108 protein-coding genes, 2 tRNA genes, 1 other RNA gene, 3 pseudogenes and 1 other annotated feature (2 of these 115 cut by a window edge) are annotated in these 115,343 nt (G+C 53.6%); of the genes and pseudogenes, 52 read left to right on the plus strand and 62 right to left on the minus strand.

Translation table 11 applies throughout. The annotated features are described in order from the left end of the window. Nucleotides 1–199, plus strand: partial view of a GGDEF domain-containing protein gene (locus F384_RS07710; RefSeq protein WP_046480969.1) — the 3' end only. It extends 1,034 nt beyond the left edge of the window; 199 of the gene's 1,233 nt are visible here — the last part of the coding sequence; its start codon lies off the left edge, out of view; its stop codon occupies nt 197–199. A gap of 47 nt (nt 200–246) precedes the next feature. Here F384_RS07710 and pcaC read toward each other — a convergent pair whose 3' ends face one another. Genes pcaC through F384_RS07740 form a run of 6 tightly spaced genes read right to left on the minus strand, consistent with a single transcriptional unit; the run spans nt 247 to nt 5,310 of the window. Beyond that, the gene (gene pcaC / locus F384_RS07715; RefSeq protein WP_046480970.1) at nt 247–636 is read right to left on the minus strand and encodes a 4-carboxymuconolactone decarboxylase; all 390 of its coding nucleotides are present in this window, start codon (nt 634–636) and stop codon (nt 247–249) included. Next, complete coding sequence (gene pcaD, locus F384_RS07720) at nt 626–1,390, minus strand: 3-oxoadipate enol-lactonase (RefSeq protein ID WP_046480971.1); 765 nt, start codon at nt 1,388–1,390, stop codon at nt 626–628. The genes pcaC and pcaD overlap by 11 nt, the downstream gene beginning before the upstream one ends. Beyond that, entirely contained in the window at nt 1,368–2,732 is a 1,365-nt protein-coding gene (locus F384_RS07725) for a 3-carboxy-cis,cis-muconate cycloisomerase (protein ID WP_046480972.1), read from the minus strand. Before F384_RS07725 ends, pcaD begins: the two co-directional genes overlap by 23 nt. A 9-nt stretch (nt 2,733–2,741) precedes the next feature. Beyond that, the gene (pcaF, locus tag F384_RS07730) at nt 2,742–3,944 is read right to left on the minus strand and encodes a 3-oxoadipyl-CoA thiolase (protein WP_046480973.1); all 1,203 of its coding nucleotides are present in this window, start codon (nt 3,942–3,944) and stop codon (nt 2,742–2,744) included. A gap of 9 nt (nt 3,945–3,953) precedes the next feature. Beyond that, entirely contained in the window at nt 3,954–4,610 is a 657-nt protein-coding gene (locus tag F384_RS07735; protein WP_046480974.1) for a 3-oxoacid CoA-transferase subunit B, read from the minus strand. 10 nt (nt 4,611–4,620) lie between these two features. Then, the gene (locus F384_RS07740; protein ID WP_046480975.1) at nt 4,621–5,310 is read right to left on the minus strand and encodes a 3-oxoacid CoA-transferase subunit A; all 690 of its coding nucleotides are present in this window, start codon (nt 5,308–5,310) and stop codon (nt 4,621–4,623) included. Nucleotides 5,311–5,480: 170 nt separating this feature from the next. Between F384_RS07740 and F384_RS07745 the strand changes: the two genes are divergently transcribed. Continuing rightward, nucleotides 5,481–6,287, plus strand: a complete 807-nt coding sequence (locus tag F384_RS07745) for an IclR family transcriptional regulator C-terminal domain-containing protein (RefSeq protein ID WP_046480976.1) — start codon at nt 5,481–5,483, stop codon at nt 6,285–6,287. Here the strand turns inward: F384_RS07745 and smrA are convergent. Further along, entirely contained in the window at nt 6,284–6,847 is a 564-nt protein-coding gene (smrA, locus tag F384_RS07750; RefSeq protein ID WP_046480977.1) for a DNA endonuclease SmrA, read from the minus strand. The genes F384_RS07745 and smrA overlap by 4 nt on opposite strands. Before the next feature lie 422 nt (nt 6,848–7,269). Between smrA and ogt the strand changes: the two genes are divergently transcribed. The 3 genes from ogt to uspE all read left to right on the plus strand — a co-directional run bounded on the left by ogt (nt 7,270) and on the right by uspE (nt 9,833). After that, nucleotides 7,270–7,785 carry a methylated-DNA--[protein]-cysteine S-methyltransferase gene (gene ogt / locus F384_RS07755; protein WP_046480978.1) on the plus strand — a complete coding sequence of 172 codons (516 nt, stop codon included), beginning with the start codon at nt 7,270–7,272 and terminating at the stop codon, nt 7,783–7,785. A 194-nt stretch (nt 7,786–7,979) separates the two neighbouring features. After that, nucleotides 7,980–8,732, plus strand: coding sequence for a fumarate/nitrate reduction transcriptional regulator Fnr (gene fnr / locus F384_RS07760; RefSeq protein WP_003020397.1), 753 nt, complete (start codon nt 7,980–7,982; stop codon nt 8,730–8,732). Between the two features lie 150 nt (nt 8,733–8,882). Continuing rightward, nucleotides 8,883–9,833: a universal stress protein UspE gene (uspE, locus tag F384_RS07765; protein ID WP_046480979.1), complete on the plus strand. Its 951-nt coding sequence runs from the start codon at nt 8,883–8,885 to the stop codon at nt 9,831–9,833. 46 nt (nt 9,834–9,879) lie between these two features. Here the strand turns inward: uspE and F384_RS07770 are convergent, their stop codons facing one another. Next, the gene (locus F384_RS07770) at nt 9,880–10,140 is read right to left on the minus strand and encodes a DUF2534 family protein (RefSeq protein ID WP_046480980.1); all 261 of its coding nucleotides are present in this window, start codon (nt 10,138–10,140) and stop codon (nt 9,880–9,882) included. A 243-nt stretch (nt 10,141–10,383) separates the two neighbouring features. On the opposite strand from F384_RS07770, the gene F384_RS07775 reads away from it, so the two are divergent. After that, nucleotides 10,384–11,406: a mechanosensitive ion channel family protein gene (locus F384_RS07775; protein ID WP_046480981.1), complete on the plus strand. Its 1,023-nt coding sequence runs from the start codon at nt 10,384–10,386 to the stop codon at nt 11,404–11,406. A gap of 53 nt (nt 11,407–11,459) precedes the next feature. On the opposite strand, the gene F384_RS07780 is transcribed toward F384_RS07775, so the two are convergent. Then, nucleotides 11,460–11,843, minus strand: a complete 384-nt coding sequence (locus tag F384_RS07780) for a VOC family protein (protein ID WP_046480982.1) — start codon at nt 11,841–11,843, stop codon at nt 11,460–11,462. A 98-nt stretch (nt 11,844–11,941) separates the two neighbouring features. Between F384_RS07780 and F384_RS07785 the strand changes: the two genes are divergently transcribed. Then, entirely contained in the window at nt 11,942–12,712 is a 771-nt protein-coding gene (locus tag F384_RS07785; RefSeq protein WP_046480983.1) for a DeoR/GlpR family DNA-binding transcription regulator, read from the plus strand. A gap of 35 nt (nt 12,713–12,747) precedes the next feature. On the opposite strand, the gene F384_RS07790 is transcribed toward F384_RS07785, so the two are convergent. Then, a complete protein-coding gene (locus tag F384_RS07790) occupies nt 12,748–14,361 on the minus strand; it encodes a peptide ABC transporter substrate-binding protein (protein WP_046480984.1) in 1,614 nt (537 codons plus the stop codon). 183 nt (nt 14,362–14,544) lie between these two features. Between F384_RS07790 and mpaA the strand changes: the two genes are divergently transcribed. Beyond that, nucleotides 14,545–15,273 (plus strand): murein tripeptide amidase MpaA, encoded by a 729-nt coding sequence (mpaA, locus tag F384_RS07795; protein WP_046480985.1) that lies wholly within the window; start codon nt 14,545–14,547, stop codon nt 15,271–15,273. Here mpaA and ycjG read toward each other — a convergent pair. Beyond that, nucleotides 15,248–16,213 carry an L-Ala-D/L-Glu epimerase gene (gene ycjG, locus F384_RS07800; RefSeq protein ID WP_046480986.1) on the minus strand — a complete coding sequence of 322 codons (966 nt, stop codon included), beginning with the start codon at nt 16,211–16,213 and terminating at the stop codon, nt 15,248–15,250. The genes mpaA and ycjG overlap by 26 nt on opposite strands. Before the next feature lie 121 nt (nt 16,214–16,334). On the opposite strand from ycjG, the gene tpx reads away from it, so the two are divergent. Further along, nucleotides 16,335–16,841, plus strand: a complete 507-nt coding sequence (tpx, locus tag F384_RS07805) for a thiol peroxidase (RefSeq protein WP_043000571.1) — start codon at nt 16,335–16,337, stop codon at nt 16,839–16,841. A gap of 45 nt (nt 16,842–16,886) precedes the next feature. On the opposite strand, the gene tyrR is transcribed toward tpx, so the two are convergent. The 3 genes from tyrR to F384_RS07820 all read right to left on the minus strand — a co-directional run bounded on the left by tyrR (nt 16,887) and on the right by F384_RS07820 (nt 21,034). After that, nucleotides 16,887–18,428: a transcriptional regulator TyrR gene (tyrR, locus tag F384_RS07810; protein WP_046480987.1), complete on the minus strand. Its 1,542-nt coding sequence runs from the start codon at nt 18,426–18,428 to the stop codon at nt 16,887–16,889. 150 nt (nt 18,429–18,578) lie between these two features. Continuing rightward, nucleotides 18,579–19,640, minus strand: coding sequence for a YcjF family protein (locus tag F384_RS07815; protein ID WP_046480988.1), 1,062 nt, complete (start codon nt 19,638–19,640; stop codon nt 18,579–18,581). Continuing rightward, nucleotides 19,637–21,034, minus strand: coding sequence for a YcjX family protein (locus F384_RS07820; RefSeq protein ID WP_046497897.1), 1,398 nt, complete (start codon nt 21,032–21,034; stop codon nt 19,637–19,639). The genes F384_RS07815 and F384_RS07820 overlap by 4 nt, the downstream gene beginning before the upstream one ends. A gap of 192 nt (nt 21,035–21,226) precedes the next feature. Between F384_RS07820 and F384_RS07825 the strand changes: the two genes are divergently transcribed. After that, nucleotides 21,227–21,502 carry a hypothetical protein gene (locus F384_RS07825; RefSeq protein WP_046480989.1) on the plus strand — a complete coding sequence of 92 codons (276 nt, stop codon included), beginning with the start codon at nt 21,227–21,229 and terminating at the stop codon, nt 21,500–21,502. Between the two features lie 69 nt (nt 21,503–21,571). Here the strand turns inward: F384_RS07825 and pspD are convergent, their stop codons facing one another. Genes pspD through pspA form a run of 4 tightly spaced genes read right to left on the minus strand, consistent with a single transcriptional unit; the run spans nt 21,572 to nt 23,123 of the window. Beyond that, the gene (gene pspD, locus F384_RS07830; protein WP_046480990.1) at nt 21,572–21,796 is read right to left on the minus strand and encodes a phage shock protein PspD; all 225 of its coding nucleotides are present in this window, start codon (nt 21,794–21,796) and stop codon (nt 21,572–21,574) included. A 20-nt stretch (nt 21,797–21,816) separates the two neighbouring features. Beyond that, a complete protein-coding gene (pspC, locus tag F384_RS07835) occupies nt 21,817–22,176 on the minus strand; it encodes an envelope stress response membrane protein PspC (protein WP_046480991.1) in 360 nt (119 codons plus the stop codon). Next, complete coding sequence (pspB, locus tag F384_RS07840; protein ID WP_042318763.1) at nt 22,176–22,400, minus strand: envelope stress response membrane protein PspB; 225 nt, start codon at nt 22,398–22,400, stop codon at nt 22,176–22,178. Before pspB ends, pspC begins: the two co-directional genes overlap by 1 nt. Before the next feature lie 54 nt (nt 22,401–22,454). Continuing rightward, nucleotides 22,455–23,123, minus strand: coding sequence for a phage shock protein PspA (pspA, locus tag F384_RS07845; RefSeq protein ID WP_046480992.1), 669 nt, complete (start codon nt 23,121–23,123; stop codon nt 22,455–22,457). A gap of 168 nt (nt 23,124–23,291) precedes the next feature. On the opposite strand from pspA, the gene pspF reads away from it, so the two are divergent. The 7 genes and pseudogenes from pspF to F384_RS07880 all read left to right on the plus strand — a co-directional run. After that, nucleotides 23,292–24,266, plus strand: a complete 975-nt coding sequence (pspF, locus tag F384_RS07850; RefSeq protein ID WP_046480993.1) for a phage shock protein operon transcriptional activator — start codon at nt 23,292–23,294, stop codon at nt 24,264–24,266. Nucleotides 24,267–24,378: 112 nt separating this feature from the next. Then, complete coding sequence (gene sapA, locus F384_RS07855) at nt 24,379–26,022, plus strand: ABC transporter substrate-binding protein SapA (protein WP_046480994.1); 1,644 nt, start codon at nt 24,379–24,381, stop codon at nt 26,020–26,022. Further along, the gene (sapB, locus tag F384_RS07860; RefSeq protein ID WP_046480995.1) at nt 26,019–26,984 is read left to right on the plus strand and encodes a peptide ABC transporter permease SapB; all 966 of its coding nucleotides are present in this window, start codon (nt 26,019–26,021) and stop codon (nt 26,982–26,984) included. Before sapA ends, sapB begins: the two co-directional genes overlap by 4 nt. After that, on the plus strand, nt 26,971–27,861 hold the full coding sequence (gene sapC, locus F384_RS07865) for a peptide ABC transporter permease SapC (protein WP_046480996.1): 891 nt from the start codon (nt 26,971–26,973) through the stop codon (nt 27,859–27,861). Before sapB ends, sapC begins: the two co-directional genes overlap by 14 nt. Then, nucleotides 27,861–28,853 (plus strand): peptide ABC transporter ATP-binding protein SapD, encoded by a 993-nt coding sequence (gene sapD / locus F384_RS07870; RefSeq protein ID WP_046480997.1) that lies wholly within the window; start codon nt 27,861–27,863, stop codon nt 28,851–28,853. Before sapC ends, sapD begins: the two co-directional genes overlap by 1 nt. A gap of 1 nt (nt 28,854) precedes the next feature. Further along, complete coding sequence (sapF, locus tag F384_RS07875) at nt 28,855–29,661, plus strand: peptide ABC transporter ATP-binding protein SapF (RefSeq protein WP_046480998.1); 807 nt, start codon at nt 28,855–28,857, stop codon at nt 29,659–29,661. 629 nt (nt 29,662–30,290) lie between these two features. Beyond that, a pseudogene (locus tag F384_RS07880) lies at nt 30,291–30,539 on the plus strand (peptide ABC transporter ATP-binding protein); the annotation flags it as partial. 125 nt (nt 30,540–30,664) lie between these two features. Here the strand turns inward: F384_RS07880 and F384_RS07885 are convergent. The 10 genes and pseudogenes from F384_RS07885 to F384_RS07930 form a co-directional block, all read right to left on the minus strand. Further along, nucleotides 30,665–31,435, minus strand: a complete 771-nt coding sequence (locus F384_RS07885) for a hypothetical protein (protein ID WP_046481000.1) — start codon at nt 31,433–31,435, stop codon at nt 30,665–30,667. A 495-nt stretch (nt 31,436–31,930) separates the two neighbouring features. Next, a complete protein-coding gene (locus tag F384_RS07890; protein WP_226991631.1) occupies nt 31,931–33,430 on the minus strand; it encodes a PglL family O-oligosaccharyltransferase in 1,500 nt (499 codons plus the stop codon). Nucleotides 33,431–34,019: 589 nt separating this feature from the next. After that, a complete protein-coding gene (locus tag F384_RS07895) occupies nt 34,020–34,550 on the minus strand; it encodes a fimbrial protein (protein ID WP_046497904.1) in 531 nt (176 codons plus the stop codon). 9 nt (nt 34,551–34,559) lie between these two features. Beyond that, a complete protein-coding gene (locus tag F384_RS07900) occupies nt 34,560–35,036 on the minus strand; it encodes a fimbrial protein (protein WP_046481001.1) in 477 nt (158 codons plus the stop codon). Further along, nucleotides 35,033–35,536: a fimbrial protein gene (locus tag F384_RS07905; protein WP_046481002.1), complete on the minus strand. Its 504-nt coding sequence runs from the start codon at nt 35,534–35,536 to the stop codon at nt 35,033–35,035. The genes F384_RS07900 and F384_RS07905 overlap by 4 nt, the downstream gene beginning before the upstream one ends. 8 nt (nt 35,537–35,544) lie before the next feature. Beyond that, nucleotides 35,545–36,126, minus strand: a complete 582-nt coding sequence (locus F384_RS07910) for a fimbrial protein (protein WP_413541463.1) — start codon at nt 36,124–36,126, stop codon at nt 35,545–35,547. Nucleotides 36,127–36,152: 26 nt separating this feature from the next. Then, on the minus strand, nt 36,153–36,908 hold the full coding sequence (locus tag F384_RS07915; protein WP_046497909.1) for a fimbria/pilus periplasmic chaperone: 756 nt from the start codon (nt 36,906–36,908) through the stop codon (nt 36,153–36,155). A 41-nt stretch (nt 36,909–36,949) separates the two neighbouring features. Continuing rightward, nucleotides 36,950–39,465: pseudogene (locus F384_RS30735) on the minus strand (outer membrane usher protein). An 81-nt stretch (nt 39,466–39,546) separates the two neighbouring features. Next, nucleotides 39,547–40,032, minus strand: coding sequence for a fimbrial protein (locus tag F384_RS07925; RefSeq protein ID WP_052746897.1), 486 nt, complete (start codon nt 40,030–40,032; stop codon nt 39,547–39,549). Nucleotides 40,033–40,178: 146 nt separating this feature from the next. Continuing rightward, nucleotides 40,179–40,718, minus strand: coding sequence for a fimbrial protein (locus F384_RS07930; RefSeq protein WP_046481003.1), 540 nt, complete (start codon nt 40,716–40,718; stop codon nt 40,179–40,181). Between the two features lie 273 nt (nt 40,719–40,991). On the opposite strand from F384_RS07930, the gene F384_RS07935 reads away from it, so the two are divergent. The 9 genes from F384_RS07935 to osmB all read left to right on the plus strand — a co-directional run bounded on the left by F384_RS07935 (nt 40,992) and on the right by osmB (nt 50,694). Then, a complete protein-coding gene (locus F384_RS07935; protein WP_052746898.1) occupies nt 40,992–41,660 on the plus strand; it encodes a winged helix-turn-helix transcriptional regulator in 669 nt (222 codons plus the stop codon). Between the two features lie 99 nt (nt 41,661–41,759). After that, nucleotides 41,760–42,386: a winged helix-turn-helix transcriptional regulator gene (locus tag F384_RS07940; RefSeq protein ID WP_046481004.1), complete on the plus strand. Its 627-nt coding sequence runs from the start codon at nt 41,760–41,762 to the stop codon at nt 42,384–42,386. A gap of 232 nt (nt 42,387–42,618) precedes the next feature. After that, entirely contained in the window at nt 42,619–43,407 is a 789-nt protein-coding gene (fabI, locus tag F384_RS07945) for an enoyl-ACP reductase FabI (RefSeq protein ID WP_046481005.1), read from the plus strand. Nucleotides 43,408–43,607: 200 nt separating this feature from the next. After that, on the plus strand, nt 43,608–44,747 hold the full coding sequence (locus F384_RS07950) for a carboxymuconolactone decarboxylase family protein (protein WP_046481006.1): 1,140 nt from the start codon (nt 43,608–43,610) through the stop codon (nt 44,745–44,747). Nucleotides 44,748–44,836: 89 nt separating this feature from the next. Then, the gene (locus F384_RS07955) at nt 44,837–46,771 is read left to right on the plus strand and encodes an exoribonuclease II (protein WP_046481007.1); all 1,935 of its coding nucleotides are present in this window, start codon (nt 44,837–44,839) and stop codon (nt 46,769–46,771) included. Between the two features lie 248 nt (nt 46,772–47,019). Continuing rightward, nucleotides 47,020–49,014 carry a cyclic di-GMP phosphodiesterase gene (pdeR, locus tag F384_RS07960; RefSeq protein ID WP_046481008.1) on the plus strand — a complete coding sequence of 665 codons (1,995 nt, stop codon included), beginning with the start codon at nt 47,020–47,022 and terminating at the stop codon, nt 49,012–49,014. A gap of 182 nt (nt 49,015–49,196) precedes the next feature. After that, nucleotides 49,197–49,379, plus strand: a complete 183-nt coding sequence (locus F384_RS07965; RefSeq protein ID WP_046481009.1) for a hypothetical protein — start codon at nt 49,197–49,199, stop codon at nt 49,377–49,379. Nucleotides 49,380–49,467: 88 nt separating this feature from the next. Further along, a complete protein-coding gene (locus F384_RS07970) occupies nt 49,468–50,217 on the plus strand; it encodes a DNA-binding transcriptional regulator YciT (protein ID WP_046481010.1) in 750 nt (249 codons plus the stop codon). A 258-nt stretch (nt 50,218–50,475) separates the two neighbouring features. Beyond that, nucleotides 50,476–50,694 (plus strand): osmotically-inducible lipoprotein OsmB, encoded by a 219-nt coding sequence (gene osmB / locus F384_RS07975; protein ID WP_042318738.1) that lies wholly within the window; start codon nt 50,476–50,478, stop codon nt 50,692–50,694. 123 nt (nt 50,695–50,817) lie between these two features. Here the strand turns inward: osmB and yciH are convergent, their stop codons facing one another. From yciH to pgpB, 5 genes are all read right to left on the minus strand, one after another. After that, the gene (gene yciH, locus F384_RS07980; RefSeq protein WP_046481011.1) at nt 50,818–51,144 is read right to left on the minus strand and encodes a stress response translation initiation inhibitor YciH; all 327 of its coding nucleotides are present in this window, start codon (nt 51,142–51,144) and stop codon (nt 50,818–50,820) included. Continuing rightward, nucleotides 51,144–51,881, minus strand: coding sequence for an orotidine-5'-phosphate decarboxylase (pyrF, locus tag F384_RS07985; RefSeq protein ID WP_046481012.1), 738 nt, complete (start codon nt 51,879–51,881; stop codon nt 51,144–51,146). Before pyrF ends, yciH begins: the two co-directional genes overlap by 1 nt. Nucleotides 51,882–52,056: 175 nt before the next feature. Beyond that, complete coding sequence (lapB, locus tag F384_RS07990) at nt 52,057–53,226, minus strand: lipopolysaccharide assembly protein LapB (protein WP_046481013.1); 1,170 nt, start codon at nt 53,224–53,226, stop codon at nt 52,057–52,059. A gap of 6 nt (nt 53,227–53,232) precedes the next feature. After that, on the minus strand, nt 53,233–53,541 hold the full coding sequence (lapA, locus tag F384_RS07995) for a lipopolysaccharide assembly protein LapA (protein ID WP_046481014.1): 309 nt from the start codon (nt 53,539–53,541) through the stop codon (nt 53,233–53,235). Between the two features lie 150 nt (nt 53,542–53,691). Beyond that, nucleotides 53,692–54,456, minus strand: coding sequence for a phosphatidylglycerophosphatase B (gene pgpB / locus F384_RS08000; protein ID WP_046481015.1), 765 nt, complete (start codon nt 54,454–54,456; stop codon nt 53,692–53,694). 195 nt (nt 54,457–54,651) lie between these two features. Between pgpB and ribA the strand changes: the two genes are divergently transcribed. Beyond that, entirely contained in the window at nt 54,652–55,242 is a 591-nt protein-coding gene (gene ribA / locus F384_RS08005) for a GTP cyclohydrolase II (protein WP_046481016.1), read from the plus strand. Between the two features lie 49 nt (nt 55,243–55,291). Here the strand turns inward: ribA and acnA are convergent, their stop codons facing one another. The 5 genes from acnA to topA form a co-directional block, all read right to left on the minus strand. After that, nucleotides 55,292–57,967, minus strand: a complete 2,676-nt coding sequence (gene acnA, locus F384_RS08010) for an aconitate hydratase AcnA (protein ID WP_046481017.1) — start codon at nt 57,965–57,967, stop codon at nt 55,292–55,294. A 199-nt stretch (nt 57,968–58,166) separates the two neighbouring features. Next, complete coding sequence (ymiC, locus tag F384_RS30315; RefSeq protein WP_226991632.1) at nt 58,167–58,262, minus strand: small membrane protein YmiC; 96 nt, start codon at nt 58,260–58,262, stop codon at nt 58,167–58,169. A 312-nt stretch (nt 58,263–58,574) separates the two neighbouring features. Next, nucleotides 58,575–58,715, minus strand: coding sequence for a YmiA family putative membrane protein (locus F384_RS28620; protein ID WP_226991633.1), 141 nt, complete (start codon nt 58,713–58,715; stop codon nt 58,575–58,577). 322 nt (nt 58,716–59,037) lie between these two features. Beyond that, on the minus strand, nt 59,038–60,012 hold the full coding sequence (cysB, locus tag F384_RS08020; protein ID WP_046481019.1) for an HTH-type transcriptional regulator CysB: 975 nt from the start codon (nt 60,010–60,012) through the stop codon (nt 59,038–59,040). A gap of 216 nt (nt 60,013–60,228) precedes the next feature. Continuing rightward, nucleotides 60,229–62,826: a type I DNA topoisomerase gene (gene topA, locus F384_RS08025; protein WP_046481020.1), complete on the minus strand. Its 2,598-nt coding sequence runs from the start codon at nt 62,824–62,826 to the stop codon at nt 60,229–60,231. Between the two features lie 395 nt (nt 62,827–63,221). Between topA and F384_RS08030 the strand changes: the two genes are divergently transcribed. Next, entirely contained in the window at nt 63,222–63,473 is a 252-nt protein-coding gene (locus tag F384_RS08030) for a YciN family protein (protein WP_046481021.1), read from the plus strand. A gap of 56 nt (nt 63,474–63,529) precedes the next feature. Here the strand turns inward: F384_RS08030 and sohB are convergent, their stop codons facing one another. Beyond that, a complete protein-coding gene (gene sohB / locus F384_RS08035; protein ID WP_046481022.1) occupies nt 63,530–64,576 on the minus strand; it encodes a protease SohB in 1,047 nt (348 codons plus the stop codon). Between the two features lie 214 nt (nt 64,577–64,790). Between sohB and F384_RS08040 the strand changes: the two genes are divergently transcribed. Both F384_RS08040 and cobO read left to right on the plus strand, forming a co-directional pair. Beyond that, nucleotides 64,791–65,552 (plus strand): YciK family oxidoreductase, encoded by a 762-nt coding sequence (locus F384_RS08040; RefSeq protein ID WP_046481023.1) that lies wholly within the window; start codon nt 64,791–64,793, stop codon nt 65,550–65,552. Further along, the gene (cobO, locus tag F384_RS08045; protein ID WP_046481024.1) at nt 65,549–66,139 is read left to right on the plus strand and encodes a cob(I)yrinic acid a,c-diamide adenosyltransferase; all 591 of its coding nucleotides are present in this window, start codon (nt 65,549–65,551) and stop codon (nt 66,137–66,139) included. The genes F384_RS08040 and cobO overlap by 4 nt, the downstream gene beginning before the upstream one ends. 42 nt (nt 66,140–66,181) lie before the next feature. Here cobO and rluB read toward each other — a convergent pair whose 3' ends face one another. From rluB to rnm, 3 genes are all read right to left on the minus strand, one after another. Then, entirely contained in the window at nt 66,182–67,057 is an 876-nt protein-coding gene (gene rluB / locus F384_RS08050) for a 23S rRNA pseudouridine(2605) synthase RluB (protein ID WP_046481025.1), read from the minus strand. Between the two features lie 100 nt (nt 67,058–67,157). After that, nucleotides 67,158–67,778 carry an L-threonylcarbamoyladenylate synthase gene (locus F384_RS08055; RefSeq protein WP_046481026.1) on the minus strand — a complete coding sequence of 207 codons (621 nt, stop codon included), beginning with the start codon at nt 67,776–67,778 and terminating at the stop codon, nt 67,158–67,160. After that, nucleotides 67,775–68,656 (minus strand): RNase RNM, encoded by an 882-nt coding sequence (gene rnm, locus F384_RS08060; protein ID WP_046481027.1) that lies wholly within the window; start codon nt 68,654–68,656, stop codon nt 67,775–67,777. Before rnm ends, F384_RS08055 begins: the two co-directional genes overlap by 4 nt. 158 nt (nt 68,657–68,814) lie before the next feature. Beyond that, nucleotides 68,815–68,909: a sequence feature (Trp leader region), on the plus strand. A 23-nt stretch (nt 68,910–68,932) separates the two neighbouring features. On the opposite strand from rnm, the gene trpE reads away from it, so the two are divergent. From trpE to trpA, 5 genes are read left to right on the plus strand one after another with little or no spacing between them, the layout of a single operon-like run. Continuing rightward, a complete protein-coding gene (gene trpE / locus F384_RS08065; protein WP_046481028.1) occupies nt 68,933–70,495 on the plus strand; it encodes an anthranilate synthase component I in 1,563 nt (520 codons plus the stop codon). Next, nucleotides 70,495–72,090 (plus strand): bifunctional anthranilate synthase glutamate amidotransferase component TrpG/anthranilate phosphoribosyltransferase TrpD, encoded by a 1,596-nt coding sequence (trpD, locus tag F384_RS08070; RefSeq protein WP_046481029.1) that lies wholly within the window; start codon nt 70,495–70,497, stop codon nt 72,088–72,090. The genes trpE and trpD overlap by 1 nt, the downstream gene beginning before the upstream one ends. A gap of 3 nt (nt 72,091–72,093) precedes the next feature. Beyond that, nucleotides 72,094–73,452 (plus strand): bifunctional indole-3-glycerol-phosphate synthase TrpC/phosphoribosylanthranilate isomerase TrpF, encoded by a 1,359-nt coding sequence (gene trpCF / locus F384_RS08075; RefSeq protein WP_046497916.1) that lies wholly within the window; start codon nt 72,094–72,096, stop codon nt 73,450–73,452. 10 nt (nt 73,453–73,462) lie between these two features. Next, entirely contained in the window at nt 73,463–74,656 is a 1,194-nt protein-coding gene (trpB, locus tag F384_RS08080) for a tryptophan synthase subunit beta (RefSeq protein WP_046481030.1), read from the plus strand. Then, nucleotides 74,656–75,462, plus strand: a complete 807-nt coding sequence (gene trpA / locus F384_RS08085; RefSeq protein WP_046481031.1) for a tryptophan synthase subunit alpha — start codon at nt 74,656–74,658, stop codon at nt 75,460–75,462. Before trpB ends, trpA begins: the two co-directional genes overlap by 1 nt. Before the next feature lie 33 nt (nt 75,463–75,495). On the opposite strand, the gene F384_RS08090 is transcribed toward trpA, so the two are convergent. Together F384_RS08090 and ompW are read right to left on the minus strand one after the other, a co-directional pair. Beyond that, nucleotides 75,496–76,962, minus strand: coding sequence for a GGDEF domain-containing protein (locus F384_RS08090; protein ID WP_046481032.1), 1,467 nt, complete (start codon nt 76,960–76,962; stop codon nt 75,496–75,498). 269 nt (nt 76,963–77,231) lie between these two features. Next, entirely contained in the window at nt 77,232–77,870 is a 639-nt protein-coding gene (gene ompW, locus F384_RS08095) for an outer membrane protein OmpW (protein WP_046481033.1), read from the minus strand. Between the two features lie 252 nt (nt 77,871–78,122). Between ompW and F384_RS29810 the strand changes: the two are divergent. The 5 genes and pseudogenes from F384_RS29810 to yciA form a co-directional block, all read left to right on the plus strand. Beyond that, nucleotides 78,123–78,200, plus strand: a pseudogene (locus tag F384_RS29810) (YkgJ family cysteine cluster protein); the annotation flags it as partial. 28 nt (nt 78,201–78,228) lie between these two features. After that, complete coding sequence (locus F384_RS08100) at nt 78,229–78,972, plus strand: YciC family protein (protein ID WP_046481034.1); 744 nt, start codon at nt 78,229–78,231, stop codon at nt 78,970–78,972. A 55-nt stretch (nt 78,973–79,027) separates the two neighbouring features. Further along, on the plus strand, nt 79,028–79,567 hold the full coding sequence (locus F384_RS08105; protein ID WP_046481035.1) for a septation protein A: 540 nt from the start codon (nt 79,028–79,030) through the stop codon (nt 79,565–79,567). A gap of 176 nt (nt 79,568–79,743) precedes the next feature. Further along, nucleotides 79,744–81,930, plus strand: a complete 2,187-nt coding sequence (locus F384_RS08110) for a TonB-dependent siderophore receptor (protein WP_046481036.1) — start codon at nt 79,744–79,746, stop codon at nt 81,928–81,930. A 99-nt stretch (nt 81,931–82,029) separates the two neighbouring features. Continuing rightward, nucleotides 82,030–82,428: an acyl-CoA thioester hydrolase YciA gene (yciA, locus tag F384_RS08115; protein ID WP_042318644.1), complete on the plus strand. Its 399-nt coding sequence runs from the start codon at nt 82,030–82,032 to the stop codon at nt 82,426–82,428. Between the two features lie 50 nt (nt 82,429–82,478). On the opposite strand, the gene tonB is transcribed toward yciA, so the two are convergent. Next, complete coding sequence (gene tonB, locus F384_RS08120; protein WP_046497919.1) at nt 82,479–83,189, minus strand: TonB system transport protein TonB; 711 nt, start codon at nt 83,187–83,189, stop codon at nt 82,479–82,481. A 212-nt stretch (nt 83,190–83,401) separates the two neighbouring features. Between tonB and F384_RS08125 the strand changes: the two genes are divergently transcribed. Continuing rightward, nucleotides 83,402–83,698, plus strand: coding sequence for a YciI family protein (locus F384_RS08125; protein ID WP_046481037.1), 297 nt, complete (start codon nt 83,402–83,404; stop codon nt 83,696–83,698). A 41-nt stretch (nt 83,699–83,739) separates the two neighbouring features. On the opposite strand, the gene F384_RS29815 is transcribed toward F384_RS08125, so the two are convergent. Continuing rightward, nucleotides 83,740–83,913, minus strand: coding sequence for a YciY family protein (locus F384_RS29815; protein ID WP_086512586.1), 174 nt, complete (start codon nt 83,911–83,913; stop codon nt 83,740–83,742). Between the two features lie 141 nt (nt 83,914–84,054). On the opposite strand from F384_RS29815, the gene cls reads away from it, so the two are divergent. Further along, on the plus strand, nt 84,055–85,515 hold the full coding sequence (gene cls / locus F384_RS08130) for a cardiolipin synthase (protein ID WP_046481038.1): 1,461 nt from the start codon (nt 84,055–84,057) through the stop codon (nt 85,513–85,515). Between the two features lie 34 nt (nt 85,516–85,549). Next, on the plus strand, nt 85,550–85,879 hold the full coding sequence (locus F384_RS08135) for an HI1450 family dsDNA-mimic protein (protein ID WP_046481039.1): 330 nt from the start codon (nt 85,550–85,552) through the stop codon (nt 85,877–85,879). Nucleotides 85,880–85,916: 37 nt separating this feature from the next. On the opposite strand, the gene F384_RS08140 is transcribed toward F384_RS08135, so the two are convergent. From F384_RS08140 to ychE, 7 genes are all read right to left on the minus strand, one after another. After that, nucleotides 85,917–86,753, minus strand: a complete 837-nt coding sequence (locus F384_RS08140) for an ion transporter (RefSeq protein ID WP_046481040.1) — start codon at nt 86,751–86,753, stop codon at nt 85,917–85,919. A gap of 46 nt (nt 86,754–86,799) precedes the next feature. Beyond that, a complete protein-coding gene (oppF, locus tag F384_RS08145) occupies nt 86,800–87,804 on the minus strand; it encodes a murein tripeptide/oligopeptide ABC transporter ATP-binding protein OppF (RefSeq protein ID WP_046481041.1) in 1,005 nt (334 codons plus the stop codon). Beyond that, on the minus strand, nt 87,801–88,814 hold the full coding sequence (gene oppD, locus F384_RS08150; protein WP_046481042.1) for a murein tripeptide/oligopeptide ABC transporter ATP-binding protein OppD: 1,014 nt from the start codon (nt 88,812–88,814) through the stop codon (nt 87,801–87,803). The genes oppF and oppD overlap by 4 nt, the downstream gene beginning before the upstream one ends. An 11-nt stretch (nt 88,815–88,825) precedes the next feature. After that, nucleotides 88,826–89,734, minus strand: coding sequence for an oligopeptide ABC transporter permease OppC (gene oppC / locus F384_RS08155; RefSeq protein WP_046481043.1), 909 nt, complete (start codon nt 89,732–89,734; stop codon nt 88,826–88,828). A gap of 14 nt (nt 89,735–89,748) precedes the next feature. After that, on the minus strand, nt 89,749–90,669 hold the full coding sequence (gene oppB, locus F384_RS08160) for an oligopeptide ABC transporter permease OppB (protein ID WP_046481044.1): 921 nt from the start codon (nt 90,667–90,669) through the stop codon (nt 89,749–89,751). Nucleotides 90,670–90,788: 119 nt separating this feature from the next. Next, nucleotides 90,789–92,417, minus strand: a complete 1,629-nt coding sequence (oppA, locus tag F384_RS08165; RefSeq protein ID WP_046481045.1) for an oligopeptide ABC transporter substrate-binding protein OppA — start codon at nt 92,415–92,417, stop codon at nt 90,789–90,791. A 754-nt stretch (nt 92,418–93,171) separates the two neighbouring features. Then, nucleotides 93,172–93,819 (minus strand): NAAT family transporter YchE, encoded by a 648-nt coding sequence (gene ychE, locus F384_RS08170; protein WP_042318631.1) that lies wholly within the window; start codon nt 93,817–93,819, stop codon nt 93,172–93,174. 476 nt (nt 93,820–94,295) lie between these two features. Here ychE and adhE point away from each other — a divergent pair, with 476 nt between their 5' ends. Next, nucleotides 94,296–96,971 carry a bifunctional acetaldehyde-CoA/alcohol dehydrogenase gene (gene adhE, locus F384_RS08175; protein WP_046481046.1) on the plus strand — a complete coding sequence of 892 codons (2,676 nt, stop codon included), beginning with the start codon at nt 94,296–94,298 and terminating at the stop codon, nt 96,969–96,971. Between the two features lie 128 nt (nt 96,972–97,099). On the opposite strand, the gene tdk is transcribed toward adhE, so the two are convergent. Beyond that, nucleotides 97,100–97,717 (minus strand): thymidine kinase, encoded by a 618-nt coding sequence (gene tdk / locus F384_RS08180; protein ID WP_046497922.1) that lies wholly within the window; start codon nt 97,715–97,717, stop codon nt 97,100–97,102. A 605-nt stretch (nt 97,718–98,322) separates the two neighbouring features. Between tdk and hns the strand changes: the two genes are divergently transcribed. Further along, nucleotides 98,323–98,736, plus strand: a complete 414-nt coding sequence (hns, locus tag F384_RS08185) for a histone-like nucleoid-structuring protein H-NS (protein ID WP_042318627.1) — start codon at nt 98,323–98,325, stop codon at nt 98,734–98,736. Nucleotides 98,737–98,875: 139 nt separating this feature from the next. On the opposite strand, the gene galU is transcribed toward hns, so the two are convergent. From galU to rssA, 3 genes are all read right to left on the minus strand, one after another. Continuing rightward, nucleotides 98,876–99,784, minus strand: a complete 909-nt coding sequence (galU, locus tag F384_RS08190) for a UTP--glucose-1-phosphate uridylyltransferase GalU (RefSeq protein WP_046481047.1) — start codon at nt 99,782–99,784, stop codon at nt 98,876–98,878. A gap of 200 nt (nt 99,785–99,984) precedes the next feature. Beyond that, entirely contained in the window at nt 99,985–100,998 is a 1,014-nt protein-coding gene (gene rssB / locus F384_RS08195; RefSeq protein WP_046481048.1) for a two-component system response regulator RssB, read from the minus strand. Nucleotides 100,999–101,090: 92 nt separating this feature from the next. Beyond that, on the minus strand, nt 101,091–101,999 hold the full coding sequence (gene rssA / locus F384_RS08200) for a patatin-like phospholipase RssA (protein ID WP_046481049.1): 909 nt from the start codon (nt 101,997–101,999) through the stop codon (nt 101,091–101,093). Nucleotides 102,000–102,111: 112 nt separating this feature from the next. On the opposite strand from rssA, the gene F384_RS08205 reads away from it, so the two are divergent. The 5 genes from F384_RS08205 to F384_RS28225 all read left to right on the plus strand — a co-directional run bounded on the left by F384_RS08205 (nt 102,112) and on the right by F384_RS28225 (nt 104,126). After that, complete coding sequence (locus tag F384_RS08205; protein ID WP_046481050.1) at nt 102,112–102,567, plus strand: YchJ family protein; 456 nt, start codon at nt 102,112–102,114, stop codon at nt 102,565–102,567. 55 nt (nt 102,568–102,622) lie between these two features. After that, a complete protein-coding gene (gene purU / locus F384_RS08210) occupies nt 102,623–103,465 on the plus strand; it encodes a formyltetrahydrofolate deformylase (protein WP_046481051.1) in 843 nt (280 codons plus the stop codon). 293 nt (nt 103,466–103,758) lie between these two features. Then, a tRNA-Tyr gene (locus F384_RS08215) sits at nt 103,759–103,843 on the plus strand. 26 nt (nt 103,844–103,869) lie between these two features. After that, nucleotides 103,870–103,954, plus strand: a tRNA-Tyr gene (locus tag F384_RS08220). 41 nt (nt 103,955–103,995) lie between these two features. After that, nucleotides 103,996–104,126: non-coding RNA, RtT sRNA (locus tag F384_RS28225), on the plus strand. Nucleotides 104,127–104,345: 219 nt separating this feature from the next. On the opposite strand, the gene narI is transcribed toward F384_RS28225, so the two are convergent. The 5 genes from narI to F384_RS08245 all read right to left on the minus strand — a co-directional run bounded on the left by narI (nt 104,346) and on the right by F384_RS08245 (nt 112,808). Continuing rightward, nucleotides 104,346–105,023 (minus strand): respiratory nitrate reductase subunit gamma, encoded by a 678-nt coding sequence (gene narI, locus F384_RS08225; RefSeq protein WP_046481052.1) that lies wholly within the window; start codon nt 105,021–105,023, stop codon nt 104,346–104,348. Next, entirely contained in the window at nt 105,023–105,733 is a 711-nt protein-coding gene (gene narJ, locus F384_RS08230; RefSeq protein WP_046481053.1) for a nitrate reductase molybdenum cofactor assembly chaperone, read from the minus strand. The genes narI and narJ overlap by 1 nt, the downstream gene beginning before the upstream one ends. Next, nucleotides 105,730–107,268 carry a nitrate reductase subunit beta gene (narH, locus tag F384_RS08235; RefSeq protein ID WP_046481054.1) on the minus strand — a complete coding sequence of 513 codons (1,539 nt, stop codon included), beginning with the start codon at nt 107,266–107,268 and terminating at the stop codon, nt 105,730–105,732. The genes narJ and narH overlap by 4 nt, the downstream gene beginning before the upstream one ends. After that, the gene (locus F384_RS08240) at nt 107,265–111,008 is read right to left on the minus strand and encodes a nitrate reductase subunit alpha (protein ID WP_046481055.1); all 3,744 of its coding nucleotides are present in this window, start codon (nt 111,006–111,008) and stop codon (nt 107,265–107,267) included. The genes narH and F384_RS08240 overlap by 4 nt, the downstream gene beginning before the upstream one ends. A 408-nt stretch (nt 111,009–111,416) precedes the next feature. Beyond that, entirely contained in the window at nt 111,417–112,808 is a 1,392-nt protein-coding gene (locus tag F384_RS08245) for a NarK family nitrate/nitrite MFS transporter (RefSeq protein WP_046481056.1), read from the minus strand. Between the two features lie 353 nt (nt 112,809–113,161). Here F384_RS08245 and narX point away from each other — a divergent pair, with 353 nt between their 5' ends. Both narX and narL read left to right on the plus strand, forming a co-directional pair. Further along, entirely contained in the window at nt 113,162–114,958 is a 1,797-nt protein-coding gene (narX, locus tag F384_RS08255; RefSeq protein WP_046481057.1) for a nitrate/nitrite two-component system sensor histidine kinase NarX, read from the plus strand. Further along, on the plus strand, nt 114,951–115,343 hold the 5' portion of the coding sequence (gene narL / locus F384_RS08260; RefSeq protein ID WP_042318615.1) for a two-component system response regulator NarL. The gene runs 258 nt beyond the window's last position; only the first 393 of its 651 coding nucleotides appear in the window; it begins with the start codon at nt 114,951–114,953; its stop codon lies off the right edge, out of view. Before narX ends, narL begins: the two co-directional genes overlap by 8 nt.

Here is a 115,343-nt window from a genome sequence, read left to right on the forward strand (position 1 = left end):
GGAGACCGCGCTGCAGTTAGCCGAATCCATTCGCGCTTCGGTGGCGAAAATTGGCCTTCCCGGCCTGCCGCGCTTTACCGTGAGCATTGGCGTGGCCCACCACGAACCGAACGAAAGTATCGATGAGCTGTTTAAGCGGGTGGATGCTGCGCTCTACAGGGCCAAGAACGACGGCAGAAACCGGGTACTGGCAGCCTGAGAAACAGTGTACCCCGACGACACACGCCGTCGCCGGGGTCTCCGGATTTACTCCCCGGCGGCGTCGCGCTGGTCAAAAACCTGCTGCGCCAGATGCATCGTCGCATTAGCGGCGGGCAGACCGCAGTAAAGCGCCGAATGCATGATCAGCTCTTTTAACTCCTCACGCGTCACGCCATTGTTGAACGCGGCATTAAGATGCATTTTCAGCTCCGCCTCGCGATTGAGCGCAATCAGCATCGCAATGGTTATCATACTGCGCGTATGCCGATCCAGTCCGGGACGGCTCCAGATATCCCCCCAGGCATAACGGGTAATGAAGTGCTGAAATTCTTCGTTCAGCGGCGTCAGATTTTGCACGGTGCGGTCAACATGCGCATCGCCAAGGACGCCCCTGCGTACGGCCATTCCCTGCTGATAGCGTTCGTCATCCTGCATGTTGCCCTCCCAGAAACGATAATAACGCCGCGTTTACCTCGCCCGGCGCTTCAATAGTGGATAAATGGGATGCCTTCACCACGGCCAGCGCAGATCCGGCAATACGCTGGTGCATAAACTGAGCGTCAACCACGGTGGTGACCGGGTCATGTTCTCCGGCAATCAGCAGCGCCGGTCGCGTAATACGGCTAATCTGTTCACGCAAATCAGCCGTTGCCAGCGCGTCACAGCAGGCGGCATATCCTTCTGCTGACGAGGTCGCGAGTTGCTGACACAGCGCCGCGACCATTTGCGGGGCCGACTGACAAAAGGACGGGCTGAACCAGCGTTCGGGCGCGCTGACGGCAATGTCGCGCAGCCCGTTCTGACGAACGCTTTGCGCGCGAGCGTGCCAGCCTGCCTCATCGCCGATGCGCGCAGCGCTGTTTATCACCGTCACGCTCAGCAGTCGCTGGGGTCGATAACAGGCCAGCCAGAGCCCGGTGAGCCCCCCCATCGAGATCCCGCAAAAGTGCGCGGACGGAATATCCAGGTGGTCGAGCAACGCAATCACATCCAGCCCTAACCGGGCGAGATCGGTTGGCCCCGTTTTGTTCGTGGCGCCATGCCCGTGTGTGTCATAACGCAGCACCCGATACTGTGCGCTCAGCGCCGCAAGCTGTGGCGCCCACATTGCAAGCGTGGTACCCAGAGAGTTGGATAGCACCACAACTGGCGCATCGTCCGGGCCATCAATCTGGTAATTCAGTTCCATGCTGTCGTTCCTCATAACGTGCAAGCACACGTTGAACAAATTGTGTCGCGCTGCCGGTTGCCGTGCCTGGGTCCAGTAACGCCGCCAGTTCCGATTCATTCAGATGAGCCATCACCTGTGGCTCATCAACCAGCACCGAATACAGGGATCGATTGTTTTCTGTCGCGCGATGGCACAGCCCTTCGATCAGATGATGCGCGTCCTGTTTGCCGATAAACGCCGCCAGCGCCAGAGTGACCGCTTCCGCCATCATCAGACCGTGGGTGATATCCAGGTTGTCACGCATCTTTTGCGGGAAAACCTGCATATTCAGGACGAGCAGTCGGGTTTCCTCTATTGCCTGCCCGACCAGCATGACAATCTCCGGCAGGACTTCCCATTCGGCCTGCCAGCCGCCGAGCGCGCGTTCATGCTGCTGTAGCTGGCTGCTATAGAGTGTGGCCATCAGTCCCGGTGTTTTCTGCATAGCGGTCAGGATCGCCGCGCAGCTTACCGGATTTCGCTTATGCGGCATCGCCGACGATCCGCCACGACCTGCGGCGACAGGTTCACTGACTTCCGCCACTTCGGTCTGCATCAGCAACGCGAAGTCCTGGGCAAACTTGCCGAGCGTTCCGCCAACGCCGGCATACCATGCGCCCACTTCCAGCAGCCGATCGCGCTGGGTATGCCAGGGGGTATCCGGTAGCGTCAGCGCCAGTTCCTGTGCAAGACGCTCTGCCACCGGCAAAGCATCCTGCCCGAGTGATGCCAGCGTTCCCGCTGCGCCGCCAAACTGCAGCACCAGGACGCGAGGCAGTAACTGTTGCAGGCGTTCCTGCCAGCGCAGCAGCGCATCAAGCGTGTTCGCCAGTTTTAACCCCCAGGTCACCGGCAGCGCTTGCTGCATCCAGGTGCGCCCGGGCATGACGGTGTGCTGGTAGCGATGCGCCTGCTGAGCAAAGGCCTCAGTCAGTTGAGTCAGCGCGCGTTGCGTATGATTCAGCGCGGCGCGCAGTTGCAGTACCAGACCGGTATCGATCACATCCTGACTGGTAGCCCCCCAGTGAACATAACGCGCCGCGTCAGGATCCGCATTCTTCACCCGCGCGGTTAAGTGTTTTACCAGCGGAATCGCCAGATTGCCTGCCGCCCGCGCCGATTCCGCCAGCACGCGTTGATCAAACCACTCCGCGCGACAGGCCTGGACGACAGGCTCGACTGCCGTTGCCGGGATCACCCCACAGGCGGCCTGCGCACGGGCAAGCGCGGCCTCAAAATCGAGCATTCCCTGGAGAAGCTGTAAGTCTGAAAATTCTGCCGTGAGCGCCGTTCCGCGCATCAACGGGGTTAGCAAGGTCATTCCTGCTCCTTACACACGTTCAATAATCAATGCGATCCCCTGACCCACACCAATGCACATCGTGCAGAGCGCATAGCGACCGCCGGTACGCTGTAACTGGTAAGCGGCGGTCATCGCCAGACGCCCGCCCGATGCCCCTAATGGATGGCCGAGGGCAATCGCGCCGCCGTTAGGATTCACCTGAGCGGCATCATCAGGCAGCCCCAAATCACGCATCACTGCCAGCGCCTGCGCGGCAAACGCTTCGTTAAGCTCGATGACATCCATCTGACTGAGCGTTAATCCTGTTTGCGTCAGCACTTTGCGGACCGCTGGTGCCGGACCAAAGCCCATAATTCGTGGGGCGACGCCAGCGGTTGCCACACCGACAACGCGCGCCAGCGGTTGCAGCCCCTGCTGCGCGATCGCCTGTTCACTGGCGATGAGCAGCGCACAGGCACCGTCGTTGACGCCAGACGCATTGCCCGCCGTTACTGTACCGTCGGCGCGAACCACGCCTTTCAGCCTGGCGAGCGCCTCCAGCGACGTCGCACGTGGATGTTCATCCTCCGCAAAAGTCAGCGGCTCGCCTCTTTTCTGTGACACTGTCACTGGAATCAATTCTTGCGCAAACAGCCCCTGCTCCTGAGCGGCAGCGGTGCGTAACTGGCTGCGCAGCGCAAACGCATCCTGATCGGCGCGCGCGATGCCAAACTCCTGCGCCACGTTTTCCGCCGTTTCCGGCATAGAATCGACACCATAACGCGCTTTCATTTGCGCATTGATAAAGCGCCAGCCAATCGTAGTGTCTTCGATTTTCATGTTACGACTGAAGGCGTTTTCTGCTTTACCCATCACAAAAGGCGCACGCGACATACTCTCCACGCCACCTGCAATCATTAACTGCGTTTCGCCACTTTTAATCGCTCTCGCGGCAATGCCGATGGCATCAAGACTGGAACCGCACAGGCGGTTTACCGTACTGCCCGGAACGCTTTCCGGCAGCCCGGCCAGCAGCAGCGCCATCCGCGCCACGTTGCGGTTATCTTCCCCCGCCTGATTCGCACAGCCGTAGATCACGTCATCGATGAGCGTCGGATCGAGGCCTGGATTGCGTTCAAGCAGCGCTTTCAGCACAATGGCGGCCAGATCGTCCGCCCTGACGCTCGCCAGCGTTCCGCCGAAGCGACCAAACGGTGTTCGCACTGCATCGCAGATAAATGCCTGATTCATCATAGTTCCTTATGCGCTTTGCGCCAGCGGTTCGCCGCTCAGCGTTACCGGTGTCAGACGTTGCAACTCCTCAAAAGAGAGACCGTTGAAAATTTCCCGGACCATCGGGCCTGTATCAGTAATGTCGATCACCGCAAGGTCGGTATAGATGCGGCTGACACAACCCATGCCCGTCAGTGGATAAGTGCAGTGTTCAACCAGTTTGCACTCACCATCGCGGGTCAGATGGTCCATCATCACAAACACCTGACGCGCGCCGATCGCCAGATCCATCGCGCCGCCCACGGCAGGAATGGCGTCCGGCGTACCGGTACTCCAGTTGGCGAGATCCCCGAAGGCAGAGACCTGATACGCCCCCAGCACGCAGATATCCAGGTGTCCGCCGCGCATCATGGCGAAAGAGTCGCCGTGGTGGAAATAGCAGCCGCCCTGCAACAATGTGACGTACTCTTTCCCGGCGTTAATCAGTTCCGGATCTTCTTCCCCTTCTGCGGGTTTTGGCCCCATCCCGAGCAGGCCATTTTCACTGTGCAGGAAAATCTCTTTTTCCGCCGGCAGGTAGTTGGCGATGCGGGTCGGCAAGCCGATCCCCAGATTGACATATGCCCCTTCCGGGATATCCTGCGCCACGCGTCTGGCCATTTCGTCACGGGATAATTTCTTCATCGTTTACTCCTTACGCGCGCAGCGCTGCATGGGTGAGGTTTGCCAGCGAAAACACGCGCTGGACAAAAATACCCGGCGTGATGACGTGCTCGGGATCGAGTTCGCCCAGAGGGAGAATCTGATTCACCTCCACCACGGTGGTTCGCGCGGCCGTCGCCATGATCGGGCCAAAGTTACGCGCTGCTTTGCGGTACACCAGATTCCCCCAGCGATCGGCCTGGTGCGCCTTAATCAGGGCAAAATCGGCTTTGATGGGGTATTCGAGCACGTAGTCTTTCCCCTCGATATGACGGGTTTCTTTACCTTCAGCCAGCGGCGTACCGTAGCCTGTGGGCGTATAAATGGCCCCCAGCCCGGCCCCGGCGGCCTGAATCCGCGCCGCCAGATTGCCCTGCGGCACCAGCTCCAGTTCAACCTCGCCACGGCGATACAGCGCATCAAAAATCTGTGAGTCCACCTGACGTGGAAAAGAGCAGATCATTTTGCGCACGCGTCTGGCCTTCAACAGCGCCGCCAGACCGACTTCACCGTTGCCCGCATTGTTATTGATGATGGTAAGGTCGCGAGCGCCCTGCGCGATAAGCGCATCGATCAACGTGGTGGGTTGTCCGGCGGTACCAAAGCCCCCAATCATGATGGTGGCGCCATCCGGGATCCCGGCAATGGCCTCCTCCAGCGAAGGCACACTTTTATCAATCATCAGCTCGCTCCTTGTGGTGCGGATTTCGCACGTTTTTGCGTTGTTCGCACAAAATGTGACCCACTTAACGAAGTCAGGCAAGGGCGATAATCGAAATATGGTGCGATTATCGAACATCATTTATATTTGTACGAAGAATGTGATCCGTGGCGAACAACGAGAGGAAAACAGTGGAAAAACATCCTGATGACCGTCTGAACAATGAGGCCGATCCGTTCAAGGGCGACCCGAACTATATGGCGTCACTGGCGCGTGGGCTGGAGGTGATTCAGGCGTTTACGCCGCAGCGGCGGGTGATGTCGATATCGCAAATTAGCCAGAAAACCGGGATACCGCGCGCGGCGGTCAGACGCTGTCTGTATACGCTGGGAAAACTGGGGTTTGTTTATGCCGAAGATGGGAAAAATTTTGAATTACGACCGCGGATCCTGGCGCTGGGACATGCTTACCTGGCCTCTACGCCGCTGGCTCGCGCCACTCAACCCGTTCTGAAGCATCTGAGCGAAATGCTCAATGAATCCTGTTCCATCGCCACCCTCGACGGCGACGATATCTTGTATATCGCCCGCGCCTCCAGTTCACGCATTATGACCATCGATCTGGACATCGGCAGTCGACTGCCCGCATGGTCCACCTCAATGGGACGCGTGCTGCTCAGTCATCTTTCTGAAGACAAACTGAACGACATGCTCGGGCGCGTCACCATGATCCGCTACACCTCGCAGACCGTGGATTCCGTCCCCGCCCTGCGCGCCGAGCTGAAGAAAGTGCGCCAACAGGGTTATGCGTTAAACGATCAGGAACTCGAAATGGGACTGCGGTCCATTGCCGTACCGCTGATGAACAGTCAGGGCCAGGTACAGGCCGCGCTAAACGTGGGCGTACATGCCGGTCAGGTGACGGCGGACGAGTTACGCAGCCGGGTGCTGCCCGAGTTGCAGAAAGCCGCGCAGGAATTGTCGCTTTTGCTGCATTAACGGCTGCGCTTGGCGTGGCGCTCCCAGTTTTCCTGTTTCGCCTGTGCGGTCTTGCGCAACGCCACGTAACACGCCCCGCTGCCGCCATGATGCGGCAGCGCCGTGCAGTAGGCCTGAACGTCGTCGAATTCGGTCAACCAGCGCGCCACATAGCTACGCACAATGTTGGCATGTGAATTATCGTCTCGGCCTTTACCGTGAATGATCAGCACGTTACGCAGACCATCCTGTAATGACTGGAGAAGAAAACTGAACAGTTGTTGGCGGCACGCTTCCACCGGTTGACGCAACAGATTAAGGCTCGCCTGCTGGCTGTATTTCCCCGTTCGCAGTTTATCGAGTACGCCCTGCTGCAACCCCTCGCGACGAAATTCCAGCGGCTGCGTTAGCGGGACGACCTCCAGAAAACCGGTAGTGAAAAAATTATCCAGCTGGAGCGGATCAATGCGCTGCGGGGTCCGTGTATTGCGCACGGGCTGCCAGTGTACGTCGGCGCAACGTTTCAGCGGCTGAACATCCTCCATGGCGTCAAGAAATAACGATTTATCGTCAAGGTTCATGTGGTGTCCTCCCGCTTTTAAAGACAGCCACTATCATAACCGTCCCCCTGGAGGGCGACAACGGTTTACAGATGTTTCCAGTTAACATCAGCGTGTCATAAACCTTTGATGAACTTAACGCATCTGGTTTTATCCACATGTTTACCAGGTGAGAGCAGCATTTAATCCATTTGATTTAACTTAGATTTTCGTGAAATCAATCACCCATGATGACTGGCTTCATTAAACGGTTCTTGTTATAAGACATTACCCGCCACACGGAATAATAACGGGAACACATGAAGGATAAACTGCTGTGTGTACTGTAGAGTCTGGCGGATGTCGACAGGCTCTATTTTTTTATCCCAAATCAGGGGTATAGCACTGCTGACGATGACCATGATACGTTGATGCCCATCTACTGTATGCCAACGAGGCGGCCGATGCTGACACTACTGGAAGAGAAAATGATGACCCCACTGGGTCCGCTTTGGGTAATTTGCGACGAGCAGTTCAGACTGCGCGCCATCGAGTGGGAACAGTACAGCGAACGTATGATTCAACTGCTGGATATCCATTACCGCGCCGAAGGTTATACCCGCATCAGCGCGACCAATCCGGGCGGCCTGTGCGATAAACTTGCCGACTACTTTGCCGGCAACCTCAGCGCGATCGATTCGCTGCCAACCGCTACCGGCGGCACCCCTTTTCAGCGGGAGGTCTGGCAGACGTTGCGGACCATTCCCTGTGGTCAGGTGATGCACTACGGCCAGTTGGCTGAACAACTGGGACGCCCCGGTGCGGCGCGTGCGGTTGGCGCGGCAAACGGTTCGAATCCGATCAGCATTGTGGTCCCCTGCCACCGCGTCATTGGACGCAACGGCACCATGACCGGTTATGCCGGCGGCGTGCAGCGGAAAGAGTGGTTGTTGCGCCATGAGGGTTACCTGTTGCTGTAATATCCAGGCAATTCGTGCCTTCTTGCTCACACTTTTACATAAAGACGCCACACGGAAGGTATGGATTTTCAAAGAGATAGAAATAATTTACTCACACATACCAGAATTATCCGCTATTGGGGTTAGCTCAGACTTACGTGCCCACCAAAAAGATGTTAAAATTGACAAATATCAATTACGGCTTGAGCAGACCTATGATCCCGGAAAAGCGAATTATACGGCGCATTCAGTCTGGCGGTTGTGCTATCCATTGCCAGGATTGCAGCATCAGCCAGCTTTGCATCCCGTTCACACTTAACGAGCATGAGCTTGATCAGCTTGATAATATTATCGAGCGTAAAAAGCCGATTCAGAAAGGCCAGACGCTGTTTAAGGCGGGTGATGAGCTGAAATCGCTCTATGCCATTCGTTCCGGTACGATCAAGAGCTATACCATTACTGAGCAAGGCGATGAGCAGATCACCGGCTTCCACCTCGCGGGCGACCTGGTAGGCTTTGACGCGATCGGTAGCGGTCATCATCCGAGTTTTGCGCAGGCACTGGAAACCTCAATGGTCTGCGAAATCCCGTTTGAGACACTTGATGACCTGTCCGGCAAAATGCCGAATCTGCGTCAGCAGATGATGCGTCTGATGAGTGGTGAGATCAAAGGCGACCAGGATATGATCCTGTTGCTGTCGAAGAAAAACGCGGAAGAGCGTCTGGCGGCATTTATTTATAATTTGTCCCGCCGCTTTGCACAGCGCGGTTTCTCTCCACGTGAATTTCGTCTGACCATGACCCGTGGCGACATCGGTAACTACTTGGGCCTGACCGTTGAAACAATCAGCCGTCTGCTGGGTCGTTTCCAGAAGAGCGGGATGCTGGCAGTGAAGGGAAAATACATCACCATCGAAAACAGTGATGCGCTGGCGGTACTCGCCGGACACACCCGCAACGTTGCTTAATCTTTCCGCAACCCTTCTGAAACCCTTCTGTCGAATCGCTAAATTTTCCTGATTTATTGATCTGACAGAAGGTTCTTCCCTGTTTCAATTCACATTCTTGGGTTACTCTTTTAGTTACAAACTGCGATGACAGTTGTAAGGAGACCCTGTATGGCTATGTATCAAAACATGCTGGTGGTTATCGATCCGAATCAGGACGATCAACCTGCGTTACGGCGTGCGGTTTATTTGCATCAACGGATTGGTGGCAAAATCAAAGCCTTTTTGCCGATCTATGACTTTTCCTACGAGATGACCACTCTGCTGTCGCCTGATGAGCGTACAGCCATGCGTCAGGGCGTCATTAGTCAACGGGCGGCCTGGATACGCGAACAAGCTAAATACTACATCGACGCAGGCGTTCCTGTTGAAATTAAAGTGGTCTGGCACAACCGTCCTTTTGAAGCCATTATTCAGGAAGTGATCAGCGCCGGACACGATTTGGTGCTCAAGATGGCGCACCAGCATGACAGACTGGAAGCGGTGATCTTTACCCCGACCGACTGGCATCTGCTGCGTAAATGCCCAAGCCCAGTATGGATGGTGAAAGACCAGCCCTGGCCGGAAGGCGGTAAAGCACTGGTGGCGGTAAACCTCGCCAGCGAAGAACCCTACCACAATGCGCTGAATGAAAAGCTGGTGAAAGAGACGCTACAACTCGCCGAGCAGGTCAATCATACTGAAGTGCATCTGGTCGGGGCCTACCCCGTTACCCCTATCAATATCGCCATTGAACTGCCGGAATTTGATCCCAGCGTCTATAACGATGCGATTCGCGGCCAGCACCTGCTGGCAATGAAAGCGTTGCGGCAAAAATTCAGCATCGACGAGAGAGTCACGCACGTTGAGAAAGGATTACCGGAAGAGGTGATCCCCGATTTAGCAGAACATCTGCAGGCGGGGGTTGTGGTTCTGGGGACGGTGGGTCGTACCGGGATTTCCGCCGCATTCCTGGGCAACACGGCAGAACAGGTCATCGATCACCTGCGTTGTGACCTGCTGGTCATCAAACCCGATCAGTACCAGACGCCCGTTGAACTGGACGACGATGAAGACGACTGAGGCGTTGTGAAAGAGACCAAAGGCCCGATTATTCGGGCCTTTTCTTTTAGTGCTTGTCCTCGCCGCCGAGGAAATAAATCCCCAACGGGATGGCCAGCAGCACGGTGAAAACCAGGCTATAGACGAAAATCATTGATGACTGAATGACATACATCGACGTCGTCCAGTCAGAAAGCGGAATATCATACTGTTCAATCACCCCACCTATCGTGGCGCGCGCGACAACCGATGCGGCAATGATAAACACGCCCAGCAGACACAGCAGAAACTTCTTGCCCTTCGCCGTCTTTAGCTTTTCCATTATCATCGTAGTGTCCTTCTGTTACCAAACCCTTGTTACTTTAGTGCAACAATACCATGACAATATGAAAAAGTCTGCATCAGTGCCCCTGACAAATCCGTCACATTGAAAGCTTCTTTGTGTAAAAGCGCTGAAAGCGCTATTTATTGCCTGTTTTCATTGATGACTTGACTGTTTATCCTGAGTACCATTAATGAGTTAAAGGTTATTTCTTGTCATTTCAGAGGCAGCGGAAAGCCGGGGATAAATATGTTTGCAGAGCTGTTCGTAAAAAACATCTTCAATCTGGCGGTTATTTTAAGTAGCGTTGTTAGCTTAATCCTGATGAATTTCTTCTTTCGCCATGCACATAAACGCAAGAAAGGGTTTGTCTTCCATACGGCTCAGTTTCTTATTTATGCGCTGATCATCGGTACATTAGGAAGCATCGCTAATACTATTATCACGCATTACAATATCAGTGCGGTTTCATCCAGTATTATCGACTTTGTCTGTACGTCGTTGATTGCCCTGATTCTGACCCTGAAACTGTTTCTGGTGATTAATCAGTTTGAAAAATCGCAAATTAAAAAGGGGCGAGATGTCACCAGCGCCCGCATCTTATCGCGGATTATCAAAATCACCCTCATTGTCGTCATTATTTTGCTTTATGGCGAACACTTCGGCATGAGCCTGTCGGGATTACTCACCTTCGGGGGAATTGGCGGCATCGCCGTGGGCATGGCAGGGAAAGATATCCTGAGTAACTTCTTTTCCGGCATTATGCTTTATTTCGATCGCCCCTTCAGTATCGGCGACTGGGTGCGTTCCCCCGATCGTAATATTGAGGGCACGGTGACGGAAATTGGCTGGCGGATGACCAAAATCACCACCTTTGATCATCGCCCGTTATACATTCCTAACTCCGTATTTTCCTCGATTAGCGTCGAAAACCCAGGCCGCATGAGCAACCGACGAATCAATACCGTTGTCGGGTTACGTTACGAAGATGCCAGTAAAATAGGCGCGATCGTCGCTGAAATACGGCAGATGCTACAAACCCATGCTGATATCGATCAACAACAAACGCTGCTGGTCTATTTCAATGGCTTTGGCGATTCCTCGCTAAATATCATGGTGTATTGTTTTACCCACACCACGATCTGGGAAGAGTGGCTGGCCGTGCAACAACAGGTTTATCTTAATATTATTGATATCGTACAGAACCATGGTGCTGATTTCGCCTTCCCGAGCCAGACGCTATATATTAATGATGCCAGTAGCGGTTCGTGACGTTTACTATCCCAGCCCCGGACATCGAGATCCGAGGCTTGGGATTCCCCTTCTCACTCGACAATTTCGATGAAATTCCCGTCCGGGTCTTTGATGACCGCTTCATAAAAGCCGTCCCCGGTGGTGCGTGGCGGCGAAACCAGAATCCCCTGCGCCCGCGCTTTTTTCGCCAGCGCATCCACTTTTTTCGCACTGCCCACGGCGATCGCCAGATGCACCCATCCGGTTGTCTGGTTATCCGGTCGCAGAGCACGCAACCCCGGTTTAGTCATCAGTTCAATGGCAATATCATCACCGATGCGCACAAAGTAAGACTCGAATCCGGGATTGTTCTTGCTGATGTATTTTTCATTGAGCGTACCACCAAAAAACTCTTCCCAGAAACGCGCCTGTGCCTCCAGTTCCGTGGTCCATAGCGCCATGTGTGCGATTTTCATGTTTCACCTCGTTTCAGCCGGTCATAATGTTGACAGCAGCGATCGTTTTGCCCGATCATGCTTTTTATTGCTCGATGATAGGATTATCAGGATTCATTATGCTCGATTATGCAACTTTCCCGGAACAACGACAAGCCCTGATTCAGCAGATCCTGCAGGAGAATGGGCGCGTGGTATGCAGTGACCTCGCCTCCCGACTGAACGTGTCGGAGCACACTATTCGCCGCGATCTTCATGAACTCAGTAAGGAAGGCATTTGCAAAAAGGTGTATGGCGGCGCGGTGATGAGGCTGCCCGAGGCGGGTGACTATTCCGTTCGAAAAACGAAAAAGTCCGATCAAAAGAGCAGCATCGCGCAAAAATGTGCACGACTGGTCAAATCCGGTAGCTGCATTTTTATCGACACCGGCACAACCAACCTGGCGATGGCGGAAGCGCTTCCGGCAGAACTCTCCCTGACCGTGGTCACTAACTCACCGGAAATCGCCGCCGTACTGCTGAAAAAGCCGTTGTACGACGTCATCATGCTCGGCGGTCAGTTGCAGCGTACTTCCGGTGGTTGCGTTGGCGCATCGGCGATCGCTCAGGTTCAGGGAATGTTATTCGACCAGGGGTTTATCGGCGGCTGTGCGATGGCACCGGAATCCGGTCTGACCGGGTTCGATTATGCCGACTGTGAATTTAAGCGTGCGGTGATCCGGCAGTGTAATGAAACCATTGTGGCGCTGACGGCAGACAAGATCCCGGCCGTGGCGCGCTATGTTGTCGCCCAAAGCAGTGAAATTGACGTCATTGTGGCTGAGGCGAACATCAGCAAGGAGTACTGCGAGGCGTTTCGCGAACATGATATCCGCATTTACACGGTGTGATCAGCAGGCGCGATCACGCGCCCGCTGACGGATGTTTAGTGCTTGATGATGTACATGGTCCGGCTGTAAGCCACATCTTCCGGGTTCATGATCGGATACCCTTTCAGCCACGGTTTGATTAAGCGCCCGTTGGTGTACTGATAAATTGGCGCGATCGGAGCCTGCTCCATGAGGATTTTTTCCGCCGCATTGTAATCCGCGTTACGTGCTTTATCGGTATTTTCCATCGTCGCCTGGGTGATGACTTTGTCATACGCCGGGTTGTTAAAACGGGAAATATTGCCGGAATGTGTTGAGGTCAGCAGCGACAGGAAGGTGGAAGGCTCGTTGTAATCCCCCACCCAGGAAGCGCGAATCACATCGAAGTTTCCGGTGTTACGGCTGTCGATGTAGGTTTTCCACTCCTGGTTCTGCAACTTCACATCCACCCCTAAATTCTTCTTCCACATCGAGGCTACCGCGATGGCGATTTTCTGGTGGTTCTCAGAAGTGTTATACAGCAGTGTCAGGTTAAGCGGCTTCTGCGGACCATATCCGGCCGCACGCAACAACGTTTTCGCCTGCGCGTTCAGCTCTTCCTGACTCATCTGCTCAAAAGGCGACGGTTCAGGCGTAAAGCCGGCAGTGACGTCTGGCGTAAAATGCCAGGCCGGTTTTTCGCCAGTTCCCAACACATTCTCCGCCATAATACGACGATCGATGGTCATGCTCAGCGCCAGACGCACGCGGGAATCCGCGGTAGGCCCTTTTTGTGTGTTAAACGCGTAGTAATAGGTTCCCAGCTGCGGTGGCGTATAAACCTGCCCCGGAATGTCCTTCAGCAGCTTCTGGTACATATTTTTCGGGAACGACTCGGTAATGTCGATATCTCCTGCCAGATAACGTTTAGTGGCGGAGGACTCCTGATTGATCGGCAGGAAGGTCACTTTTTGCAGCACCGTTTTCCCGTTATCCCAGTAATGAGTATTCGGCACCACCACCAGCTTTTCATTGACCACGCGCTCCTGTAACACATAGGCGCCGTTACCCACCAGATTGCCCGGTCTGGTCCAGTCTTTACCGCTTGCCACGTTGGCTTTTTGCACCGGATAAAACGCAAAGCTGGCGGTGAGATTGACGAACCACGGCAGCGGTTTATCCAGTTGCACTCTCAGGGTACGAGCGTCAATGGCGGTCACGCCGAGCTTATCGGGCGTCGCTTTGCCATCAATAATCGCCTGGGCGTTATTCACTCCAGCCAGTGCGGCAAACCAGGCAAAAGGCGACAGCGTTTTCGGATCCACCAGACGCTGCCAGCTATAGACAAAATCCTGCGCGGTCACCGGCGTACCATCTGACCAGCGCGCGTTATCCCGCAGCGTAAACGTCCAGATCCGATTGTCGTTGCTTTTCCACTGCGTGGCGACGCCAGGCACGATTTCGCCCTTCTCGTTCTGGTTCACCAGCCCTTCAAACAGGTCGCGAATAACCTGAATTTCCGGCAGGCCAACCGCTTTTGCCGGGTCAAGCGTCGCAGGTTCATCTTTTATATGGCGAACCAGCTCCTGCTTCTCTGCCAGTACCGTTGTGCTGGGAACATCCGCAGCATATGACAGAGAAATGCTGCTAACCAACAGCGCACAACAGGTTACTGAAACAGAGTGCTTCATAGAGTCCCCTCAATCCGGCTTATTCACAATGGCGTAATTATTTGTTTCGCCTGAAGGAAATGCAAACAACTTCCTGCAGAAAATTGATATTACGACTAAAAATCTGTGCGTGCGAAAACGATTTGATTATCGGCCAGATTTGCACAACACTGCGAGTCATAATCCCTGAATTCAGAGACGCTTATGACCGTTACCCGCCCTCGAGCACAACGCGGCGCCTTTCCGCCAGGAACCGAACATTATGGACGTTCACTGCTGGGGGCGCCGCTGATCTGGTTTCCGGCAGCCGTCGCCAGTCGCGACAGTGGTTTGATTATCGCGGGAACGCACGGTGACGAGAACGCGTCGGTGGTCACGCTCTCCTGCGCACTGCGCACGCTGACGCCCTCGCTGCGCCGCCACCATGTGATCCTTGCGGTAAACCCCGACGGCTGTCAGTTAGGTTTGCGTGCGAACGCCAACGGTGTCGATCTTAATCGCAATTTTCCGTCCGCCAACTGGAAAGCCGGAGAGACGGTTTATCGCTGGAACAGCGCGGCGCAAGAGCGTGACGTGGTGTTGTTGACGGGAGAGCATCCGGGTTCAGAACCGGAAACCCAGGCGTTATGTCAGTTGATCCATCGCATTCACCCCGCGTGGGTCGTCACCTTCCATGATCCGCTGGCCTGTATTGAAGATCCCAGAAGCAGTGAACTCGGCGAATGGCTGGCGCAGGCGTTTGAACTGCCGCTGGTGACCAGCGTGGGTTACGAAACGCCCGGCTCCTTTGGCAGTTGGTGTGCGGATCTGGAATTACACTGCATTACTGCGGAATTTCCGCCGATCTCATCCGATGAGGCCAGCGAGAAATATCTACAGGCGATGTCCACGCTCCTGCGCTGGCATCCTAAAGATGAAGTTGTCCGGTCGTAAAGTGCAGCGCGGGCTCCACATCGACAGCCAGCCAGGTCGGGCCATCAAGATCGGCAAAGCTGACCTGCGGCGTCAGCGGCAATGCGGCAGTAATCGCCCGTGACGTGCAAAGCATGCAACCCAGCATCAGCGCAAATCCCTGATTGCGGGCGTCAGCCGCCAGCGCCAGCGCCTCGGTCAGTCCGCCGGTTTTGTCCAGCTTGATATTGACCATTTCATAGCGCCCGTGCAGCGCTTTCAGGCTGCTACGGGTATGACAACTCTCATCCGCGCAGACCGGCAGCGGATGGATGAAATTTTCCAGCGCCGCGTCATCCTGCGCGGGAAGCGGTTGTTCCAGCATCGCCACGCCAAGATCGGCTAACAGCTGGCAGCGCGCCGCCAGTCCTTCCGCCCGCCATGACTCATTGGCATCGACAATCAGGGTCGCCTTTGGTACCGCCGAGCGAATCGCCACCATGCGCTCACTGATCAGCCGATCGTCCAGTTTCACCTTCAACAGTCGGGCTCCGGCTTCCCACAACGCCGCCGCGCTGGCCGCCATTTGTTCCGGTGTGCCAATCACCACGGTCTGCGCCGTGGCGATCGTCTCGGGCAACGGCACGCCGAGCGTTTCCGTCAGCGTTTGCTGCTGCTGGCGAGCCTGTAGATCCCACAGCGCACAGTCAACCGCGTTACGTGCCGCGCCCGCGGGGAGCAGTTGCTGTAACGCTTCCCGGGTCAGCCCTTTTTCCAGTTGCGGCACAATGCTCATGATCTGCGCCATCACGGACGCATCGCTTTCCCCGTAGCGCGGATAGGGCGTGCACTCGCCCGTCCCTTTCACGCCCTCTTCTTCCAGCTCAACCACCACGACACGCGCCTCACTGCGGCTGCCACGGGCAATCACAAAAGGGGTATGTAACGGCCAGGCTTCCTCGTATACCTTCACAGATCGCATTTTTTCTCCTTAAACCATGACGTGGTGGTTTGTGCGCTACACCGAAATAGCGTTTGCCGTGTTATCGGCTGTTGGCATAAACTAGCTGTGACGTTAACTATATGTAAACAGGAAGATAACCATGTCACAAACCGTTCATTTCCAGGGCAACCCGGTTGCAGTCGCCAACTCCATTCCTCAAGCGGGTAGCAAAGCGCAGCCTTTTACCCTCGTGGCAAAAGATCTGTCTGACGTCGCACTGAGCCAGTTTGCAGGCAAACGCAAAGTGCTGAACATTTTCCCGAGCATCGATACCGGCGTTTGCGCCGCATCGGTACGTAAGTTTAACCAACTGGCCACTGAGATCGACAACACCGTCGTACTGTGTGTGTCTGCTGACCTGCCGTTTGCCCAGTCCCGTTTCTGCGGCGCAGAAGGCCTGAGCAACGTTATCACGCTGTCCACGCTGCGTAACGCTGAGTTCCTGAAAAACTACGGCGTTGAAATCACTGAAGGCCCGCTGAAAGGCCTGGCCGCTCGCGCGGTGGTGGTTCTGGATGAAAATGACAACGTCATCTTCAGCCAACTGGTGAATGAAATCACCAACGAGCCAGACTATGCCGCCGCACTGGAAGTGCTGAAAGCGTAAGTCATCCCGGCAGACAAAAATGCCTCCATTTCGGAGGCATCTTTTTTACTCTTCACTCTTCTTCTGGTTCAGGCCATATTCGCGCAGTTTATTTGCAATCGCGGTATGAGAAACCCCCAGACGTTTCGCCAGCTTACGCGTACTGGGATAACTGCGGTACAACTGGGTCAATACCGAGCGCTCAAAGCGGCTGGTGATATCATCCAGCGAACCTTCCATCGCATCCTCGCCCACCGCCACCGTCGTCGCGTCGTAATCCGGCAGCAAAATATCCTGTGGCCGCAGTTCGTAACCTTCAAGCTGCGTCAGCGCCCGGTAGACGGCGTTTTTCAACTGGCGCACATTGCCAGGCCAGCCGTAGCGGGTCAACACCGTACTGAGATCGGCCGCCAGTTTGGGGCGCGGCACACCCTGCTCATCGGCAAAACGCGCCACGAACAGCTCGGTCAGCGGCATGATATCCTGCGGACAATCGCGCAGCGGCGGCAGATTCAGCGTCAGCACGTTAAGGCGATAATAGAGATCTTCGCGGAACAGTCCTTTCTGCACCAGTTCGACAAGATTCTTTTGCGTCGCGCAGATCACACGCACATCGACATGGACCTCATGGTCTTCCCCCACCCGGCGGAATGTGCCGTCATTAAGGAACCGCAGCAGTTTAGTCTGCATGCGCGGGGACATTTCGCCAATCTCATCAAGCAGCACCGAACCGCCGTTCGCCTGCTCGAAGAAACCTTTTTTGCCTTCCGGCGCATGGCCGAACAGTTCACTTTCCACCGCATCTTCCGGAATCGAGGCGCAGTTGAGCGCCAGATACGGTTTACCCGCACGTGGGCTGGCCTGATGACAGGCATGGGCAAACAGATCTTTACCGGTGCCGGTATCGCCGATAATCAGCAGCGGCGCACTCAGCATCGCCAGTTTGCGCGCCTGTTCAACCACGTGTTTCATTTTGCCGCTGACGGCGATGATCTGGCTGAAGGCGCTCACATCCTGGGTCGCCAGATTCTGCAACTGACGCCCCATTCGAATGGTTGAACGCAGCATCACCACCGCCCCGGTGAGCATGGTTTCGTCGGTTTCCCCTTGCAGAAAGACCGGCGTGATTTCCATCAGGAAATTCTGCCCGTTGATCACCACATGTTCGTTGTGGGAGGCCTGTGGATTGCCCTCCAGCCAGCGCTGAAAGTTAAAACCGTTGATCAGTTGAGCGGCGGTGTGGTTACGCATCCGCTCCGGGTTGAGCGCAAAGAGCTGGCAACTCGCCGGGTTCGCCATCTCAATTTTGCTTTTCAGATCCAGCGACAGGACAGGCTCAGGCAGCGCCTCAAGCAGCGCGCTAAGCGCAAGGTGTTCACGCTCTGACGGCATCCACGGCACGGTGCGTACGTCGGTGACGCCCGCAATGCGACGAATTTCCGCCATCAGGCTACTGAAGTGAGTGAACTCCAGTTCGGCAAAGTTAAGGTAGATTCGCCCGATGGGGTCAATCTCGATACCGCGCAAATCGATGCTGCGTAGCACCAGTAAATCGAGTAATTCGCGAGTCAGACCAAGCCGGTCTTCACAAAAGACTTCCAGACGCATGGGGGGGACCTTCACCTGAATAATGAGCTATAGATAAGATGATAAGCCAGGAATGGGGAAGCAGGAAGGTTTCTGTCAACAAATATTGACAGCATGACGGAAAAACAGGCGTTTCGGCGTAAAGTTACGCGGTCAACGCCTGCGGCAGCGTTACTTTTCTCGCGGAGAGCCGCTTTTCTGCACTGTCTCTTTGAGCTGGCCTATCAGCTGACGACGGAAATCCCCCAGACGCGGTTTGTCATCCTCCATCCACGGCAGCGGACGGCAAAGTTCCATCGCTTTGATCCCCAGTCGCGCGGTTAACAGTCCGGCCCCGATCCCCTGCGCGGCGCGGGTCGACAGGCGCGCGGCGAGATCCTGCGACATCCAGTCCATCCCCACTTCCCGCACCAGCTCGCTGGCCCCGGCAAAGGCGATATTGAGCAACACCAGACGGAACAGACGCAAACGGCTGTAATAACCCAGCTCAATACCGTACAACGTCGCGATACGGTTAATCAGTCGCAGATTGCGCCAGGCAATAAACGCCATATCCACCAGCGCCAGCGGGCTGACGGCGATCATCAGCGTCGACTCCGCCGCCGAACGGCTGATTTCGCGCCGCGCCTGGGCATCCAGTACCGGCTGAACCAGATGGGCGTAGAGGCTGACCACTTCGCGATCGTTTTGCGTTTCGTGAATCGAGGCATACCAGCGCTGTAGCGCAGGATGCGACTGGTCGATGCCAGCCTGCTGCGCCAGTTTCTCGCAGAAGGCGCGCCCTTTTCCGGCGCCGTGACTGTGCAGCAGGTCGCGCGCTTCATCGCGCTCGTGAGCACGCTGGCGCAAACGCCACAGACGTCGCCATTCGGTTGCCACCGATCCGACGCCCGCGCCGATAATCAGCGCCCCGGCCGCACAGCCACCGAGCGCCACCCAGTCCTGGGTTTGCCAGGCGTTCATCGTCCATTGTACGCCCTGTCCCACGACGCTTACGCCGAACAGTGCCAGGCCGCCCATCACCATCTTGCGCCACAGACTGCGCTTCGGACGCAGCGCCGCATCAATTACCGCTTCGGCCTGCCCCTCTTCTTCCAGCGGTTCATCGACAGTCGCCGGGGCAAAAGACTGGGCTTGCGTCTCGCTAAACGTTTGTTGCGCTTTAAAAGCCGGATTCTGCTCGACTTCAAGCGGACCGGCGAAATCAATCCGCGGTTTTATCGGTTCGCTCATCGCAATTTATCTCCTATTAAAAACTCCAGCGCGGCATCCAGACGAATGTGCGGCAGTGGCTTATCGACGTCCATCTTTTGTGGTCGAAATGCTTCAAACTGAAATCCCTGACTGTCCCAGAACGCCTGTCCCGGCAGTCGCGCCGGCACTTCGCCGGGGTAGACCGTCAGCGGTGAGCCATCGCTTAAGCGATTTCCACGCAGCGCCGGGATCTTCTCGCCGTTAACGTCAATCAACCCGCTGGTGGTTGCCTGGACGGAAGCCAGCCCCAGACAATCCATGCTGATCCCTTCAAACGCCGCATTCTGCCAGGCATCCTGAATCAACTGTTGCAGCAGCGACACCATATTGGCGTGCTGGTCGATAGTCACATGGTCCGCTTTGGTGGCGGCAAACAGCAGTTTGTCGATCACCGGCGAGAACAGCCGACGGAACAGCGTGCGCTGACCATAATGGAAACTTTGCATCAACTGGGTCAAGGCAAGGCGCATGTCGTTGAACGCCTGCGGCCCACTGTTGAGCGGTTGCAGGCAATCCACCAGGACAATCTGGCGGTCGAAACGCAGAAAGTGGTTTTTATAAAACCCCTTCACCACCTTTTCGCAATAGTAGTTAAAGCGCTCGCGCAGCATCCCGGCGTTGGTGTGTTTATCCGCCTGGGTCAGTCTGGATTCTCCCCACGCGTCCACATCCGGCCAGGGGAAAAATTGTAACGCTGGCGCACCGGCCATATCACCGGGCAGGACGAATCGCCCCGGCTGGATGAAATGCAGCCCCTGCTGTTTGCACTGATGCAGGTATTCCGTCCACGCCGCGGCGATGTCGGCCAGGCGATTTTCATCGGCGGTCGCCAGCGGATCCAGTCCTTGCGTCAGTTGTCGCCATTTCGCCGACCATTCCCCCCGCTGTCCGGTTAGCAACCCGGTCATCTGCCGTGACCAGCTCAGATAATCCTGCGCCAGCATCGGCAGGTCGAGCAACCATTCGCCGGGATAATCGACAATCTCCAGATACAGCGTCGACGTCTCTTTGAAGTGACGCAGCAGTGAATCATTGGATTTATAGCGCAGCGCCAGGCGAATTTCGCTGACCCCACGGGTTGGCGTCGGCCACGTTGGCGGATCGCCATACAACTGGGCAAGCCCTTCATCGTAGGTAAAGCGGGGAATGCCAAAATCACGCTGGGGAACCCGTTTCACCCCGAGCAGGCGCTCTTCACGCACCGCGCTGAGCAGCGGCAGTCGCGCCCCGGCGTGAATATTCAGTAACTGGTTAACCATTGCGGTGATAAATGCGGTTTTTCCGCTCCGGCTCAGCCCGGTGACCGCGAGGCGCAAGTGCCTGTCTACGCCGCGATTAACCAGCGCATTGAGTTCATTGGTGAGTCTCTTCATCGCCATCCCGTTATACCTGAAGACCAGAAAAAAGTGTAACGCATCCCTTTATTGTGGGGGCAGGCTGTTGATTTTCAACCGTGTTGCAGTACTAAAAACAGGTGTGACACTGTCACAAAAAACGATTTAATAGCATGAATACGTAAACGACGGTAGAGTTGTTACACCCTCTCTCTTCGTCAGGAGCACCTTATGCCAGAGTTCTGTTTTTATCAAAAAGGACAGCACATCAGAACACTGAAAAGAACCGACGTGGATGCCGCATTGCGACTGACTGAACAGGGCTACGAGAAGCAATTTGAAGAGATCAACGCCACAGACGAAGAACAGGCGCTTGCCCGTTTTGCGGATATCCGCAAGGAAAGGCTGATCGATCAGCAAAACTTTTTAGCCGGTGCGGGCGTCATGCCGCTCATCGGGGTTTTAGCGACTGCATTAACCACCCTTTTTGCAAAAAAGAAAGGCTAGCAGCCCAACAATCGACATTGCGGGCTGTTACAGATGAAAACAAGAGATAATGATTAAATACGGCAGAGATTAATTTCCGGAATAGCGTTTTGAGATCTTTGCCGCCATGCGGCTTAAAAATGGCTCCAGTGCCAGAGCCAGCAACATTTTCAGTGGGCGGCGGGCGACGGATTTCACCGCCCACCCTGCGACACCCGCCGGGCCGTAGCGCAGGGCGGTCAGAAGCACCAGCTTACCTGCTATTTTCAACCCGGGTTTTACCTTTTGCCCGGTGCGTTGCCAGCGATTGTTCATCTCAGCCCTCTTTAAATGACTTACAACTGACGGAAACGGCTACGCAAGGTAAACGTGTCCGAGGTGACATACCGTTCCATTTCACGTAAGCGTTTCTCCCCCGCCGCCAGCTCTTTATCGACGATATCCAGCAGCTCGCCGCTGGACGGTTGCTGCTCACCTGCCGCAAGGTTGTCCGGCATCGGATCGAGCACAAACGCCAGAATGATGTAGGCGACCAGGGTGAAAAAGGCCAGCCCGAAGAAGATCGACAACACCACTAAAATGCGCACCAGTTTTACCGGTACATCCAGATACTGCGCGATCCCCGCGCAGACGCCCCGCACCATGCCTTGCTGTGGAATGCGCCATAATTTTTTGTTCAGATCAATGCCGCCCATTAGCGATCCCTCCAGTTCGGATGTTCCGCATCAAGAATATCTTCCAGCGCCTGGATACGTTCACGCATACGCTGCGCGTCGTCAGTCAACTGAACTAAACGTTGCTGTTCGCTTTGCGATAACTCCCCACGGCTGGAACGGTTGCTGTAATGCAGCCATAACCAAATCGGTAACACAAACAGCACGAAAATGGTTAACGGAATGGCCAGAAATAGCGCGCTCATGAGTACTCCTTACTGGTGATGAGCGGCGGCGCGTTCAGACGCCGCCAGATATTATTATTGCTTGTCTTGCTGCATTTTGGCTTTCAGCTGCGCCAGCTGTTCGCTGATTTCATCATCCGCTTTCAGGTCGGCAAACTGCTGATCCAACGTTTTCTGTTTGCCAAAGTTGTGGCTTTCCGCTTCAGCTTCCATGTGGTCGATGCGACGCTCGAAAGATTCAAACCGCGCCATCGCTTCATCCAGCTTACCGCTGTCCAGTTGACGACGCACGTCACGGGATGAGCTTGCCGCCTGGTGACGCAGCGTCAGCGCCTGCTGGCGAGCACGGGTTTCGCTGAGTTTGTTTTCCAGCTCACCAATCTCTTTCTTCATGCGCGTCAGCGTATCGTCCACCAGCGTCACTTCGTGCTCCAGATTACCAATCAGATCGGTCAGTTTCTGTTTCTCGATCAGTGCGGCACGGGCCAGATCGTCTTTCTCTTTACGCAGCGCCAGTTCCGCTTTTTCCTGCCACTCTGTCTGCTGAGCCGTCGCCTGTTCGATGCGACGTGATAACTGTTTCTTTTCCGCTAGCGCACGTGCCGAGTTGGAACGCACTTCAACCAGCGTATCTTCCATTTCCTGAATCATCAGACGAACCAGCTTCTGCGGATCTTCCGCTTTCTCAAGCAGTGCGTTGATGTTGGCATTCACGATGTCGGCGAAACGAGAAAAAATACCCATAATTCTATCCTCACATTTTTCTGATGTCGGGCGATGCCCTGCTGATTCTCTAATACAATCTGCGTGCCAACTTTTTAATACTTTGATTTTACTTGAGATGTACTGTTTTACCTCGATAAGAAAACAGGGTAAAGTGGTGAAATACACTAACATGTGGCGAAATTAATCATGGCTGAATACAAAGATAATCTGTTAGGAGAAGCCAACAGTTTTCTGGAGGTGCTGGAGCAGGTTTCGCGTCTTGCGCCGCTCGATAAGCCGGTACTGATCATCGGTGAACGCGGAACCGGGAAGGAACTGATTGCCAACCGCCTGCATTATCTCTCCTCTCGCTGGCAGGGGCCGTTTATTTCGCTCAACTGCGCGGCGCTGAATGAAAACCTGCTCGACAGCGAACTGTTCGGCCATGAAGCTGGTGCATTTACCGGTGCGCAAAAGCGCCATCCGGGACGCTTTGAACGCGCCGACGGCGGCACGCTGTTTCTGGATGAACTGGCTACCGCGCCAATGCTGGTGCAGGAAAAGCTGCTCAGAGTGATTGAATACGGCGAACTGGAGCGCGTCGGCGGCAGCCAACCGTTGCAGGTGAACGTGCGTCTGGTTTGCGCCACCAATGCGGATCTTCCGGCGATGGTCAACGAAGGCACCTTCCGCGCGGATCTCCTTGACCGTCTGGCGTTCGACGTGGTGCAACTGCCGCCACTGCGCGAGCGTCAGGCCGATATCATGCTGATGGCGGAACACTTTGCCATTCAGATGTGCCGTGAAATTCGCCTGCCGCTGTTTCCCGGATTTACGCCGCATGCCAGAGAGGCGCTGCTGAACTACGCCTGGCCGGGAAATATCCGTGAATTAAAAAACGTGGTCGAGCGTTCGGTATACCGACATGGCACCAGCGAGTCACCGCTGGATGAGATTGTGATCGATCCATTCAAACGCCACGTGCCGACGCCCCCCGTCGCAGAAACGGTGGCAACGGGCCCTTCGCTGCCCCTCGATTTACGCGAGTTTCAGCAACAGCAGGAGAAAACGTTACTGCAAACGAGTCTGCAACAGGCAAAATTTAACCAGAAGCGGGCGGCACAATTACTGGGACTGACCTATCACCAGTTGCGCGCACTGCTCAAAAAACATCAGATTTAGCGCCTCTCGCCCGCCAATTGCGCATATTTGCGTCAGTTGCCCGCAGACATTTGTACCTGGCGGGCGATAGTGCGATACACTTTGCAAATCGTACCTAAAAACCTTAAAAATTATGCGCCTGGTTTTATCGTCTCTGGTAGTGATGGCTGGACTTCTGAGTGGTCAGGCTACTGCCGCGCCTGAAGCTGCCCCACGTGAAGATATCCGCGACAGTGGCTTTGTCTACTGCGTCAGTGGACAGGTCAACACCTTCAATCCGCAAAAAGTGAGCAGCGGGCTGATTGTCGACACCCTCGCCGCCCAGCTCTATGACCGGCTGCTGGATGTCGATCCTTATACCTATCGTCTGGTCCCTGAACTGGCTGAAAGCTGGGAGGTGCTGGACAACGGCGCAACGTACCGCTTCCACCTGCGTCGCGACGTGGCGTTTCAAAAAACGGCCTGGTTTACCCCTACCCGCAAACTGAATGCCGACGACGTGGTTTTTACCTTTCAGCGCATCTTTGATCGCAACCATCCGTGGCATAACGTCAACGGCGGCAATTTCCCCTATTTCGACAGTCTCCAGTTCGCCGATAACGTGCAGAGCGTACGTAAACTTGACAGCAACACCGTGGAATTTCGGCTGACGAAACCGGACGCCTCTTTCTTATGGCACCTGGCAACCCACTATGCGTCCGTGATGTCGGCTGAATATGCCGGGCAACTGGCAAAGCAGGATCGCCAGGAGCAGCTTGACCGCCAGCCGGTCGGTACCGGTCCGTTCCAGCTTTCCGAGTATCGCACCGGGCAATACATTCGCCTGCAACGGCATGAAAAATTCTGGCGCGGTAAGCCGCTGATGCCGCAGGTGGTGGTCGATCTGGGTTCTGGCGGAACCGGGCGCTTATCGAAACTGCTCACCGGCGAATGTGATGTGCTGGCCTGGCCTGCCGCCAGCCAGTTGACGATCCTGCGTGATGACCCGCGTCTGCGTCTGACGCTGCGTCCGGGGATGAACATCGCCTACCTGGCGTTTAACACCAGCAAAGCCCCGCTGAATAATCCGGCGGTGCGCCACGCGCTGGCGCTGGCAATCAATAACCAGCGTCTGATGCAGTCCATCTATTACGGCACGGCAGAAACGGCAGCGTCTATTTTGCCTCGCGCCTCGTGGGCGTATGACAACGAGGCTAAAATAACAGAATACAATCCGACCAAAGCCCGCGAGCAGCTCAAAGCGCTGGGGCTGGAGAATCTGACGCTGCGCCTGTGGGTGCCGACCAGCTCCCAGGCGTGGAACCCCAGTCCGCTGAAAACGGCTGAACTTATCCAGGCGGATATGGCGCAGATTGGGGTGAAAGTGGTGATTGTACCGGTTGAAGGTCGTTTCCAGGAGGCGCGGTTGATGGACATGAACCATGATCTGACGTTGTCCGGCTGGGCAACCGACAGTAACGATCCGGACAGTTTCTTCCGCCCGCTACTCAGCTGCGCGGCCATCAATTCACAGACCAACTTCGCCCACTGGTGCGATCCGGAGTTCGACAACGTGCTGCGCAAAGCGCTCTCTTCTCAGCAGCTTTCCGCGCGTATTGATGCGTATGATGAAGCGCAAAATATTCTTGCCAGGGAGTTGCCGATCCTGCCGCTTGCCTCGTCGCTGCGTCTGCAGGCCTATCGGTATGACATTAAAGGTCTGGTGTTGAGTCCGTTTGGTAACGCCTCTTTCGCGGGCGTATCGCGCGAGAAAAACGATGAGGTGAAAAAACCATGATTATCTTCACCCTGCGTCGTTTGCTGTTGCTGATGGTCACTCTGTTTTTTCTGACTTTTATTGGCTTCAGCCTCAGCTATTTTACGCCGCATGCGCCGCTTCAGGGCGCATCGCTGTGGAATGCGTGGGTGTTCTGGTTCAATGGCCTTATTCACTGGGATTTTGGCGTCTCCAGCATTAACGGACAGCTTATCTCCGAACAGCTCAAAGAGGTGTTCCCGGCCACCATGGAACTGTGCACGCTGGCGTTCGGTTTCGCGCTGATGGTGGGGATTCCGGTGGGTATGCTGGCGGGCATCACCCGTAACAAGTGGCAGGATCGCCTGATCAGCGCCCTCGCCCTGCTCGGTTTTTCAATCCCCGTATTCTGGCTGGCGCTGCTGCTGACCCTTTTCTTTTCGCTGAATCTCGGCTGGCTGCCAGTGTCGGGCCGTTTCGATCTGCTGTATGAAGTTAAGCCGGTCACTGGCCTTGCCATTATCGATGCCTGGATCTCTGACTCCCCCTGGCGCGATGAGATGGTGATGAGCGCCGTGCGTCATATGGTATTGCCAGTGCTGACGCTGGCGGTCGCGCCGACCACGGAAGTGATTCGCCTGATGCGCATCAGTACTATCGAGGTGTTCGATCAGAACTACGTTAAGGCCGCCGCCACGCGCGGTCTGTCTCGGTTTACGATCCTGCGCCGTCATGTGCTGCATAACGCTCTACCGCCGGTGATCCCCCGTCTCGGGCTACAGTTTTCAACCATGCTGACGCTGGCGATGATCACCGAAATGGTCTTTAGCTGGCCGGGGCTTGGCCGCTGGCTGATCAACGCCATCCGCCAGCAGGATTACGCCGCGATCTCCGCCGGCGTGATGGTGATTGGTTCGCTGGTCATCATCGTTAACGTGATTTCCGATATTCTGGGTGCTATGGCTAACCCTCTGAAACATAAGGAATGGTATGCCTTACGATAGCGTGTATAGCGAAAAGCGCCCGCCAGGTACGCTGCGCACCGCATGGCGCAAATTTTATGGCGATACCACAGCAATGGTCGGCCTGTACGGATGTGCGGGACTGGTGGTGTTATGCATATTCGGCAACTGGTTTGCGCCGTATGGCATCGATCAGCAGTTCCTCGGCTATCAGTTGCTGCCGCCGTCCTGGTCACGTTATGGTGAAGTCTCCTTCTTCCTCGGCACCGACGATCTGGGGCGTGATGTCCTGAGCCGCCTGCTCAGCGGCGCGGCCCCCACGGTCGGCGGCGCGTTTGTCGTTACGCTTGCCGCAACGCTGTGCGGACTGTTGCTGGGGGTCGTCGCGGGGGCAACGCACGGTCTGCGTTCCGCCGTGCTTAACCATATTCTTGATACGCTGCTGTCGATTCCGTCTCTGCTGCTGGCGATCATCGTTGTCGCCTTCGCCGGGCCGCATTTGACCCACGCCATGTTTGCCGTCTGGCTGGCGCTGCTGCCGCGTATGGTTCGCTCGGTCTATAGCATGGTGCATGATGAACTGGAAAAAGAGTACGTCATCGCGGCGCGCCTTGATGGCGCCTCGACGCTCAACATCCTCTGGTTCGCCATTCTGCCTAACATTACTGCGGGTCTTATCACTGAAATCACCCGCGCCTTGTCGATGGCAATCCTGGATATCGCCGCGCTGGGTTTTCTTGACCTTGGCGCGCAGCTCCCCTCGCCGGAATGGGGCGCCATGCTGGGCGATGCGCTGGAGCTGATTTACGTTGCGCCGTGGACGGTGATGCTGCCTGGTGCGGCGATCATGATAAGCGTCCTGCTGGTCAACCTGCTGGGTGACGGCGTTCGCCGCGCTATTATTGCGGGGGTGGAATAATGCCATTACTGGATATCCGCAACCTGACCATTGAATTTAAAGCCGGTGAAGAGTGGGTCAAAGCCGTCGACCGCGTCAGCATGACCCTCAGCGAAGGTGAGATTCGCGGGCTGGTGGGTGAATCAGGTTCTGGTAAAAGCCTGATTGCGAAAGCGATTTGTGGTGTCGCCAAAGACAACTGGCGCGTCACCGCCGACCGGATGCGTTTTGACGATATCGACCTGCTGCGCCTTTCGCCACGCGAACGACGCAAGCTGGTGGGGCACAACGTCTCGATGATCTTCCAGGAGCCGCAGTCGTGTCTGGATCCTTCCGAGCGCGTGGGTCGCCAGTTGATGCAAAACATTCCGGCCTGGACCTACAAAGGCCGTTGGTGGCAGCGCATTGGCTGGCGCAAACGCCGCGCCATTGAGCTGCTGCACCGCGTGGGGATTAAAGATCATAAAGACGCGATGCGCAGCTTCCCCTATGAACTGACCGACGGTGAATGCCAGAAGGTGATGATCGCCATCGCGCTGGCGAATCAGCCGCGACTGCTGATCGCGGACGAACCGACCAACGCGATGGAGCCGACCACCCAGGCGCAGATCTTCCGCCTGCTGACGCGGCTGAATCAGAACAGCAATACCACGATTCTGCTGATCAGCCACGACCTGCAAATGCTCAGCCAGTGGGCGGATAAAATTAACGTGCTGTACTGTGGTCAGACGGTAGAAACGGCGCTGAGCAAAGAGCTGGTGACGACGCCGCATCATCCGTACACACAGGCGCTGATTCGCGCTATTCCTGACTTTGGTAGCGCAATGCCGCACAAGAGTCGTCTGAACACGATGCCTGGAGCCATACCGTTGCTGGAACAATTGCCGATTGGTTGCCGTCTGGGGCCGCGCTGTCCGTATGCGCAGCGCGAATGTATTGAAACGCCGCGTCTGACCGGGGTGAAAAACCATCTCTACGCCTGTCATTTCCCGCTAAACATGGAGAGAGAGTGAGATGGTCGAGACCTTACTCGAAGTCCGCAATCTGAGTAAAACCTTTCGCTATCGCACGGGCTGGTTTCGTCGCCAGACCGTGGAAGCCGTAAAACCACTGAGCTTTACGCTGCGCGAACGCCAGACGCTGGCCATCATTGGCGAGAACGGCTCCGGTAAATCGACGCTGGCAAAAATGCTGGCAGGCATGGTGGAACCGACCGGTGGTGAACTGCTGATTGACGATCATCCGCTCAAATTCGGCGATTATTCGTTTCGCAGTCAGCGCATTCGCATGATTTTCCAGGATCCGTCGACATCGCTGAACCCGCGTCAGCGTATTTCTCAAATCCTCGATTTTCCGCTGCGCCTGAATACCAATCTTGAGCCGGAACAGCGCCGCAAGCAGATCATCGAAACCATGCGGATGGTCGGACTGCTGCCCGATCACGTCAGCTACTATCCCCATATGCTGGCACCGGGACAAAAACAGCGTCTGGGGCTGGCGCGTGCGATGATCCTGCGTCCGAAAGTGATTATTGCCGATGAGGCGCTGGCGTCATTAGACATGTCGATGCGCTCACAGCTCATTAACCTGATGCTGGAATTGCAGGAAAAACAGGGTATTTCGTATATCTACGTGACCCAGCACCTTGGCATGATGAAGCACATCAGCGACCAGGTGCTGGTGATGCATCAGGGGGAAGTGGTTGAGCGCGGCAGCACCGCAGATGTTCTCGCCTCGCCGCTGCATGAGCTGACCAAACGGCTGATTGCCGGGCATTTTGGCGAGGCGTTAACGGCAGATGCGTGGCGAAAAGATCGGTGATCACACATTGACAGGTGGCATTAAACTTTGCGGTAGCTCCAGCCCGGAGTCACCGCGAATGAGCTTTCTATGTTAGTAATATTGCTTGCAGAGAGGCTTTTTTATGACAACATATTTAGTCAATCACTTTCCTGGTATGACATCCCCTGACTAAAATAAATATCGCGTTTAATTTGGCATCATGACTAACACACTCGACCCCGTGTGAAAGCCTTCCGTTGTCACACCAGTTAATAAATCTTCAATGGATAACTGTGAGTTCCCTTTGCTTATTAACATAGGCGTATTCAACGGTTCCTTATTAACCGTAATTTCAGACAACCCTTCATCAAGATAGATATATTTATCTGTCGATGGCAAGTACGAACACAGTCGACAACATGCGTCTGGCGTATCTTCAAAGGCCATAGTGACCGTGTTTATGAAGCTCATAAAAATGGTCACCAAAGGAAATTATATTTAGGTAATAGTCGGTTAGAAAGTTACCATCACATCTAAAAGTACACACCCCACCATACAAAAAATGATATTATTCAATATATTTCTTGTATTATTTTGGTTCGAAATGCACTTTTTATTTTAAATAACAAATACCCCCTGAATGAAGGGTAAATGGCTAGTTTTGGTACGTGCACTCGCAGTTAATTAACCTGATACTACAATTGCAAGAGAAACAGGGGCTCACTTATATTTACGTCCCCCAGCATCCCAGCATGATGAAACACATTAACGATCAGGTGTTGGTGTTGCATCAGGGTGCCGTGGTTGAGCGCGAGAGCACCACAAATGTTCTCGCCTCACCGCTGCATGAACTGAGCAAACGGCTGATTGCTGGGCATTTTGGCGAGATATTAACCGCCTATGCGTGGCGAAAGAACGGTGACAAAACATATTCCAGCAGAATTTCGTTAGCACAGTCCTGGACGGAAGGAAATATAGGCCGGGTGAGGTAAAGCACCACCCGGCAATCTACTAATCACAGCTAAACCGAAAATTCTCAAGGTCAATATGGCATCATCACCAATACACTCGATCCTGTATGGAAGCCTTCAGTCGTTATGCCTGTCAATAGATCCTGAACAAGCAGTTCAGAGTTACCCGGTTCTAATGTAATCGCTGTATTTAACGACTTACCATCTACGGTGACTTCTGATCTCCCTTCATCCAGGTAGATATATTTATCCTGAGTTACCAGATTAAATGTAACTGTCATTTCAGCGGTACACTGGATGCCCATATTTTCTTTGGCTATACTACCCTCTGCGTTTTGAAGTGAGATATTTCCATGCTCTAATACCAATTGCGGAGTGGTAATTTTGCACCATTCGTCAGCGGGAGGGACATCCATACACCCCCCGGGTTTCAGTGCTGTATCCCACAAATCATTTCCAATTGGAATTGCAGCATAGGCGACACATTCTTTGAAACCATTCGGGCCTTCATGATCTATCGTAGTAACACCGCTATCTACATCATAAACCTCTTTAGCCAGTTGACCTATGGTTTGTATACCATCTGATTCTCGTCCTCCGCCTCCCGCACCGGCAACAACATATCTCACCCCATCTTCAGTGTGCTTATGACCTAATGTAACCCAATAGTTAGCTGGAAGAACAACATCAGCAGCAGACCCAATTTCAATAAGCGACTGTTTTATATAATAAGTAGCACCCACATTACCATGATAAGAAACACTTAAGGAAGTTATTATGGGATATTGTCCTGCAAATCCAAAAAATGGCAAAAACATCAACATAATTATTAATTTTTTCATAGCTAAATCCACTACTGACAGTCAAAAATAAAAAGTTTAGGTAGTTAATTTCCAGAGCGTAATCACATGCTCCAGAATAACATCAAGCGTTACCTGAACACAGATACCAAAACATATTAGTACCGTTTAAATATTGATAAGGCATAGCCTTGTTTACGGCAAGCACAAACAGCCTCGAAAGCATAGAATCTGAAATATATTCAACGATCATCAAAGATGATTATACTTTGACATTAATCGTTTAGCAAGTGACCATTATATCTAAAAATACACTCTTCATTATACTTAAATAATATTATTCAACTTATTTTTAGTATTATTTTGGACTGAAATACATTCTTCATTTTAAATAACACATAGCCCCTGGATGGAGGGTAAATGGCTGGTTTTTGGTACACACGGCCGGACAAACGTCTTAGTACCGGCCATTTTTGGTGAGGTGTTAAGAGAAAGATTGCCAGATAAGCGACAAGGCGATATCAATCTGTCTTGTTTTTATTGACAGTTAAATCGCACATCCTCAGGCCACATCACATTCGCCCTGAGACACAGCGTCTGCGCTGACGGTGCGCCCAGGGCGCGGTAAATCATCAGCAAGCTGTTATAGACATCCGGATTATTATGTACCCGGATGTAGGCTTCAGCCCACGTCTGGAATTGCGTCAGCAGTGTGGGATCCTGCGTGATGTTGAATTTCATCAGCAAAGCGACATGCCGGTCAAAATCGAGTCGCTCATACTGGCTCCATGGGTTAATCAACGAGGCGACAACCGTGCTTTCATCCTGTGCCAGCGGCACCAGTCCTTGTTGTTCAATCCGGGTTAACTGAACCTCGGTAATCACCCCCGTAACCATAAAGACCAGCACGCCGCTCGCGACTATTCCCGCTCCAATACGCTGCGCGTTATCAAAACGGCTCACAGAATGGTGAACACGCCCAGCAGGGCCAGTGATTACCAGCAAAAGAATCAGCGTAATGCCGTGGGTGACGGACTGATAAAGCGGGTATTCCAGATTCACATGCAGCGCAATCGGCAGCAACAGCGCCAGACCGGCCCAGCGACGTCCGCCCTTCCCCCACAGACGTTTTAGAATGCCGCCGACCATCAGCAGCACACCCGCTACCGCCACCACTCCACCTTCCATCCAGGTATAGAGCAGCTCATTATGTGGATACATAATGGTGGTATATCTGAGACCCGCAGGCATCAAATAGGCCAACTGACCGAAGAGCGCCTCAAAACTGCCGTAGCCGTTGCCAACAAAAGGATGGTTGAGAATAAGCTGCCACGTAAGCCGGAGAATATACCAACGCTCCAGCGTCGAGCCCTCTTTTTCGACCATCGACGGGATCATACCAGGAAAGAGTTGTGGGCCAAACCGAAGCAGAAACAGACCTATCATCACACCGACAGCCAGCAACAACAGCGCCACACCGGTCCGTCGTGTTTTCCCGGCGATAACCAGCAAAATAACAGCCCCGATGGCGGCCCCAAGATAGCCGGTGCGACTTTGTACCAGCACCAGCATGGCGGGGATGAACACCAACGCAATCGCGCTGAGGTTTGCCGGTATCCTATGGCGACATCGCGTAAACAACCACAGAGCACAGAGCAACCCCGTTGCCAGGAAAGACGCATACACATTGACCTGCTGGAAACTGCCATAAGGCCGTTTGCCTACCAGGTTTGGTAAATCGCTCAGTTGTACCGCACCGTAAATCACCTGGAGGATAGCAGCAGCGACCAGAATCAGTAGCCACGGATTTCTGAGACGAAAGCTACAGCCCGATCTCAGCAACAACAACCAAACCGCTATTAGCCCCCACAGCGCCAGTACCTTCGGCAGCGCATTCCACTGCCAGGCGATAACCGGCGACCAGAGGATCGGCAGCGACCACAGCACCGCACCAGTCATTATCCAGCCGGTTCCCGGTGGAAAAATGCAGCGCCCAGCTTTAACCGTGAATATGCACACGATGACAATGAGTGCCATCGCCCCCCAGGCCAGTACGTTTTGCGGTAACTCTAGTCCTGTGCCGCCACGATTGGGTAATTCATACAGAAATCCAATACAAAGCCAGAGAAAAAAAAGAGTGAAATACCACCATCATTTTTTGGAAGAATTAAAAAACGGTTCAATAAATACTTCATGTATAATATCGCTATAATTGGCACTTAAGGTATATAATGAAAATGCGAGGCAACTTCTCAGCAGTAATACTGGAATATCAATTAATAAGGAGTTATAACCAACACACTTGACCCAGTGTGTAAACCTTCTTTGGAGACACCCGTTAACCTGTCGTCTATCGGTATGTTTGAGTTGCCCTGATTCAGAGTCATGATATTATCCAGAGTCTGGTCATCTACCATGATTTCACATCATCAAGGTAGATCTAATTATCACCCAATCAACAAAATATCACTTGAGTTTCATTGGTATAATATACACCTAAACTCGCTTTTACTGCGCTACCTTCTGCATCTCTTAAATCGATAGAAATTAATGACATTTTCTCATTAATCCTACCTGCAAAACTCTATTCAAAAATATGAAATGTGACTTCATGATTTTTACTCTGTTACTGATATACCAGTACGAAGGTGGCTATTGCGTTGAAATCACCGGGTATTATTTGTTCGTTCGTTATAGCCGATGGTTTCCCCTGTACATAGGCATTAAATGTCAGCGCGTTATTGCCCTGAGACAATGGCTGATATGGGCTGGCTTTATTAATAGCCAGTGGGGTGCCATCAACAAGTTCCAGTCCTACAGCGACCCCTTTCGCAACACTTGACGGCTCCAGCGCCAGCATCGTGGTTAACTCATCATCAGGAGTACCTTCAAACGTCACACTGACCGTCTTCATCAGTGCAGGATCACAATTTTCCAGATAAATAATAAACGGCTGGCTTTTGGTGCGCTGATACTGGTACAGCCCTTTTACGATCACCGAGCCAAAACTCAGCTTGATATTGCTATCGCCATCGGGAATCCTACAGGGCTCCGCCACCAGTGCACCGGAAAAATGAACATTGTTGTCTACCGCCTGAACGCCATTTGACAACACCGCCCCCGTCAACAGGAGAAAAGAGAAGGTCATTAATTTCATGTTCATGTCCTACATATAGTCCGTGCGCAGCGTCATGGTGGCTGCAAATGCCCCTTCCGTCAGCGTCACCGACTGATCCTGAACCGGCACCGCTTCAATGGCCGGCGGTGAGTCGGGGTCACTGACGACGATGCGTGTAGAAAAACTTGCAGCCACACCATCCACCAGGATACGGATCCCGAGCCCCGGTTTATCTGTCTGTATGGCGGAATTGTCATAAGTCGCATGCTGTGTAGTATCAATAACAATCGCCAGGCTGTTAACGGTGTAACCTGCCTTACAGTTCACCGTATATTTCACCGGCTGTTTGTAGTTGTTGCCGTCAATTTTGTTGACGCCCAAATCATCGCCAAACGCCACTTTAATTATCTCGCCGTTGCTGATAGAGCACGGCGGCACCACCAGCGTGCCGCGAAATTGCATATCGCCACTCGCCAGTACCGAAAAAGGCAGGAGTAGCGCTAAGAGTGAAATGATCCGTTTCATTGATACTCCACCAACATGGTCGCACTTGCTGTAAATAACCCGGTTTGCAGTCGTGCTCCCGGTTTCTGCACCAGTAGCGCCTTCAGCGTCGGCTTCGCAGCAGCAGAGCTAAAAATGATCCCCGTATTGAGTGAATAATCCATACCGTTAGCCTTGATCTTCACGCCCAGATTGGCGATTGACGTGGTCAGTACATTATTGTCAAAAGCAACGCCTGTACCCTGAATCGTCATTTTCAGCAACTTGGTGGTATCCATACTGCTGCAATCCAGGTCATAGCTAATGTTCTTTTCCACCAGACCGGCAGCCACATCGGTCACCGCTATATTGTTGCCAAAATCGACCGTAATTGGCCCCTGCGGGTTAATATCACAGGGAGCGGAATTAACAGTGACATTTACTGTTATCGTCGTCGTATTCGTGTAGTTGTCTTCTGCCCTGACCTGTGTGCTGGCAGTCGTCATTGCGGCAAGCGCTATAAACCACGTCGTCTTCCTCATGGCCTCTCCTACTGATAAATCATGCTGAAGTTGATCACGGCATGATACGGTCCGGCCACAAACATGGCGCCTGTACGTTCCGGTTGCAGAGTAAACACCACTTCATCCTGACCCGGATTGAGCAGCAGGCTGTCACCCATACGCGACAGCGGCACCGTTTCACCACGGCTGTCACGCAGGCGTAGACCAATACCCGATGCACCGGTCACCTTTATCAGGTCCGGATTGCTTTCATCTGCCACAGCCACAAAGCGCGCCTTGTAAGGTGGTTGCAGCGTGCTGACCGTAGTGGTCATCGGCGTGATGTTGGTGCTCCAGTTCGCCAGTTCCGGACAGTCGTGCAGGTAAATCTTCACCGTGATGGGCGCTGGCGCTTTACCGACCAGATTTACATCCGCACGCGAGGTACTACCCAGGTTCACATCCTGCCAGGCCGAATCCATTGTCATACGACAGGTGTTTTCCAGCAGATCGCCGTGAACATACAGGGTTCCGGTATCAACCAGCGGTTTTTCATCTTCTGCATTTACCGCCCCGCTGACGACCATCAACAGACCGGTGACCAACAGGGTTTTCATCATTCCGTTCATCTACCGTTCCTCCCTCAAGCCCCGAATTATTTATCTTTCAGCAGCTTTGCCGTACAACTGGCGCCGCCGCAGGAGAACTGAATCTGTGGACGTCCACCGTAATCGTTGAGATAGGTCAGCACCGGCGAATTACCCAACGCACTGGCTGATGCCTCGATGGGTGTCTGCCCTTTCGGCGCCACCATGATCGGTTTGAATCCTACCGGTTTGCCTTTAGCCGCAGGACTCCCTTCCACAATGGTCAGGTAATAGGGCGACGGGTTATTAACCACGTATTTATCCCCCTGACGAGTGAGAGTCACTTTCTCCACCCAGTCGCCTTTTGCCGCCTGGTTTTTGTCCAGGGCAATGGCTGCCGGACGGTAGAACAGCTTGATGCGGGTCTGCAGCGCAATCTGCAGCACATTCGCTTTGGTGCTGCGCGGCGGGATCTCGCGCAGGTTAAAATAGAACAGGCTTTCACGATCCTGCGGCAAGGCGCTGAGAGCTGGTGAGGTCTGCACCTTCACCTGACTTTTGGCCCCCGGTTCAATGCGTTGCACTGGCGGCAGCACCGTCAACGGCGAGGAAATTTTGTTACCCTGCTCGTCTTCTATCCAACCCTGGGCCAGATACGGCAGGTTTTTGTTCTCATTGCTAATATTCAGGCTGATGGATTTCTCGCCGCCGTTGACAATTACGCGGGTACGATCCAGCGCAATAGCCGCACTTGCCTGCTGTGCTACCAGAATGCCGGTCAGGGCAATAGCCAGAACAGAAATACTTTTTTTACAGTTAAACATCTTCATTATTCACTCAGTTAATATTGATCTTTGCCGACAGCTTAGCTCTGGCACGGCAGTAACAAATTTCCGCTCTGGCTCAGTTCAGTTAATCTCTCTGGCACAGTAACGGCGCACTGCACGTCTCCGTCCCAGCTCACATTCAGTTTTGCCCCCGGCTTCAGACCGCTCAGGTACGTCTGGCCTTCGTCATTAACAATACCCACTTCCTGTTTTTCGGCGTTCTGCACACTGGCGCCAAACGGCGGGAAGGTCCCGTCGGCCAGGCGAATAATCCCCATCGCCTTCATGCCCGACACCACGTTGAACTTCCGGTAACCAATCGCCCCTTCCGTCAGGGTGGCCTGCACGACTGATGAGGAGGCTTCGGCATCATCCGGCAGGTCGTTGATATTGATACGCAGGTTGTTTTTGCTGTAATCGCTCACATCCGCCACAACTGCTTTGCCAAACATATTGGTCCGGGTGCTGTCGCTGTAACCCTGCACCGGAATACCCGTCGCATCGCCAGTATCTACCATCACCCGAGTTCCCCCCGAACTGTTCACCCGGTGAAGTGCCGCGCCGTGAGTGGTGGCGGTTATCCCGCCGCGAAGCGACAGTCCCGCCGAGGTGTACTGGTTTTGCTGGTAATCGACGTTGGCGGTCACATCGGCAATATCCGCAGAGTGGTCGTAATAGCCGCTCAGGCTGCCGCCGTCTTCGCGGCCGCCAGCGGCAATACGGTAGTTATCACCATTTTTCAACCGATCGCTATACGCCAGGTCGTGGCTGTTGCTGTCACCGTTCATCGAACCGTTATAACTCACGGTGCCCGAGTCGCCCCATGGAACAGACACCGACATATACATGCCGTCATCGTTGATACCGTTAAACTTGTTGCGGTACGCCGTCAGTGAAGTGCTAATGTTCTTCCATTTAGCGAGATCGAAATAACGCGAAATCGTCAGGCTGTAGCGGTCTTCCGTCGGGTTGTTCCAGTAAGTCTGGTGGGAGTAATTCAGATAGGCGCTTATCCCGAGGGACTTGAGCTGTTGGCTGAAGGTGATGGTGTACATCTCCTTGCTCTGCATGAAATCGTCATGATTCGACGTGTAGCTCAGGTAATCGTTAAAGCTCATGTAATTCTTTTCAGAAAAGCGGTAACCGGCAAATGTTACCTGGCTGCCCGTTTCATCAAAGCGCTTGGAATAACTGATGCGGTAAGACTGACCGTGGCGGTGTTCGTCTTCCAGCTTCGCATCGGAGCGAGTAACGTCGAACGCCAGCGCCCCAGCGCCATCAGATCACGGCCCAAACCAGCAGCCAGTGAAATATACTTACCGCTCGCCACTACGCCGCCGTACAGCGACCAGCCGTTACTGATCCCCCAGGAGACGTCGCCGGAGCCGAAGGTATCGCCATCCGCTTTGTGATCGTAGCTGGTCGGCTTGCCAGCAAATAATTTGTAACGTACACTGCCTGGGCGGGTCAGGTACGGAATATTTGCTGTACTGACCTTATAGTTCTGCTCCGAGCCATCCTGTTCCTTGACGCGCACATCCAGCGTACCAGAGACGGCATTGTTCAGATCCTGAATGGCGAACGGCCCCGCCGCGACCTGAGTTTCATAAATCACGCGTCCCTGTTGGGAGATGGTCACCTTGGCGTTAGTTTTCGCCACCCCGGTAACTTCGGGAGCATAACCGCGCAGGTTCGGCGGCAACATGTTGTCATCAGAAACCACGCTGGCACCGACAAAGCGAAAGCTGTCGAACAGATCCGAATTTAAATAGTCCTCGCCAAGCGTCAACTGCGCTTTGATTGATGTCAGAGCGCGATAGAGATACATGCGGCTCCAGGTCCACTGCTTTTGTCCTGAACTGCCCTCTTCTTCGCCGCCAGACTGGTCTTCAAAGTTGGTCTGCCAGTCTGCGCGGGCACGCCAGGGCCCTAAGTTTGCGCCAAACGTCCCGTTACCGGATACCGTGTTTTCATCACCGTCGCTGTTGTTCTTACGCGTCTGGGCGTTGATGTTATAGTCTGCCAGCAGCCCCGGCACACCGTCGTCCCACATACTGGCTGGCACCCAGTTGTCGTCGGTGTATTCAACATAGGCCTGCGGTGCACTAATGGCCAGCACCGCGGTACTCAGGTCCGGGTGTACTTCAACCCCTTCCAGGACGGTGATATCCACACACTGGTTGTCGTGCCAGAGGGTAAACTTCTTCACCATCTCCTCTTTGAAGCCTAATTTGTTGACGATGTCCGGGGTAAAACAGGCTTTAGAATCTTTGCCATCATCCCCTGATGCATAGACAGAAACCGGCTGTTCTTCGAGTTCATTCTGGTTTATTTTGATCTTGAAGGTATAGTCACCCGGCATAATATAGCCGCGTCGGGAGAAATGGCTTAAATCGATATTTGCTTTATCTTTTACATCCAGCACATCAGTATTGAACTGTATATCGTCTGCAGCCATTGCGGAACCATAACAGTAGACAAATACACAGACAGCAATCACTGACAGTTTAGCCATCCTGGCCCCGATATTATTCTTTATGTATGTTTTAGCCATGCCTGCCACACTTATTACCCGTCAGGAAATTTTTAAAATAATATCAACGCTGCATTCAGAAACAGAAAGCAGACAGAAACGCTAAAAATATTCAACCCGGTAACGAATGGTCGCGCTGTAATCCCCCACCACAAGACCACGTAAATTATTTTTCAATTTAATGCGATAATCGAGGCGGTTGTCAGTCACTGAACTTTGTTGCCAGGGCATTGCCTGACCCGGATGGATCTCCGTTCCGTTACGGTCAACCAGCACCAAAGCCACACCGCTGGCATTTCCGTTCACCCGGAACATTCCATCGTCCTCGTCGCCGTCAAAAATAATATTGATATACTGCCAGGCGGTAGAGTTATCGGAAGGTCCCAGTGAGCAGTTGGTTAAACGAATGTAAAAATCCTGTGGTTCACCCTCACCCGTTCGCTTGATATGTCTTCGGGTCTCTGTGGGCATGGCAATTGACTGATAGCCATCTCCGGTATCAATATCACAGGCGCTGGAAATAATACTCCCCTCCAGGTTCACCTTGCCGAACAATTCCAGTTCATTTTCAGAGCTACTATTTGTCATCTGCGGCGTTGCCTGTACGGGCAGCGTTAGTATTGTGCATAATAAAACCGGCACAGTAAGTATGAATTTACTCATAAATTCTGACTCTGAATATGTGGAAACAACGCCTGCAAACGCAGGCGTTTTCTAATACTCGTGGCTTACTGTTACGGGTATGCCAGGGTAAAGTCAGCAACTGCAGAGAAAGTACCCGGGATGATAGTTGACGACGCGCCATCACCCTTCAGGTAGGCAGCGAATTTCAACGTGTTATGACCGTTTTGAATTGCCTGTCCGTCTGTAGCTTCGCCCAGTGTAATCGGAGCACTTTTACCATCAGTTAAGATAATGCTCGCCCCTTTTGCAGTCCCGGTGATACCCAGAGAACTCTTGCCTTGACCACCTTGCGCACCAGTAAAGGTGGTTTCCACAGTAGCCCCAGTCTTCACGGAACAGTTTTCGAGGTTAATGATGATGTCTTCTGGATCAGTTTGACCATCATTGGTGCCGCCGTTTTGCAGAAGCACATTTGACACTTCATCAAAATGAACATCAATTTTCTCGCTGTCTGAATTAAGCGAACAAGGCGCATCAATAATAGAACCATCGAAGAACACTTGACCGTGACCCTGATCTGCTGCATTTGCTGCACCAGCAAACATCACCATACCCATGGCAGAAACGAGAGCCATTTTCTTGAAATTCATAACATACCCTTTTATTAATGGTTTATTTAAAAATCCGTTTTGAACAACTGTAATTAAGTCGTTCAGATGTTACGGTTGGAGATTATAAATAGATGATAATTTTTGGCAATTAACATTTGAGTCCAAAAAAAAACAGTCAAATACATTACAAGTGAATATTATTCAATGTATTTTATGTGTTTTTTTGGACTGTAATAAATTCTTCATTTAAAAAATTTAATTAGCAATAATTAGTCACTCAACGCAGTCAATTTACTTTTTGGATAAATAATCATGAACACCATTATTCCTCATACCGTTAATATTGATACTGCAAAAATTCATCACGATCAATCTAAACCTGTTCAGGATATTCAACGATTGATCGCCACGTTTGAACCACACTCTCGAGTCTTGCCCCCTCAGGCCGATCATTCTCTCAATATGGCCGAATTTGCCAAGCGAAAATGTGTTCTGTTACATACGGGATACGCTTCTTTATGTCGACAGAGCGATGGCCTGGTCCTCAATACGGAAAGCGCGCCTTTCGTTTTTGGCTTTAGCGATTTATATCAGACGACACAAAACCTCACCGTTTATCCTGGCCCGATGACAAAGCTCAGTACGTTACCCCTTATACAAGCCTGGAAAATCGTAGAACGGGAAGAGCAATGGGAATCTCTGGCGAAACTATTGATGCATATCTCAACGCGCCTCTACGGACATTGCGTCCGTACGTCGCATACCGCATCGTATGAAACCATCAGAGCATTGCTCCTGGAACTCAACGATGAACCTGAAGCCCTGCGTCAGACAACGCCAGTGCTCCAGTATATCCAGAGTCGCTGCTTTTTATCCCGCAGTGGCATCCTGCACATCCTGTCCCAACTCCGAATAGGCAATTACATTACCATTAATAATGGTAGACTAATTAAAATGGGTTCCTTACCCATAAAATTCTAGTTAAGGGTAATACGTTGACGTTTTCATCTTTTCATCGCCGGAACCGACCAAGCTTGTCTATGCTTAAAAAGGATTTTTCCATTCAGCTAAGCTTACCGTATGAACAATAAAAAAAATTCATTGCCGTTACTCAATAAACCCTCCCCCTATGGGAAACAACTGCTGGAGGCATTGCTTCCGTACGGCGAAGCCCGGCGCTATTCAAAGGGCGTTCGTCTGGAGCTTGTTAAGGGGGATGTGAAGTTATGTCATTTGCTGATAAGCGGCTCTTTAGAAGTGCATCGCAATTCTGACCATTTACTGATTGTCACGATACCTGGGCCTGTTGTCATTGGCCTGGGTGTGCATGACGCCTATCTTATCATGGCGGAGCCGTGTCACGTTGCCACCATGACGCTGGAAGACGCTCAGCGCTACATTTCTGAAAAGAATCTTTGGGAACTGGTCACCCACCAGATGATGCTGATCACCAATAAGCTCTACACCTACAGTAAGCAACTCAGTGCGCCAACAGTCTATGAACTTATCTGCAATCAACTGATAGAGTTAATCAACGAGCCTGAGACTATCCGTAAAAAAATCTCCGTTGAGCGCTATATTCGCGAGAAAGCCCACGTTTCTCGCAGTAGCGTGATGAAAATCCTCTCGGATCTCAGGATGGGCGGCTATATCGTCATCGAAGACGGAAGGCTGATTGAAATTCGTCATCTGCCCTCCAAATACTGAAAATGCGGTGTGTGAGGTTGGATCAGTTCCTGGTGAGATAACTGTTATAATCCATGATGTCTGAATTCTATCCTCTGCCGCACGATTTCCCGATCGTAATGTAAAAATCACGTGACAATTCCTGTGCGTAGTGGGCTATAATTTCGGCCTGCTTTTTCTATTATTCTGGCATTTGAAATGCAATCGATTGTATTCAAAGCCAAAAATAAGCAACAACATAAGGATTTAAGCTATGGGTTTTCTTTCCGGTAAGCGTATTCTGGTAACCGGCCTTGCCAGCAAACTGTCCATCGCCTACGGCATCGCACAGGCGATGCACCGCGAAGGCGCGGAACTGGCATTCACCTACCAGAACGACAAACTGAAAGGCCGCGTGGAAGAATTTGCTGCTCAGTTGGGTTCAAACATCGTTCTGCAGTGCGATGTGGCAGAAGATGAAAGCATTGACACCATGTTCGCTGAGCTGGCCAAAGCCTGGCCTAAATTTGACGGTTTCGTTCACTCTATCGGTTTTGCCCCTGGCGACCAACTGGATGGCGACTATGTGAACGCGGTCACCCGCGAAGGCTTTAAAATCGCCCACGACATCAGCTCCTACAGCTTCGTGGCAATGGCGAAAGCCTGCCGTTCTATGCTGAACCCTGGCTCTGCCCTGCTGACGCTCTCTTATCTGGGTGCTGAACGCGCGATCCCGAACTACAACGTGATGGGTCTGGCGAAAGCGTCTCTGGAAGCGAACGTTCGTTATATGGCGAATGCGATGGGTCCGGAAGGTGTGCGTGTTAACGCCATTTCTGCGGGTCCAATCCGTACGCTGGCGGCTTCTGGCATTAAGGATTTCCGTAAGATGCTGGCGCACTGCGAAGCGGTAACCCCGATTCGTCGTACCGTGACCATCGAAGATGTGGGTAACTCTGCGGCCTTCCTGTGCTCCGATCTGTCTGGCGGTATCTCCGGTGAAGTGGTTCACGTTGACGGCGGCTTCAGCATCGCTGCGATGAACGAACTGGAACTGAAATAATCGTTCAGACTTCCCCCGTGGGCGGCGCACTGCCGCCCACGCTCTCTCGCTTTCCCCGCAATATAGCTTTTTGATCTTTGTTATCACGCAACAATCTTTCATCCCTTCCCCCGCTTACGCCAGGATAAAGCAGCGAAAACGATCCGGCGTGATTCGACGACGACGTGTCCGGGTCGCCACATACAGACCAAGGAACGCCCATGGAACAACGCCGATTCAACGGCAAAAGCCACTGGTATCATGAAACCCAGTCCAGCACCGGCCCGCAGGACGTGTTACCGCTGGTGCCCGAAGCCGCACACGTTGACGATCGCTTTCTGTTGGACCTGGTGATACCCGAAGACGCACTTTTTCCCTTTCAATCCTGGCTGCAACCTGCCCGTCAGCTTGCTCACGAACTGTTCCCTGACATCGTATTACTGAACCGCCTGCATACCTTTAGCGCCTATGAACGCATGAGTACTGCGTTAACGGTCGCCCAGGTGTACGGCGTGCAGCGACTCTGTAACCATTATGCCGCCCGTCTGACACCGCTTCCCGGCCCGGATTCATCACGTGAGAGTAATCACCGACTGGCGCAGATTACTCAGTACGCGCGCCAGCTTGCCCGTTCGCCTTCGGTGATTGATAACCGCGCACGCCAGCATCTACGCGACGTGGGTCTTTCCGCCTGGGATATCACGCTGATGAACCAAATCATTGGCTATGTTGGTTTTCAGGCGCGCGTCGTCGCCACGTTTCAGGCCTGGCTTGGACAACCGGTGCGCTGGGTGCCGGGGCTGGACATGCAGTCATTCGCCGACGTCGCCCCATTCCTGCAACCCGACACGGCCTGGTATTCGGCGCATGAGCAGGTCGAACTGCGCTACGCAACGTCGGAACAGCTCGAGTCTCTGTCGCGCTGTCAGCCGATCGCAGCCCTTCAGCCCATCGCCCCTAATCTGGTTCACCAACCGACGCTGCTCACCCTGCTCGGCACCTTACTGACGAGCACCTTGTCTGTTGAATCCCCTGCGCACGGTTTCACCACACTACTGACGTCACGAATTAACGGCAGTGCAAGCTGTTTTAACCAACATGCGACATCATCAGACGTCGCCGAATTACTGCGGCAGAGTGAACATGAGATTGAACGCCGGGAACGACAACAGCCGCATGAGCGTCCGTTGTTCCAGGCGATACAATGGCTGACGCGCGCGCCCGATCGCTTCAGCGCTGCACAGTTCACCCCGCTCAGCGAGTACTGTACGTCCGTCGAACAGGCCATCAATCTGTTGGCCTGGTCAGGTTTGTGCGGATGGATAAATCGTCTGAAAATCGCGCTGGGCGAGACGCATTAACCCCGTCATTGCTACAAAGAGCACTTGCCGCATCAGGTACTTTCGCGTAAAACTGTCAGCCGCTCTTATGGCCACGAAAATAGACAAATATGTTTCAGGACAACCCGCTGCTAGCGCAGCTTAAACAGCAACTGCATTCCCAAACGCCACGCGCCGAAGGGGTGGTAAAAGCCACGGAAAAGGGCTTTGGCTTCCTGGAAGTCGATGCGCAAAAAAGTTATTTCATCCCCCCGCCGCAGATGAAAAAAGTGATGCATGGTGACCGTATCATCGCCGTCATCCACACTGAAAAAGATCGTGAATCTGCGGAACCGGAGGAACTGGTTGAGCCGTTCCTGACCCGTTTTGTCGGTAAAGTGCAGGGTAAGAACGATCGCCTGTCCATCGTGCCGGATCATCCGCTGTTGAAAGACGCTATCCCCTGCCGCGCCGCACGCGGTGTGGACCATGAATTTAAAGAGGGTGACTGGGCCGTTGCTGAAATGCGCCGTCATCCACTCAAAGGCGACCGCACCTTCTACGCTGAATTAACCCAGTTCATCACTTTCGCTGACGACCACTTTGTACCGTGGTGGGTCACCCTGGCGCGTCACAATCTTGAGAAAGAAGCGCCGGACGGCGTGGCGACGGAAATGCTGGATGAAGGTCTGGAACGTCAGGATCTGACAGCGCTGAATTTTGTCACCATCGACAGCGCCAGCACAGAAGATATGGACGATGCGCTGTATGCTGAAGAACTGGCCGACGGCAAACTGCAACTGACCGTGGCGATTGCCGATCCTACCGCCTGGATAGCCGAAGGCAGTAAGCTGGATAGCGCCGCGAAGATCCGTGCGTTCACCAACTATTTGCCAGGCTTCAATATTCCGATGCTGCCGCGCGAGCTGTCTGACGACCTTTGCTCGCTGCGCGCCAATGAAGTGCGTCCGGTGCTCGCCTGTCGCATGACCATTGCCGCAGATGGCGCCATCGAAGATGACATCACATTCTTCGCCGCCACGATTGAGTCAAAAGCGAAACTGGCTTATGACAACGTCTCTGACTGGCTGGAAAATAGCGGTAGCTGGCAGCCTGAAAGCGAAGAAATCGCGCAGCAGATTCGCCTGCTGCAACGCATTTGCCTGAACCGCGGCGAGTGGCGTCATCACCATGCTCTGGTGTTTAAAGATCGCCCTGACTACCGCTTCATTCTCGGTGAAAAAGGCGAAGTGCTCGATATCGTTGCAGAGCCGCGCCGTATCGCGAACCGGATTGTCGAAGAGTCAATGATTGCCGCCAACATCTGTGCCGCACGCGTGCTGCGCGACAAACTCGGCTTTGGCATTTACAACGTTCATCTGGGCTTTGATCCGGCCAATGCCGACGCGCTGGCCGCGCTGCTGCAATCCCACGGGATGCATGTGGATGCCGAAGAAGTATTGACCCTCGAAGGCTTTTGCAAACTGCGTCGTGAACTGGATGCACAACCGTCGGGTTTCCTCGACAGCCGCATTCGTCGCTTCCAGTCCTTTGCGGAAATCAGCACCGAGCCGGGCCCGCACTTTGGGCTGGGTCTGGAGGCTTACGCCACCTGGACGTCGCCGATTCGCAAATATGGCGATATGATCAACCATCGTCTGCTGAAGGCCGTCATCAAAGGCGAAAGCATTAGCCGTCCACAGGAAGAGGTCACCGTACAGATGGCAGAGCGCCGTCGCCTGAACCGGATGGCGGAACGCGATGTTGGCGACTGGCTGTATGCCCGTTTCCTGAGCGATAAAGCCGGGACGGATACCCGCTTCGCGGCGGAGATCATCGATGTCAGCCGTGGTGGGATGCGTGTACGCCTGGTGGATAACGGTGCGGTTGCTTTTATCCCTGCGCCATTCCTGCACGCCGTACGTGACGAACTGGTTTGCAGCCAGGAAAGCGGCACCATCCAGATTAAAGGTGAAACCGTCTATAAAGTGACGGATGTGATTGATGTCACCATCGCCGAAGTGCGAATGGAAACCCGCAGCATCATCGCCCGTCCTGCCGCCTGACGACCCGCCCTGTAACGGCCTTTTCTTTTGTGGAAAGGCCGTTTTCTTTTCCCCAAATCGCCTTTCTCTCACTACACTCTGACTGTCAGCCGGATATATTTTCAACCGCGCCTATGCTTTTTCCCGAATCTGAATTACAAATAAATACATAAACAAAACAAGATGTTCAGCTATCGTGATTTTTAATTAAGGCTGGCTAATCCCTTCCATTAAGGGTTGTTCGCGCTTTAAACGGGAGGGGGTTCATTGTGAAAGACATTCTGGAGTCCGCAACGTTGTATAGCTTTCTGGGTACTCACACGCCCTACTGGCGTTTGTCAGAAAATTCCAACACCCTGCATTTGTCCGTCACCGAAGCGACCGACCGTGCAGAGAGCGTTGAACTAGCGCCCGAGCAGGCCGAGCGGATCCGCGAAATGACCGTCATCACCTCCAGCCTGATGATGACGCTCCCCTTTGACGACAACGATATCCCGGTGCATCTGGTAGGTCGTAAAATCAGCAAGCATGAATGGGCGGGCAGCGCGTCGGCCTGGCACGATACGCCTTCTGTGGCGCGCGATCTGGTCAAGGGGCTGTCGTTTGCTGAACAGGTGGTGTCTGAAGCCAACTCGGCCATTGTGATCCTCGACAGTCGGGGCAACATTCAGCGCTTCAACCGCCTGTGTGAAGAGTACACCGGGCTGAAAGAGCAAGAAGTAATTGGGCAGAGCGTCTTCAGGCTCTTTATGAGCCGTCGGGAAGCCGCCGCCTCTCGTCGCAACATCAGCGGTTTCTTTCGCAACGGCAATTCGTATGAAGTTGAGCTCTGGGTACAGACCCGCAAAGGTCAGCGGCTGTTCCTGTTCCGCAATAAATTTGTCCACAGCGGCAGCGGGAAGAATGAAATCTATCTGATCTGCTCCGGCACTGACATTACGGAAGAACGGCGCGCGCAGGAACGATTACGCGTGCTGGCGAATACCGACACGATTACCGGTTTGCCAAACCGCAATGCTATTCATGAACTGATCAATGACGCCATCGATCAGGCGGTTGGAGACAGCCAGGTGGGCATTGTCTATCTCGACCTGGATAATTTCAAAAAGGTGAACGATGCCTATGGTCATATGTTTGGTGATCAGCTTTTACAGGCGGTGTCATTAGCGCTTCTGAGTTGTCTGGATGAAAATCAAGTGCTGGCTCGCCTCGGCGGTGATGAGTTTATTGTACTGGCCAGCCAGACATCCCAGAGCTCGCTTGAGGCGGTCGCCTCGCGGATCCTCACCCGATTACGCCAGCCCTTCCGTATCGGCCTGATAGAAGTCTACACGGGCTGTTCTGTCGGTATCGCGATGGCGCCACAGCACGGTGATAATAGCGGCGATCTGATCCGCAATGCCGATACCGCGATGTACACCGTCAAAGAAGGCGGACGCGGCCAGTTTTGCGTCTTCTCGCCGGAAATGAACGAGCGCGTTTTCGAATACCTGTGGCTGGACACCAACCTGCGCAAAGCGCTGGAAAACGATCAGTTGCTGATTCACTATCAGCCGAAAGTGACCTGGCGAGGTGAAGTTCGCAGTCTTGAGGCGCTGGTGCGCTGGCAATCCCCTGAACGCGGGCTAATCCCACCGCTGGAGTTCATCTCTTATGCCGAGGAGTCCGGGCTGATCGTGCCGCTAGGCCGCTGGGTGATCCTCGACGTTGTGCGCCAGGTCGCGAAATGGCGTGATAAAGGCATCAACTTGCGCGTGGCGGTTAACATCTCCGCCCGTCAACTGACCGACCAGACAATCTTCACCGATCTGAAGCAAGTGTTGCACGAGCTCAATTTTGAATATTGCCCTATCGATGTCGAACTGACGGAGAGTTGCCTGATTGAAAACGAAGCGCTCGCGCTGTCCGTTATTCAGCAGTTTAGCCAGCTCGGCGCCCAGGTGCATCTGGATGACTTTGGCACTGGCTATTCTTCGCTTTCACAACTGACGCGTTTTCCAATTGATGCCATCAAGCTGGATCAGATTTTCGTCCGCGACATTCACAAAAAATCGGTCTCGCAATCAATGGTCCGTGCGATTGTCGCCGTGGCGCAAGCGTTGAATCTACAGGTGATCGCCGAAGGCGTGGAAAGCGCCAAAGAGGATGCTTTTTTAACGAAAAACGGCGTCAATGAGCGACAAGGCTTTCTATTTGCCAAACCGATGCCTGCCGCCGTGTTTGAGCGCTGGTACAAACGTTATCTCAATAAGAAAAAGCGTTAAGCGGACAAAATGATCGCCCGAGCGAAACGGAAAGTTTCGCTTTTCGCCTTATACATATCTGTATGTATTCGCAGAATATATAATATTCTCTAATGCTTCTGGCGAGGCTGAATTTTCCCTTCTCTTTTGCCGTCATTTTTTGCATCATTAACCTCTCTCATTATTTGACAAAGGATCCCCCCATGTCTGATATCGATGCTAAACGGGTTGCCGAGCGTATTGATACCGTGCTTGATATCCTGGTGGCCGGTGATGTCCACTCCGCCATCCATAATCTCGAAATTCTGAAGGCGGAATTGTTGAGCAAGGTGCAGGATGAAGCCGTATCATCGACGACCAAACCCCGGGCACCGTGGGAGATCTGATTTTTTCGCGCGTGGTGTGTCGCCAGGATGTCGCACCGCCGCCTGTGTTTAATCTTCGCGGTATATTACCGCTATAAAAACTAGAGCTATGAACTCCCGACAACAAAAAATTTTGCAAATGGTCATTGATAAAGGTCAGATGAGTGTCTCTGAACTGGCTAAAATCACTGGCGTTTCCGAAGTCACTATTCGACAGGATCTGAACACTCTCGAGAAGCAGAGTTTTCTGCGCCGTGCGCACGGTTTCGCCGTTTCGCTGGATAGCGAAGACGTGGAAACCAGGATGATGACCAACTACACCCTGAAGCGTCAGCTCGCGGAGTTCGCGGCGTCGCTGGTCAGCCCTGGCGAGACGGTGTTCATTGAAAATGGCAGCAGCAATGCCCTGCTGGCAAGAACGCTGGCAGAACAGAAAGATGTCACCATCATTACGGTCAGTAGTTACATAGCACACCTGTTGAAAGCGACGCCCTGTGAAGTGATCCTGCTTGGCGGTATTTATCAGAAAAAGAGCGAAAGCATGGTGGGACCGCTTACCCGTCAGTTCATCCAACAGGTTCATTTCAGTAAGGCGTTTATTGGCATTGATGGCTGGCAGACCGAAACGGGTTTCACGGGTCGCGACATGATGCGGGCTGATGTGGTCAATGCCGTGCTGGAGAAAGGATCGGAAGCCATTGTACTGACTGACAGTTCGAAATTTGGCGCGGTCCATCCGTACACGCTTGGCCCGATCGAGCGGTTTAGCCGCGTGATCACCGACGCCAGAATCAGTGCCAGCGACCGTAAACTGATGGAACATCGTGGCCTGACCGTTAATATCGTCGACGCTGAGTAAAATATCCGCAAATGATTTGTTCGCCGCAGATCATTTGCGCTCTGAGACTATTCTGACTCCCTAATTAAGACTATTTACCTGTTGTTCACAGGCCAAAGTCGTAAAATTAATAGTAGCGATATAACAGGAAGTGACTATCACCTGCGTGATATTACCCTGCGCAATAAGGTTTCACGGATGCCCACTTTAATGACTGATATTTTAACTATAGTTAAAGAGAGCTTACTTCCGTGAATCGTTAATTCAGGAGAAAGTATTATGTTTGTAACGAGCAAAAAAATGACCGCCGCTGTGCTGGCGATTGCCCTGGCAATGTCTCTGAGCGCCTGTTCTAACTGGTCTAAACGTGACCGTAACACCGCCATTGGCGCGGGTGCGGGTGCATTAGGTGGTGCAGTCTTAACAGATGGCAGCACGCTGGGTACACTGGGTGGCGCCGCGGTCGGTGGTATTATCGGCCACCAGGTAGGTAAATAATCGTAAATAATCTACGGTTGTCCGGCTCGATATAATAATACGATTATTTCTTTCTGGTCTGCACTACACAATTTATTTAGCAGTAGAAATTAAAGCCACGATATTTATATCGTGGCTTTTTCATCAACCGCCCGCCAGTTTCACTTTCAGGCCTTTGGCTTCCAGCAACGACTTAATTAAATCGCGCTTATCGCCCTGAATTTCAATTACGCCGTCTTTCACTGCTCCGCCACAGCCGCATTTTTTCTTTAGTTCAGCGGCCAGTTTGCTGAGTTCGTCGTCATCCAGATCAACGCCGGTAATCAGGCAGACGCCCTTCCCTTTACGGCCGCTGGTCTGGCGCTGGATACGGACAATTCCATCGCCTTTCGGACGTTCAGGCGCGGCTTTAGGTTCCTCAATCCGCCCGCTCTCGGTTGAATAGACCAGACGACTGTTCGAATCGCTCATTACGCCTCCCGTTTCAGTGATGCGTTAATTGCCTTCAGCGTCTGCGCCGGGTCGTCTGACTGCGTCACCGGACGTCCGATAACCATATAATCCACTCCCGCCACCAGCGCCTGCTCAGGGGTCATAATCCGCCGCTGATCGCCAGCAGCACTACCCTGCGGACGGATGCCCGGGGTGACAAGTTTGAAATCCCGACCAAACGCTTGTTTAAAGCGTACCGCTTCCTGGGCTGAGCAGACCACGCCATCCAGACCACATTTTTGCGTCAGTGCCGCCAGGCGTTCGGCATGTTCATCAGGTGACAGTGTCACGCCAATGTCCACTAAGTCGCTGGCTTCCATGCTGGTCAACACAGTGACCGCGATTAATAACGGCGCATCCTTGCCAAACGGCAGCAGAGCTTCGCGAGCGGCGGTCATCATTCTCGCCCCGCCCGACGCATGAACATTAACCATCCAGACGCCAAGATCCGCTGCCGCAGCTACCGCATGGGCTGCGGTGTTCGGGATATCATGGAATTTCAGATCCAGAAAGATATCAAAGCCACGTTGCTGGAGATCGCGAACCAGTTGAGGTCCAAACAGCGTGAACATCTCTTTGCCAACTTTCAGACGGCAGTCGCGCGGATCGATTCGGTCGACAAACGCCAGAGCGCTATCGCGATTATTATAATCGAGAGCCACAACAACAGGAGAATCGGTAGTCGCGCGGGGAGAAGATGATGCAGTTAACGTCATAACCAGGCCTTCTTGCTAAGGGGGCAAATGGGTAAACGGCGTGCATTCTACCTGCCAGGCGCAAAAATTAACAGGCGTGATTACACCTCTGCCAGGCGATGTGGCACAGATGCCAATGTGGGGTTGTGAATTAATTCATCAGGATGTTGTAACTAAAATACGATCTTTTTAAAAATTACAGTCCATCCAGTCCGCGAATTGGCTTAATCGTTGACCAGGCGCGGCAGGAAGGACAGTGCCAGTACAGCGTATAGGCAGTGAAACCGCATTTAGAGCAGCGGTAGCGTGGTTTGCTGCGTACCTGCTCGCCTACCATATCACGCAGCACCATCAGGCTCTCTTTCGCACGGCCCTCTTCGGCTTCGTTAAGGTGATAGTCCATCAGCTTATGGAAAACGCGCATCGTCGGATGCCGCTGGAGCTGGCGGGTAATATAGACCTGTGCGGTCTCCGTCCCTTCGCGAGCCTCGAGAATATCGGCCAGCATCAGTTCTGCGGCAGCACCCGTGTTTTCTTCTACCGCACGGCGCAGGAATTCCGCCCATTCATCATTTTTACCTAACTGCTGGTAGCAGGTCTGGAGCATTTCCAGCGTTTCGCTGACCAGTTCTTTATCCTGGGAAATCACCCGCTGGAGACATTCAACGGCCTTCGCATAATCCCCCTTCGCTATCCAGACACGCCCCATCATGATAGAGACCCTGGCGCTATTTTTATCCGCTGCGGCCCCTTTTTTCAGCAGCGCCATGGCGCGATCCATGTCGTCGCTACCCATCTGCTGCAACGCCAGCTCACAGTAAAAATGGGCGATCTCAATACGCTGCTTGTCTTTACCCAGTTTCACCAGACGTTCGGCAACCTCAATGGCCTTCTGCCAGTCGCTGGTTGCCTGATATATCTGCAACAGTTGTTGCAACGCGCCGACGCGAAAATCGGTTTCATCGGTAAGCTGATTAAACATATCTTCCGCCCGGTCATACAAACCGGCGGCCATGTAATCGCGGCCTAGCTGCTGAACCGCCAGCAGTCGTTGTTCATAGGTCAGCGAGGCGCTTTCCATGAGGGTTTGGTGAATACGGATGGCGCGGTCAACTTCGCCGCGAGAACGGAACAGGTTTCCGAGGGTGAGATGAGCCTCAACGGTGCCGGTATCCTCTTTCAACATGTCGAGGAACAGATCCACCGCTTTATCTTGTTGGTTGCTCAGGAGGAAGTTAACGCCCGCGACGTAATCACGGGAAAGGCGGTTAGCTTCATCCTGTTTTGTTTGTTGCACACTTCTGCGACCCATATACCAGCCATAGGCGGCAGCAACAGGTAAAAGCAGAAACAACAACTCCAGCATAAACGATTATTCCTTCGCGACCGACGTACCAGGCGTCACCACAACGTCAGTCGCAGGCGAGAGCTGGTTTTCCAGTCGTTTAATTTTACGTTCAGCCCGCGCCAGAGAAACACGAACCCGCAACCAGAAAAGCCCGCAGATCAACCAACCAATGGCGAAACCCGCGGCGAACAAAACGGCCAACAAGGTTGAGATACGATACTCGCCCTGAGCCAACAGGTAATTAAAGGTCACCTGTTGATCGTTCTGCGCACCCAATGTTACCGAGATAACAAATATCGCCAACACCAGTAAGAAAATGAGTAGATATTTCACATTACTTCCCGTTATGTGGTTTAAGCGAATAAATCGTGTTCAACTTACCGCATTTAGCCTTTTAAATTACCATTTTCACGGCGTGCGCGAAATGGGAAAGCAGTCGGCTATCGGATGATTTAAGGGCAAACCGGGTAAAATCAACCCTGGTCAGCGGTTTTGCTCGCGCTCGACAATCTCCTGTCTTTCTTCCGGCGGCGGCGTGAGCGGCCCGCAGAACCGTTGCGCAAGCCAGGTGGCCAGCGTTACCAGCGCCCAGGAGATCAGCGTCGCGACCACCAGATCGCGCGGCCAGTGCATGCCCAACAGCAAGCGACTCCCCATGACGCCCGTCGCCCACACCAGCAAAATGGCAATCGTCACCGTCCGCCGGCGCGGCCACAATAACCCCACGGCGAGCAGCGCCCAGCTTGCGGCAAACATTGTGTGTCCGGACGGAAACGCAAACCCGGTCTCATTTTGCCAGTGCTGGCGTAAAAACAACGGAATATCCTGCTGGGTTGAGAGTTGCTCCTTCACCAGGTCGCTGCGCTCCTTACGTTTTAAAGTGTAGAACTCATCAACCGGGATATGATGCGTTTTTTCCAGCCATATCACGTAAGGACGAGGTTCCTGTACCTGGTCCTTAACCCACGACTTGACGCCCTGGCCAATCAGGATGGCAGCAGCCAGAACAGTAAAAAGCATCACCGCAGCTTTAAGACGAAAGCGTAAGCACCAGAAGAACCAGCCGCAAAGAATAACATGCGTGATAACGCCCCACGGTTCGGTGACCGTTTCCGTTATCCAGTACATCGCTTTTAACCACCCGGAATCCGGACCTGGTTGCCAGTGCCAGCCGGACACCCACACGGCGACGGGCATAATCAGCAATAATCCCGCACCGGCCGCAGTACGCTTTGCAATCGACAGCATGAAAACCTCTTTGACGGATAAGTGCCACAATCATAACCGAAAAATCCCCTGTCCGGGAAATTGACAGATTTGTGCCATTCGCATGACGATTGCACGGCAGCGATTAGGTGAAGTCCGTTGCCTTATGGCAAAATAAGAAGATAAGCCAACAGGCAACGGCACTACATCGCGTGCCGGCATTATCTGGAGAAACACATGCAGCTTAAACGAGTGGCAGAAGCCAAACTGCCAACCCCATGGGGCGATTTCCTGATGGTGGGATTTGAAGAACTGGCAACCGGACACGATCACGTCGCGTTAGTCTACGGTGATATTTCAGGTCAGACGCCGGTTCTGGCCCGTGTCCATTCAGAATGTCTGACGGGCGATGCCCTGTTCAGTCTGCGCTGTGACTGTGGTTTTCAACTGGAAGCTGCCCTGACGCATATCGCGGAAGAAGGACGCGGTATTCTGCTTTATCATCGTCAGGAAGGACGTAACATCGGCCTGCTCAATAAGATTCGCGCCTACGCGTTGCAGGACCAGGGCTATGACACCGTCGAGGCCAATCATCAGTTAGGGTTTGCCGCAGATGAGCGTGATTTCACCCTCTGTGCAGATATGTTCAAGCTGCTCGGTGTTGATGAAGTGCGTCTGCTTACCAATAATCCGATGAAAGTCGAAATTCTCACTGAAGCGGGAATCAATATTGTGGAGCGGGTTCCGCTGATTGTTGGTCGTAATCCTAAAAATGCACATTATCTGGATACCAAAGCGGCCAAGATGGGACACCTGTTGAGTAAATAAGCCATGCGTTAAAAAGCCTGCATCGTGTCATGCAGGCTTTTTTTTCCGCTTATTTCAGCATGTTACGAATTACGTAATGCAAAATACCGTCGTTCTGGTAGTAGGTTAACTCGGTCGCCGTATCGATACGACAGCGACACGGCACCACCTCTTTGTTCCCGTCAGCTCGCGTCAACGTCACCGGCACCGTCGCGCCCGGTTTCAGTTTTTGCAGATCGGCAATGTCGATCGCCTCTTCCCCGGTCAGCCCCAGCGTTTTACGCGTTACACCCTGCGGGAATTCCAGAGGCAGAATACCCATCCCAATCAGGTTAGAGCGGTGGATTCGTTCGAACGACTCCGCAATGACCACGCGAATCCCCAGCAGTCGCGGCCCTTTGGCAGCCCAGTCACGACTGGAACCCGAGCCGTACTCTTTGCCGGCGATGACCGCCAGCGGGATGTTCTCCTGCTGATACTGCATGGCCGCATCATAGATAGACGACACCTCTGTGCCGGGAAGATGTCGCGTCATTCCCCCTTCCACACCCGGCACCATTTCGTTACGGATACGGATGTTGGCGAAGGTTCCGCGCATCATCACCTCATGGTTCCCACGTCGTGAGCCATAAGAGTTAAAGTCCTTGCGCTCCACGCCGCGGCTTTGCAGATAGCGCCCGGCGGGACTGTCGGCCTTAATACTCCCGGCTGGGGAAATGTGGTCGGTGGTCACCGAATCCCCCAGCATCGCCAGGATGCGTGCACCGTGAATATCCGTCACCGGTGCAGGCTGCGCCTGCATCTCGTCAAAGAACGGCGACAGGCGAATGTAAGTCGAGTCGTTTTGCCATCCATAGGTGTCTGAGCGGTCAACGTTGATCGCTTTCCATTCAGGTGTTCCTTCGAACACTTCCGCATACTCTTTGTGAAACATCTCTGAGGAGACCAACGCCACTGCACAGGCAATTTCCTGCGCCGACGGCCAGATATCTTTCAGGTAGACCGGATCGCCTTTGCGATCGTGACCGAGCGGATCTTTCGCCAGGTTGATATTCATGTTGCCTGCGAGGGCGTAGGCGACCACCAGCGGCGGAGACGCCAGCCAGTTGGTTTTCACCAGCGGATGGATACGACCTTCAAAGTTACGGTTGCCCGACAGCACCGCGCCGACGGTGAGATCACCTTTCTTGATTGCGGTTTCGATGGGCTCCGGCAGCGGCCCTGAGTTACCAATACAGGTCGTGCAGCCATATCCCACCAGGTTAAAACCCAGCTCATCGAGATACGGTGTCAGTTTCGCCTTGGCCAGATAATCCGACACCACTTTCGACCCCGGTGCCAGCGAGGCTTTCACCCACGGCTGACGTTTCAGTCCCAGCGTCACCGCGTTTTTCGCCAACAGACCTGCCGCCATCAGCACGCTCGGGTTAGAGGTGTTGGTGCAGGAGGTGATTGCCGAAATCACCACCGCCCCGTCAGGGAGCTGGTATGACTGGCCGTTCAGCACATACTCCACGGGCTGACGATCTTTTTGCGCGGTGTTCAGCTCCAGCTCGCTGCTGGCGGCAAAGGCTTTCGGCACATCGCCCAGCGCGACGCGATCCTGCGGACGTTTCGGTCCGGCAAGGCTCGCCTCGACATCATTCATATCCAGTGCCAGAGTGCTGGTGAAGACCGGTTCATCGCCAGTGTTGCGCCACATGCCCTGCGCCTTCGCGTATTTTTCGACCAGTTCGATTTGATCTTCACTGCGCCCGCTCAACCGCATGTAGTCCAGCGTCACGCCGTCGATTGGGAAGAAGCCGCAGGTCGCGCCATATTCCGGCGACATATTAGCGATGGTGGCGCGGTCAGCCAGCGGTAAGGAGTCCAGACCGTCGCCATAAAATTCGACAAATTTCCCGACCACGCCGTGTTTACGCAACATCTGGGTGACGGTTAACACGAGATCCGTTGCGGTGATCCCCTCGCGGAGTTTTCCGGTTAGTTTGAAGCCCACGACATCCGGGATCAGCATCGAGACAGGTTGTCCCAGCATCGCCGCTTCAGCCTCGATACCGCCCACGCCCCAGCCCAGAACGCCCAGACCGTTAATCATCGTGGTGTGTGAGTCAGTGCCGACCAGCGTATCCGGATAAGCCAGCCATTCACCGTCCTGTAGCTCGCTCCAGACCGCTTTGCCGAGATATTCAAGGTTAACCTGGTGACAAATACCGGTTCCCGGCGGCACCACGCTAAAGCGACTGAAGGCCTGCTGACCCCATTTCAGAAACACATAGCGCTCGTGGTTACGCTCCATTTCGAGACGCACGTTCTCTTCGAACGCATCATCATCACCAAAATGGTCAACGGTGACGGAGTGGTCAATAACCAGATCTACCGGCGACAGAGGGTTCACTTTCGCGGTATCGCCGCCCAGGCGTTTCACCGCCTCGCGCATCGCAGCAAGATCCACCACCGCCGGGACGCCGGTAAAGTCCTGCATCAACACGCGCGCAGGACGGTAGGCAATTTCGCGATCGGCATGGGCGCTTTTTAACCACCCAGCCAGTGCCTGGATATCCTCTTGTGTGACGGAATCGCCGTCCTGCCAGCGCAACAGGTTTTCCAGTAAGACTTTCAGTGATTTGGGCAGACGGGTGATATCGCCCAGAGATTTCGCAGCCAGCGGCAGACTGTAGTAGTGGTAGGTTTTGTCTTTGGCCTGCAATGTGTCCTTACTGGCTTCTCGTAGGGTTGACGACATAGCTCCTCCTTAATGACAGGGTTGCGATGCCCTGATTCTCCTCAGGGTGAATATTAAAGATAACACAAACACACTGTAACGTTTTGATAACAACCCGAATTGATAAAAGAGGAGAAACCGAACAATGTGTACAGAAGAGAGGACGAACGCGTGTATGAAGAGGGAGAAAACGAAAACCTCGCCGTAGCGAGGTTTGAGATTAATTCATGACGATCCAGAACAGTTCAGCCCAAAAAAGCAGCGAGACCGAAAAAGCGCCCATCCAGGACCAGTATTTCATATTTGCAGTAAGCATCGGCTACACCCGTTTTGTTTAATACATTGTGTTGAGACTTTCTCAACGTTTTATTGCTGTGGTGTATATGTAAAAGCGAACTGCCAATAATTTGTCGGTACAAAAGAAACGGTAATAAGAATAGTGACGATTATTGTTTCTGTTGATCGTCTTCGTCTTCGTCGAATAACGCAATAAATGCTTGCTGTTGCTGAGTCAGTTTCCAGGATTCGGGAACAGTTTTCACGCACGCGCCTTTTTTCGTTTCTCGCACAGTGTCACCAGAGTGACATGTGGGTAACGAGGTCTGTTGTGAGTCGTGAACCACCATTTTTACCCCCAGGCATGCCAGATCAACAGTGCAATCACGACCCAAAACAGCGCTGAGCCCAGGAAAACCGCAAGCCATGCTTTGCGTTTCATCTCAGGGTCCCGACGTGGTTCCTGGTTTTCAGACGGCATTGCTAACCTCATACAATCGGCATCACTTATCATTTAAGCACCAACAATCGGTACAATTAATCATCAGATGAGACAAATCCTAATGAAACTTTAGTCAAAAATCCAGTGAATTTACGAATCGTTTCCAGTGAATAAATCAATCTTTTGATCGAAAATAAATATTTGGAAAGGGAAATTTGCGAGGCGGGGAATAAGACACTACTTTACAGCTGATTATCCATAGCACCCGTATGGCTATTATTATTGCGCCAGTCTTAATAAACAAAATTGTGATTTAATTAAAACTTTCGGTATCCCCTGCGAACAGAAGATACCGCGCATTTTTCTGTGACGATTACTTTTCAGGTAATTTAATATCTTTAAACATCGCTTCAATTTCTTCATTCGAGCGCAACGCTACGGCGGTATCCACCACGTCGCGCGTCAAATGCGGTGCGAAACGTTGAATGAAATCATACATGTAACTGCGCAGGAACGTGCTGCGACGAAAACCGATTTTGGTTGTGCTGTGACTGAAGACATCATGCGCATCCACGCGAACCAGATCCGGGTCGGACAGCGGATCAACGGCCATGCTGGCAATCACCCCTACCCCTAAGCCTAAACGCACGTAGGTTTTGATCACATCCGCGTCAGTCGCCGTGAAAACGATTCGTGGCGTCAGCCCCGCGCGGTTAAAGGCGGTATCCAGTTCAGAACGACCGGTAAAGCCAAAGGTGTACGTCACCAACGGATACTGCGCCAGTTCTTCAATAGACACCGAAGCTTTATTGGCCAGCGGATGTTCTGGCGTCACCACAATCGAGCGATTCCAGTGGTAGCATGGCAGCATCACCAGATCGTCATACAGATGCAGCGCTTCAGTGGCGATGGCAAAATCCGCATTACCTTTCGAGACCGCCTCAGCAATCTGCGTCGGCGACCCCTGGTGCATATGCAGTGACACGCGCGGATAGCGCTCGATAAAACCTTTAATCACGTTCGGTAGCGCATAACGTGCCTGGGTATGCGTCGTCGCGATATAGAGTGAGCCCTTATCCGGCCAGGTATGCTCGCCGGCAACCGACTTTATTGCATCCACTTTGGAGAGCACTTCACGCGCAATGCGGATAATCTCCTGGCCTGCTGGCGTCACCTGAGTCAGATGCTTACCGCTGCGGGCAAAAATCTGGATGCCAAGTTCATCTTCCAGCATGCGGACCTGCTTACTGATACCCGGTTGTGAGGTATAAAGTCCTTCCGCAGTGGAGGAGACGTTAAGGTTGTGATTCACCACCTCAACAATGTAGCGAAGCTGCTGTAATTTCATGTTAAACCATCCAGATTAGCGCTATCAGGCCATCGTTTCAGAGCAGACAGGGATGCGCTGCTAATACGATTTAATAATAAAAAAGTCATTAACTATAACCACTATATCATTAATAGCCGGGCTGTATAGCGGTGAATAAAAAATAATAAGCCCGCTATAAAAACAAAAAAAGGGCCGCTTACGCGACCCTCTTCACAACGACTGAACCGTGGGCAGTTACTTCTTGCCTTCGACCCATTTACCATCAACAAAGAAGGCAGACCAGCCGGTCGCTTTCCCGTCTTTTTCAGCGGCAACATACTGCTGTTTGGTTTTACGGCTAAAACGCACCAGCGTTTTATTACCCTCTGGATCCTGCTGCGGCGCATCGGCCAGATAACGCAGTTTCTCCGGCAGGCGGTCACGGAAGCGGAACAACTCTTCCACCAGCGGCGCGCGCGTTTCACGGGATTTCGGGAAGGTATTAGCGGCCAGGAAGACCCCGGCAGCGCCATCACGCAGCACGAAATACGCATCCGATTTTTCACACGGCAACTCTGGTAGCGGAACCGGGTCTTCTTTCGGCGGCGCAACGTCACCGTTACGCAGGATCTTACGGGTGTTTTTACACTCGTCGTTGGTACAGGCCATGTACTTACCGAAACGCCCCATCTTCAGGTGCATCTCAGAACCACATTTTTCGCACTCGACGATCGGACCGTCATACCCTTTGATACGGAATTCGCCCTCTTCGATCTCGTAGCCGTCGCAGGTCGGGTTATTACCACAGACGTGTAGCTTACGTTTCGGATCGATCAAGTAGCTGTCCATCGCCGTGCCGCACTTCTGACAACGACGTTTGGCGCGCAGGGCGTTAGTTTCCGCGTCATCACCTTCCAGCACGTTCAGGACTTCGTTTTCCGGTACCAGGTTAATGGTGGTCTTGCAGCGCTCTTTCGGCGACAGCGCATAACCGGAGCAGCCGAGGAACACGCCAGTACTGGCGGTACGAATCCCCATTTTGCGTCCGCAGGTTGGGCAGTCGATGCTGGTCAGCACCATCTGGTTCGGACGCATTCCCCCCTCTTCCGGATCCTTCTCAGCTTTGTCCAGTTGCTGAGTAAAATCACTGAAGAAGTTGTCGAGCACACCTTTCCATTCGGTTTCGTGATTCGCGACCTGGTCGAGGCTGTTTTCCATCTGCGCGGTGAAATCGTAGTTCATCAGTTCGCGGAAATTCTCTTCCAGGCGGTCGGTGACAATCTCACCCATTTTTTCCGCATAGAAGCGACGGTTTTCCACGCGCACATAGCCCCTGTCCTGAATGGTCGAAATGATCGACGCATAGGTCGACGGACGGCCAATTCCGCGTTTTTCCAGCTCTTTCACCAGCGAGGCTTCGCTGAAGCGCGCCGGTGGTTTGGTGAAGTGCTGAGCCGGGGTCAGTTCAACCAGAGACAAGGCATCGCCTTTATTGACTGCCGGCAGCGTCCGGTCTTCGTCACCTTTACGCAGCGCTGGCATCACTTTTGTCCAGCCGTCGAAGCGCAGAATACGACCACGCGCCTTCAGACGGAAATCACCCGCGCCAACGGTCAGCGTGGTGGAGTCGTACTGCGCAGGTGTCATCTGACAGGCAACAAACTGACGCCAGATCAGCTGATACAGTTTCTGCGCATCGGCTTCCATATCCTTCAGCGTTTCCGCCAGCACGGAGACATCAGAAGGACGAATCGCTTCGTGCGCTTCCTGTGAGTTTTCTTTGCTGGCGTACTGATTCGGACTTTCCGGCAGATATTTTTTGCCAAAATTATCGCCAATATAGTCACGCACCATGTTGACGGCATCCTGACTCAGGTTGGTTGAGTCAGTACGCATATAGGTGATGTAGCCCGCTTCGTACAGACGCTGCGCCATCATCATGGTTTTTTTCACACCAAAACCGAGACGTGTACTGGCCGCCTGTTGCAGCGTGGAGGTGATAAACGGCGCGCCCGGCTTGCTGCTGGTCGGTTTGTCTTCACGTTCCAGAACGCTGTAGCGCGCTTTCTCCAGCAGACTCACCGCCGCAAGCGTCTGCTCGCGATTCACCGGACGGAACGGCTTATCGTTCTGGTGGGTTACCTGCAAGGGCAGCGCATCGCCGGAAGGCGTGGTGGTATTAGCGTCAATTTCCCAGAACTCTTCCGGAACAAACGCTTTAATTTCACGTTCACGCTCAACGACCAGACGTACCGCCACGGACTGTACGCGACCGGCTGACAGGCCGCGGGCAATCTTCTTCCACAACAGCGGCGAGACCATATAGCCCACCACGCGGTCCATAAAGCGACGCGCCTGTTGAGCGTTTACTCGATCAATGTTCAGTTCGCCCGGCTTTTCAAACGCCTGACGAATCGCATTCTTCGTAATTTCGTTAAACACCACGCGACTGTAACGCGAGTCATCACCGCCGATCACTTCCCGCAGGTGCCATGCAATGGCTTCCCCTTCGCGGTCAAGGTCGGTTGCGAGATAGATGTGGTCGGCTTTTTCAGCCAGTTGTTTCAGTTCAGAGACGACCTTCTCTTTACCGGGCAGCACCTCATAGTGCGCGTCCCAGTTGTGCCACGGGTCAACACCCATACGGTTGACGAGCGCGCCACGTTCATCCTTTTTGGGCTTTTTAGCCGTTTTGGTGGAGGTAGAGTCGGCGCTCTTTTTTGCTGCTGAGCCACTGGTCGGCAAATCACGGATATGACCGACGCTGGACTTAACCACGTAGTCATTACCCAGATACTTGTTGATCGTTTTGGCTTTTGCCGGGGACTCAACGATGACAAGAGCTTTACCCATATTCACCTTTACCTAATTTGATTCTTCCAGGAATGCGTCGCACATTGATACACCATCCACTGGCGACGAGCCACGGATATGGTCCCTGCGTCTGCGGATATCAACCCCTTGTACTGACTCTGTACACTAAATAGCCAGGTGACTGAGTTAACAGGTTTTTTCGCACCGAGGCGCTATAGCACGACGGAATTTCGGTCGAATGTCAAGCAAATCTGTTGCCTGGTTGACGAAAGCGTCACACTGTACCTGATAAAATTCGTTACGCAACTTTATTAGCATGCAAAACCAAATACTGCCAGTCAGCAAAGGTTGACAACCCCCTGATCGCGCTCAGGGAATATTTGCCCAAAAGAGTCGGTCGGCGTAGACTAATGTCCTTGTTTAAGGAGTAAAAAATGCGCAAAGAGACACAACCTATCGATCGCGAAACACTGTTGATTGAAGCCAACAAAATCATTCGTGAGCATGAGGATACGCTGGCCGGTATTGTTGCCACCGGTGTCACCCAGCGAAATGGGGTGTTGATCTTCAGTGGGGATTACTTTTTAGACGAGCAAGGTTTGCCGACGCCAAAGAGCACCGCCGTGTTCAATATGTTTAAACATTTGGCGCATGTACTTTCTGAAAAGTATCACCTGATCGATTAAAGCAAAAACGCGAGGCCTGAGTGCCTCGCGTTTTTCGTTAATACGGCTTTTTACATTTACATCAGCGGTTTTTGTCCGCGCTGCCACCAGCGCAGCAGCAAGCGGTCGGCACTTTCAGCGGCACTGCCCGTCACCCGATCCACCAGTTTCTTACGCTGCAGATAACGAACGTTCAGCACCTCTCGTCCTTCCATCAACCCCAGGATCACTTCGTCGCTGGTATTTATCTCATCAATAAGTCCTTTGTCCAGCGCCTGCTGTCCATACCAGTGTTCGCCGGTGGCGACCTGCTCAATGTCCAGAGTCGGACGCATACGATGGACAAAATCTTTGAACAGCAGATGGGTTTCGTTCAAATCCTCACGAAATTTCTGCCGCCCTTCTTCGGTGTTCTCACCCAACAGCGTCAGCGTCCGCTTGTACTGTCCGGCGGTATGCAACTCGATATCGATATCCTTTCCTTTCAGGAAGCGGTTGAAGTTGGGGATCTGCGCGACCACGCCAATTGAGCCGACAATCGCAAAGGGGGCGGAGACAATTTTGTCCGCCACGCAGGCCATCATGTAACCGCCGCTTGCCGCGACCTTATCCACCGTCACGGTCAGCGGGATTTTCTTGTCACGTAAGCGTTGCAGTTGTGATGCGGCGAGACCATAGCCGTGGACAACGCCGCCAGGGCTTTCCAGTCGCACCACCACCTGGTCCTGCGGTTTCACCACCGCCAGAACAGCCGTCACCTCTTCACGCAGCGAACTGACTTCGTGGGCATCCATGCTGCCTTTAAAATCCAGCACCCAGACGCGCGGCTTATCCGACGTGCCGCTGTCGCCCTGTTTGGCTTTGACTTTGGCGGCTTTCGCTTCCAGCTTGTGCTTTTTCTTTTGCGCTTTATGCCAGAGTTTCTGTTGATGGCTGTCCAGCAGCGCCATCGCCAGTTCATCCTTCATCTCTTTATATTGTTCGCTGAGGTTGGTAACCCGCAGTTCGCCGCGCTGGCGCTTACGTTGGGCAACATTCACGATAATGATGGCAATCGCCGCAATAGCCAGCACAATGGTCACAATTTTTGCTAAAAATAGCCCATATTCAGACAACAATTCCACACGTCCCACCTTGGTTAAACAACTTAGCGTCGGCTCAGTGTACATCAGGCATCATGCGTCGTCTTGCAGGATATGCGGATGGACAAAAGTATGACAAAGTGTTCATTTTAGGGCGTTATCGCCGTTGGCTGATTGAAATTGGGTCCAGTTTCAGGCATAAACCCGACACACCAACGAGAAGCAGAGCGACCAGGCATGTCGCCGAGGAGTCCCCGTGCATTATCAACCGAAACAAGACCTTCTGCACAATCGCATTATTCTGGTGACTGGTGCCAGCGATGGCATTGGCCGCGAAGCAGCCCTGACCTACGCCCGCTACGGCGCCAGCGTGATTTTGCTTGGCCGTAATGATGAGAAATTGCGCCACGTCGCCGACATGATTGCCCAGCAAACGGGGCACCAGCCACCGTGGTTTACGCTCGATCTGTTAACCTGCACCGCTGATGATTGCCATCACCTGGCGCAGCGCATCGCCGCACAGTTTCCGCGTCTGGACGGCGTCTTACACAATGCCGGATTACTGGGCGACGTCTGCCCGATGATCGAACAAAACCCGCAGGTCTGGCAGCAGGTGATGCAGGTTAACGTCAATGCGACGTTTATGCTGACCCAGGCACTGCTTCCTTTATTGCTTAAGTCAGATTCCGGATCGTTAGTCTTCACCTCCTCAAGCGTAGGCCAACAGGGCCGCGCCAACTGGGGAGCCTACGCAGCCTCTAAATTTGCCACCGAAGGGATGATGCAGGTGCTGGCGGACGAGTATCAAAATCGCCCGCTGCGCGTGAATTGCATCAACCCGGGCGGCACGCGTACCGGAATGCGCGCCAACGCCTTTCCGACGGAAGATCCGCAAAAGCTCAAAACACCCGCCGATATTATGCCGCTGTATCTGTGGCTAATGGGCGATGACAGCCGTCGCAAAACCGGCATGACCTTCGACGCCCAACCGGGCCGCAAACCAGGAATCGCCCAATGAGTGAAGAACGCTATCAACAACGCCAGCAGCGCGTGAAGGACCGGGTTGATGCCCGGGTTGCCCAGGCGCAGGACGAGCGCGGTATCGTGATTGTTTTCACCGGCAACGGGAAAGGAAAAACCACCGCCGCTTTCGGCACGGCCACCCGCGCGGTGGGACACGGTAAAAAAGTCGGCGTTGTGCAGTTTATTAAGGGAACCTGGCCTAACGGCGAGCGTAACCTGTTGGAACCGCACGGCGTCGAATTTCAGGTGATGGCGACCGGGTTTACCTGGGAGACACAGAATCGCGAAGCCGATACAGCGGCCTGTCTGGCGGTGTGGGAGCACGGAAAACGGATGCTTGCCGATCCGCAACTGGACATGGTGGTGCTGGACGAGTTGACGTATATGGTGGCATACGACTATCTGCCACTTGAAGAGGTGATTAGCGCCCTGAATGCGCGCCCGCATCATCAGACGGTGATCATCACCGGTCGTGGCTGCCATCGGGATATTCTTGAGCTGGCCGATACCGTCAGTGAACTGCGTCCGGTCAAACATGCCTTTGAAGCAGGGGTCAAAGCCCAGATGGGTATTGATTATTAAAAAAGGCCCCTCGGGGCCTTTTTTGCATTGCGGGTCTGCGGATTAACCGTTGTTATTACGACCGCCAGCACGACGGCCACCGCTCACCTGGCTGTGGCGTTTCACCGCACGACGAATCTGATTCGCCTTCATGCGACGACGATCTTTCTCCACCGCCACTTTCGAGGTGGTTTCCGGCTCCAGTTCCACCAGTTCTCGCAGATAGTTGGTCTGGGCGAGATCCAGTTCCGTCCAGCCGCCGCGCGGCAGGCCTTTCGGCAGTGGAATATCACCATAGCGCACGCGGATCAGACGGCTTACCTGCACGCCAACGGCTTCCCAAAGGCGACGCACTTCACGGTTGCGCCCTTCTGTCAGGGTGACGTTGTACCACTGGTTGATCCCTTCGCCACCGCTGAACTTGATGGTTTTGAACGCCGCCGGGCCGTCTTCCAGTTGCACGCCACGGCTCAGATCGCGCAGTTTAGCGTCGTCAACCTCGCCAAAAACGCGCACCGCGTATTCGCGCTCAACTTCACGGCTCGGGTGCATCAAACGGTTCGCCAGTTCACCATCGGTGGTGAACAACAGCAGACCGCAGGTATTGACGTCCAGACGCCCTACCGCAATCCAGCGCGCGCCGCGTAGTTTCGGTAAGCGATCGAAGACCGTTGGACGACCTTCCGGATCGTTACGCGTACACAGTTCGCCTTCCGGCTTGTAATAGGCCAGAACGCGACAAATTTGTTCCGCCGACTCTTTCACCGAAATCAGGTGACCGTCGATACGAATTTTCAGACCAGGCGTCACTTCAACGCGATCGCCAAGCGTGGCGATTTTGCCGTCGACACTGACGCGACCTGCAGCAATGATGGATTCAATTTCACGGCGGGAGCCGTGGCCAGCGCGCGCCAGCACTTTTTGTAACTTTTCGCTCATAGAGCTTCCTTTAGCTGTCGCCTTCACAGGCGTCGAACAGGAGAATCAACGGCGCTTCTCAGCGCCATTTTAAGGCCGCGTAGTATACAGAGTTGCGCCCTTATAAGAAAGGTTTAACGTCTCCGACGCCTTCGCGCAAGACAACCGGGGAATCATCGGTTAAATCAATAACCGTCGTCGGCTGCTGGCCCAGATAACCGCCGTGAATAATCAGGTCCACCTGCTTTTCCAGTCGGTCTTTAATTTCTTCCGGATCGGACTCGGTAAATTCACTACCTGGTAACATCAGCGAGGTGGAGAGCATCGGCTCGCCCAGCGTCTGCAACAGCTCGAGGGCGATCGGGTTCGACGGCACGCGCAGACCGATGGTCTTACGTTTTTCCTGCAACAACCGACGCGGCACCTCTTTTGTTCCTTTCAGAATGAAGGTGTAGTTGCCCGGCGTATTGTTCTTGATCAGGCGAAAAGCCACGTTGTCGACAAACGAATAGGTCGACAGCTCGGACAGGTCGCGACACATCAGAGTGAAGTTGTGCCCATCCGGCAATTGGCGAATGCGGCAAATCCGCTCCATCGCGCCTTTGTCTTCAATTTTACAACCGAGCGCATAACCGGAATCGGTTGGATACACAATCACCCCACCCTTACGCACAATCTCGACCGCCTGGTTGATCAGGCGCTGCTGTGGGTTATCAGGATGAATATAAAAAAACTGGCTCATACTTCCCTCACTGTGGTGTTCTGCGGCTGCTCCCACGTCTGCCAGACGCCTTCAACGCCTGCCGGCAGCCAGAGCTTGCGGCCCAACTCGATCCACGGACAAGGCTGATGAAAATCAGATCCCTGCGATGCCCATAGCTGATGCTGGCGGGCAAGCGTGGCCAGTTGCGTGCGCTCATTGGGAGACTGCTGGCACTGTGCGACTTCCATCGCATCACCGCGATGTTGCGCAAAATACGCCACCAGCCTTTTCAGCCACTTAGCGCTAAGGTCATACCGGCCTGGATGAGCAAGTACCGCCTTACCGCCAGAATGATGAATGACATCAATAGCTTGTTCTATTGTACACCACTGTGGCGGAACGTATCCTGTTTTCCCGCGCGCAAGATACTTTTTAAAGACATCCGCCAGGGTGGTCGCTTTGCCACACTCCACCAGGTAACGGGCAAAATGACCGCGGGTCACCACACCGCCGTCGGCCAGGCGCAATGCGCCTTCCCATGCGCCAGCGATATGCGCTTTTTCCAGTCGGTCGGCGATGAGTCGCGCGCGCTGCTGCCGTCGTTCCGCCTGTTGCGCTAAAAACGTGCGCATCGCCGGATTTTCAATGTCGATGTTCAGACCCACGATATGAATTTCGTGATTCTCCCAGACCGTCGAGATCTCAACGCCTGGGATCAGGTTCAGTGCGAGGCCAGAACGTGAAATTTCTTCGCTTGCCGCGGGAATCGCGGCTGTGGTGTCATGGTCGGTAATCGCCAGCGTGCCTACGCGCATCTCGACGGCCCGGTGAACTAACGCTTCTGGCGTCAGTCGTCCATCAGATGCCGTTGTGTGACTGTGCAGGTCATAAATCACTGCATAATTCGTGTCGCTCAAGGCGAACTCCCGTCTCTCAAAAATAGTCTTTCCTGCGCATCATAACGGTTCCGGCAAATTTACTGAAATCAGGTGTTGACAATAACCCATCGAACTAGTTAACTAGTACGAAAGTTCACAAGCAAAAGGGTATCGACATGAAAGCAACATTTGTTCTGCACGGTGGGTGGCGCACTTCCTGATTTCGGGCAGTGTATTTCGCGTGTAGATCGCCACCAGATACCCGGCCCGCCAACAGAGCGGGCTTTTTTTTGAACAAAATTAATGAGAACAACCATGCAGACATCAAAACCGACACTCGAACTCATTACCTGCGATGCCGCCTATCGTAAGAACCCGACGGAGTTGTTCCATCAGGTTTGCGGTGACCGTCCAGCAACGCTGCTGCTGGAATCGGCGGATATCGACAGTAAAGACGATCTCAAAAGCCTGTTGCTGGTGGATAGCGCGCTGCGCATTACCGCTATCGGTGACACTGTCACCATTCAGGCTTTAACGGATAACGGCACCGCACTGCTGACACTGCTGGATGCGGCGCTGCCTGCAGGCGTTGAGAATGAACATCAGGACGGGGGCCGCGTGCTGCGTTTTCCACCGGTCAGCCCGTTATTAGACGAGGACGCGCGTCTGTGCGCACTCTCTGTATTTGACGCCTTCCGCCTGCTGCAGGAACTGGTCAACGTCCCGGCGCAGGAGCGTGAAGCCATGTTCTTCGGCGGTCTGTTTGCTTACGATCTGGTTGCCGGTTTTGAAGATTTACCGCAGCTTGAGGCAGGCAACCGCTGCCCGGACTACTGTTTCTATCTGGCAGAAACGCTGATGGTTATTGACCATCAGAAACAAAGCACCCGCATTCAGGCCAGTCTGTTCAGCGATAACGACGCTGAAAAACAGCGCCTCACCGCGCGACTGGCCCATCTGAGCCAGCAACTGACGGAACCTGCGCCGCCGCTGCCGGTCATTCCGGTGCCGCAGATGCGCTGCGAGTGCAATCAGAGCGATGAAGAGTTTGGCGCAGTGGTGCGCTCGATGCAAAAAGCGATTCGTGCCGGGGAAATTTTCCAGGTGGTCCCATCGCGTCGTTTCTCTCTGCCCTGCCCGTCGCCGCTGGCGGCCTATTATGTGCTGAAGAAAAGTAATCCCAGCCCGTACATGTTTTTTATGCAGGACAACGATTTCACCTTATTTGGCGCGTCACCGGAAAGCTCGCTGAAATACGATTCCACCAGCCGTCAGATTGAAATCTACCCGATTGCCGGCACGCGCCCTCGTGGTCGTCGCGCCGACGGTTCCCTTGATCGCGACCTCGACAGCCGTATTGAACTGGAGATGCGCACCGATCATAAAGAGCTTTCCGAACACCTGATGCTGGTTGACCTGGCGCGTAACGATCTCGCCCGCATCTGTACGCCGGGCAGTCGCTACGTGGCTGACCTGACCAAGGTTGACCGTTATTCTTACGTCATGCACCTGGTCTCCCGCGTGGTCGGCGAACTGCGCAGCGATCTCGATGTACTGCACGCCTACCGCGCCTGCATGAACATGGGCACGCTCAGCGGTGCGCCGAAAGTGCGGGCAATGCAACTGATTGCCGAAGCCGAAGGCCGCCGACGCGGCAGCTACGGTGGCGCAGTCGGTTACTTCACCGCGCACGGCGATCTGGATACCTGCATTGTTATCCGTTCTGCGCTGGTGGAAGACGGTATCGCCACCGTCCAGGCCGGTGCCGGTATTGTGCTCGATTCTGTTCCCCAGTCAGAAGCCGACGAAACCCGTAATAAAGCGCGCGCGGTCCTGCGTGCCATTGCCACCGCGCACCACGCACAGGAGACTTTCTGATGGCTGATATTCTGCTGCTCGATAACATCGACTCATTTACCTATAACCTGGCAGATCAGCTGCGTACCAATGGTCACAACGTGGTGATTTACCGTAACCATATTCCGGCTCAGACCCTGATTGAGCGTCTGGCAACCATGAAGAACCCGGTTCTGGTACTTTCTCCCGGCCCAGGCGTACCCAGTGAAGCAGGCTGTATGCCGGAACTGCTGACGCGCCTGCGCGGAAAGCTGCCGATTATCGGCATCTGCCTGGGCCATCAGGCGATTGTTGAAGCCTACGGCGGCTACGTCGGCCAGGCCGGCGAGATCCTGCACGGTAAAGCGTCCAGCATTGAACACGACGGACAGGCGATGTTTGCCGGTCTGACGAATCCGCTGCCGGTTGCGCGCTATCATTCACTGATTGGCAGCAACGTTCCCGCAGGACTGACCATTAATGCCCATTTCAACGGCATGGTGATGGCGGTACGCCACGACGCCGATCGCGTTTGCGGCTTACAGTTCCACCCGGAGTCCATTCTGACCACTCAGGGCGCGCGTCTGCTCGAGCAGACGCTGGCCTGGGCGCAGCAGAAGCTGGAACCAGCGAATACACTGCAACCGATCCTCGAAAAACTGTATCAGGCGCAAACCCTGAGTCAGCAGGAAAGCCATCAGCTATTCTCCGCCGTGGTACGCGGTGAACTGAAGCCGGAACAGCTGGCTGCCGCCCTGGTCAGCATGAAGATCCGCGGCGAGCATCCGAATGAGATTGCCGGTGCGGCAACCGCCCTACTGGAAAACGCCGCACCGTTCCCACGCCCTGACTATCTGTTCGCCGATATCGTCGGTACCGGCGGTGACGGCAGCAACAGCATTAATATTTCAACCGCCAGCGCCTTTGTTGCGGCGGCGTGCGGCCTGAAGGTGGCTAAACACGGCAACCGCAGCGTCTCCAGTAAATCCGGTTCGTCGGACCTGCTGGCCGCCTTCGGTATCAATCTCGATATGAATGCCGACAAATCGCGTCAGGCGCTGGACGACCTGGGCGTCTGCTTCCTGTTTGCACCGAAATACCACACCGGTTTCCGCCACGCGATGCCGGTACGCCAGCAGTTGAAAACACGTACGCTGTTCAACGTGCTGGGGCCGTTGATTAACCCGGCGCACCCACCGCTGGCGCTGATTGGCGTCTACAGCCCTGAACTGGTTCTGCCGATTGCCGAAACTCTGCGGGTGCTGGGGTATCAGCGCGCTGCGGTCGTGCACAGCGGCGGAATGGATGAAGTCTCCCTGCATGCGCCAACTATTGTGGCGGAGCTGCATGACGGCGAGATCAAAAGCTATCAACTGACGGCGGACGACTTCGGCCTGACCCCTTACCATCAGGAACAACTGGCAGGCGGCACGCCGGAAGAAAACCGTGACATTCTGACACGCTTACTACAAGGTAAAGGTGACGCCGCCCACGAGGCTGCCGTTGCCGCAAACGTCGCAATGTTGATGCGACTGCATGGTGAAGAAGATCTCAAGGCTAATGCGCAAACCGTTCTCGAGGTATTACGCAGTGGTTCCGCTTATGACCGAGTCACCGCTCTGGCGGCAAGAGGATAAATGATGCAAACCGTTTTAGCGAAAATCGTCGCAGACAAGGCGATTTGGGTGGAAACCCGCAAACAGCAGCAACCGTTGGCCAGTTTTCAGAACGATGTCCAGCCCAGCACGCGTCATTTTTATGATGCCTTACAGGGCGCGCGTACGGCTTTTATTCTGGAGTGTAAGAAAGCCTCTCCGTCCAAAGGCGTTATCCGCGATGATTTCGACCCGGCGCGGATTGCCGGGGTGTACAAACATTACGCCTCCGCCATTTCCGTTCTGACCGACGAGAAGTATTTCCAGGGCAGTTTCGATTTCTTGCCAATCGTGAGCAGCATCGCCCCGCAGCCGATTCTGTGTAAGGACTTTATTATCGACCCTTACCAGATCTATCTGGCGCGCCACTATCAGGCGGACGCCTGCCTGCTGATGCTTTCCGTTCTCGACGACGAGCAGTATCGCCAGCTCTCTACCGTAGCACACAGCCTGAAAATGGGCGTGCTGACGGAAGTCAGTAATGAGGCCGAACTGGAACGCGCCATCGCGCTCGGCGCAAAAGTGGTTGGGATTAACAACCGCGACCTGCGCGACCTGTCGATTGATTTGAATCGTACCCGTCAACTGGCACCGAAACTGGGTCAGGGCGTGACGGTGATCAGCGAGTCGGGGGTCAATACCTACGCTCAGGTTCGTGAGCTGAGCCACTTTGCCAATGGTTTTCTGATTGGTTCTGCGCTCATGGCGCATGATGATCTCAACGCCGCCGTACGTCGCGTTCTGCTTGGCGAAAATAAGGTCTGCGGCCTGACGCGTCCGGAAGATGCCAAAGCCGCCTGCGAATCTGGCGCAATTTATGGTGGACTGATCTTTGTCCCTTCGTCTCCGCGCTTTGTCAGCGATGAGCAGGCCCGCGCGGTGCAGTCCGCCGCCCCGCTGCAATACGTCGGCGTGTTCCGCAATCATGATATCGCCGATGTTTGCGAAAAAGCGGCGCAGCTTTCGCTGAAAGCCGTACAACTGCATGGCCGCGAAGAACAGGCGTACGTCGATGCCCTGCGCGCCGCGCTCCCTGAAGGTGTACAGATCTGGAAAGCGCTGAGCGTCGGTGACACCCTCCCGGTCCGCGATTATCAGCATGTCGACAAATACGTGCTGGATAACGGCCAGGGCGGGAGCGGTCAGCGTTTTGACTGGTCGTTATTGCAGGGACAATCGCTGGATAACGTGTTACTGGCAGGCGGTCTTGGCGCGGATAACTGCGTCGACGCGGCGAAAACCGGCTGTGCCGGTCTCGATTTTAATTCTGGTGTAGAGTCACAGCCGGGCATCAAAGATGCACGCCTTCTGGCCTCGGTATTTCAGACACTGCGCGCATATTAAGGAAATGGACATGACAACTTTACTCAATCCCTATTTTGGTGAATTCGGTGGCATGTATGTGCCGCAAATTCTGATGCCCGCTCTGCGTCAACTGGAAGACGCGTTCGTCAGTGCGCAAAAAGATCCCGAGTTTCAGGCCCAGTTTACCGACCTGCTGAAGAACTACGCGGGCCGTCCCACTGCGCTGACTAAATGTCAGAACATCACCGCCGGCACCCGCACCACGCTGTACCTGAAGCGCGAAGATCTGCTGCACGGCGGCGCCCATAAAACCAACCAGGTGTTGGGTCAGGCGTTACTGGCCAAACGCATGGGTAAAACCGAGATTATTGCCGAAACCGGCGCGGGACAGCACGGCGTGGCCTCAGCCCTCGCCAGCGCCCTGCTCGGCCTGAAATGCCGTATCTACATGGGAGCAAAAGACGTTGAGCGCCAGTCGCCGAACGTCTTCCGCATGCGCCTGATGGGTGCCGAAGTGATTCCGGTACACAGTGGTTCAGCTACGCTGAAAGATGCCTGTAACGAGGCGCTGCGCGACTGGTCCGGCAGTTATGAAACCGCACACTACATGCTCGGCACCGCCGCGGGTCCGCACCCGTTCCCGACCATCGTGCGTGAATTCCAGCGCATGATTGGCGAAGAGACCAAAGCGCAGATCCTCGAAAAAGAGGGGCGTCTGCCGGATGCGGTAATCGCCTGCGTGGGCGGCGGTTCCAACGCCATCGGGATGTTTGCCGATTTCATCAATGAACCTGACGTGGGACTGATTGGCGTGGAGCCGGGCGGTCACGGAATTGAAACCGGTGAACACGGCGCGCCGCTGAAGCACGGTCGCGTCGGGATCTATTTCGGCATGAAAGCGCCGATGATGCAGACCGATGAGGGCCAGATCGAGGAATCCTACTCCATCTCTGCGGGTCTCGACTTCCCGTCCGTTGGACCACAGCATGCGTATCTGAACAGCATCGGCCGCGCCGACTACGTGTCGATCACCGATGACGAAGCGCTGGAAGCGTTTAAAACACTCTGTCTGCACGAAGGCATTATTCCGGCGCTCGAGTCGTCACACGCCCTGGCCCACGCGCTGAAAATGATGCGCGAGAACCCGGAAAAAGAGCAACTGCTGGTGGTTAACCTGTCCGGGCGCGGTGACAAAGACATTTTCACGGTACACGATATTCTGAAAGCGCGAGGGGAAATCTGATGGAACGCTATGAAAGCCTGTTTGCACAACTGAACGATCGCAAGGAAGGTGCCTTTGTTCCCTTCGTCACCCTCGGCGACCCGGGCGTTGAGCAGTCACTGAAAATTATCGATGCCCTGGTTGAGGCGGGTGCGGATGCGCTGGAGTTAGGGATCCCCTTCTCCGATCCGCTCGCCGATGGCCCGACCATTCAGAGTGCCACGCTGCGCGCGTTTGCTGCGGGCGTGACGCCAACCCGCTGTTTTGAGATGCTGGCAGCCATCCGCGAAAAACACCCCACCATTCCAGTTGGTTTGCTGATGTACGCGAACCTGGTGTTCAGCAAGGGCATTGACGCGTTTTATGCGCAGTGCGAAAAAGTCGGCGTCGACTCCGTGCTGGTCGCCGACGTACCGATTGAAGAGTCTGCGCCATTCCGCCAGGCCGCGCTGCGCCACAACGTTGCGCCGATCTTCATCTGTCCGCCGAATGCCGATGATGACCTGCTGCGCCAGATTGCTTCCCATGGCCGGGGTTATACCTATCTGCTGTCACGGGCAGGCGTGACAGGCGCAGAAAACCGCGCCGCGCTGCCGCTGCATCATCTGGTAGAGAAGCTGAAAGAGTACAATGCGGCGCCGTCTTTACAGGGTTTTGGCATTTCGGCGCCGGACCAGGTTTCCGCTGCCATTGATGCCGGTGCCGCTGGCGCGATCTCTGGTTCGGCGATCGTCAAAATCATTGAAAAGAACGCCGACCAGCCTGAGCAGATGCTCACCGAGCTGAAGGCATTCGTCAGCGCGTTAAAAGCCGCCACTCGCCGGTAATTCACCTGGACCGCCAGACTCTCGCTGGCGGTCTTATCCTCTCGTTTGCTTCATTTTGTACATCTCGCCATCCGCAAACTGAATGGCATCATCAATCCCTTCAGTGACTTCGGCTGCGCCCCAGGAAATGGAAAGCGGGACCGGTGTATCCTGCACGATAAACTGATACTCATTGATTTGGCTGGCAATGCGTTCTGCGATAGCCACCGCATCGGCCATTTTCGCGCGATACAGCACGATCACAAATTCATCCCCACCGGTACGAATCACCAGATCGTCACTGGTACGGGTGTTGGACAACATTCGGTTAGCGATAATCTGCAACGCTCTGTCGCCCGCGACGTGCCCCCAGGTATCGTTAATCGCTTTGAATTTGTTGCAATCAACCAGCACCACCGAACTGTTCGAGAGATCACGCCGCTTAATGATGTCGAGAATTTTACGGTTGAAGCAACCCGTCAACGAGTCGATGTAGATTTTCAGATCGCTCTCATTCAACCAGGATTTCAGCCCCATCATGATCAGTACAAAGAAGAACGGCGCCATTAAAATCAGCAGCCCCGCCTGAGTGTCGTGCATCGCAAACCCGCTGAGCGAGATGGCGTAGTGAATGACATACTTTTCGGAGAGCACCTTGAAGGCGATTTCCGGGCGATGCTTACACTCCCCCCTCAGACAAAGTGATTGCTGATTCAGGGTATTCACCAGCGAAACGTTTAGCCCGTGCGGCACCTGTCCATCAAAGGCGTCGCGTAATGCCTCCTGAAGCTCCGGCTTCGCATGATCGTAAACCAGATAACCCACAATATGATCGGAAATCTCATTACCGGAGAGGTCGTAAATATAGCTCACGACGCTAAAGGCTTTATCCCCCGTGATTTTATCGTCATAAAAATCCGTGGAGCTCAATGCTTTCGTTTTGACGCTCTTTTCGAGCAGACGGGTATAAAAATCGACGGGAGGTCGAAAGAAGCGGGAAATATTTCGCGCCATCTTCGATGTGTGATAATCAAACGCTTTAGCATCAGCAGGCGTAAACCAGTAAAAATAGCTCGCATCCTCGGCAATAATATAACGATGGGCATCGAAATTACCGGGATTGAGCGCATTCACCCTGCTGCGAATAAACTCAGCGGCGGCGAACATGCACAGCGCGTTGACCGTCGGCTCACGCGCCACCATCGCTCCCGACGCGGAGTGAATGCGTTTGCTGTCGGCGTTAATACCCCAGGCGTCCCCGCGGGGAATAAATTGCGACATCTCGCCGCACTGGCCTGCGGTTTTAATCTGCCGGTAGCGTACACCGGTGGCATCCGCGATCATTTCATTATCATTAAAGATATCGAGCATCCGCGTTTGCAGGCGGTTCATCCCTTCATTGACCGCCGCCAGCCGCTGTTCATAGATAATAAACAGAAAAAGCGACGTAAAAAGCAGCGTGATCAACGCTGAAATAATCAGTGCCTGTCTGTTTCTTAAACTGTCCTGCACAATTTTCACCAAGGCACCCTGGGCATCAACACGCTGTTAACACTACGGTATTCGATTTTACCTGTGCAGTACAGGTCATAGCGGCTAATCACCCCTTCTGTCAGATAACCCGCATGGCAGTTACTCAGGCATCGCGATTTTTTGTTCCAGCAAAAATGGCGTTAATTTCATGATGCGATACTTACAGTGCATGCCTATCAGAAAAGATAGCAGGTCTGTACGCGGCGCATAAAAAAAGCGGGCTAAAGACGCCCGCTTTTACCTGTTGTGACCGTTTTTTAGAAACGGTAGCCCGCCGAGAACATAAATACCCACGGATCGAGGCGGATATCGTCATGCTGCTTAACGCCACCGAGTTTGTAGTCTGCGGTGGTATCGATATCCATATACCAGACTGACATGTTAATCAGCCAGTCACGGTTGATCAGATAGTCCATCCCGACCTGACCGGCTGCACCCCAGGAGTCTTTAAGACTCAAATCAGACACGCCGGTCTCTTCACCATTCTTATTAACATCAGTATTAAAGAAGGTCGTGTAGTTTACCCCAACACCCACATACGGACGCAGTTTGCTGCTGGAGTCACCGAAATACCACTGCGCCATCAGGGTTGGCGGCAGATGGTGAACGGTGGCGATATCACCGGTCATCTGTGTACCCACTTTATGGCGGAATGGCGTTGCCGCCAGCAGTTCAACACCGATGTTATCGGTCGCCATGTAAGTGAATGTCAGACCCAACTGCGTGTCGTTACTGACGTTGAAGCCGCCTAAATGGCCTAAGGTACCGTCCGCGCCTTCCGTCGGTCTTACCGTCGCCGAACCGGCGCGAATGAAGAACTCGCCAGCTTCATGCGCATAAACGCTGCCAGAGAGAAGAGTACTTACTGCCAATGCCGCCACTGTTAACTTTTTCATACCCGCTCCATCGTTATGGTTATAAATGCGTCACGAATATACCTACATTGGAGTAATAAGTGATCTAACCTGGATCACATTAGGCTGCGTAATTTAACATTTATTGATCCAGATTAAGTTAGAAGTAGCATTCAAAATCCAGGTTATTCGCGTTCAGATCAATTTTGCAATATTTTACCCCTGAAAGTATTTTCTTAATTTTTGCGGGAACAACGTCATCACGCTGTGGATTTGTTGCTCAAATTACTCTGGCTTTACAAAGATATGCTTTTCCATACACCCCTTGATGCTGCCACTGCGCAGTTATCCAGGGTACAATTGCACGCTTAACAACACCTGCAGAACTCAAGGAGAGTGCATGTCTATCACGGCGCAGTCCGTATACCGTGACACCGGGAATTTTTTCCGTAATCAATTTTTAACCATCCTGCTGATCTCGCTGCTGTGCGCGTTCATCACGGTGGCATTAGGGCATGCCTTCTCACCCAGCGATGCACAGATTGCGCAATTGAGTGAAGGGGATAATCTTGCGGGAAGCGTGGGCTTGTTCGAACTGGTGCAAAACATGACGCCGGAGCAGCAGCAGATCCTGTTGCGTGCCTCCGCGGCCTCCACGTTTTCAGGACTGATCGGCAATGCCATCCTGGCCGGAGGCGTACTGCTGCTGATTCAGTTGATTTCAGCGGGTCATCGCGTCAGCGCCCTGCGCGCTATCGGTGCCAGTGCGCCGATTCTGCCGCGTCTGTTCATCCTGATTTTACTGACGACCCTGCTGGTACAACTCGGGATTATGCTGGTAGTGGTGCCTGGCATCCTGTTGGCTATCCTGCTGGCGCTTGCGCCAGTCATGCTGGTGCAGGATAAAATGGGAGTATTCACCGCGATGCGCAACAGTATGCGTCTGGCGTGGTCTAATATGCGTCTGGTCGCCCCGGCGGTGATGGGCTGGTTGCTGGCAAAAACGCTGTTGTTGCTGTTTGCCTCCAGCTTTGCTGCATTTGATCCTAACGTTGGCGCCGTTATCGCGAATACGTTGAGCAATGTTATCTCTGCCATATTGCTCATCTACCTGTTCCGTCTGTATATGTTGATTCGCCAATAACCCTGTCTGTGTCGCCGGCAGAAATGCCCGACGCATTTGATTACGGAATCGAAGAATGAAGCAGTTTCTTGATTTTTTACCGCTGGTTGTCTTCTTTGTCTTTTACAAAGTGTATGACATCTATGCGGCCACCTCGGCGCTCATTGTCGCAACGGCGATCGTGCTCATCTACAGCTGGGTCCGCTATCGCAAAGTTGAGAAAATGGCGCTGATCACCTTTGTGCTGGTTGCCGTGTTCGGCGGCCTCACCATCTTCTTCCATAATGATGAGTTTATTAAATGGAAGGTGACAGTAATTTACGGCCTGTTTGCCGGTGCGTTACTGGTAAGCCAGTGGATCATGAAAAAGCCGCTGATCCAGCGCATGTTGGGTAAAGAACTGACGCTGCCGCAGCCGGTCTGGTCGAAGCTCAACCTCGCGTGGGCTATCTTCTTTATTCTGTGTGGGCTTGCCAATATCTACATCGCCTTCTGGCTGCCGCAAAATATCTGGGTGAACTTTAAGGTGTTTGGCCTCACCGCGCTGACGCTGATCTTTACCCTGCTGAGTGGCGTCTATATCTATCGTCATCTCCCGCAAGAAGACAAATCGTAAACGTCCATCAAACCAGGCCTACGGGCCTGGTTTTGCTTTCTACACATTCCCTGCCGTCCCTGTCCTAAATTGCATGAATCATGAAGATATTGTGGAGATTACCTTCACAATATTGTAATGAGAATGGTTATCATTGATATTCCCTATCGCATTTTTAACAATATGGATGTCAGTTGATGAATACGATAACAAAAATCTCCCCGCGCCCTCTGGCGCTTTTGATTGCCACAGCATTAAGCGCAAATGCATTCGCTGCAGACGAGGTCATGAACGACGGTGAAACGATGGTCGTCCAGGCCACCGCCGAAGAAGCCCTCAAACAGCAACCCGGTGTTTCTATCATCACCGCCAAAGACATTGAAAAATCCCCGCCGGTCAACGATCTCTCCGATATCATTCGCACCATGCCTGGCGTGAACCTGACAGGCAACAGCGCCAGCGGGAGTCGGGGCAATAACCGCCAGATTGACATTCGCGGCATGGGGCCGGAAAACACGCTGATCCTGATTGACGGCGTGCCGGTCACCTCACGAAACTCGGTACGCTATAGCTGGCGCGGTGAGCGTGATACGCGTGGCGACACGAACTGGGTGCCTGCGGAGATGGTCGAACGCATTGAAGTACTGCGCGGCCCGGCGGCGGCGCGTTACGGTTCCGGTGCGGCAGGCGGCGTGGTCAACATCATCACCAAACAGCCGACGAACGACTGGCATAGCTCGCTGTCTCTTTATACCAATCAGCCTGAGAACAGCAAAGAAGGCGCCACCAAACGTGCGAACTTCAATCTGAGCGGTCCGCTCATTGATGACATTCTCACCATGCGCCTGTACGGCAATATCAATAAAACCGACGCCGATGCGGCGGATATCAATACCCGGCAAAATGGCTCCTATGCCGCAGGACGAGAAGGGGTGCGCAATAAGGACATCAACGCCCTGCTCTCCTGGAAACTGACGCCGCAGCAAATTGTTGATTTTGACTACAGCTATAGCCGTCAGGGCAATATCTATGCCGGAGATACGCAGTACAGCAACAGCAACGTCAGTCCTGACGGGTTGGTCAGTTCACTCTACGGTGATGAAACCAACCGGATGTATCGCCAGTCGTGGGGGCTGACGCACAATGGCATCTGGGACTGGGGACAGTCCAGATTCGGCGTGTATTACGAAAAAACCAACAATACCCGGATGCAGGAAGGCTCGACCGGCAGAGTGGAAGGTATGATTAATGACACCGAATACGCCACCAGCCGCCTGGAATCTTATCGTTCTTCCGGTGAACTCAACATTCCGCTTTTCTGGCTGGTGGATCAAACCCTGACGCTGGGTGCGGAATGGAACCGCGATGAACTTAACGACCCGGCATCTATGCAGGCCACCAGCGCATCCGGCGTGCAAATTGGCAATGTCTCCGGTGATGCGTCCAGTCGCAGCACCAAAAATAGCGCCACGCTTACTGGTATCTATCTGGAGGATAATATCGAAGCCCGTCCGGGTACGGATATTATTCCGGGGATCCGTTTTGACTATCACGACGAATTTGGCAGCAACTGGAGCCCCAGTCTGAATATGTCGCAGGAACTGGGCAGCCTGTTCAAACTGAAAGCCGGGATTGCGCGCGTCTTTAAAGCGCCAAACTTGTATCAGTCCAGCGAGGGATATTTGCTCTCCACACGCGGCAACGGTTGCCCGAATACGATTGCAACCGGCAGTTGTTATCTGTTGGGTAATCCGGATCTGGACCCGGAAATCAGTATCAACAAAGAGATCGGCCTTGAATTTACTTACTCAGGCTGGGATGCGGGAATCACCTGGTTCCGTAACGATTATAAAAACAAGATCGTCTCCGGGACCGATATTATCGGTTACGCCTCCAACGGAAATAATATCCTGCAATGGGAAAATGGCGGCAAAGCGATCGTTGAAGGTCTGGAAGGTAACGTCGTGATCCCGCTGGTACCGGAGACGTTAAACTGGCGCACTAACGCGACGTATATGATCAAATCCGAGAACAAGGACACCGGCAACCCGCTCTCCGTGATCCCCAAATACACCATCAATACCCTGCTCGACTGGCAGGTGAATGACAAGTTGTCCACCCAATTACGGTGGACGCAGTACGGTCGACAAAAACCACGCGAGTATGCGGAAATACGTAACGAAACGGGTGCCATGTCGGATAAAGAGATTGGCGCCTATGCGATTGTCGGTCTCGGCGCTAACTACCAGATGACGAAAAACCTGCGCCTGAACGCTGGGATCAGCAACCTGTTCGATAAGCAGATTTATCGTGAAAACGACGGTGCCTCGACCTATAACGAACCCGGACGCGCGTACTATGCCGGCGTGACGATGTCATTCTAATCTCTCAAACGCCCGTCTCGCGGGCGTTTCCCCTCTGTTCTCCGTGCTAAAATCATAGTAGCATCGCGCCTGAAATTTCTTTCTACAGTCGGTTTTACAATGACAACAACAACTCACGCCCCCCAGGGCGAACTGGTTTTACGCACACTGGCTATGCCTGCCGATACTAATGCCAACGGTGATATTTTTGGCGGCTGGCTGATGTCGCAGATGGATATTGGCGGTGCTATTCAGGCCAAAGAGATTGCCCATGGTCGCGTGGTGACCGTCCGCGTGGAAGGAATGAGCTTTCTGCGCCCGGTCGCAGTTGGCGACGTAGTGTGCTGCTATGCCCGCTGCGTGAAGCGTGGAACCACTTCCATCAGCATCAATATAGAGGTCTGGGTGAAGAAAGTGGCGTCAGAGCCAATTGGCCAGCGCTACAAAGCGACAGAAGCGCTGTTCATCTACGTTGCGGTGGATCCGGACGGTAAACCCCGCCCGCTTCCGGCGCAATAAGCACAAAAAAGCCTCCTGAAACGGAGGCTTTCTCTTTTCAGGCATCACCATCACTCAATTTGCGTGGTGCCGTTCAGGCGGAAGACAATATTCACGACCAGCCCTGAACCCGGCTTACCCGCTTCATAGCGCCATCTGCGCATCGCATTCTTCACTTCGCGCTCAAACATGTTAGCCGGTTGCGCAGACACGATCTGTACGTTATCCACCCGACCGTCGGACGTGACATCAAATTTCACTTTTACCCGCCCCTCAATGCGCAGTGCCTGGGCGCGCGCCGGGTACTGGGGCTGATTACGCGTCAACGCACGTGGGCCTGCCGGAACGCTCACCGTTGGCTTACTGGTCGCCGGTGCGGTACTGGTGGCTGGGCGCGCAGGCGCGGTATTCTCAAACGGCGACGTCTGGCGCGGCTCAGCAGGTTTGACATCACGCTTCGGTTGTTCCTGCACCTTTTTCACCGGCTTCGGTTTTGGCTTGGGTTTAGGCTTCGGTTTCTCGATAACAACCGGTGCCTCTTTAGGCGGTTCGGGAATCGGCTCGGGTTCAGGCTCGACCACCGGTTCCGGCGGCGGCTGAACCGCCTGTGGCGGTTCCAGGTCGGCTGGCGAAACCATCGTGACGGAGATAGGCTGCGCAGGGGCTGGCAGTTCAATAACCTGATGTACTGAGGTATACAAGAGTCCCGCCACTAAAGCACCATGAATGCCAACGGAAAGTAACGTCGGCCAGGGAAAGCGACGAGGTAAATCAAGGGTCATTGAAGTCATAATCGTTTCAGTTGAAAAACCAGGCCTCGATTTTAAATGCAAATAGCAATCATATTCAATAAGCCATCGACATAAGCGCCATTTTTATCCTAAAAATCCCCTGACAACTGTACGCCCTTAACAAGGCTGTCATCTTTGCGTTGCAGTAAAGAGACCTTTCAAATAACGTATTTAGTACTTTTACCGACCAAGGAGCCCTATCCGTGCTTTATGTCATCTACGCGCAAGATAATCAGAACTCACTTGAAAAGCGTCTTTCCGTCCGCCCTGCTCATCTGGCGCGGCTGCAGTTGCTTCACGACGAAGGACGTCTCCTGACTGCGGGCCCAATGCCTGCTGTCGATAGCAACGATCCGGGCGCGGCAGGTTTTACCGGCTCCACGGTGATTGCTGAATTTGACTCACTGGAAGAGGCGAAATCCTGGGCGGAGGCCGACCCGTATGTCGCCGCCGGAGTTTACGCGCAGGTTTCGGTGAAACCCTTTAAGAAGACGTTCTGAAAGACGTGTTCATTGGGCACCGCATGCGGTGCCCTGTTCACTCAGAGGCTGTGGATCGCAAACAACAGCGAATTACGCTGCTGATTCAGGACACACTTTCTGATTGAGTGGATACGCATATTCCGACGCGACTGCCCCTCAAGCCAACGCGCTTTACGGCGACTGGCCTGACGCAGCATCCGCCAGCGTCCCACTTCCGTTCTACTCCGCTTCATGATACCTACTCTTACCGTACAAGAATGGGCATTATACCCCCCACCGACAGGCAGGCTAGCGCTTTTACCGTGTTTTTATTTGCCAGATGAGTGATGACGCGTAAACTCATAACAATACGCTTTCAAAAGGATTTTTAATCTATGACAACCTTCTACACGGTGGTGAGTTGGCTGGTCATTCTGGGCTACTGGGTGCTCATTGCCGGTGTAACATTACGTATTTTAATGAAACGTCGCGCGGTTCCTTCCGCGATGGCCTGGCTGTTGATCATTTACATTCTGCCGTTAGTCGGAATTATTGCTTATTTATCCTTCGGGGAACTCCATTTAGGCAAACGCCGGGCCGAGCGTGCGCGCGCAATGTGGCCGTCCACGGCGAAATGGCTGAACGATCTCAAAGCCTGCAAACATATCTTCGCCGAGGAGAACAGCAGCGTTGCCGCTTCGCTGTTCAAACTCTGTGAGCGCCGCCAGGGCATCGCTGGCGTCAAGGGAAACCAGCTCCAGTTGCTCACCGATTCTGATGATGTGATGCAGGCGCTGATCCGCGATATCCAGTTGGCGCGACATAACATCGAAATGGTGTTCTATATCTGGCAACCCGGCGGCATGGCGGATCAGGTGGCGGAATCCCTGATGGCTGCCGCACGACGCGGGATCCATTGCCGCTTGATGCTCGACTCGGCGGGCAGCGTCGCCTTCTTCCGCAGTCCCTGGGCAACGATGATGCGCAACGCCGGTATTGAAGTGGTTGAGGCGCTGAAGGTCAATCTGTTCCGTGTGTTCCTGCGCCGCATGGACCTGCGTCAGCACCGTAAAATGGTGATGATCGATAACTATATTGCCTATACCGGCAGCATGAATATGGTTGACCCGCGCTTTTTCAAACAGGATGCGGGGGTGGGTCAGTGGGTCGATCTGATGGCGCGAATGGAAGGCCCGGTCGCCACCGCGATGGGCATCGTCTATTCCTGCGACTGGGAGATTGAAACCGGCAAGCGGATCCTGCCTCCGCCGCCGGACGTCAACATCATGCCGTTCGAAGAGGCCAGCGGACACACCATTCATACTATCGCCTCCGGTCCCGGTTTTCCGGAAGATCTGATACACCAGGCGCTGCTGACCGCGGCCTATTCGGCGCGTGAATATTTGATCATGACCACTCCCTACTTCGTGCCGAGCGACGATTTACTGCATGCCATCTGTACGGCGGCACAGCGCGGGGTGGACGTCAGCATTATTTTGCCGCGCAAGAATGATTCGCTCCTGGTCGGCTGGGCCAGCCGCGCCTTCTTTACCGAACTGCTGGCGGCAGGAGTGAAAATCTACCAGTTTGAAGGCGGTTTGCTGCATACCAAGAGCGTACTGGTCGATGGCGAACTCAGTCTGGTCGGGACCGTGAACCTCGACATGCGCAGCCTGTGGCTTAACTTTGAGATCACGCTGGTCATTGATGACGTCGGATTTGGCGGCGATCTGGCTGCCGTGCAAGACGATTACATCTCCCGCTCTCGCCTGCTGGACGCGAGTTTGTGGGTAAAACGACCACTCTGGCAGCGGATCACCGAGCGACTGTTTTACTTCTTCAGTCCGTTGCTGTAAAACGTGCCCAAGAGACGGGAAACAGGGTGTCATTATGGATATGGATCTGAACAATCGCCTGACTGAAGACGAAACGCTTGAGCAGGCTTACGATATTTTTCTCGAACTGGCGGCCGATAACCTCGACCCGGCGGACATTATTCTGTTTAACCTGCAGTTTGAGGAGCGCGGCGGCGCAGAGTTATTTGACCCGTCTGAAGACTGGCAGCAGCACGTTGATTACGATCTGAACCCTGACTTCTTTGCCGAAGTGGTGATTGGTCTGGCGGACAGCGAAGATGGCGAGATCAACGATATTTTTGCCCGCGTGCTGCTGTGTCGCGAAAAGGATCACAAGCTCTGCCATATTCTCTGGCGCGAGTAATGACGAAAAGAAGAGCCGCCAGCGCGGCTCTTTTCATTTAGTCTGGTAGTTTACTGCCGCAGTGGTTACAAAACTTCGCGCTATGCTCGTGCTCACTTTGCTGACACTGCGGGCATTTCCGCTGTTGACTCCGCTTATGAAACGCGATGCTCATATGGGTGGTGATCAATCCGGTGGGGATCGCAATCACCGAATAGCCAATCAGAATCAGTACTGACGCCACTATCCGCCCCAACGGCGTATGGGGCGTAATGTCGCCGTATCCAACTGTCGTAACGGTAACAATCGCCCAGTAGACCGACGCATTCAACGTGGTAAATCCATATTCCGGCCCTTCAATGAGATACATCAGCGTGCCGAAAATAATCATCACAATGCCGATAAATGAATAAAACAGAATCAGCTGATGCCGGGCGCTCACAATCGCCTGCCAGAACACCCGTAGCGAAGGCATAAAGCGCAGCAACTTCAGGATCCGCAAAATACGAATGGCTCGCATCGCGCGCCAGGCGAATACATAGTTAAGGCTGATTTCCGGCCACAGCCACATCACATACAAGGGCAGAATGGTGGCTAAATCAATCAGACCCCAGAAGCTGAAGACATATTTCGCCGGATTCGGCCAACTCACTAAACGCAGAAAATATTCCAGCGTAAAGACCAGCGTGACGAAGAGTTCGAGCAAGACGAAAATATGCCATTCATCGAATGTCAGGTGATATTGCGTGCCAATACCCGACTCAATAAAAATAATCAGCACGCTGAGCAGCGCGAACAGTGCACACAATCCCTCAACCCGTCGGCCTGAACGGGTATTCAGGTCGAACAAACGGTGATAAATCTGCCCGCGAAGCGATGATAATGAAAGCGGCACGATAACCTCAGTAAAAGAAGGGCTGACAGTTTGTCAGCCCTTGCGATTATAACGGGTCTACCTTAAGGCAGGATACGGCATGCCGGAAACTGCCTTCCAGTACCGGGCGTGTTTTCGCACACTCCGGCCCGGCAATCGGACAGCGGGTGCGGAATACGCAACCTGAAGGTGGGTTAATCGGTGACGGCAACTCCCCTTCCAGTAACTGAATCGTCTTGTTCTTTTCCAGATCGGGATCGGGAATCGGCACCGCCGACATCAGCGCTTTGGTGTAGGGATGCAGCGGATTGTGATAAACCTCATCATAGGTCCCCAGCTCCACGGCATGGCCCAGATACATCACCAGTACGCGGTCAGAGATATGTTTCACGACCGCCAGGTCATGGGCAATGAAGATCAGCGACAGCCCCATCTCTCGCTGAAGCTGTTGCAACAGATTGACGACCTGCGCCTGAATTGACACGTCCAGCGCGGAGACCGGCTCATCACAGATGATCAGCTTCGGCTCCAGAATCAACGCACGGGCAATCCCGATACGCTGGCACTGTCCGCCCGAAAACTCATGCGGGTAGCGGTTGATCAGGTTTGGCAGCAGGCCCACCTTCATCATCATCGCTTTCACCCGATCGCGCACGTCCTGACGCGACAGCTTCGGATGATAGGTCCGCAGCGGTTCAGCGATGATCTCACCAATGGTCATACGTGGATTCAGCGACGCCAGCGGATCCTGGAAAATCATCTGAATATCACTGCGCACGGCGCGCCATTCGTCGGGTTTCATTCCCAGCAGGTCTTTGCCTAACCAGGCCACCCGTCCCTCGGTCGCTTTCACCAGTCCGATAATGGCCCGGGCAAAGGTCGATTTCCCACAGCCTGATTCGCCAACGACGCCCAGCGTCTCGCCTTCATACAGCCGCAGCGTCACGCCATCGACGGCCTTCAGCGTTTTTGAGGGCTGCCAGAACCACTGTTTGCCATCTTTAATGTCGAAATGCACCTTCAGATCGGCGATTTCCAGGAGGACGTTACGTTTTTCATCAACAGCGTTCATGCCAGATCCTCCACCGGTTTAAAGCAGGCGCGCAAGCGTCCTGGACTGAACTCCTCCAGCGGCGGCGCGGTGCTGCAAATCTCCATCGCATGGGGACAGCGCGGCTGAAACGGACAGCCTTTCGGCAGACGCAGTAAGTTGGGCGGGTTCCCTGGAATGGTCAACATCTCGTCACCTTCACCATCCAGACGCGGCACTGCGTTCAGCAGGCCAATCGAATAAGGATGAACGGGCTGATAAAAGACATCGCGGGCATTACCGTATTCCATAGTTCGCCCGGCATACATTACCAGTACTTTGTCGCAAATCCCGGCCACCACCCCAAGATCGTGGGTAATCATGATGATGGCGGTGTTAAATTCACGCTTCAGTTCATTCAGAAGCGTCATGATTTGCGCCTGCACGGTGACATCCAGCGCGGTCGTCGGTTCGTCGGCAATCAGTAACTTCGGCCTGCACAGCAGCGCCATTGCGATCATCACGCGCTGGCGCATACCGCCGGAAAATTCATGCGGGAACATTTTCATCCGCTTGCGCGCTTCCGGCATTTTGACCGCGTCCAGCATTCTGACCGACTCGTCAAACGCCTCTGCTTTGCTCATGCTTTTGTGCAGCATCAGCACTTCCATCAGTTGCTCTCCGACGCGCATGTAAGGGTTTAGCGAGGTCATCGGATCCTGGAAAATCATCGAAATCTGTTCGGCGCGCAGCTTATTCAGCTCACGCTCCGGCAGATTGAGGATCTCGCGTCCGCTGAAAGTCGCCGAACCGCCAATCCGACCATTCGCGGCCAGCAGTCCCATCAGGGCAAACGCGGTCTGCGATTTGCCTGAACCGGACTCGCCCACGATGCCGAGGGTTTCTCCCGCACGCAGCGTAAAGTTCAAATCATTCACCGCAGTAACATCACCGTCCGGGGTACTGAACGTCACACGGAGATCTTTTACGTCCAGCAGTGCGTTAGCCCTTTGCTGCGCGAACGGCACACTTGCAGTTTCAATTACGCTCATGGCTGCACTCCTTAACGGTCTTTCGGGTCGAGGGCATCACGCAGGCCATCGCCAATAAAGTTAAAACAGAACAACGTCACCACCAGGAAGCCTGCCGGGAACAGCAGTAACCACGGCGACACTTCCATCGAGTTGGCACCATCACTCAGTAATGCGCCCCAACTGCTCAACGGCTCCTGCGTGCCCAACCCCAGGAAGCTGAGGAAGGATTCGAACAGGATCATGCTCGGCACCAGCAAGGAGGCATACACCACCACCACGCCCAGCACGTTAGGCACAATATGGCGCAGTACGATATTGCCGGTCGACACGCCACCCACCTGCGCAGCTTCGATAAACTCTTTGCGCTTCAGGCTCAGGGTCTGTCCACGCACAATACGCGCCATATCCAGCCAGGAGACCATTCCGATCGCCACAAAAATCAGCAGAATGTTTTGTCCGAAGAAGGTGACCAGCAGAATAACGAAGAACATAAACGGGAAGGAGTTGAGGATTTCCAGCAGGCGCATCATCACGGAGTCGATTTTGCCGCCCAGATAGCCAGAAAGCGAGCCGTACAGCGTACCCACCACCACGGCCACCAGCGCAGCCGCGATGCCGACCATCAGCGAGATCCGCCCGCCAATCGCCACGCGCACCAGCAGGTCACGCCCGGAGGAGTCGGTACCGAAATAATGCCCCGATTCGGTATCCGGCGCGCTGGACATCATTCCCCAGTCGGTATCGAAGTAGGTGAACTGCGACAGCATCGGCGCCAGCGTCACAAACAGCGCGATGATGACCAGCACAATCAGACTGGCGACCGCGGCGCGGTTATGCATAAAACGACGGCGCGCATCCTGCCACAGGCTACGCCCTTCGACCTCCAGCTTCTCACTGAAATTCTCCAGCGCTTCGCTGTTTTTCTTACTTAACATTATCGCGAGCTCCAGTATCAGTAACGAATTTTCGGGTCGATGACGGCGTACAGCACGTCAACTATCGCATTGAAGACAATGGTTAATGTCCCCACGAGGATCGTCAGGCTGAGAACCAGCGAGTAATCGCGGTTCAGCGCGCCGTTAACAAACAGCTGACCGATACCCGGTAAACCATAGATTGTCTCAATGACCATCGAACCAGTAATAATCCCGACAAATGCCGGTCCCATATACGAGAGCACAGGGAGCAGCGCGGGTTTCAACGCATGGCGAAAAATGATGCGACGCATCGGCAGCCCTTTGGCTCGCGCGGTGCGGATGAAGTTCGAGTGCAGCACTTCAATCATCGAGCCACGGGTGATACGCGCAATACTGGCAATATAAGCCAGTGATAACGCCACCATCGGCAGGATCATAAATTTCAGCGCCCCACCGTTCCAGCCGCCGCCTGGCAGCCACTTGAGGGTGATCGCAAATATCATGACCAGCAGCGGTGCAACCACAAAACTCGGTATTACCACCCCGGTCATGGCCACCCCCATAACCGCATAGTCCCATCGCGTGTTTTGCCTCAATGCGGCAATCACGCCGGCGCTTACCCCGAGGATCACGGCCAGAAGAAAGGCTGCAAGCCCCAGCTTCGCAGAGACCGGAAAGCTCGAAGCGACCAGATCGTTGACCGTATAATCTTTGTATTTAAAAGAAGGACCAAAATCACCGTGCGCCAGTTGCTTCAGGTAGCTGAAATACTGGGTCATGATGGGATCGTTCAGATGGTATTTCGCTTCAATATTCGCCAGGACTTCTGCTGGCAGCGCGCGTTCACCGGTGAAAGGACTTCCCGGCGCAAGGCGCATCATAAAGAACGAAATGGTAATAAGAATAAACAGCGTCGGAATTGCTTCCAGACAGCGGCGTAGAATAAATTTCAACATTGCCCGTACCTTCTGGCGAGTGCCTTTACACCCCTTCACGCAGAACTGCTAATGAGGGGTGTTGAGAGTCGACGAAAAAAGACACTGTGGGGCAACGTATGTCGCCCCACCCTTTGCCATTAATGCTTGATAATATACAAGTCTTTAACGTGGATATTATCCATCGGGTCTTTACCGGTATAACCACCCACCCACGGTTTCACCAGACGGGCGTTGACGTAATAGAACACCGGCACAATCGCAGAATCTTTATCAAGCTGCTGCTCGGCTTTACCGTAGAGCGCAGTACGCTGCTCTTCATTCGTGGCTTTCAGCGCATCGGCAAGGATCTTGTCGAACGTCGGGCTCTTATAGTGCGTCGTGTTGTTTGAACTGTCAGACAACACCATATTCAGGAAGGACGTTGGCTCGTTATAATCCGCACACCAGGCGGCACGGGAGACATCATAGTTACCCTGATGACGCGTATCGAGGAAGGTTTTCCACTCCTGGTTTTCCAGCTTCACATTCACGCCTAAGTTTTTCTTCCAGATAGACGCGGCAGCGATAGCCAGTTTTTTATGCAGATCGGAGGTGTTATACAGCAGGTTGAAGGTCAACGGTTTATCGGCGGTATATCCGGCTTCAGCCAGTAATTTTTTCGCTTCTTCGTTACGTTTTTCCTGCGTCCAGCCAAACCACTCTGGTTCAGTCAGTTTTGCGCCATCGGTGTACGGCGGCGTGAAGCTGTATGCCGGCAGGTCGCCCTGGTTTTTCACTTTATTAACGATAATATCGCGGTCCAGCGCCAGCTTGAGCGCGGTACGCACGCGGACATCCGTAAACGGTGCTTTCTGGTTATTAATTTCGTAATAGTAGGTGCACAGATACGGGTCAACGTGAACTTCGTTCGGGATCTCTTTTTTCAGCTTCTGGAACAGCTCAATCGGCATGTTGTTATAAGTCATGTCGATTTCACCGCTGCGGTAACGGTTGACGTCTGTCACTTCTGAAGCGATCGGCAGGTAGGTTACCTGATTAATGACCGTTTTAGCATTGTCCCAGTAATTAGGATTACGCTCGAGCACGATATGCTCGTTGACGACCCAGTCTTTCAGCTTATACGCACCGTTGGTGATGATATTGGCTGGCTGAGTCCACTTCTCACCGTATTTTTCAACGGCGGCTTTAGGGACCGGGGAAACGGATGAGTGCACTAACAGTTTGTAGAAATAAGGAACAGGTTCGCTGAGGGTCACTTCAAAGGTATTATCGTCGATAGCTTTAACACCGAGATCGGTTGGCGGTTTCTTGCCGGCAACAATATCGTCAATATTGACGATGTGACCATATTGCAGATAACTGGCATACGGAGATGCAGTATTCGGATTCGCCAGACGCTGCCAGCTGTAAACAAAATCGTGGGCCGTCACCGGTGAGCCATCCGACCATTTTGCGTCTTTACGCAGATGGAATGTCCAGACTTTAAAGTCTTTATTTTCCCATTTTTCAGCCACGCCCGGAGACGGTTTACCGTCGACGTCACTGATGATTAAACCTTCGAACAGATCGCGGCTGATATTGGATTCCGGTACACCTTCGATTTTATGCGGATCGAGGGACTGTACTTCCGAGCCATTATTTCGTACCAGCGTCTGTTTTTCTGCCAGTTGCACACCAGCGGGAACGACCGCTGCCGTCGCCACATTTCCGGCGAGTAGCGCAGTCAAAATTCCTGCTGCCACTAAACTTTTCTTCGTGTTGGTCATTGTGTTTGTACTCCCTCATTATAATTACTGGTTATATCACCAGCCTGTTAATCCCATCAGGGATCTCTGAGCAGCTCCGGAGACTTTCAGCTGTCAGGTCGTTTACTGCCTGCTATCACCGACTTTATTTATTCTGGCGATTCGTTCGATCACCTTACGTCGATTCGTTATGCGCCTCCCCTGCCAGGGGCGCATGAATAGTGGGCCAAACCGCCTTGTTGATATTTATTCTCATCAACCAGCAATCTGCTGCAATATGAACTGTCGGAAAGTAACAAAAGCATTAATTAACCGCCAATACAATTTACAGATTTGTTAAGCAATTCTCTTTTAGAGAAAAAATACCGTCCCGTTGAAACGTCCCGAAACAGACAAAATAAAGATAACCACCTATTAATCATACGATTAATAACGCCCCATCACGCGGAGATCGTTGACATCTGCTAAAGGCGTAAAAATGTACGATAATTTAACAATTGGTCATTTCTTAGCACATTCATCTGCAAGTTCATTGAATTAACTAATATCATCTCAATTATCCTACAGCAAGCCCCGGATTGTGATGTGAGCAAAATAACAAAGCGGCAGTATGATGCAGGAACAGAAGCGCAATAAAATCAAAGGGTTTCATCCCCTTGAAGGCATGAGTTTTTCCCGATGTGCGGGCCTGAAAGTCAGAAAGGTGACGAAACGTAGAGCGCTGAAATGAACGGAGCCGCGAACAGCTCCGTAGGTTATTTCATCTGAAAGCGAATTAACTTAATAGCCCAGGGAATATGGCTTTAATACCCGTGACAATAAATTCGATGCCCAGCGCCATTAATAGCAGCCCCATAATTCGGGTTATCACGTTAATGCCCGTCTGGCCCAGAACACGCACCAGCCACGGCGCCATGCGGAAAAGTCCCCAACAGCACAGAGCAAAAATCGCAATCGCCACAAAGAAGCCAAGCAGGTACATCACGCTGTGGTAACGCGTTCCCCACACGATGGTTGAACTGATTGCTCCTGGCCCCGCCATCAGCGGCAGCGCCAGAGGAACGACGCCCACGCTTTCGCGGATAGCCGTTTCCGATTTCTCCTGTTTGTTCTGTTTATCCTCTCCCAGTTTCCCGCTAATCATCGACATCGCGATGGTGACCACAAGGATCCCGCCGGCGATCCGGAACGAGTCAATCGAGATGCCGAACAGTTGCAGAATGCCGTCACCGAGGAATAACGAAGTCCACAGAATGATCGCAACGGAGAGGTTAGCAGTCAGGTTCGTTTTATTGCGCGCCGCCGCTGTCTGGTAGCTGGTCATACTGATGAAGACAGGAATAATCCCAACCGGGTTCACCAATGCAAACAACCCGATGAAAAATTTGAAATAAACAGGAAAATCAAACAGCGTTTGGATCACGGTTAGCTCCGAAGCGTTAGCCGTATAAAATGAGTTAAAGTTACCGGGTGAAAACCGTGCTGACGATACGCCTTTTCACAGCACATTTCACCAGGGCAAACGTAAAATTGCTACCATTCCTGAGTGTTACTAATATGTTTTAATTATGATAATTTGATAGCCATTCACCACTACAATTAGACAACACTTAGCGTTCAGGGCTAAAAGGGCCTGCTGAAAGGTGGCAGCTTTGATAAATCTTGATCCAGATCACGTAATCGCTACTCAGAAGTGAGTAACCTTGCTTACGCCACCTGGAAGTAACGCGTTAGAGTTAGATGACGCTAACGCATAAGCTCTTTTAGTAAATCAGAGCAAACTGAACGTTAAGTAACCAATTGATTTTCTGGCTGTTATGCAAACTAACGCCCGCTGTCTATACTCACGTATCGAGCAGATGATTTACTAAAAAAGTTTAACATTATCAGGAGAGCATTATGGCTGTTACTAATGTCGCTGAACTTAACGCACTCGTCGAGCGCGTCAAAAAAGCCCAGCGTGAATATGCCAGTTTCACTCAAGAACAAGTTGATAAAATCTTCCGCGCCGCCGCTCTGGCTGCTGCAGATGCTCGAATTCCTCTCGCGAAGATGGCCGTTGCCGAATCTGGCATGGGTATCGTCGAAGATAAAGTGATTAAAAACCACTTTGCTTCTGAGTACATCTATAACGCTTACAAAGATGAAAAAACCTGCGGCGTGCTGGCTGAAGACCACACCTTCGGGACCATCACTATCGCAGAACCTATCGGTATCATTTGCGGTATCGTTCCGACCACTAACCCAACCTCTACAGCGATCTTCAAATCACTGATCAGCCTGAAAACCCGTAACGCAATCATCTTCTCTCCGCACCCACGTGCGAAAGATGCGACTAACAAAGCGGCGGATATCGTGCTGCAGGCGGCTATCGCTGCTGGCGCACCGAAAGACCTGATTGGCTGGATCGATCAACCTTCCGTAGAACTGTCTAACGCACTGATGCACCACCCGGATATCAACCTGATTCTGGCAACCGGTGGTCCGGGCATGGTTAAAGCAGCATACAGCTCCGGTAAACCCGCTATCGGCGTGGGCGCAGGTAACACTCCGGTGGTTATCGACGAAACCGCGGATATCAAGCGTGCTGTTGCCTCTGTTCTGATGTCCAAAACCTTCGACAACGGCGTAATCTGTGCTTCTGAGCAGTCTGTTGTTGTGGTTGATTCCGTTTACGATGCCGTTCGCGAACGTTTCGCCAGCCACGGCGGCTACATGCTGCAGGGTAAAGAGCTGAAGGCCGTTCAGGACGTTATCCTGAAAAATGGCGCGCTGAACGCCGCAATCGTAGGTCAGCCTGCCTATAAAATTGCTGAACTGGCCGGCTTCTCTGTACCGGAAACCACCAAGATTCTGATCGGTGAAGTGAAAGTGGTTGACGAGAGCGAACCGTTCGCTCACGAAAAACTGTCCCCGACGCTGGCGATGTACCGTGCGAAAGATTTCGAAGACGCCGTACTTAAGGCAGAGAAACTGGTCGCCATGGGCGGTATCGGTCACACGTCTTGCCTGTACACCGACCAGGACAACCAGCCGGAGCGCGTGGCTTACTTCGGTCAGATGATGAAAACCGCACGTATCCTGATCAACACCCCGGCGTCTCAGGGTGGTATCGGTGACCTGTATAACTTCAAACTCGCACCTTCCCTGACTCTGGGTTGTGGTTCCTGGGGTGGTAACTCCATCTCTGAAAACGTTGGTCCGAAACACCTGATCAACAAGAAAACCGTTGCTAAGCGAGCTGAAAACATGTTGTGGCACAAACTTCCGAAATCTATCTACTTCCGCCGTGGCTCACTGCCTATCGCGCTGGATGAAGTGATTACTGATGGCCACAAACGTGCGCTCATCGTGACTGACCGCTTCCTGTTCAACAACGGTTATGCAGACCAGATCACCTCTGTGCTGAAAGCCGCTGGCGTTGAAACGGAAGTATTCTTTGAAGTTGAAGCTGACCCGACCCTCTCTGTCGTCCGTAAAGGCGCAGAACTGGCGAACTCCTTCAAACCAGACGTGATCATCGCGCTGGGTGGCGGTTCCCCGATGGACGCCGCGAAAATCATGTGGGTCATGTACGAACATCCGGAAACTCACTTCGAAGAACTGGCGCTGCGCTTTATGGATATCCGTAAACGTATCTACAAGTTCCCGAAAATGGGTGTGAAAGCGAAAATGATCGCGGTCACCACCACGTCCGGTACCGGTTCTGAAGTCACGCCGTTCGCTGTTGTGACCGACGATGCAACCGGTCAGAAATACCCACTGGCTGACTATGCCCTGACCCCGGATATGGCGATTGTCGATGCCAACCTGGTGATGGAGATGCCGAAATCACTGTGTGCCTTTGGTGGTCTTGATGCGGTGACCCACGCTCTGGAAGCTTACGTTTCCGTACTGGCTTCTGAATTCTCCGACGGTCAGGCACTGCAGGCGCTGAAACTGTTGAAAGAAAACCTGCCAGCGTCCTATAACGAAGGGTCTAAAAACCCGGTAGCCCGTGAACGTGTTCACAGTGCAGCCACCATCGCCGGTATCGCGTTTGCGAACGCCTTCCTCGGTGTTTGTCACTCAATGGCGCACAAACTGGGCTCTCAGTTCCACATTCCGCACGGCCTGGCGAACGCCCTGCTGATCAGCAACGTTATTCGCTACAACGCGAACGACAACCCGACCAAGCAGACTGCCTTCAGTCAGTATGACCGTCCGCAGGCACGCCGTCGTTATGCTGAAATCGCAGATCATCTGGGTCTGAGCGCACCGGGCGACCGTACTGCGGCGAAGATCGAGAAACTGCTGGCATGGCTGGAAAGCCTGAAAGCTGAACTGGGTATTCCGAAGTCAATCCGTGAAGCGGGCGTTCAGGAAGCAGACTTCCTGGCTCACGTAGACAAGCTGTCTGAAGATGCATTCGATGACCAGTGCACCGGCGCTAACCCGCGCTACCCGCTGATCTCCGAGCTGAAACAGATCCTGATGGATACCTTCTACGGACGTGAGTACTCTGAAGGCACTCCGGTTGCGAAAGAAGTAGCAGCCGCGCCGAAAGCAGAGAAAAAAGCGAAGAAATCCGCGTAAACCTCGCTGAGCATTCATAACGTAAAAGCGGCCTCTGTTGAGGCCGCTTTTTTGTATCCAAAATCAGTCACTGTTGTCAGGTCAATAAACGGCTCTGCGCATTGCAAACCGTTCATTGAGGCAGATGATTAGTCGTGGCTATGGCGTTCCTGTATCGCTGTCAGAGAGCCCTCCTCCAGTGCTTCCTTATAATGCTTACGGCAGACCGATACATACCGCTCATTGCCGCCAATGACCACCTGCTCGCCTTCATTATAGGGTCTGCCCGCCTGATCAAGACGCAGCACCATACTCGCTTTACGTCCGCAAAAGCAGATTGTTTTTAATTCCACCAGCTTATCTGACCACGACAGCAGGTATTGGCTACCCACAAACAGTTCGCCGCGAAAATCTGTGCGTAGTCCGTAGCACAACACCGGAATATCCAGTTGATCAACGACTTCCGATAATTCATAAACCTGCTGTCGGGTTAAAAACTGACATTCGTCGACCAGTACGCAATGAACAGGCTGTTGTGCATTATCGGCGGCAATCTCTTCATACAACGATGAATTCTGGTTAAACAATTTGGCGGGTGAAGACAGTCCGATGCGCGAACTCACTTTCCCTGCGCCATAGCGATCGTCTATTTCCGCGGTATATACGACAGTGCGCATCCCGCGTTCCTGGTAATTGTATGAAGATTGCAGTAAGGCAGTCGACTTACCTGCATTCATTGCTGAATAGTAGAAATATAGCTGTGCCATCGGCCACAGACCCTCACCAAAGTGAAATAAAGACGGGGCGCAGTGTAGCATAATTTGAATCGTTATCAGTGCCTGGTTCTGCACCCGCCTGCTATATCTTCCGTCGCCCGCTCCCGACGTGCGAAAAATCTGTAGGGGTGAGAGGACTGAAAATACGAATTAACATTTGAACAAACAACGCGCGATGAAATCCCATTCTTGTCGTATTGTGCGTTCGATATTCATCAACGATGCTTATCAACGCCGCCCTAATGGAAACCCTGAACTTATTGTTACTGTTCTACATAACTGTTGCGGAGTAATAGACGGTGTTCATCAACAAAACTAATACAAAAGGTTGAAATCACTACGATGAGAGTCTATTTCATCATGTGAAAATGTGACCTGAATCCGGAAGTTTTCGTCTGAAAAAAGGAGTAACCGCTCAGCCAATAAGCCCTTTTCTGTGCGTTCCTTCAAGAAAAATTTAAGTTCGGATATTTATAGTTGGCAAAAAATAAGAGGCAATTTTGAATTCCTTACATTCCTGGCTATTGCACATCTGAATTTAACGCTCTATTATTAGCTCAACAAACCACCCCCAATATAAGTTTGAGATTACTACAATGAGCGAAGCACTTAAAATTCTGAACAACATCCGTACTCTTCGTGCGCAGGCAAGAGAATGTACCCTTGAGACGCTGGAAGAAATGCTGGAAAAATTAGAAGTTGTTGTTAACGAACGTCGTGAAGAAGAAAGCGCGGCAGCGGCTGAAGTTGAAGAGCGTACTCGTAAACTGCAACAATATCGTGAAATGCTGATTGCTGACGGTATTGATCCGAATGAACTGCTGAATAGCATGGCGGCGGTTAAATCCGGCACCAAAGCTAAACGTGCAGCGCGTCCGGCTAAATATAGCTACGTTGACGAAAACGGCGAAACTAAAACCTGGACTGGTCAGGGTCGTACTCCGGCAGTGATCAAGAAAGCAATGGAAGAGCAAGGTAAACAACTGGATGATTTCCTGATCAAGGAATAATTCCTAATCTACCTGCTTAAAATCCCGCGCTCTGCGGGATTTTTTATGCCCGCGATCTGCCGATTCCCCATAAAGCGTGCGTATAAAAAAACGGCACTGGATACCAGCGCCGTCTCTGTTGGTTAATTATAACGTCTGGTTACTTCTTAATACCCATCTCTTCTTCGAGCCAGGCCTTAAATTCGCTGCCAAGTGAATTATGTCGAATGCCATATTCCACAAATGCCTGCATATAACCTAATTTATTGCCGCAGTCGTGGCTCTTGCCTTTCATATGATAGGCTTCGACAGTCTCTTTTTCGATCAGCATATCGATAGCGTCAGTCAACTGAATTTCGTCGCCTGCTCCCGGAGGGGTTTTCGCCAGCAGAGGCCAGATATCCGCGCTCAGCACGTAACGGCCAACAATCGCCAGGTTTGACGGGGCAACATCGGCTTTCGGTTTCTCAACAACGCCCACCATCGGAACGCTTTCGCCCGGTGCCAGCGGCACGCCTTTACAGTCAACAACACCGTATGCGGTCACATCAGCGACCGGCTCAACCATAATCTGGCTATTTCCGGTTTCATCAAAACGACGAATCATTTCAGCCAGGTTATCCTGGGATAAATCGGATTCAAACTCATCAAGAATAACGTCAGGCAGTATAACGGCGACAGGATCATTACCGACCACCGGATGGGCGCACAATACCGCGTGGCCCAGGCCTTTTGCCAGCCCCTGACGAACCTGCATTATCGTGACGTGCGGCGGGCAAATAGATTGCACTTCTTCGAGTAACTGGCGCTTAACGCGTTTTTCAAGCATTGCTTCCAGTTCAAAACTGGTGTCGAAGTGGTTTTCGATCGAATTTTTCGATGAGTGAGTCACCAACACAATTTCAGTGATGCCCGCAGCAATACACTCGTTAACGACGTACTGAATTAATGGCTTATCAACCAGCGGCAACATCTCTTTCGGGATCGCTTTCGTCGCCGGTAACATCCTGGTTCCTAACCCCGCTACCGGGATAACGGCTTTTTTGACTTTCGAGTTAATGGCAGCCATTTAAATTCTCCTGGACTGTTCATGTATTGAACGTGTTCATCAATCTGTATCGCATCGAGTATATCAGGACTGACACAAGCCTCAGGTCCGAAAAGGATGCGTGTTCGTATAATTAAGATAAATACGTATAAGACTGGCGCTGATAGTAACACCCGCAGAGAGAGGCAGGTATGGCAATTTGCATCTGCCCTCTCGATTGTTCATTCCGCAGACAACATAAGACGCAGTCGGCCACCTCCCCCCCAAATTTGACACTGCCAGGCGTCGCAGCGTTGACTAATTTGATTGAGATAGGTATTGCCTAACGTTCCCAGCGGAACGCCGTTACTGATCTGCACATTATGCGATCCGGTATTTAATGTCGCATTGAGTCCGGCAGAAACCAGAATCAGGTTTTTAAGCTCACTATGATAATAGCCGACTAATAGGGGGAACTGTCCGGGTAAATTGGCCTGGCGGAGCAGATGGTTGACCTGTTTCAATAATGCCCCGAGTTCCGGCAGGCGCTGATTCTGATGCGCGAGCTGATCCTGCAACAAGCCATTAAATAATGCCCGCAGGAGCAATGCCGCCAGCACGCCATTGTCACCTGCCCGGGTAACATCCAGACAATAAAAGGCGAGATCGTTATCGGAAAGCGGCGCGATATCCAGAACCAGTCCAGGCTTATCCGCCGAAACCAGTTGTCGGTAATTGACCCGGCAATGCGAAATAACCTGTTGTACCGGAGGCTGAAGTTCCTGAAGTAATTTCGCGGCGGCGGCGGGATTGTCCACCATCGCATCCCAGTCGCGAAACAGGCGCTCTTCTTCTTCAACACGGGAATTAAACATGTTCGGATAAAGGCAGGCAAACACGGTTTCCCGCAGCCGGGTCAGGTCCTTTACCGGTTTCAGCAGAACGTCATCCACACCGAGGCGTAACGCTTTGGCAATATCCGCCATATTTTCTGTCGCCGAGATCACCAGAATCGGCGTCTGGTCACCACGGTTTCGCAAATGTTCCACCAGACTGAGGCCGTTCATTCTTGGCATGGCGAGATCGCAAATCATAAGATCGGGCGTGAAATCGGCTAAACGGTCCAGTGCCTCTAAGCCATCGCCCGCCAGTGCCGTTGTCGCGCCCATAGAGGAAAACCAGGAATCCAGAAGCGAGCGGAAAACCGGCTCGTCCTCAACGATTAGAATCTGTTTTCCGACCAATGGCTGCGTCATGTTCTCTCCCCTGACTGGCTTTACTCAATAGTGGCATGCTATTGCCACACACGCCTGTCAGAATATGCTTAAGTGTAGTTAAAAATGGTGCGTCAAACGCCGGCACGCACCAGAGGCAAAAGTTCGTCCATCTTTTTCTCTACCGCTAACCGCCCTGCTTCTATGGCAGCGCTGGCACGATGAAAATCCAGGGTGGAGATTTGTGGACAGAACGGTTGAATTAAGATGTCCGGTGGGTCGCCCGCCATGCGGTTGCGTTTCAGGCGATTTTCCAGCACCTGAATCGAGGTGGTCATGATTTCCATCGCGGTTGGCGCGGTCACCACGCGGCGCGCGGTGATATTGCCCAGACGTTCTTTCAGACGTGCATGCCAGGAGAGTCCTTCGTCATCCCCCTCTGGACTGTCATCACTGACGTTCAACGACAGTAAATCCTGCTGCATCAGATGTGCATCGTGTTGCAGATCGACGGCAATCACAATGTCTGCGCCCAGCGCACGGGTCAACGAGATGGGAACCGGGTTAACGACGCCGCCGTCCACCAGCCAGTAGCCATTGTGGGCGACAGGGGACATCAGGCCGGGAATACTGCAGGAGGCGCGAACGGCAAGATGGAGATCGCCCTCCGTAAACCATAATTCGCGGCCCGTACTGAGATTGGTCGCCACCGTGGCGAAACGACGGCTGCACTGTTCAATTTCAGCCACCGGCATGACGTTGCGATATTGATTGAAGACACGCTCGCCGCGCAGCAGTCCGCCCCTTCTCCAGGACAGATCCATCAGACGCAGGACATCCCAGTAGCTGAACGAGCAGACCCACTCTTCAAGCGCGGGTAATTTATTACAGGCATGGGCTGCACCAACCAGCGAACCGATGGAACACCCTGCGACGATGTCAATATCAATGCCCATGTGTTTGAGGGCTTTGATGACGCCAATATGTGACCAGCCTCGCGCAGCACCTGAGCCTAGCGCCAGACCTATTTTCATTTTTCTCATTTGACCGACAGACTTCCCCTGGCTTACGGGCGTAGCAACATCTCCAACGCTCAGTTAACATAGAGCTACCCAGGCTTTTTTATACGCCGTTTTTTTATCAGGGAGTTTTTTTGTGTCTCAACTTTGTCCCTGTGGTAGCGCAGTCGAGTATAGCCTATGTTGTCACCGATATCTGTCTGGTGAACAAGTCGCACCCGATCCATCGCACCTCATGCGTTCGCGCTACTGCGCTTTTGTGATGAAAGACGCAGATTATTTAATCAGGACCTGGCATCCGAGCTGCCACGCGGCCCGTTTCCGCGATGAGATCGGTGCCGGATTTGCCACGACCGAATGGCTGGGACTGACCGTTTTCGAACACATCGTGTCAGAGGCGGACAACACCGGCTACGTCAGTTTTGTCGCCCGTTTTCGCGAACACGAAAAGACGGGCGCTATCATTGAACGTTCTCGTTTTTTAAAAGAAAACGGTCAGTGGTACTATATCGATGGTACCCGCCCGCAATTGGGACGCAACGACCCCTGCCCTTGTGGCTCAGGTAAAAAATTTAAAAAATGCTGCGGCTAGTCAACTGCCCGACAGTATTCACTCAGCAAACATCATCAACAGGATTACCGCTGCAATGCATTCTTTACAACGAAAAGTGCTTCGTACCATCTGCCCTGACCAGAAGGGGCTTATCGCGCGTATTACGAATATTTGCTACAAGCATGAACTGAATATCGTGCAGAACAATGAGTTTGTAGACCACCGCACCGGGCGCTTTTTCATGCGTACCGAGCTGGAAGGGATTTTTAACGACTCCACGCTGCTGGCCGATCTGGACAGCGCCTTGCCGGAAGGTTCCGTTCGTGAGTTGAATCCCGCCGGGCGTCGTCGCGTGGTTATTCTGGTCACCAAAGAAGCGCATTGTCTGGGCGATCTGTTAATGAAGGCCAACTATGGCGGGCTGGATGTGGATATCGCCGCGGTGATTGGTAATCATGAAACGCTGCGTTCGCTGGTTGAGCGTTTTGACATTCCTTTCGAACTGGTCAGTCATGAAGGTTTAACTCGCGAAGAACACGACCAGAAGATGGCGGATGCGATTGACGCACACCAGCCGGATTACGTGGTGCTGGCGAAATATATGCGCGTGCTGACGCCTGAGTTTGTTTCACGTTTCCCGAATAAGATAATCAATATTCACCATTCGTTCCTGCCCGCCTTTATTGGCGCACGACCTTACCATCAGGCGTATGAGCGCGGGGTGAAGATTATCGGCGCGACGGCGCACTATGTGAATGACAATCTGGACGAAGGTCCGATCATCATGCAGGACGTTATCCATGTGGATCACACCTACACGGCGGAAGATATGATGCGCGCCGGGCGCGACGTCGAAAAGAACGTTCTGAGCCGCGCGTTGTATCAGGTGCTTGCCCAGCGCGTATTTGTCTACGGCAACCGGACGATTATTCTTTAATCGACTGAGAAATGAATTGGTTACCTTTACACCTTTGCGGGTAAAAATCAGGCAACCAGTTTATTTTTCTCACCGGAATGCTTTACAGGGGCGCATCATTTGATATGATGCGCCCCGCTTCCCGAAATGGAAGCAGGCCAGTAAGACGCATTACCCCGAGGTGGGGTTCCCGAGCGATCAGGGAGCTGACTGCAAATATGCCGTCATCGACTTCGAAGTTCGACTCGAGCATAGCGAGAGAGCGTTACCGCAGGTAACGATAATCCTTCATGCTGTGAAACACCAAACCCTGTGGTGGGGTTCCCGAGCGGCCAAAGGGAGCAGACTGTAAATCTGCCGTCATCGACTTCGAAGGTTCGAATCCTTCCCCCACCACCATCTCAACGCTCAAGCATCACACCCCTGGCGGGGTTCCCGAGCGGCCAAAGGGAGCAGACTGTAAATCTGCCGTCATCGACTTCGAAGGTTCGAATCCTTCCCCCGCCACCATCTTCCAGACAAAATCCAGACATTCATACTTATGCAATATTTCATATTCCCACTGGGGAAGGATGAGAAGCTTCGACTAAGGTTCGATTCGAGCACAGCGAGAAAGCGTTGCCGCAGGCAACGACCCGAAGGGCGAAGCGCGCAGCGCTGAGTCATCCTTCCCCCGCCACCATCACTTCTCTGTTGCACTTCAGACACATCAACTTTCTGTATTCTCTATTTATTCTGCCCTGGCATGAAGCATCGTCTTTGCCCGGTGGCACTTCGTTTACCGGGCCTACCAGATCGCCATCATGTAGGTCGGATAAGCGTAGCGCCATCCGACAATTCAGGTCGCACGACCCCATAAAAAAACCCTGCCGAAGCAGGGTTTAGCAGCACAAAAACCGTATCAGTGACGGGCGCGAACAATCTGGTATTTGCGCGTCAGGTACTCGACCGGCGCGCTCCAGATGTGCACCAGGCGGGAGAACGGGAACAGCAGGAACAGCGTCATCCCCAGCACCAGGTGCAGACGGAAGATAAACGCCACCCCCTCCAGATGCGCTGACGCCCCACCGTGGAAGGTCACCACAGACTGCGCCCAGCCCACCAGTTTCATCATTTCGCTGCCGTCCATGTGCTGGGCGGAGAACGGAATGGTCGACAGCCCCAGCGCACACTGGATCACCAGCAGCGAAAGGATCAGGATATCGGCCCCGGTGGTGGTCGCCCGCACGCGTGGGCTGAACAGACGACGCTTAAGCAACAGCACACCGCCGACAAGACACATCAGGCCCGCCGCACCACCGCCAATCATCGCCATCTTCTGTTTCACGTCGATAGGCAGCCAGGCTTCATACATCCAGTGCGGCGTCAGCATACCGAGGAAGTGGCCGGCAAAGATCCCCAGAATCCCGAAATGGAACAGGTTCGATGCCATGTTCATCCCCTTGCGATCCAGCATCTGACTGGATGCGGCGCGCCAGGTGTACTGACCGTAGTCGTACCGCAACCAGCTACCAATCAGAAACACGGACCCGGCAATGTACGGGTAGATGTCAAAGAAGAACATATTCAGGAAGTGCATTATTGCTGTCCTCCGGTGGAGATATTCAGATATTGCGGCGCAACGGCTCCGGCGAAACGACGCTGATGAGCGGAAATTTCAGACTCGCCGCAACCCTTGTCGGCAAAGAATTTCACCTGCTCTTCTTCCCAGACCGCATCGAGCGCTTGCGGGGTATCATCGCGAACTTCCTCCGCTATTTTTTCCGCGACTTTGTCACTGTCGATCGCCGCATTTGCCAGCCTCAGCAGCAGGTCGAACAGCACCGCATAGCGGCTTTCACGCTGTTGCAGACGCGCGCTCAGCAGCGCCAGAATCGGGGCGATATCCTGCAATCCACCCAGCGCCTCGCGCTTGGGCAACTGCGCCAGGTATTCCAGATACAGCGGCAGATGGTCCGGCAGCTCGCGGCTGTCGAGCTGTAAACCGTGCTGCTCGTACTGCGCCATCAGGTCAACCATCGCCTGACCACGGTCGCGGGACTCACCGTGGACGTGTTCGAACAGCAACAGCGAGGTTGCCCGACCGCGGTCGAACAGTTCGCTGTAATTGGCCTGCACATCCAGCATCTCCTGTGCGGTTAAATCGCGCAGGAAAACGCTGAGCGTATGCGCATCCTCTTTGTTGAGATTTTCAGATGACGCGAGTGCATCGTACAGTTCCTGCTGATGCTGCCACAGGGCAGCATCCGGGTACTCGAGCAGACGCGAAACAATGACGAGTTCAATCATTGGTGCGGCTCCGTTTTGCGCGTCACATCGATGGCATCGATGCGGCGGCTGTTAAACAGATTGAATTTGGTGTCAGAACCATGGCAACCGTCGCCGAAGGTAAAGCCGCAACCGCTTTTCTCCGGGAACGCGTCACGCGCCAGTTCACGGTGGCTACTCGGCACGACGAAGCGATCTTCATAGTTGGCAATCGCCAGGTAACGGTACATTTCCTGTGCCTGCGCTTCGCTTAAACCCACCTCTTCCAGCGCGCGGGTGTCCACTTTCCCGTCGACTGTTTCCGCACGTTTGTAGTGACGCATCGCCAGCATCCGTTTCAGCGCCAGTAGTACCGGTTGGGTATCGCCTGCGGTCAGCAGGTTAGCGAGGTACTGAACCGGAATACGCAGGCTGTCCACGTCCGGCAGAATGCCGTTACTGCCCAGTTCGCCCGCATCCGCCGCCGATTGAATCGGGGACAGCGGCGGCACATACCACACCATCGGCAGCGTGCGATATTCCGGATGCAGCGGCAGCGCCAGCTTCCAGTCCATCGCCATTTTATAAACAGGCGACTGCTGTGCAGCGTCAATGACGCTCTGCGGAATACCGTCTTTCAGCGCCTGTTCAATGACTGCCGGGTCGTTCGGATCGAGGAACACGTCCAGTTGGCGCTGGTAGAGATCTTTCTCATGCTCGGTGCTTGCTGCACTTTCAATCGCATCCGCGTCATACAGCAGCACGCCAAGATAGCGGATACGGCCGACGCAGGTTTCGGAGCACACGGTCGGCTGACCGGCTTCGATACGCGGGTAGCAGAAGATGCATTTCTCAGACTTACCGCTCTTCCAGTTGAAGTAGATCTTTTTGTACGGACAGCCGGTGATGCACATCCGCCAGCCACGGCATTTGTCCTGGTCGATCAGCACAATACCGTCTTCTTCACGCTTGTAGATGGCACCGCTCGGGCAGGTCGCCACGCACGCCGGGTTGAGACAGTGCTCGCACAGGCGCGGCAGGTACATCATGAAGGTGTTTTCAAACTGGCCGTACATCGCCTTCTGCATGTTTTCGAAGTTTCTGTCTTTCGACAGCTTCTCAAACTCACCGCCCAGATCGTCTTCCCAGTTCGGTCCTTTTTCGATTTTCGCCATCCGCTGGCCGGTAATCAGCGAGCGCGGGCGAGCAATCGGCTGCACTTTCGTGCCTTCCGGCGCGTTATGCAGGTTCTGGTAATCGTAATCAAACGGCTCGTAATAGTCGTCAATCCCCGGCAGATGCGGGTTGGCGAAGATTTTACCGAGCAGCATCGCACGGTTACCCATACGCGGCTGCAACTTGCCGTTGATTTTACGGATCCAGCCGCCTTTGTATTTCTCCTGGTTTTCCCAGTCGGTCGGGAAGCCCTGACCCGGCTTGGTTTCCACGTTGTTGAACCACGCGTATTCCACGCCTTCGCGGCTGGTCCAGACGTTTTTACAGGTCACGGAACAGGTGTGGCAACCGATGCACTTATCCAGATTCAGCACCATGCCGACTTGTGAACGAATTTTCATTTTACGCTCTCCTGTACCTGGTCATTGCCTTCGCCGTCCAGCCAGTCAATATTCTTCATCTTACGTACCACAACAAATTCATCACGGTTCGAACCGACGGTGCCGTAGTAGTTAAAGCCGTAGGCCAGTTGCGCATAGCCGCCGATCATGTGGGTCGGCTTCGGCGTAATACGGGTCACCGAGTTGTGGATCCCGCCGCGCTGCTCGGTGATTTCTGAGCCAGGAATGTTCACGATACGTTCCTGCGCGTGGTACATCATGGTCATCCCCGCTGGTACACGCTGGCTCACCACCGCACGCGCGGTTAACGAACCGTTGCTGTTGAACACTTCGATCCAGTCGTTATCCACAATACCCAGATCTTTGGCATCCACTTCACTCATCCACACAATCGGCCCCCCGCGACCCAGCGTCAGCATCAGCAGGTTGTCGCTGTAGGTGGAGTGGATCCCCCACTTCTGGTGCGGGGTCAGGAAGTTGAGCGCTTTTTCCGGGTTACCGTTGGATTTCTCGCCCATCACCGATTTCACCGAACGGGTGTCGATAGGCGGACGGTAAACCAGCAGGCTTTCGCCGAAATCGCGCATCCACTGGTGATCCTGATACAGCGACTGACGACCGGTCAGCGTGCGCCACGGGATCAGCTCGTGAACGTTGGTATAGCCCGCGTTATACGAGACGTGTTCGTCTTCCAGACCAGACCAGGTCGGGCTGGAGATGATCTTACGCGGCTGCGCCTGGATATCGCGGAAGCGGATTTTTTCCTCTTCTTTGTTCGTCGCCAGATGGGTATGGTCGCGACCGGTAAACTCGCTGAGCGCCGCCCAGGCTTTCACCGCCACATGACCGTTCGTTTCCGGCGCCAGCGTCAGGATCATCTCTGCCGCGTCGATGGCGGTGTTGAGCATCGGCTGACCTTTCGCCGGGCCGTCCGCTTTGGTGTAGTTGAGCTTACGCAGCAGATCCATTTCGCTCTGGGTGTTCCAGGCAATCCCTTTACCGCCGTTGCCGATTTTCTCCATCAACGGGCCGATGGAGGTAAAGCGCTCATACGTTGCCGGATAATCACGTTCTACGGTCATGATGTGCGGCGCGGTAACGCCCGGAATCAGGTCGCATTCGCCTTTTTTCCAGTCCTTCACGTCCAGCGGCTGCGCCAGTTCGGCAGCAGAGTCGTGCTGAATCGGCAGCGTGACGACATCCGTCTCTTTCCCGAGGTGTCCCACGCACACTTCTGAGAATTTCTTCGCGATGGCTTTGTAAATTTCCCAGTCGCTTTTTGATTCCCAGGCCGGGTCAACGGCGGCGGACAGCGGATGAATAAACGGATGCATATCCGAGGTATTCATGTCGTCTTTTTCATACCAGGTCGCGGTCGGCAGCACGATATCGGAGTACAAACAGGTGCTCGACAGACGGAAGTCCAGCGTCACCACCAGATCCAGTTTGCCGTCGAGACCGTTGTCCTGCCATTCCACTTCTTCCGGCTTCACGCCGCCCTGCTTGCCCAGGTCTTTGCCCTGAATCCCGTGCTCGGTCCCCAGCAGGTATTTCAGCATGTACTCGTGGCCCTTACCGGAAGAACCCAGCAGGTTTGAACGCCAGATGAACAGGTTACGCGGATGGTTTTTCCCGTTTTCCGGCTGTTCGGCCGCGAAACGAATCGAACCGTCTTTCAGGGATTTCACGGTGTAATCCACCGGCGTCATCCCGGCTTTCTTCGCCTCTTGTGCGATGGTCAGCGGGTTGGTGCCAAGCTGCGGCGCCGACGGCAGCCAGCCCATGCGCTCGGCGCGCACGTTGAAGTCAATCAGATGGCCGCTATAGCGCGATTTGTCCGCCAGCGGCGACAACAGTTCCTGCGCGGTAACCGTCTCGTAGCGCCACTGGCTGGAGTGGTTGTAGAAGTACGACGTGCTGTTCATGTGGCGTGCCGGACGCTGCCAGTCAAGGGCAAACGCCAGCGGCTGCCAGCCGGTCTGCGGACGCAGTTTTTCCTGGCCGACATAATGCGCCCAACCGCCGCCGCTCTGGCCGATACAGCCACAGAACACCAGCATGTTGATAAGCCCACGATAGTTCATATCGAGGTGATACCAGTGGTTCAGACCGGCACCGACGATGATCATCGAACGACCGTGGGTCTTATCCGCGTTGTCGGCAAACTCACGCGCAATGCGGGTGATCTGCGCACGCGGCACGCCGGTAATCTGCTCTGCCCACGCCGGGGTATACGCTTTAATGTCGTCATAGCTGGTTGCGCAGTTAGCATCGTTCAGACCGCGTTCCAGACCGTAGTTGGCCATCGTCAGATCATAAACGGTGGTCACCAGCGCCGTGGTGCCGTCTGCCAGCTGCAGGCGTTTCGCCGGCAGTTTGTGCAACAGCACGTTTTCCAGTTCGACTTTATTGAAGTGCTCAGTGCCTTCACCACCAAAGTATGGGAAGCCCACCTCGGCGATCTCGTCCTGGCTGCCCAGCAGACTCAGTTGCAGTTCCGTTTCGGCGCTGGTCGTACCGTCGCGCTGCTCAAGGTTCCATTTGCCTTTCTCGCCCCAGCGGAAACCAATCGAGCCGTTCGGCGCGACCATATCGCCATTGTTAGTAATGGCAACGGTTTTCCATTCCGGGTTGTTTTCCTGGCCCAGCGCGTCAACGAGGTCAGCGGCGCGCAGCATACGACCCGCAGCATAATAACCGTCACGCTCTTCCAGCATCACCAGCATTGGCATGTCGGTGTAGCGGCGCACGTAGTCGGTAAAGTACTGGCTCGGGTTATCGAGATGGAATTCACGCAGCATGACGTGACCCATTGCCAGCGCCATCGCCGCATCGGTCCCCTGTTTCGGCGCCAGCCAGAGGTCGCACAGTTTGGCGATTTCAGCGTAGTCCGGCGTTACAGCAACGGTTTTGGTGCCTTTATAACGGACTTCGGTAAAGAAGTGGGCATCCGGCGTACGGGTCTGCGGAACGTTAGATCCCCAGGCAATGATGTAGCTGGAGTTATACCAGTCAGCAGATTCCGGCACATCGGTCTGCTCGCCCCAGGTCTGCGGAGAAGCCGGTGGCAGGTCGCAGTACCAGTCGTAGAAGCTCAGGCAGGTACCGCCAATCAGGGAGAGGTAACGCGCGCCGGACGCATAGGAAACCATCGACATCGCCGGGATCGGCGAGAAGCCAGCCACGCGGTCCGGACCGTACGTTTTCACGGTATAGACGTTAGAGGCGGCAATCAGTTCATTAACTTCCTGCCAGGAGGAGCGGACGAAACCACCACGACCACGCGCTTGTTTGAAGCTTTTTGCTTTATCGGCGTCTTCGATGATGGAGGCCCAGGCGTCAACCGGATCGCTGTGCAGTTTCTTCGCTTCACGCCACATCTTCATCAGACGTTTGCGCATCAGTGGATATTTCAGACGGTTAGCACTGTAGAGATACCAGGAGTAGCTGGCACCGCGCGGACAGCCACGAGGCTCGTGGTTTGGCATGTCCGGACGGGTACGTGGGTAGTCCGTTTGCTGGGTTTCCCAGGTCACCAGACCATTTTTAACGTAGATTTTCCAGCTACATGAGCCGGTGCAGTTAACCCCATGGGTTGAGCGCACAATTTTGTCGTGCTGCCAACGCTGGCGATATCCATCCTCCCAGTCCCGGTTGGTATCGAGAAGCTGGCCGTGCCCATCGGCAAAGGTTTCACCCTTCTGCTTGAAGTAGCGAAACCGGTCCAGGAATTTACTCATCGGTTCTCTCCTGTGGAGCCTGACGGCTCTCTGATAAATCGACATTCAGAAAAATCGACATTGCTTGATTGAGAGCGAAGGTAACGCTCTGAAAGGGCGTGAGAATTGATAACGATCAAGGCAGAAAGGGATGAAAACGCGGGGTAAATTTTGACATACCCCTTTCGGATGATTTGATTTATTTGATTATTGCATTGATTTTATTAATTATTTTACCTATCGTGTTTTCAACTCGTGTTTAATTCTTTACAAGTGGGTATTAAGGGGTATGCCCCCTGGAGACACTTTTCGGATGAGGGAGTGGCAGAACGGTGCGAGTAATAAAATCAAAAGTATGTTGTAACTAAATAAGAGACAAAAAAAGCGCGGTCTAACGCCGCGCAAGGGGATAACACATGACTGCTCTTTTTATTTTTTCGAATGTCGCCCGTATACCAACCAGGTGATCACCACACAGGCGATATAGAAGATCAGGAAGATTTTCATCGCGCCAACCGGCGAGCCGGTTAAGGCAAGCGACGTACCAAAGGCTTTCGGGATAAAGAAGCCGCCAATGGCGCCAATCGCTGAGATAAAGCCTAACGCCGCCGCCGTATCGGTCGCCGCTTCGCGCATCGCTTTCTCTTCAGAGCCACCTTCCGCCTTCACGCGATCCATCGTCAGCTTACGGAAGATAACGGAGATCATCTGGAAGGTGGAGCCACTGCCCAGCCCTGCCGTCATAAATAGCGCAAGGAAGACCACGAAGAAGGCGATGAAACTGCCGCCGGTGCCGTTAGTCGGTAACGTCAGGAACAGCAGGCCGCTGAAAATGGCCATCAGCACGAAGTTCACCAGCGTGACGCGCGTTCCGCCTAAACGGTCAGAGATTGCCCCACCCGCCGAGCGCGCCAGTGCGCCGACAAAGGGACCAAAAAACGCATAGTGCAGGATCTGAATCTCCGGGAACTGCGTTTTTGACAGCATCGCAAAGCCCGCGGAAAACCCGATGAACGAGCCGAAGGTCGCCAGATAAAGCAGGCTCATGATCCACAGGTGACCCCGTTTGAGGACCGGCAGTTGCTCTTTCAGTGACGCTTTTGAGGTCGCCAGTTCGTTCATGCCGAACCAGGCCGCAAGGGTAAAGAGGACGAGGAACGGTACCCAGACCCACGCGGCATTCGCCAGATACAGTTGTGAACCGTCCGGTTGTTCAACGCCGTGGCTGCCAAAGATGGCAAAGACAGACAGGGAGACCACCAGCGGCGCAACCAGTTGCATGACGCTCACGCCCATATTCCCCAGACCGCCATTCAGCCCCAGCGCGCCGCCCTGCTTCTGCTTCGGAAAGAAGAAGCTGATGTTCGCCATACTGGAGGCAAAGTTAGCGCCGGCAAAACCGCAGAGCAGAGAGATCAGAATAAATGTGCTGAACGGTGTGGAGGTATCCTGCACCGCAAACCCTAACCAGACGCACGGAATAATCAGGATCCCGGTGCTGAACGCGGTCCAGCGACGTCCGCCGAAAACCGGTACCATAAAAGAGTAAGGCACGCGTAACAATGCGCCGGAGACCGACGGTAATGCCGTCAGCATAAACAACTGGTCGGTGGTAAAGTTGAAACCGACTTTCGGTAGATTCACCGCAACAGCGCTGAACAACATCCAGACGCAAAACGCCAGTAGCAGACAAGGGACGGAAATCCACAGGTTGCGACTGGCGATACGTTGACCTCGCTGTGCCCAGAACGCCGGATCTTCCGGCCGCCATTCTGTGATTACAGCTCCAGATGCCCTTTCCGGGGCGGATGAGTGACTCATAGACACCTCTGATACTCGATTCGATGCCTGCAACATTAGGGTTTACAGCGCGAGGTAAGTTGATATAAATCAAAGGAAAAGTTGTCGATATCACAGCAAAAAAATCATGATCACCCTAAGTGAGTAGGATAATTCGACAAGAAATACGTGGTTTTTCACAGTGCTGCCCGTTGCAGGTCCCCCCTTCCCTAAATCCTCTCCGATTGCGGCAATTAAGAGGTAACTCGTTTTAGGTATGGGTATACTCCAGGGGATGGTCGAGAATAACGCCACTGCCCAATTCTGCCCGGTAGTCTCGTCATTCATTAAGGTTTCCCCATTCGCTGTCCGGAGGCCTGAAGGAAGAAGGTTTTATGTTAAAACGTTGTCTCTCTCCGCTCACGCTGGTTAACCAGGTGGCGCTCATTGTGATGCTCTCTACGGCCATCGGCGTGGCGGGTATGGCTGTCTCTGGCTGGCTGGTTCAGGGCGTACAGGGCAGCGCGCATGCCATCAATAAAGCGGGCTCTCTGCGGATGCAAAGCTATCGCCTGCTCGCTGCGGTGCCGCTGGGCGTTGACGACCAGAAACTGCTTACTGAGATGGAGCAAACGGCGTTCAGCCCGGAACTGACTCGCGCGGCAGAACGCGACGGTCAGCAGGCGCAACTGCGCGCACTCCAGGATTACTGGCATCGAGAACTGTCTCCTGGCCTGCAACAGGCCAGCAGCAGAGAGGCCGTCGCCGCCGACGTCAGCCAGTTCGTCACCGGCCTTGACAGGCTCGTCTCCGCGTTTGATCACATTACCGAAATGCGTATCGAACGCGTGGTCATGGTGCACCGGATGATGGCGATTTTCATGGCGCTGCTGCTGGTCTTTACCATTATCTGGTTGCGGGCGCGTCTGCTCCAGCCGTGGAAGCAACTGCTGTCGATGGCCCGTGCCGTCAGCCAGCGCGACTTTACTCAGCGCGCGCAGATCGGCGGGCGCAATGAGATGGCGATGCTCGGCGACGCACTTAATAACATGTCCGATGAACTGGCAGAAAGCTATTCGGTGCTTGAACAGCGCGTCAGAGAAAAAACCGCCGGGCTGGAGCAGAAAAATCAGATCCTTTCATTCCTCTGGCAGGCGAACCGCCGTCTGCATTCACCGGTGCCGCTTTGCGAACGCCTCTCTCCGGTGCTGAACGGTCTGCAAAACCTGACCCAAATGCATGACATCGAACTGCGGGTGTATGACCAGGAGGACGAGGATAACCATCAGGAATTTACCTGCCAGTCCGATATCAGCTGTGATGATAAGGGATGCCATCTCTGCCCGCGCGACGCGCTGCCGCCGATTGAAGGGGGAATGACGCTGAAATGGCGCTTGACGGACACCCATACCCAGTACGGCATTTTGCTGGCGACCCTGCCGCAGGGGCGTCACATGAGTCACGATCAGCAACAACTGGTGGATACCGTCGTGGAACAGCTCACCGCAACGCTGGCGCTGGATCGCAATCAGGAACGCCAGCAGCAGTTGATTGTCATGGAAGAGCGTGCAACCATTGCGCGCGAACTGCATGATTCTATTGCACAATCACTGTCCTGTATGAAGATGCAGGTCAGTTGCCTGCAAATGCAGGGAGAAACGTTGCCGAACAGCAGCCGCGACCTGCTGAGCCAGATCCGCAACGAGCTGAACGCGTCATGGGCGCAACTGCGCGAACTGTTGACGACGTTCCGCTTACAGCTGACCGAACCCGGTCTGCGCCCGGCGCTGGAAGCCAGCTGTCACGAATACAGCGCCCGTTTTGGTTTTACGGTGAAACTGGATTACCAGTTACCCCCTCGTCTGGTGCCTTCGCATCAGGCGATTCACCTGCTGCAAATTGCCCGCGAAGCCTTAAGCAATGCGCTTAAACACTCTCACGCTGATGAAGTGGTGGTCACCGTGGCGCTGAAAGGTAAGCAGGTTAAATTGACTGTACAAGACAACGGCTGCGGCGTTCCTGAGAACGCCGAGCGCAGTAACCACTATGGCATGATCATTATGCGCGACCGGGCACAGAGCCTGCGCGGAGATTGCCAGGTACGCCGTCGCGAGACGGGCGGTACTGAAGTCGCTGTCACCTTTATTCCCGAAAAATACTTCACAGAAGTTCAAGGAGATACCCATGAATAATCAGGAACCGGCAACTATCCTGCTCATCGACGATCATCCGATGCTGCGGACCGGCGTCAAACAGCTTGTCAGCATGGCGCCCGATATTACCGTGGTTGGCGAAGCCAGTAACGGCGAACAGGGTATCGAACTGGCCGAATCGCTTGACCCGGACCTGATCCTGCTCGACCTGAATATGCCGGGAATGAACGGGCTGGAAACCCTCGATAAACTGCGTGAAAAGGCGCTGTCCGGGCGAATCGTGGTGTTCAGCGTGTCGAATCATGAAGAAGACGTCGTGACGGCGCTCAAGCGCGGCGCTGACGGCTATCTGCTGAAAGACATGGAACCGGAAGACTTGCTTAAGTCATTACAGCAGGCCGCCGCCGGAGAGATGGTATTAAGC

This window comes from Citrobacter amalonaticus Y19 (assembly GCF_000981805.1).
In the GTDB taxonomy this organism is placed as follows: domain Bacteria; phylum Pseudomonadota; class Gammaproteobacteria; order Enterobacterales; family Enterobacteriaceae; genus Citrobacter_A; species Citrobacter_A amalonaticus_C.

Bases quoted from the DNA above. Each gene is read 5' to 3' on its own strand.
- pcaC (WP_046480970.1), bottom strand. From the start codon at position 636: ATGCAGGATGACGAACGCTATCAGCAGGGAATGGCCGTACGCAGGGGC.
- pcaD (WP_046480971.1), bottom strand. From the start codon at position 1,390: ATGGAACTGAATTACCAGATTGATGGCCCGGACGATGCGCCAGTTGTG.
- F384_RS07725 (WP_046480972.1), bottom strand. From the start codon at position 2,732: ATGACCTTGCTAACCCCGTTGATGCGCGGAACGGCGCTCACGGCAGAA.
- pcaF (WP_046480973.1), bottom strand. From the start codon at position 3,944: ATGAATCAGGCATTTATCTGCGATGCAGTGCGAACACCGTTTGGTCGC.
- F384_RS07735 (WP_046480974.1), bottom strand. From the start codon at position 4,610: ATGAAGAAATTATCCCGTGACGAAATGGCCAGACGCGTGGCGCAGGAT.
- F384_RS07740 (WP_046480975.1), bottom strand. From the start codon at position 5,310: ATGATTGATAAAAGTGTGCCTTCGCTGGAGGAGGCCATTGCCGGGATC.
- smrA (WP_046480977.1), bottom strand. From the start codon at position 6,847: ATGAACCTTGACGATAAATCGTTATTTCTTGACGCCATGGAGGATGTT.
- ogt (WP_046480978.1), top strand. From the start codon at position 7,270: ATGCTGACACTACTGGAAGAGAAAATGATGACCCCACTGGGTCCGCTT.
- fnr (WP_003020397.1), top strand. From the start codon at position 7,980: ATGATCCCGGAAAAGCGAATTATACGGCGCATTCAGTCTGGCGGTTGT.
- uspE (WP_046480979.1), top strand. From the start codon at position 8,883: ATGGCTATGTATCAAAACATGCTGGTGGTTATCGATCCGAATCAGGAC.
- F384_RS07770 (WP_046480980.1), bottom strand. From the start codon at position 10,140: ATGATAATGGAAAAGCTAAAGACGGCGAAGGGCAAGAAGTTTCTGCTG.
- F384_RS07775 (WP_046480981.1), top strand. From the start codon at position 10,384: ATGTTTGCAGAGCTGTTCGTAAAAAACATCTTCAATCTGGCGGTTATT.
- F384_RS07780 (WP_046480982.1), bottom strand. From the start codon at position 11,843: ATGAAAATCGCACACATGGCGCTATGGACCACGGAACTGGAGGCACAG.
- F384_RS07785 (WP_046480983.1), top strand. From the start codon at position 11,942: ATGCTCGATTATGCAACTTTCCCGGAACAACGACAAGCCCTGATTCAG.
- F384_RS07790 (WP_046480984.1), bottom strand. From the start codon at position 14,361: ATGAAGCACTCTGTTTCAGTAACCTGTTGTGCGCTGTTGGTTAGCAGC.
- mpaA (WP_046480985.1), top strand. From the start codon at position 14,545: ATGACCGTTACCCGCCCTCGAGCACAACGCGGCGCCTTTCCGCCAGGA.
- ycjG (WP_046480986.1), bottom strand. From the start codon at position 16,213: ATGCGATCTGTGAAGGTATACGAGGAAGCCTGGCCGTTACATACCCCT.
- tpx (WP_043000571.1), top strand. From the start codon at position 16,335: ATGTCACAAACCGTTCATTTCCAGGGCAACCCGGTTGCAGTCGCCAAC.
- tyrR (WP_046480987.1), bottom strand. From the start codon at position 18,428: ATGCGTCTGGAAGTCTTTTGTGAAGACCGGCTTGGTCTGACTCGCGAA.
- F384_RS07815 (WP_046480988.1), bottom strand. From the start codon at position 19,640: ATGAGCGAACCGATAAAACCGCGGATTGATTTCGCCGGTCCGCTTGAA.
- F384_RS07820 (WP_046497897.1), bottom strand. From the start codon at position 21,034: ATGAAGAGACTCACCAATGAACTCAATGCGCTGGTTAATCGCGGCGTA.
- F384_RS07825 (WP_046480989.1), top strand. From the start codon at position 21,227: ATGCCAGAGTTCTGTTTTTATCAAAAAGGACAGCACATCAGAACACTG.
- pspD (WP_046480990.1), bottom strand. From the start codon at position 21,796: ATGAACAATCGCTGGCAACGCACCGGGCAAAAGGTAAAACCCGGGTTG.
- pspC (WP_046480991.1), bottom strand. From the start codon at position 22,176: ATGGGCGGCATTGATCTGAACAAAAAATTATGGCGCATTCCACAGCAA.
- pspB (WP_042318763.1), bottom strand. From the start codon at position 22,400: ATGAGCGCGCTATTTCTGGCCATTCCGTTAACCATTTTCGTGCTGTTT.
- pspA (WP_046480992.1), bottom strand. From the start codon at position 23,123: ATGGGTATTTTTTCTCGTTTCGCCGACATCGTGAATGCCAACATCAAC.
- pspF (WP_046480993.1), top strand. From the start codon at position 23,292: ATGGCTGAATACAAAGATAATCTGTTAGGAGAAGCCAACAGTTTTCTG.
- sapA (WP_046480994.1), top strand. From the start codon at position 24,379: ATGCGCCTGGTTTTATCGTCTCTGGTAGTGATGGCTGGACTTCTGAGT.
- sapB (WP_046480995.1), top strand. From the start codon at position 26,019: ATGATTATCTTCACCCTGCGTCGTTTGCTGTTGCTGATGGTCACTCTG.
- sapC (WP_046480996.1), top strand. From the start codon at position 26,971: ATGCCTTACGATAGCGTGTATAGCGAAAAGCGCCCGCCAGGTACGCTG.
- sapD (WP_046480997.1), top strand. From the start codon at position 27,861: ATGCCATTACTGGATATCCGCAACCTGACCATTGAATTTAAAGCCGGT.
- sapF (WP_046480998.1), top strand. From the start codon at position 28,855: ATGGTCGAGACCTTACTCGAAGTCCGCAATCTGAGTAAAACCTTTCGC.
- F384_RS07885 (WP_046481000.1), bottom strand. From the start codon at position 31,435: ATGAAAAAATTAATAATTATGTTGATGTTTTTGCCATTTTTTGGATTT.
- F384_RS07890 (WP_226991631.1), bottom strand. From the start codon at position 33,430: ATGGCACTCATTGTCATCGTGTGCATATTCACGGTTAAAGCTGGGCGC.
- F384_RS07895 (WP_046497904.1), bottom strand. From the start codon at position 34,550: ATGAAATTAATGACCTTCTCTTTTCTCCTGTTGACGGGGGCGGTGTTG.
- F384_RS07900 (WP_046481001.1), bottom strand. From the start codon at position 35,036: ATGAAACGGATCATTTCACTCTTAGCGCTACTCCTGCCTTTTTCGGTA.
- F384_RS07905 (WP_046481002.1), bottom strand. From the start codon at position 35,536: ATGAGGAAGACGACGTGGTTTATAGCGCTTGCCGCAATGACGACTGCC.
- F384_RS07910 (WP_413541463.1), bottom strand. From the start codon at position 36,126: ATGAACGGAATGATGAAAACCCTGTTGGTCACCGGTCTGTTGATGGTC.
- F384_RS07915 (WP_046497909.1), bottom strand. From the start codon at position 36,908: ATGTTTAACTGTAAAAAAAGTATTTCTGTTCTGGCTATTGCCCTGACC.
- F384_RS07925 (WP_052746897.1), bottom strand. From the start codon at position 40,032: ATGACAAATAGTAGCTCTGAAAATGAACTGGAATTGTTCGGCAAGGTG.
- F384_RS07930 (WP_046481003.1), bottom strand. From the start codon at position 40,718: ATGAATTTCAAGAAAATGGCTCTCGTTTCTGCCATGGGTATGGTGATG.
- F384_RS07935 (WP_052746898.1), top strand. From the start codon at position 40,992: ATGAACACCATTATTCCTCATACCGTTAATATTGATACTGCAAAAATT.
- F384_RS07940 (WP_046481004.1), top strand. From the start codon at position 41,760: ATGAACAATAAAAAAAATTCATTGCCGTTACTCAATAAACCCTCCCCC.
- fabI (WP_046481005.1), top strand. From the start codon at position 42,619: ATGGGTTTTCTTTCCGGTAAGCGTATTCTGGTAACCGGCCTTGCCAGC.
- F384_RS07950 (WP_046481006.1), top strand. From the start codon at position 43,608: ATGGAACAACGCCGATTCAACGGCAAAAGCCACTGGTATCATGAAACC.
- F384_RS07955 (WP_046481007.1), top strand. From the start codon at position 44,837: ATGTTTCAGGACAACCCGCTGCTAGCGCAGCTTAAACAGCAACTGCAT.
- F384_RS07965 (WP_046481009.1), top strand. From the start codon at position 49,197: ATGTCTGATATCGATGCTAAACGGGTTGCCGAGCGTATTGATACCGTG.
- F384_RS07970 (WP_046481010.1), top strand. From the start codon at position 49,468: ATGAACTCCCGACAACAAAAAATTTTGCAAATGGTCATTGATAAAGGT.
- osmB (WP_042318738.1), top strand. From the start codon at position 50,476: ATGTTTGTAACGAGCAAAAAAATGACCGCCGCTGTGCTGGCGATTGCC.
- yciH (WP_046481011.1), bottom strand. From the start codon at position 51,144: ATGAGCGATTCGAACAGTCGTCTGGTCTATTCAACCGAGAGCGGGCGG.
- pyrF (WP_046481012.1), bottom strand. From the start codon at position 51,881: ATGACGTTAACTGCATCATCTTCTCCCCGCGCGACTACCGATTCTCCT.
- lapB (WP_046481013.1), bottom strand. From the start codon at position 53,226: ATGCTGGAGTTGTTGTTTCTGCTTTTACCTGTTGCTGCCGCCTATGGC.
- pgpB (WP_046481015.1), bottom strand. From the start codon at position 54,456: ATGCTGTCGATTGCAAAGCGTACTGCGGCCGGTGCGGGATTATTGCTG.
- ribA (WP_046481016.1), top strand. From the start codon at position 54,652: ATGCAGCTTAAACGAGTGGCAGAAGCCAAACTGCCAACCCCATGGGGC.
- acnA (WP_046481017.1), bottom strand. From the start codon at position 57,967: ATGTCGTCAACCCTACGAGAAGCCAGTAAGGACACATTGCAGGCCAAA.
- ymiC (WP_226991632.1), bottom strand. From the start codon at position 58,262: ATGCTTACTGCAAATATGAAATACTGGTCCTGGATGGGCGCTTTTTCG.
- F384_RS28620 (WP_226991633.1), bottom strand. From the start codon at position 58,715: ATGAGGTTAGCAATGCCGTCTGAAAACCAGGAACCACGTCGGGACCCT.
- cysB (WP_046481019.1), bottom strand. From the start codon at position 60,012: ATGAAATTACAGCAGCTTCGCTACATTGTTGAGGTGGTGAATCACAAC.
- topA (WP_046481020.1), bottom strand. From the start codon at position 62,826: ATGGGTAAAGCTCTTGTCATCGTTGAGTCCCCGGCAAAAGCCAAAACG.
- F384_RS08030 (WP_046481021.1), top strand. From the start codon at position 63,222: ATGCGCAAAGAGACACAACCTATCGATCGCGAAACACTGTTGATTGAA.
- cobO (WP_046481024.1), top strand. From the start codon at position 65,549: ATGAGTGAAGAACGCTATCAACAACGCCAGCAGCGCGTGAAGGACCGG.
- rluB (WP_046481025.1), bottom strand. From the start codon at position 67,057: ATGAGCGAAAAGTTACAAAAAGTGCTGGCGCGCGCTGGCCACGGCTCC.
- F384_RS08055 (WP_046481026.1), bottom strand. From the start codon at position 67,778: ATGAGCCAGTTTTTTTATATTCATCCTGATAACCCACAGCAGCGCCTG.
- trpE (WP_046481028.1), top strand. From the start codon at position 68,933: ATGCAGACATCAAAACCGACACTCGAACTCATTACCTGCGATGCCGCC.
- trpD (WP_046481029.1), top strand. From the start codon at position 70,495: ATGGCTGATATTCTGCTGCTCGATAACATCGACTCATTTACCTATAAC.
- trpCF (WP_046497916.1), top strand. From the start codon at position 72,094: ATGCAAACCGTTTTAGCGAAAATCGTCGCAGACAAGGCGATTTGGGTG.
- trpB (WP_046481030.1), top strand. From the start codon at position 73,463: ATGACAACTTTACTCAATCCCTATTTTGGTGAATTCGGTGGCATGTAT.
- trpA (WP_046481031.1), top strand. From the start codon at position 74,656: ATGGAACGCTATGAAAGCCTGTTTGCACAACTGAACGATCGCAAGGAA.
- ompW (WP_046481033.1), bottom strand. From the start codon at position 77,870: ATGAAAAAGTTAACAGTGGCGGCATTGGCAGTAAGTACTCTTCTCTCT.
- F384_RS08100 (WP_046481034.1), top strand. From the start codon at position 78,229: ATGTCTATCACGGCGCAGTCCGTATACCGTGACACCGGGAATTTTTTC.
- F384_RS08105 (WP_046481035.1), top strand. From the start codon at position 79,028: ATGAAGCAGTTTCTTGATTTTTTACCGCTGGTTGTCTTCTTTGTCTTT.
- F384_RS08110 (WP_046481036.1), top strand. From the start codon at position 79,744: ATGAATACGATAACAAAAATCTCCCCGCGCCCTCTGGCGCTTTTGATT.
- yciA (WP_042318644.1), top strand. From the start codon at position 82,030: ATGACAACAACAACTCACGCCCCCCAGGGCGAACTGGTTTTACGCACA.
- tonB (WP_046497919.1), bottom strand. From the start codon at position 83,189: ATGACCCTTGATTTACCTCGTCGCTTTCCCTGGCCGACGTTACTTTCC.
- F384_RS29815 (WP_086512586.1), bottom strand. From the start codon at position 83,913: ATGAAGCGGAGTAGAACGGAAGTGGGACGCTGGCGGATGCTGCGTCAG.
- cls (WP_046481038.1), top strand. From the start codon at position 84,055: ATGACAACCTTCTACACGGTGGTGAGTTGGCTGGTCATTCTGGGCTAC.
- F384_RS08135 (WP_046481039.1), top strand. From the start codon at position 85,550: ATGGATATGGATCTGAACAATCGCCTGACTGAAGACGAAACGCTTGAG.
- oppF (WP_046481041.1), bottom strand. From the start codon at position 87,804: ATGAACGCTGTTGATGAAAAACGTAACGTCCTCCTGGAAATCGCCGAT.
- oppD (WP_046481042.1), bottom strand. From the start codon at position 88,814: ATGAGCGTAATTGAAACTGCAAGTGTGCCGTTCGCGCAGCAAAGGGCT.
- oppB (WP_046481044.1), bottom strand. From the start codon at position 90,669: ATGTTGAAATTTATTCTACGCCGCTGTCTGGAAGCAATTCCGACGCTG.
- oppA (WP_046481045.1), bottom strand. From the start codon at position 92,417: ATGACCAACACGAAGAAAAGTTTAGTGGCAGCAGGAATTTTGACTGCG.
- adhE (WP_046481046.1), top strand. From the start codon at position 94,296: ATGGCTGTTACTAATGTCGCTGAACTTAACGCACTCGTCGAGCGCGTC.
- tdk (WP_046497922.1), bottom strand. From the start codon at position 97,717: ATGGCACAGCTATATTTCTACTATTCAGCAATGAATGCAGGTAAGTCG.
- hns (WP_042318627.1), top strand. From the start codon at position 98,323: ATGAGCGAAGCACTTAAAATTCTGAACAACATCCGTACTCTTCGTGCG.
- galU (WP_046481047.1), bottom strand. From the start codon at position 99,784: ATGGCTGCCATTAACTCGAAAGTCAAAAAAGCCGTTATCCCGGTAGCG.
- rssB (WP_046481048.1), bottom strand. From the start codon at position 100,998: ATGACGCAGCCATTGGTCGGAAAACAGATTCTAATCGTTGAGGACGAG.
- rssA (WP_046481049.1), bottom strand. From the start codon at position 101,999: ATGAGAAAAATGAAAATAGGTCTGGCGCTAGGCTCAGGTGCTGCGCGA.
- purU (WP_046481051.1), top strand. From the start codon at position 102,623: ATGCATTCTTTACAACGAAAAGTGCTTCGTACCATCTGCCCTGACCAG.
- narI (WP_046481052.1), bottom strand. From the start codon at position 105,023: ATGCACTTCCTGAATATGTTCTTCTTTGACATCTACCCGTACATTGCC.
- narJ (WP_046481053.1), bottom strand. From the start codon at position 105,733: ATGATTGAACTCGTCATTGTTTCGCGTCTGCTCGAGTACCCGGATGCT.
- narH (WP_046481054.1), bottom strand. From the start codon at position 107,268: ATGAAAATTCGTTCACAAGTCGGCATGGTGCTGAATCTGGATAAGTGC.
- F384_RS08240 (WP_046481055.1), bottom strand. From the start codon at position 111,008: ATGAGTAAATTCCTGGACCGGTTTCGCTACTTCAAGCAGAAGGGTGAA.
- F384_RS08245 (WP_046481056.1), bottom strand. From the start codon at position 112,808: ATGAGTCACTCATCCGCCCCGGAAAGGGCATCTGGAGCTGTAATCACA.
- narX (WP_046481057.1), top strand. From the start codon at position 113,162: ATGTTAAAACGTTGTCTCTCTCCGCTCACGCTGGTTAACCAGGTGGCG.